The sequence below is a fragment of the Collinsella sp. AF23-2 genome, from assembly GCF_003459245.1.
In the GTDB taxonomy this organism is placed as follows: domain Bacteria; phylum Actinomycetota; class Coriobacteriia; order Coriobacteriales; family Coriobacteriaceae; genus Collinsella.
This window is the reverse complement of record NZ_QRVG01000007.1, coordinates 1-89179: the sequence shown is the minus strand read 5'-3', so window position 1 is coordinate 89179 and position 89179 is coordinate 1. Positions and strand designations below refer to the sequence as shown.

The following is an 89179-nucleotide window of genomic DNA, read 5'->3' as shown; positions in this document are numbered from 1 at the left end:
CATCGAAATTTATCGATGGCCTATTTCAGACTGTAATGGGTAGTTCTGTAGAGAACACCGTTGCCGCCGGTAACCAAGCGGTCGTAAAGACGGCTGCCCAGCTGGCCGAGGAGTCGGCAAAGCAGCTCAAGGACGCTCAGGCCGCCTACGATGCCGCCCAGAAGAACGCCGATGCGGCGGGCCAGTCTCAAAAGCAGGCGCAGCAGCAAAAGAATCAGGCCTCGCAGGCTGTGAGCGACAACGAAATCGAGCAGAACGCAGCAGAAGTCGCCGCGCTCCAGGAGAAGATTGACGAGCTCAAAGCCGCCGTCGAAAAGACCGAGCAGCAGCAGAAGAAGCTGGGCGACCTGAACGATCGGCTCGAACAGGCCAACAAGAGTGTCGAGGATAAGACCCAGGCGCTCAAGGACGCCAAGGCAAAGCAGGATGAGGCCAAGAAGGCCCTCGATGATGCCCAGGCCAAGCTCGAGGCCATGGGTATGGACGAGTACGAGGCCGCCAAGAAGGCCGTCGAGGACGCGCAGGCAAAGCTCGATGACGCCAATAAGGCCGTTACTACTGCACAGGCCAATCTGGACCAGGCCAAGGCTGCCGAGGCCAGCGCCCAGCAGGAAAAGCAGAATACCGAGGCGGCTTTGACGACTGCCCAGGCCAAGAAGCAGGAGACTGCCGCTGCTCTCGCAGCCGCAACCACCGCGCGCGATAACGCCCGGCAGAAGTTCAACCAGGCGCAGGCCGCGCTCGATGCTGCCGTCTCGGGTACGGGTGTTGACCTGAGTGCGCTTGAGGCCGCCAAGAAAGCTGCTGCTGGTGAGCTCAAGACCGCGCAGGCGGAGCTCAATGCCGCGACGGATGCCGACGCCACCGCACAGACAAATCTGCAGGCCGCCCAGGCTGCCGTCGCTGCCGCGCAGGAGAAGGCCAACGCCGCCAACGCTGCTGTGGCATCTGCCCAGTCTGCATACGATGCGGCAAACAAGGAGTACAAGGACGCGGCCAGTAAGCGTGACGCCGCGAAGACGGCATACGAGCAGGCCCAGCAGACCGAGGCCGACAAGAAGGCGGAGTACGATAAGCTTGTCGAAGTTCGCAAGCAGAAGCGCAGCGAGTGGGAGGCAGCCTGCGCTGCTTCGAACGCCGCGGAAAAGGCTTATGACGCTGCTAATGTCCAGGTTGAGGCTCTTGAGCAGCAGATTGCTGAGCTCAAGTCCAACATGACCGTTGACCAGGAAGTCATCAGCCAAGGTATACTCGGCTTCATGAACTATATTAGCGACGGCAGCCAGTTCACAGCCACGCAGAAAAAGAACGCCCAGGAAGCCGTATCGATGCTGACCGGTGCCGCTGACAAGGCCGAATGGTATGACCAGTACGTCGATCAGGACATGTCTCGCGACACCAACCCGCTTTCCTTGGAGCAGATGCGCAACGCCCTGACATATCTCGACACCCAGAACAACCTCCGCAAGGCGAACGGTCAGTCGGCGCTCAGCGTCAGCCTCCGCATGACTGCGGCAGCCGCTCTTAATACATCATATTCATCGAACATCTGGGGACACTCGAACTGTTACTTCGACAACGGCGAAAATCTTGCTGGCGGAGGCGGCGCATATACCGGCGGCGAGACCGAGGATACGCTTGGCTGGCCATATACCGGTCTCTACACCCAGGAGAAAAAGGCATTCGATAAGTACGTCGAACAGTATGGTGACGCACTTGGGAGCCATCGATATGATTCATACTATATCTACCAGCACTACTACAGCATCTACAAAGAGTGCGGGCACTATCTCAACATCATCGATGCCGGCACGAAGGCTATCGGTATCGCGACCGGTAGCGGTAAGAACACCGATTCCGAGGTAACCGTATTCGATTACAGCGCTGATGATACTCAGGCTGATTTCACTGTCTCCGAGTTCAAGAAGCTCGTGAACGACTACATCGACTCTGCCTATAACGCTGGCGGCACGCAGGCGCAGAAGGCGCAGCTCAAGGAGCTTCAGGGCAAGCTCGCCGAGGCGCAGAAGAACTTTGGAACTACTAGGGAAGCTTACTTCGCAGCTGTAAACGGGCAGGATGCCGCCCAGGACGCTTTCACCGCAGCAGATGTGAACATGAACACCGCCAAGGGCGAGTACGAGAAGGCCAAGTCCGGCACCGCCGCCGCGAAGACGGCATACGACGCCGCCGAAGCCAAACTCAAGGGTATCGACGTCAAGACGCCCAAGACCAAGCTCGACGCCGCCAAGGGCGAGGCCGCTACTGCCCAGGCAGCTCTCGATAAGGCAAACGCCACGCTTGCTGACAGCAAGACGAAGGCAGCCGAGGCCGCTGCTCACAAGGCGAAGGCTCGCAGCGCCCGCGACGCCGCCAAGGTAAAGTCCGATCAGGCCAACGAGGCGTATGACAACGCTACTGCTTCGGTCAAGGACCTTGCCGCCAAGTGCGATGCCGCCAAGACGGATCTTGCGAACAAGCAGGGCACGCTTAACGATGCCAAGAAGGCCGACGACACTGCCCAGGCTGGCGTTGACAAGGCTCAGGCCGCAGATGTGCACGCCGCGACCGCTCTTTCGGGCGCCAAGCAGGCAGTTGCCGCCAAGACGCAGATCCTGTCCGACGCGCAGGCGAAGGCCAAGGCCGCCGAGGACGAGCTTGCCACCGCAAACAAGGCCTTCGAGCGCTTCGCCGGTGCCCAGAAGGCGGTCGACGACGCCAAGGCCGCCTATGACGCTGCCGTCGCCGGTGTCGCCGATGCCCAGAAGCAGCTCGATGCCGCCAACGAAGCCGTCGTCGATGCGAACCTCGAGATCGTCAAGGCCAAGGCCGAGCTTGCCAACGACGAGGCGCTCAAGGCCGATCTTGAGGCTGTCGACCACAAGGCATCCCTTGCCGCGGGCACGACGGGCAACGAGAAGCTGGTCAAGCTGAACGCTGCCTACGCTCGCTATAAGGCCGCCGTCGATGCCGCCGCTGGCCTCAAGGCTGCTCTGAGCGATGCCGATGCCAAGCTGTCCGATGCCAACGACGCCTATGCCGCCGCGCTTGCCGAGCTTGGCGATGCCAAGGATGCCCTGGCTGCCGCGCAGGCCGAGTACGACAAGTATCATCCCAAGGCTGAGCCGCAGGCCAAGCCTCAGGTTGCGCAGGCTGCTGCAAAGGCTCCTGTCGCCAAGAAGAAGGCAACGTCGGCCGCGCTCGCCCAGACCGGTGATGACTCCGCGCTTGCGGGCGAGGTCTTCGTTATCGGCGGTATTACGCTCGTGGCTGCGGGTGTGACGCTCGGCGATCGTCGTCGCAAGCAGATGTAGCGTTTCGAGCGTAGATTCTGCAACGAACTTCGGTTCATAGCAGGAACGCTTCGATAGCTTAACCGATAAGGCCGGCGCGCTGTTAAACGCAGCGCGCCGGTCTTTCTTTGCGTTGGTATCAAAAAGCCCGGTCGGTAGCCGCGAAAGCTACCGACCGGGCAAATCGTAGGCAATATGGTTGCTGTCGAGCAACTGCTCAGCTTATCCCAGCAGGCTCAGGCCCACGGAGACAAACGCCAGGATAACGCCGACGATGGACTCGCCGCCCAGCAGGCCGCTGGCAACGACCAGGCCCTGCTCCTGGAAGGCGGCGTCCTTGGCAGCCTTCTCCTCGTCAGAAAGACCAGCGGTGGCGTCGCGGTGTGCTGCCCACTTGTCGTAGGCGAGCTTGACGCAGGAGCCCAGGAATGCCGTGAGTGACATGTAGAACGGCAGGTACACGCCCAGGCCGATCATCATGGCCGGAATGCCGAGCCAGTACATGACGATGCCGGCGATAAAGCCGCCAACGAACCACGGCACGCTCGGGATGCCCGAGACCATGGTGGCGACCACACTTGCCTGCGCGGCAACAAAGCTCTTGTCGGGGCCAAAGGCGTCCGGACCATAGGCGGTGACGAGCGCGACCATGACGGCTGCGGCGACCAGGGCACCCACGATGCCGCCAATGGCCTGGCCGATCCACTGAGCACGCGGGTTGGTGCCCAGCACGGCGCCGGCCTTAAAGTCGTTCATGACGTCGCCCGCAAGGCCGCACGCCACGGCCACGATGCCGGCGATAAAGAACAGCTTGACCTGGGCGATCTGTGCGAAGGCGGCCACGATGAGCATAACGATGAGGCCAAAGATCTCCATGGGGTCGATGCCCGTCTGGCCGCAGCTCTGTGCGCTCATGATGGTGGTGACAAAGGTGAACAGCGTGACGATGACGGCCGGAACGGGGCCAAGGTCGAGCACGATGGCGATGATCACGGCGATGGCGGCAGCGCCCAGGCCGATGATACCGGCGTCGAGCTTAAGGGAACCCGAGATGAGCGACTGCTCGTCGGTGTCGGTGGAGCTGTCGGCGGCGAGGCCGCGGACGATACCGGCGACCTGCGGCAGGATGTCCTTGAGGACGACGGCGACACCAAAGCCCATCATGAGGCCCATACCCAGGGACTTGACGATGCCCTGCGCAGTCACAACGTCGAACAGACCGGCAGCGGTGCCGCCCACAATGATGCCAAAGTTGCCCAGCAGGGCGCCGGCAAACCAGAAGGCGACGGGGGCGAAGCCCACGAGGAAGCCGACGGAGAGCAGCATGGGCGAGTTGTAGATACCAAAGGTCACGCCGGGAATGTTGAGCGTGCACAGCATGCTGGGCACAATGCCCAGGGCGTCGCGCAGCACGCTATAGATGCCGGCGATGGCCATGGAGCCAAAGAGCTGCTTGCCGGTCTTGCCGCCGGCCTCGGTCGCGCGCAGGGTCTGAGCTGCGGCGTTGCCAGTGGGGAACTCAAGCGCGGCGTCCACGATAAAGTGACGGTGGATGAGTGCCGTGGCCAGCAGGCCCAGGATAGTGCCGGCGAGTGCCACGATAAACATGTCGAGCCAGCTGATCTGGTTGGCATAGCCCAGCATCCAGGCGCCCGGGATGGTAAACGCCAGACCGCCGGCGACCATGGCGCCTGCGGACATGATGGTGTGGGTGACGTTTGCCTCGTTGAGGCTGGCGTTGCCCATGAGCTTAAGGAAGAACAGCGAGATGACGGCAGCGAAGACGATTGGCCAGGGGAGTGCGCCCATCTTGAGGGCGGTGTAGGCCGAGCTTGCCGTGATGATCACGCAGCCAAGGACGCCGATGACGACGCCGCGCAGCGTGAGTTGCCCGCGCATCGAAGCGCGGTTCGAGGGATTGCTCATATAGAACTCCTTTGCGTATATCCGCTTCCCCCGGGAGCGCCGCTACGGATACGGCGCGGGAAGTCGGGTTACCAAGGGCCGCCGCGTGAGCTCGCAAACGACCGCGCACCAGTATAGCCGCAAGCCAGTCATTTTGGGATGACTGGTTTAGGTAGGCGATATACTGCTGGACAGACGAAAGGAGCGCCGACGATGCTTAATGGGTGCGCATATATATTGACGGTCGACGTGGGTAACACGTTCATTCGCTTTGGCCTGTTTGCCGAGGATTCGGCCGCGGCGCAGGAGCGCCCGCTCGCGACGTGCGAGATCACGACGCCGTCGAGCATTACGGCCGACGAAGCGCGTATGCGTCTCGCGCAGGTCACGGCCGCGCTGGCGGCCGATGCGGGCATGCCGGGCGCGCTTGTGCCCACGGCTGCCGTGCTGAGCTGTGTGGTCCCGGCGCTCGAGCGCCCGTGGAAGGCAGCACTTTCCCGTACCTGCACGGGGCGCGTGCTCACGGTGGGGCCGGGCCTCAAGACCGGTATGCCCGTGCACTACGACGATCCAGCAGAGATCGGTCCCGACCGCATCGCCGACGCCGTGGCGGCACGCGCCGTCTACGGCTCTCCCTGCATCGTGATCGACTTGGGTACCACGACCAATATCGAGGTCATCGACGCGCGCGGCACCTTTGTGGGCGGCGTCATCGCGCCGGGTCTGGCGCTTGGCGCCCGCTCGCTTTCGGCTGCTGCGGCGCGTCTGCCGCAGGTCGAGCCCTCGGCACCCACGCATGTGATCGGTCGCAACACGCGCGAGGCCATGCGTTCGGGCGTGGTTCTGGGCGAGGTGGCCCGCATCGACGGCATGCTCGACATGGTGCTCGCCGAGATGCGCGCGACCAAGGCCGCGGGGGAGGGCGACGTGCCCATCGTCATTACCGGCGACGATGCCGAGGCGCTCGCGTCGCTGGTCGGCCACAGCCTGACGGTAGACGACGCGCTGACGTTGCGAGGACTCGCCGAGCTCTACCGCATCAACCAAAAGCCCCGCCGCGTGTAAAAGTGAGGGCGCCGGTGGGACAAACGCCCCCCACCTTTCACCTGCTACAATGGGTCAAACTATTGCGATTACGGAGGTGTCTGCCATGTCGGACGATCTTCATCAAACTTCGTCAGGCAAGCGCCTGGACGTCATTAGCTGGGACGAGTTCTTTATGAGCGTGGCCATCGCCGCACAGCGCCGCAGCAAGGACCCCAACACGCAGGTGGGTGCGTGCATCGCCAGCACCAACCACCGTATCCTTTCGGTGGGCTACAACGGTACGCCCTCGGCGCTCAACGACGACTTTTTCCCGTGGGGTACGAGCGACGACCCGCTGCAGGACAAGCACAACTACGTGGTCCATGCCGAGGCCAACGCCGTGCTCAACTACCGTGGCTCGCTCAAGGACCTCGAGGGTTCCACGGTCTACGTCACGCTGTTCCCGTGCCACGACTGCGCCAAGATTTTGGCGCAGGTGGGTGTGGGCGAGGTTGTCTACCTGGACAACAAGTACGCCGACACCGACGACGGCCGCATCAGCCGCCGCATTCTCGACTCCTGCGGTATTAGCTACCGCCAGGTTATCGTCGATGTTCACATCGGTACCGAGGGGCAGGCTCAGCAGTAGCGCGTGACAATGCCAGCTGGTAACAACAGGCAGCTAAAAGATCCCCGTCCCAAATTGACTGCTCGTGAAAGTCGTGTCCGCGCGCATGGATGGCTCGTGAGCGGGTACATGGCTGTAGTAACATAGCCCCTGTCCGCGGGCGTGCCCGCGTTATTGTGAGAAAGGAGCCCCTGTGGCTGTTAACGAAGAGCTGCTTAAGAAGGTTCTTGAAGAGATTCGCCCCAACCTGCAGGCCGACGGCGGCGATATGGAGTATGTGGGTGTTGACGACGAGGGCGTCGTCAAACTGGAGCTGCAGGGTGCCTGCGCCGGCTGCCCTATGAGCGCGCTGACCCTGTCCATGGGTATCGAGCGTATCCTCAAGGAGCATGTGCCCGGCGTTACCCGTGTCGAGCAGGTTAATGCCTCCGGCGAGACCGACGACCTGTACGACGAGTACGCGCCGTTCTAAGATGCGAAAGCTGCGGACGGCATACTCCGCATAGACGTTACGCCCAAATATGCGGCTGCGAGCGCAAGGCCCGCGGCCGCATTTGTATGTAGGGAGTAGGAGGGTCGACATGCTCAACGACTTCTACCATATGCTTGATCCCGTCGCGATTTCGGCGGGGCCCATCACGATTTACTGGTATGGTCTGGCCTATGTGGTCGGTGCCCTGCTCACGGCGGTCGTCATGTACCGCACGCAGCGTCGCTGGGGCTTTAACATCACGATTGACGACCTGACGAGTGTCGTGGTCGGCGTGGTCTTTGGCCTTATCATCGGCGCCCGTCTGTTCTACGTCATTTTCTACGGCGACGGCTACTACTGGGCGCATCTGCTCGAGATCTTTGCCACCAACGAGGGCGGCATGAGCTTCCATGGCGGTTTGGTGGGCGGCATTATCGGCGGCATCATCGTGTGCCGCATGTATAAACTCGACGCATGGACTTTGGCAGACCTTGCCGTCATAGGCGCGCCGCTGGCCTTGTGCCTGGGCCGTTGTGCCAACTTTGTCAACGGTGAGCTGTGGGGCAAGCCGACCGATCTGCCCTGGGGCGTGGTCTTCGGTGGCACCGCGGGCGATATGCCGCGTCATCCCTCCCAGCTCTACGAGGCATTTCTTGAGGGCATTGTGCTCTTTTGCATTCTGCAGGTGCTCAGCCGCAAAAAGCCGCTGCTGCCCCAGGGCACGTTTATGGGCGTGTTTGTGATGGGTTACGGCATCGTCCGCTTCCTCGTCGAGTTCGTGCGCGTGCCCGACGCCCAGCTTGGCTATCTGCTGGGCGGCGTCATCACGATGGGTCAGCTGCTGAGCCTGCCGCTCGTAATCGCGGGCCTGGCGCTCATCATCTTTGCCCGTCGCCGCAACCGTCCCCAGCGCATCTACCTCGACGCCTAACCACCACATACCACCACAAAGGGGACAGACACCTTTGTGGTGGTTTTACCGGGCAACGATGACAGAACCGTAACGTTTCCCCAGATAAAACCTGCCAAAATAAACCTGTCCCTTTTTGGCAGGTTTCTAGAAAGGCTTTCGGACTGTGAAGGATTCCGATCTCTCCACAACGGCTGCGCGCGACGCGGCCCGCATCGTCTGGTTTAAGCGCTACCCCGCCAAGCAGACGCTCGCCGCATTTTTGCTCGCGCTGTTGGCGACCACGGCGTTTTCCATCGATCCCGCCCCGGTGTCGAGCAACGCAGTCTTGGCGATTGACCCCAAAGCCTCGGGCATGCTGTACGTGTGCTACGAGGTGCTCCTCTCGTTTGCCGGCCATACCGACGCGGTCATGCTGCTTGCGTTTGCCTGCCTGCTCACGCTGCCGTTTCGCTACGTATTCTTTGGCCGTGGCGACACCTGGCGCCCATCGATTATTCTGCCGTCGCTGTTTTTCGCCATCTGCATGGTGTTCGGCCGCAGCTACGACCTCGCCGACTCGGCCGAGATTGTTCTTGGCGACAAGGCCCGCATCATCTGCGCCTGGATTGGCGGCGCGGGCTGGATGCTCCTAGCGATCGTGGCCTTCTACCTTGCCTTTGAGTGCCTGGATTGGCTGAGCTCTCGGCGCATCCCGTTTTCCGAGGCGCACTTTGGCCGCATATGGCGTGTGGCTCACGCCGTGCTCTCGGTCCATCCCTTTGCCGGGCCCTTCCTGGTGCTTATGATCGCCTGGGCGCCCACGCTCATCGCTTCGCTGCCCGGCCTTTTTATGGGAGATACGGGTGCGCAGATTCGCCAGTGGTTCAACTATCCCAACGGCACGAGCGACTACCTGCGCCTACTCAACCCCAACGTGCTGCTCAACGGGCATCATCCCGTAGTGCACACGGCCATTATCGGCTCGTGCGTTCAACTGGGGCTTTCGCTGTTCAACAGCGCTAACGCGGGCCTCATCATCTATACCTGCGCTCAATTTGTCATCACGGCTGCCTGCATGGCCTATTCCATTTCGTCGCTGCGCAAACTGGGCGTGAGCCTGCCGGTTCGCGGTGCGATCCTGCTGTTCTTTGCGTTTATGCCGATGTTCTCTAACTACGCGGCGTTGCTCACCAAAGACGTGCTCTTTGCCGACGCGTTTTTGGTGCTGCTGGTACAGACCGTCAAGTTCGTGGCATGTGGCTTGCCCCGTCGTGATGCCAATGCCGAGCGTGCGGGCGAACAGAGGCCCGTGCTCTTTGCGCGCCATGACTGGCTGCTGCTCGCTCTGGGTGCCATGGGTTCCACGTTTCTGCGCAACGGCGGCCTGGTGTTTCCCCTGGCGGCATGCGTAATCGCGGCGGCGTTTTGCGCATGGGACGCGCATGTGGCTCGTCGTGCAGTCAAGCAGGCCGGTGCTGCGCCTTCGGGCGCCATCTCGCGTTTCCGCTGGGTGGGAGTTCTTGCGGTGCTTGGACTCTGCCTTGCCTCTAATATGTACTTCACCAAGGTCTTTATGCCGGCGCACGACATTACGCCTGGTTCCAAGCGCGAAATCCTCTCGATTCCGTTCCAGCAGACGGCTCGTTTCGTCCAAAAGCACGACGGCCTCAACTCGGGTGTCAACCCTACGGTTAAGGAGGACGGCACTATCGTGGAGGCTCCTTGCGACGGCTTGGTGACCGACGATGAGCGTGCCGTGATCGACCGTGTGCTCAAGTACGACAATCTGGGCCGCCGCTACAACCCGGATAAGTCGGACGCCGTCAAAAATTGCTTTAACGAGTACGCCTCGCAGGAGGACATCAAGGCCTATTTTGAGGTCTGGGCGCAGATGCTCAAAAAGGATCCCGAGTGCTACATCTCGGCGCTCATCAATAACTACTACGGCTACTTTTATCCGAGTGCCCGCGATGCGTGGGTCTACAGCACGGCGCGCAGTGCCGAGATTATGGCGAAGCCCGATAACCTCAAGTACTTTGACTTCCATCCGGTCGATAGCAAGGTTGTGCGCTGGTGCGACCACCTGATCAACCTGTATCGCGTGGCGGTGCAGCGCATTCCGTTTATCTCGCTCACCATGAGCTCGGCCACCTATGTGTGGATTATGATCGCCGTGGTGGTCTACCTGTTGCGCCGCCATTCGTGGCGCGGGCTGGCCATTTGGGTGCCGCTGCTGGGCGTGCTCGCCGTGTGCCTGATTGGTCCGTGCAACGGCTCGACCTACATGCGCTACCTGTATCCGGTCATCGCCTGCATGCCCTTCGCCATCGGCGCCACCGTCACCCGCAGCGACTTCCTCTGGTCCTAACTTGGTGCATTGGGGTCAGGTTTCTTTGCACCAAAGGGGACATCATCACGACGCCTTCATTTTGGGGTTTATCTCGCAGGCTAGTAGGTATATCATAACGACGTTTGTTTATATTGCCCGAGCATCTGCGCTGGGCTTTAGGTCGAAACCGATAGGAGACACGTATGTCCGGACACTCTAAGTGGGCCACAACCAAGCATCGTAAGGGCGCGCAGGACGCCAAGCGTTCCGCCCTCTTCTCCAAGCTCAGCCGCAACATCACCGTTGCTGCCCGTCTCGGCGGTGACCCGCTGCCCGAGAACAACGCCAGCCTCGCCGCTGCCGTTGCCAAGGCCAAGGCTCAGTCCATGCCTAAGGACAAGATCAAGTCCGCTATCGACAAGGCTTTTGGTTCGGGTGCTGACGCCGCCGTCTACGAGAACATCGTGTACGAGGGCTACGGTCCCGCCGGTGTCGCCGTCTACGTCGACTGCCTGACCGACAACCGCAACCGTACCGCCGCTGATGTCCGTTCCGCCTTCTCCCACGCTGGTGGCAACCTGGGCACCTCCGGCTCCGTCGCCTTCCAGTTTGAGCGCAAGGGCCAGATCGTCGTCGCCAAGGAGATCCTGGACGAGAACGCCAAGAAGGAGACCATGATCGCCAACGGTGCTGCCGGTGACGAGGATGAGTTCATGATGGCCATCGCCGAGGCCGGTGGCGAGGACTACGAGGATGCCGGCGAGGAGTGGATCGTCTGGACTGCTGCCAACGACGTCATGGCTGTCTCCAAGGCGCTCGAGGAGCAGGGCGTCCAGGTCAAGGGTTCCGAGACCACCATGGTCCCGACCACCCCGACCGAGGTCTCTGGTACCGACGCCAAGAAGGTCCAGCGCCTCATCGACCGTCTTGAGGAGCTCGACGACGTCCAGGATGTTTACAGCACCATGGACATGACCGACGAGGTCATCGCTGCCCTCGAGGAGGAGTAGCGCTCGCACGGGTTAAGCCGTGCATATCTGGGCATAATGAAGCGAGCATGCAAGCCTCGTGGAATAGATGAGCCGGATCCGCGTGCGTAGAGCACCGGACCCGGCTCTTTTATAATGATGCGAACCGTTCTGCATTTCGAGAGCCGAGATTTGAAGGGAGCGCCGCGTGCGCGTACTCAAACGAGCCCTAGCGATCGTGTATCTTGCCGCCACCATCGTGGCGCTGGGTACGCTTGTCTGCCAGTTTTGGGGGCCGTATACGTATCGCTTTATGCTGCTGATGCGCGACCCCATGCCGCGCATCGTCGTCACGGCGTGCGCCGGCGTCGTGGCGATCGGCGTGCTGGTAAGCTTTTTCCGCCTGATGTTCGCCCGTCGCGAACCGTCCTGCGTGCATCCGGCGGGGGAGCGCAATATCGAGGTTACCCTTGCGGCGCTTTCTTCGTGCGCCAGGGCTGCTGCCGAGCGTGACGACCGCGTGATGGTCGAGCATGTCGAGGCCCGCGTCCAAGGCTCCGACGATTCGCACGTCCGTTTTAAGGTCGAGGCCATCGCGCTCGATGATAAGGACGTTGCCGCTCTTGCCACCTCGATGCAGCAGCGCATCGAGAAGGCCTGCGACACCATGCTCGGCACGCCGGGTACGACCGCGCGTGTCCGTTTTTTGCCGTCCAAGACTACCGTCCAGACCGTGGAGGTTTCCGGTGAGTGATACCAATCAAGATAAGACCGCTCGTACGCCGCGCCTGACGATTGACCAGAGCGCCACGTCGGCGAGCGAACCTGTTGATTCCAAAGCAGAGGCAACCGAGTTACAAGACGCGGCAGCCGCGGATTTTGACGAGGCTATGGGTCTCATCAAGGGTACGGGCGCTGCCATCTGGAGCTATGCTGTGCGTCATCCCAACACCACGCTCGGCGCCGTCGCCGGCTTTATCCTCGCCGTGTTGGTGCTCACGTTGGGCCTGTGGGACACGCTCGTCATTGCATTCTTCGTGCTGATCGGCGCCGTAATTGGTCAGATCCGCGACGGCGAGAACGGGATCGTCAACTTCTTCGGCCGTCTGTTTAGCGGCCGCTAATATGTATTCGACTGTCGCATCCGCGGCAGGCATAAGGAGGAACCATGGCTTTTAATACGAAGGTCGATGTAGCCGATACCGAGCTCGAGGAGAACGAGGCGGTCGTCGCCGAAGCTGAGGATGTGACGCTCGAGGATGAGGCTCTCGTCGAGGCCGAGTCCGATACGGATGAGGATGACGAGGAAGCGGACGAGTCCGAGGACTCGCTCACCTATTCCAACGGCGTGATCGAGAAAATCGTCGCCATGGCCACCCGCGAGGTGCCGCACGTTCTGGGCATGAAGGGTAACCTCATGCACTTTGTGCAGGAGCAGTTTGGTGCCGAGAACCTGACCAAGGGCGTGACGGTCGAGGTCACCGATGACAATCGCGTGGTCGTCAACATCTCCGTCATCATCGAGTACGGCGCCTATGCGCCCGCGATCTTCGACGATGTCAAGGCGCGTGTCACCGAGCGCCTTGCCGCGATGACCGGCCTTGAGGTGGCGGGCGTCAACCTGCGCATCGAGGACGTCATCACCCCCGAGGAGTACGAGCATCGCACCAGCCAGCACGAATAACCTTCCAAAAAGGGACAGGTTTGTTTTGGCAGGTTTTATCTGCGAAAACGTTAAACGGCCGACCGCGCAAGCAAAAGCGTGGCCGGCCGTTTCTGTACGCTCCCGATGTAGTCATACCGCTCGTCTAACTAAGGGTTGCAATCCCCACGTTCCGCGTTACTCTAATGGGCGCATTGTTTCCAAATTGTTAACGAGGGGTTGCCGTAATGGCCGACGAGCACGAAACAGAAAGCAAGGCATGGGCAATTGAGGCCGCCGCGGCAGAGGCGGCGTCGCGTGCTGCCGAGGAGGCGCATCGTCCTCCCGTAGTGCCGATGGAGCGCGTGGTCGATCGCGATGTTATCGAGCGGGGCGAGCGCGCTGGTCGCAAGCGCAGCCAGGAGCCGGGCTTTCCGCGCTTTTTTGCCGAGCTCAATTTGGGCCTGATCCTCACGGCCTTTGCCATCGTCGCGTTTAAAACACCTAATCACTTTGCTTTTGGCGGCACCTCGGGCGTGTCGGTCATTCTGTCCACGCTGTTCCCGACCCTGCCCGTCGGCGTCTTTATGTGGATTATCAATGCGGTGCTCGTCATCCTGGGCTTTATCTTTTTGGAGCGCAAGGCAATCCTGTGGAGTGTCTTTGCCTCGTTTGCGCTGTCCGCCTATGTTTCGCTGTTTGAGCTCTTTATTCCGACCGATGTCTCGATGACGGGCGATATGTGGCTCGACCTGTGCTTTGCCGTGATTCTGCCGGCGCTCGGCAGCGCTATCGTCTTTGATATTGGTGCCTCGACGGGCGGCACGGACATTCTCGCCATGATCCTCAAACGTCGCACGACGCTCGAGATTGGCCGCGCCCTGCTACTGGTCGACATCGGCATCGTGACCATCGCGGCCTTCTTGTACGGCCCGCGCGTCGGTCTGTATTGCGTGCTCGGCCTGTTTGCCAAGACGCTTGTGGTCGACAAAGCCATCGAGAGCATCCACCTGCGTAAAGTCTGCACGGTCATTTGCTCCGAGCCCCTTAAGGTCGAGGAGTTTATCGTCAAGCATCTCAACCGTACGGCGACTATCAGCCGCGGCTACGGTGCTTTCTCGGGCAAGTGCGTGACGGTGATCATGAGCGTGCTAAGCCGTCGCGAGGCCGTGCAACTGCGCCGCTATGCGCGCGAAGTCGATCCGGGTGCCTTTATCACGATTGTCGACAGCTCCGAGATCGTCGGCAAGGGTTTCCGCGGAACGAACTAACGTGGTCGAGCTCATCAAACAATCGAATAGCGCCCTGCGCATTGCAAATGCGTCATGTTGGAGTATTTGTCCCCACATTGGGTGATAATGATGCCAAAGACATCGTTTGCGATCCAGATGATTCGTTCAAGATACGAAGGGATGATTCTATGTTCTGCTCGCAGTGTGGCGCCCCCATGGGCGATAACGACAAGTTCTGCGGCACGTGTGGTGCCCCCAATGCCGGTGCCGCAGCCTCTGCCCCTCAGGGTCAGCCCCAGCAGTTTGTTCCGCAACCGCCCGTGGCGAATGCGTCCAAGGGCTGTGTGGCTCAGGCGTTTGAGGATATGACCAAGACTCCGGGCGTGCTGCAGCGCGTGTGCCAGATTGCCTTTTTACCGGCGCTGATTTGTGTTGTGTCGGTACTCGTGCTGTTTATTCCCGTTATTGGCGGCATTGCGGCTGCCATCGGCTTTTTGGCAGCTTGCATTGCGAGCGTGTGTGGTTCCGGCTTTGGTATTGAGTGGGGTCGCGATCTGTCGCTCAAGGTTGATGGCGGTATGGATCGTCCACTCATGCGTTCCACGTCGTTTGGCCTCGGAGTCTTTTCGAGCGTTATCTCGGTCGTGCTCGAGGTTATCGCTGCCATTCCCGTTATCGGTGTAGTGCTTTCGCTGGTGGAGAGCGTGGTAATTGGCGCCGCGGGCTCGTATTCGTATTACGGCTCCTATGCACTCGAGGCAGCGCTGTTTGGCTCGCTTGGCCTGCTTGTCCTGGCTATGATTGCCACGGCGGTCTTGGGAGTCTTCTTTAAGATGTTCGCCGACATTGCCGTGATGCACTTTGCGGTGACCGGTCGTGTCGAGAGCGCGTTTTCGCTCGACAAGGTCTGGGCGGCGTTTAAGCACAACAAGACCAAGCTGTTCTGCGCTTCGTTCCTTCCCGAGTTTTTGACGGGTCTGGTCGCCAACGTTGTCACATGGATCCTGACGCTCGTCTTCGGCGCCATTGCCTCTGTCGGTATGTATAACTACTACTACCGTCCTTCGGCTATTGAGGCGCTTGTTACCGGCGGTGGCATCACGCTCGTATTGTTCTTGGTGCTGACGGCGTTTGTCACGGTATTCCTTACGGTCTTTGGCAAGATGCTCAAGCATCGTGCCGTTGGCTATTGGGTTGCGCGCTACGCAAGCGAGTGGGCCGACGAGGACAAGGACGACGTCCTGACTTTTGTGCTGCCGTTTGAGAAGAAGTCTGCTCCGGCTGGTTTTAGCGCCGACGCAGCGCCCGTATCCGATTCCGCTGCGGCGCCGGCGCCTGCGCCCGAGCCCGAGCCCGAGCCCGAGCCCGAGCCTGAGCCTGAGCCTGAGCCTGAGCCTGAGCCTGAGCCTGAGCCCGCGCCCGTGCCCGTGCCTGAGCCCGAGCCTGCGCCAAGCTCCGACGAGGACCCGCAGGACGAGTAACCCTGCCACCTGCCATTTGGGGACGGGGTAGAAACGGTAGAAATAGCGCTTGACAAATGAGCGGGGGAGGACGTGTCGAAACGTCCGCCCCCGCTTTGATATCGCGATGTGGCTATGACTGCGAGATGGCCGCGAATCGACTACTCGCCGCGCTTCTCCTCGCGGCGAGCGGCGGCACGTGCATCGTGGATGCCCTTGATCGCGGCATGGCGTGCCGTGCGAGCATCGTGCATGGCGTCGCGCGCCTCAGCGGCTGTTGCCTTGGCAGAGCGCAGCTTGGCGGCCAAGTCGGGGTTGGTCTCGGCAACCGCGGCGATCGTGGGGCCGTCGAGCTCCTCTTGCGTGGGCTCGGCCAAAAAGTCGATAGCATACTGGGCGGCCACCATGGAGCCCTTTGCCAGCACGGTCTCGTCGATCTTGTAGAAGCAGGAATGTTGGGCGTACGTGGCACCAATCTTGGGGTTGCGCGTACCTACAAAGGCGAGCACGCCCGGCACGCGGCGCAGGTACTCCGAAAAATCCTCGCCCGAAAGCGTGCCACGGTAATGGCCTTGACCGGTGGGGCCCAGGCACTTGATTACAGCCTGACGGCAGCGCTCGCTCGAGGCGGCGTCGTTTTCGACCTTGTAGTTGGCGATGGTGTAGTCGGTGAGCTCTGCCTCGGCGCCCAAGGCGGCCGCGGTATGCTCCACGATGCGGCGCATAAGCTCCGGCATTTCCTCGTGGGTCGAATCTCCGTAGGTGCGCACCGTGCCGGCAAGGTAGGCCGTGCCGGCGATAACGTTGCGCGCGGTGCCGCCGTGCAGCTCGCCGACGGTGATGACAGCCGGCTCATAGGGGCTGATCTCGCGCGAGACGATGGTCTGCAGAGCGTTGACGATCTCGGCGGCAACCATAACGGCGTCGTGGCCGCGCTGGGGCATGGCGCCGTGGCATGAGGTGCCGCGGACGTCGATGCGGAACCAGTCGGTATTGGCCATGCGCGGGCCGGGCTCGCAGCTCACGGTGCCGGCGTCGACCTCACTCCAGATGTGCGCGGCGTAGGCGCCATCGACGCCGTCGAGCACACCCGTGCCGATCATGAGCTTGGCGCCCTGGCCGTTTTCCTCGCTGGGCTGGAAGACGATGCGGACCTCGCCGTGGATGTCGTCGGTCATATGGCGCAGAATCTGCAGCGTGCCGAGCATCATGGCGATGTGGCAGTCGTGGCCGCAGGCGTGCATGCAGCCCTCGTTGACGCTGGCAAATTCCTCGCCGGTCTGCTCGGTGACGGGCAGGGCGTCGATATCCGCACGCAGCAGGATGCGGCGGCGCGGCGTGCCGTCCTCGCGGTAGGCATCGGGCGCGGTGCCGCGAAGGGTCGCCACCAGACCCGTCTTAAGGGGACGCTCATAGGGGATATTCATGGCGTCGAGCTGGTTGGCGATGTCGGAGGTCGTGCGCTCCTCGGCAAGGCTCAGCTCCGGGTGCTTATGGAAGTGCCGGCGCTGCTTGATGATATAGGGTTCAAACTCGGTAGCGATATCTTTGATGGCTGCGGTGACGTCGTCAGCCGCGCGAGCCTCGGTCGCCGCCATAATCTGCTGTGCCTTGGTCTTCGTCATGGTCGATTTGCTCCTTGCTGGGTTGATCGCAAAATCGTACAGGCTCTCTCCAGTATGCCACCTGCCGCTAGGGCTGGTAAAGTTGCCGTTTGCCGCTTGGGGTTTTGTTACAAGGGCGGGGGAGTACACTCGGGGGTGTTGAATTTCCTGCCAGAGATGGGGATGCCCATGCAACATATCGATCGGATTATCCGCTCCAAGAACGTCTTTACCGCGCAAGACGGCATCGATACCGCCCGCGAGCTGGCGATTGCCATCGCAGGCGACCGTATCGTCGCAGTCGGTGCGCCCGATGACGTGATCGCCGCCGCTCCCGCCGCCACGTCGGTTATCGACTACGGCGAGCAGTTTGTCTGCCCCGGTTTCCATGACGCTCATCTGCACTTCTTCCATACCTCGGTCGGTTCCTCGCCGTACATGCTTATGGATATGGGCACGTCCGAGGCGGCGCTGGTGCAACATGCGCTCGAGTTTTCCCAGGACCTGCCCGATGACGCTTGGGTTGTGACGCAGGGCTGGCGCGACTACCGTTGGGACCCGCCCGAGCATCCTACCAAGGCGTCGCTCGATGCGGCATTCCCCGATCGTCCCTGCGTTATGTATTCGGGCGACGGGCATACGCTTTGGCTCAACAGCCGCGCACTCGAGGCGCTCGGCGTCACACGCGACAGCGAGCCGCCAGCGGGCGGCAGCTACGACAAGGATGCAAACGGCGAGCTCACGGGCATTGCTCACGAGGCGGCTGCCATGCAGCTGCTACCGCGCTGCCTGGAGTGGCTGGGCGAGGACCGCATCGCGAGCGCTTACGCCGACCAGATGAAGCGTATGGCCGAGCAGGGCATCACCTCGATCTGCGATATGTCGCTCATGCCCATGCCGGGCTGCGATTTTATCCGCGACGACGTCTACGACAAACTGCAGGCAGCCGGCAAACTGGGCATCCGAGCCCATCTATTCCCCACACTGCTGGATGACCAATCGCGCTTAGAAGAACTGCAGACCCGCTACGCGAACAACGCGCTGCTCTCGGCGCCTGGTTTTAAGCAGTTCTTCGATGGCGTGTCGAGCGAACACACGGCATATCTCACCGAGCCCTATACCAATCCGCGCTTCCCGGGCGACCAGGGCCGTCTGACGGTTCCGGCTGAGCGCATGCGCAAACTGGTTCTGGCGGCCGCGGAGCGCGGTCACACCGTGCGCATCCACGTCATTGGTGACGGTGCGATTCATGCCGCGCTGGATATCTTCGAGGAAGCGGCCGACCTGTACGGCCTGCCCCAGCACGGTCATAACACGCTTGAGCATCTGGAGAACCTCTTGCCCGAGGACATCGACCGCCTGCGCAAGCTCGACGTGGTTGCCTCGAGCCAGCCCTGCCATATCACGCTCGACCCGGGTGGTCCGGAGCGCGACCTGGGCTTGGAGCGCAGCCGCATCATGTGGCCGTTCGCAACCTATAAGCAGCGCGGCATTCGCCAAGCCTTCGGTACCGACAGCCCCATCACAGCTGTTACCAGCATGAACGTGCTCTACACGGCTATCACGCGCCAGGACCCCAAAAGCCACTGGCCCGAGGGCGGCTGGCTGCCGAGCGAGCGCATCGATGCGGCAACGGCTCTGCGCAACTACACCCTGGGCAGCGCCTATGCAGCGGGCGACGAGCAAAACCTCGGCAGCCTAGAACCCGGCAAATACGCCGACCTGGTAGTCCTGGACCAAAACCCACTCACCATCGACCCCCAAGAACTCCAAGCCACCAAAGTCCAAGCCACCTACCTAGCCGGCAACCTGATCTACGAGCGCTAAGTATTCATGTCTTACCGTTAAACGCGGCTCGGGCAGCTTATTTTGGGATGGCGCTCGAGCCGCGTTTGTTTGCAAATGGGGGGTTCGTTAGGAGCGTCCCCGCCCTGCTTGATTTGGGCGCGGGGCGGAGGCGCCGCCGCCCCGCGCCCAATTTGGACAGCAGCAATGCTATCTCTAGGTGTTTTGCATACTTTCCATTACGAATTGCATAAAAAGGCTGGGATGTTCTTCCGGATCCTGATGTACCCCCGTCCGCGCCGTGCAAAAAACGGAGTGCGAGCTCTGCCTGTGCCGCTGCGGCTGAGTAACGTTGCAGAGATTGACGTCATTTTGTGCTCCGGTGCGGCGTGAGGCATGCCTTTCTGTCCTGACGGGGTTTGCCTGCCGACCAAAATCGCCGGCCGAAGGCGTCCTTGGGACCAATATGGTGTGTCCGGCACGTATGCAGCCGTCCTAGTCTGCTGAATACTCCCAAAAATGCACGGTGCTCCCCAGGGGACCCGTGCGCGCAGCGAAAACCATGCACATGTCGCTATCCGCATCGCCATTTTGCTGCACTGACTTTTCTGAATGCCGGGCCCGAATTAGTTAACCTGCCTCCCGTGTGGCTCCGGAGGGGCGGGGCATAAGGTTTATCGCGAGTTCCGCACGAGCCGAAGGCCACTTAATGTGGCCTTCGTGCGAGCAGGACTGCCCGAGCAGGAAACCTTATGCCCCGCCCCTCCGGAGCCACACGGGAGGCATCGCTAAGTTATCCCCCGGCATTCAGAAAATCTAAGTGCCAAAAAATAAGATTTTTTGACTCCGTGTTGTATAACCCGCCATTCGTGGGTACCATTCAACGCGTACGCAAACAAAAAGGGTTAATTCGCGCGGCATAACCGCGCGGCCCAAAAAGGAGGAAACAAGCATGTCGTCTTTGAAGCCGCTTGCAGATCGTGTTCTGGTCAAGCCCGACGAGGCCGAGCAGAAGACCGCTTCTGGTCTGTATATCGCCAGCAACGCCCAGGAGAAGCCGCAGCGCGGCACCATCGTTGCCGTTGGCGCCGGCAAGGTCAACGACAAGGGTGAGCGCATCCCCATGGACGTCAAGGTCGGTGACGTTGTCATCTATGGTAAGTTCGGTGGCAACGAGGTCAAGGTCGACGGCGAGAAGTATCTGCTGATGCGCGCCGACGACATCTACGCCGTCGTCGAGGCCTAGTCTCGTCAGAATCTCTGATTCGTCTTTGAACGCGCCCGCCGCACAGGACTCGGAAGCGGCGACGCGAGTCACATTTCTTTTGGAGGATTACCTACCATGGCAAAGAACATTACGTTCAACACCGATGCCCGCGCTAAGCTTGCCAAGGGCGTCAACACTTTGGCCGACGCCGTTACCGTCACCATGGGCCCCAAGGGTCGCTACGTTGCGCTGCAGCGCACGTTCGGTGCCCCGACCATCACCAACGACGGCGTTTCCGTCGCCAAGGAGATCGAGCTCGAGGACAACATCGAGAACATGGGCGCTCAGCTGGTGAAGGAGGTTGCCACCAAGACCAACGACACCGTGGGTGACGGCACCACCACCGCAACTCTGCTCGCCCAGGCCATCGTCAACGACGGTCTGCGCAACGTCGCCGCTGGCGCCAACCCGCTGGCCATCCGTCGCGGCATCGACAAGGCCGTTAACGCCGCCGTCGCCGAGATGAAGAAGCAGGCCAAGCCGGTCGAGACCAAGGAGCAGATCGCTTCCGTCGGTACCATCTCCGCCGGTGACCCCGAGGTCGGCGAGAAGATCGCCGAGGCCATGGAGGTCGTGGGCAAGGACGGCGTCATCACCGTCGAGGATTCCCAGACGTTCGACATCACCATCGACACCGTCGAGGGCATGCAGTTCGACAAGGGCTATGTCTCCGCTTACTTCGTCACGGATAACGACCGCATGGAGGCCGTGATGAAGGATCCGTACATCCTCATCACCGACCAGAAGATCTCCAGCGTTCAGGACATTATGCCCGTTCTCGAGGCTGTCCAGCGCGCTGGCCGTGGCCTGCTCATCATCGCTGAGGACATCGACGGCGAGGCTCTGCCTACCCTGGTTCTCAACAAGATCCGTGGCGCCCTCAACGTCTGCGCCGTCAAGGCTCCGGGCTACGGCGATCGCCGCAAGCGCATCCTCGAGGACATCGCCGTCCTCACCGGCGGCCAGGCTGCCCTGGACGAGCTGGGCGTGAAGGTCGCTGACATCACCGCCGATATGCTCGGTACCGCTAAGTCCGTCACCATCTCCAAGGACAATACCGTCGTCGTCGGCGGCGCTGGCTCCAAGGAGGCCATCGACGCTCGTATCGCTCAGATCAAGGGTGAGATGGAGAACACCACCTCTGACTTCGACCGTGAGAAGCTCCAGGAGCGCCTGGCCAAGCTCTCCGGTGGCGTTGCCGTCATCAAGGTCGGCGCTGCTACCGAGTCCGAGCTCAAGGAGATCAAGCATCGCGTCGAGGACGCCCTGCAGGCTACTCGCGCTGCTGTCGAGGAGGGTATCGTCGCCGGTGGCGGCGTCGCCTTCATGGACGCTGCTCCTGCGCTCGATGCTGTCGAGATTGACGACCCCGAGGAGAAGATCGGTGTCGACATCGTCAAGAAGGCTCTGACTGCTCCGGTTGCTACCATCGCCAAGAACGCTGGCTTTGAGGGCGCCGTCGTGGTCGACAAGGTTGCCGAGCTGCCCGCCGGCCAGGGTCTCAACTCTGCCAACGGCGAGTGGGGCGACATGATCGAGATGGGCGTCCTCGACCCCGTCAAGGTCAGCCGCGTCACCCTGCAGAACGCTGCTTCTGTTGCCAGCCTGATTCTCATCACCGAGGCCACCGTCTCCGATGTGCCCAAGAACACTCAGCTTGAGGACGCTATCGCTGCTGCCACCGCTGGTCAGCAGGGCGGCGGTATGTACTAAGGCCGACAAGGTCTAGAACTCCCACCGGGAATCCGGGGGCGGGACGGGGACTTCTCTCCGGAACGTCCTCGGACATGCAAAGAGGCTCCGCATCGCGCTTCGCGCTGCGGAGCCTCTTTGCGTCCTGCGGAATATTCCGGAGAGAAGTCCCCGTCCCGCCCCCGGATTCCCTGCGTTTACGGCCTTGAGGTCGGCGGGCGTAGAAGGACGTGGTCGATAGGAGTACGTGTCCCTTCGCTGTTTCGCGCTTTGCGCGAAAGGCGCGTTACTTTGGGATGGGTGGGGAACGTGGTTGTTGCGGCAACTGGCCCTCGCCAGAAATTACCCCTGGCGTACTTGTACCTCTCTTCCCTCGTGCTACACTTGCAATTGCTGTTTCAGGGCGGGGTGGAATTCCCCACTGGCGGTAAATCGGGCGGTGCCAAAGGGGCGCCGTGGAGCAGGCGAGGCGTCTGCGACCGAGCCGATGAGTCCGCGACCCGTGCGTGTGTTGGTTCGCATGCCGGCTGAACTGGTGAGATCCCAGTGCCAACGGTTAGAGTCCGGATGAAAGAGGCAGGTGATCTTAATGTCTGAACAGTCGCAGCATATCCATTTTGAGAACACGAATAGGTGGAGCACCAAACAGCTCGTTACCATGGCGTTGATGTGCGCCTTGGGAGCGCTGTTTATGTATGTGCAGCTGCCCATCCTTCCCTCGGCACCGTTTTTGACGTATGACCCGTCGCTGGTGCCGGCGATGGTGTGCGGGTTTGCGTATGGCCCCGGTGCCGGTACTGCTGTTGCCGCCATGGCGATCGTTATCCATGCGCTCACTACGGGTGACTGGGTCGGCGCGCTTATGAATCTGGTTGCCACGCTGGGCTACATTCTGCCCGCGGCTATCGTCTACCAGAAGATGCATACCTATAAGGGTGCCGTGATTGGCCTGGTGCTCGGCGTTATTGCCGCTACGGCGTTGTCTATGGTCGCAAACCTTACCATTGGCGTATGGTTCTGGTATGGCTCGGTCGATGTGATCGCCCCGCTCATGATTCCTGCCGTGCTGCCGTTCAACCTTATCAAGACCGTGCTTAACTCGGTATTGACGCTTGCGGTGTACAAGGCGGTTTCCAACCTCATCACGCCTAAAAAGGACCAGGTCAAAGGCCGCGCATGATTGAGTGTCGGGGCGTTTCCTTTAGTTATGACGGTGCCGTGTCGGCACTCGACGGCGTCGATCTGAACATCGAGGACGGGGAGTTTTTCTGCATCCTCGGTGGCAATGGGTCGGGCAAGTCGACGTTTGCCAAGCATCTGAATGCGCTGTTGCAGCCCGATGCGGGCACGGTACGCATCAACGGCATGGATGCGTCCGACCCCGAGCTGGTCTACGACATTCGTTCGACCGCGGGCATGGTATTCCAGAATCCCGACGACCAGCTGGTGGCAACGCTTGTCGAAGATGACATTGCGTTTGGTCCCGAAAACCTAGGCGTGCCATCGGCGCAAATTGCGCAGCGCGTACGCGAGGCGCTGAAGGGCGTGGGCCTGGTGGGCTTTGAGCACCACGAGACCCATGCGCTTTCGGGCGGCCAAAAGCAGCGCGTGGCGCTTGCCGGCGTGCTTGCCATGGAACCGCGCGTGCTCATATTGGACGAGGCTTCCTCGATGCTTGATCCGCGTGGGCGCAAGGCCCTCATGAAGGCTTGCCGCGCGTTGCACGATCGCGGCATGACCATCGTGATGATTACGCACTTTATGGAAGAGGCCGCCGAGGCCGATCGTGTCGCGGTGTTTCGGGCGGGGCATGTTGCCATGCTGGGTACGCCCGAGGAGATTCTGACGCGGGCGAATGAACTCGCTCAGCTCAACCTGGATATGCCGGCGTCGTGCTGCTTAGGTAGGACACTTCGTGCGAAGGGCGTGCCCGTTTGCGCGCAGGTACGTGAGGCGGATATGGTCGCCGAGATTGCGCAGACTTATGCCGAGCGAAGTGGGGCAGGCACCGCGGGGCAGTCTTCCGCATCCCAGTTGGAAATCGCTGACGGCACTGTTCCGGTAGACAACGAGGGCAACGCGTCGGAGCCCGTCATAGAGCTATCCCATGTTTCGTACAGTTATTCGCTCAGTCCGCGCGAGCGCCGCCGCTGGCATAAGCGCTCGGCCACTGCGGGCAAATCGAGCAAACAGGCTCTCTGGGGAAACGACCCCAGCAGTCCGTGGGCGCTGCGCGATGTATCGCTGACGGTGCGTCGCGGCGAGTTCCTGGGGCTAGCAGGCCATACCGGCTCGGGTAAATCGACTCTGGTCCAGCATCTCAACGGGCTGATCCGTCCGCAGGAGGGAAGCATTTGCGCGCTGGGGCTCGACCTATCAAACAAGAAAGACGCCGCTGCGGTTAAGGCCAAGGTCGGCGTGGTGTTTCAGTATCCTGAGCGTCAGCTGTTTGCCGAAACCGTGGCGCAGGACGTGGCGTTTGGTCCGCACAACCTTGGCTTGCCGCAAGATGAAGTCGACCGTCGTGTCGAGTCATCGCTCTCGCGCGTGGGCCTCGATCTTTCCACGGTCGGCGACAAGAGCCCCTTTGAGCTTTCGGGCGGCCAGCAGCGTCGCGTGGCGTTTGCCGGCGTGCTCGCCATGGAACCTGAGGTGCTGGCGCTCGACGAGCCCATGGCAGGCCTCGATCCGGCTGCCCGCAGGGATTTCCTGGAGCTCATTGGCCGTTTACATGACGAAGGCCTGACCGTTGTCATGGTTTCGCACAGCATGGATGACCTGGCAAATTGTTGTGACCGTATCGTTGTGATGAACGAGGGCGCGGTGTTTGCCGAGGGAACGCCCGCTCAGGTTTTTGCGCATGCGGATGAGCTTAAATCAATCGGCTTGGGTGTTCCCGCCGCCCAGCGCATGGCGCTGGCGCTCGCGAAGGCAGGCGTGCCGCTGCGTTGCAGCGGGCTCTATACGGTTGAGTCGCTGGCCGACGAGCTGGCAGATTTGCTGATCGGTCGCTCAGACGGTCCTTCTAACGTCGCGGACATTGCTAAATCCAAGACGGTCGCGCGAGAGGAGGGCTGCTAATGGAGGCGTTTTCGTTTGGCAGCTACTATCCGAGCGATAGTGCGATCCATCGCCTGGATCCGCGCACCAAGCTGCTCCTGGGCTTTGTGTTTTTAATCACGACGCTGACCGTCGGCGGCTTCCGCGGACTGGCTCCTGTCGCAATTTTCGTCGTGCTGATCTATGCCGTGTCCCGGGTGCCGGCTCGTCGCGTTCTGTCGTCGATGGCGCCGCTGCTGGCAATCGTCGTCGTGGTCGCGGTGCTCAACTTGTTTACCGATCAGAGTGGGCGCATCCTGTGGCAGCTCGGCTTTCTGCAGATAAGCGAGGGCTCACTGCGTTCTGCCGCCTTTATGGCGTGTCGCCTGACCCTGATGATGGCCGGCATGAGCGCCATTACGCTCACCACGCCTACGCTCGACCTCACCGCGGGCTTTGAGCGTCTGCTCGCACCGTTTGCGCGCGTGGGGCTCCCTGCGCATGAGCTCGGCATGATCATGGGCATCGCGTTGCGCTTTATGCCGCAGTTTGCCACCGAGATGAAGCAGACGGCGGACGCGCAGGCAAGCCGCGGTGCACGCGTAACGGGTGGCCCGCTCGGCGGCGTGCGTATGCTCGGCAGTGTGGCGATTCCACTGTTCACGGGCGTGTTCCGTCATGCCGAGACGTTGTCTGCCGCCATGGATGCACGCTGCTATCACGGCGAGCAGGGCCGCACGCGTCTGCATGCGCTTGCATTTCGCCGCGGGGATGCGCTGGCTGCGGTTGTGACGATGCTGCTGTTTGCGTGTGTCATCGTCGTCAACCTTCAACTTGTTTAGGCGCGATTCGAGCGCAAGAAAGGGGTCCCTATGACCGACAACGACCGCACGGCTCAGCTTGAGCGCGCCTGTTCGTATCTCAGGCGCATTCCGGCGTGGTATCTGGCCACGACCGATGTGACCGACGGGCATCAGCCTCGCGTGAGGCCGTTTTCGTTTGCCATGGTCGATGACGGTAAGCTGTGGTTTTGCACGTCGCGCGACAAGGATGTGTGGGCGGAGCTGAGTGCGAATCCCAAGTTTGAGCTCTCGGGCTGGAAGCCGGGGGAATGTTGGATCGTGTTGACCGGCGAGGCCGCACTTGAGGACGACGCGGTTGCGAGCGACAAGGTGCGTCAAGCGGGTTTTAAGCACATGGTGGGCATCGGCGAGGAACACGAGAGTGCCAACGACGGCCGCCTTGCTTTCTTTTCGGTCCGCAACATTGCCGCGCGCTTCTGTGATATCGACGGCAGCGAGGAGCGCCTGGAGCTCTAGAGCGTCTCAAATTAACTACCCGTTCCGAATTAGCTAGCGCCAGGAGGACACATGGACGGATTGAATACGGTGTTGGAGTATCTGACGTCGGTGCCGGCATGGTATTTGGCGACGAGCGTTGACGGACAGCCTCATGTGCGTCCGTTTTCGTTTGCGCAGATCCAGGATGGCAAGCTGTGGTTTGTAACAGCGCGCACCAAAGATGTGTGGCAAGAGCTGCTGCAAAACCAGCGCTTTGAGGCCACGAGTTGGTGGCCGGGCCATGGCTGGCTCATCTTGCGCGGGCGTGCCGGCTTGGATGACCGGGCTTTAGGCGAAATGCGCGAAGCTGGGTGGAAGCATCTAGAGCGCCTGGGCGAGCACTATGAGGGGCCTAACGACCCCACGCTCGTCTTCTTTAGCGTCGAGGATCCCGAGGCTTTTATCTGCAATCACGACGAATGGGTGCCGGTCGAGCTCTAGCCAGCTGGCTCATCCTAACAACTTGGTTTTCGCATGGGCGGGCCCCGTATTGCCCGGCGCCGTTAGGAGCGCCGGTCAATACGGGGCCCGCTCCATTTGTCAATTCCTTCAAGCGAATGTGTCGGGAATGTTTCAATGCATGAATATGCAAGCCATTTACGTATTAATGCATCTTTTGGTGCTAAAGTTTCAACTCACTTCATAACGACCGCTGCGAAATGCGCATCGGTGCATAAATCGCAGACAAGGAGTCTGATATGTCTTTGAAGGTTGGAATCGTCGGCGCGGCTGGATATGCCGGAGCCGAGCTCATTCGCCTCGTCCTCGGTCATCCCGAGTTTGAACTTGCTGCCATTACGTCCAACGCCGATGCCGGCCAGCCGTTGTCTGCGGTGCACCCGAGCTTCACCGGCGTAAGCGATCTTGTCTTTACGACGCATGATGCCCCTGAGCTCAAGAACTGCGACGCGGTCTTTTTGGCCGTGCCGCACACGGCTGCCATGGCACAGGTGCCCGCGCTGCTTGCATCGGGCGTCTCCTGCTTTGATCTTTCGGCCGACTACCGTCTGAACGACGCGTCCGTTTTTGAGGCTTGGTATGCCGCCGAGCATACGAGCCCCGAGCTGCTCAAGACCCGTGCCTTCGGTCTGCCCGAGCTGTTCTGCCAGGACTTGGAGACCGCCGCATCCGACCATGCCGACGGCAAACCCGTGCTGGTCGCCTGCGCCGGTTGCTATCCCACCGCAACGAGCCTTGCCGCCGCGCCCGCCGTGCGCGCGGGCTGGGTGGCCGAGAACGGCCCCGTGATTGTCGATGCCATCAGCGGTGTGACGGGTGCCGGCAAGTCCTGCAACGCTCGTACGCATTTTTGCAGCGCCGACGAGAATTTGGAAGCATACGGCGTGGGCAAGCATCGCCACACGCCCGAAATCGAGCAGATCTTGGGCCTGACCGATCGCGTCGTCTTTACCCCGCACCTGGCACCGCTCAAGCGTGGTCTGCTCTCCACGGTGACGCTGCCGCTCGCGCCGCAGGCTCTCGACACGTTGGCTCTTGAGGATGTTGTCGACTATTACAAGCAGTTCTACGCTGGACGCACCTTTGTGCGCGTGCTCGACGCCGGCCAGCAGCCCAAGACGGCTTCGGTCGTCGGCACCAACGCCGCCCAGATTGGCCTCGCGCTCAACAAGCGCGCGGGCGTGCTGGTGGCGACGGGCGCCATCGACAATCTGTGCAAGGGCGCTGCGGGCCAAGCAGTCCAATGCGCCAATATCGTCTTTGGCTTTGACGAGCGACGAGGCTTGCCCACAGTGGCGTGCCCGGTGTAGCACATTCGATTGTTAACGATTTGGTAGTCGGGCATCGAGTGGGGCGCCACTCTTAAGCTGGTCTCATGATCACGACTGGCATGGCGCACCAACCGATGTCCGTTTTTTGTTTGATATAAGGAGTCGTAAGGACGATGAATACAGAGCAGTTCGATATCAAGATTCGTGCCGTCGAGGGTGGCATTACGGTAGCGGCCGGCTTTAAGGCCGCGGGTATTCATGCGGGTTTTCGCAAGAATCCCGAGCGCTTGGATTACGCGCTCGTCGTGCCCGATAAACCCTGTCCCGGTGCCGGCGTGTTTACGACCAATCGCTTTTGCGCAGCGCCTGTGCAGGTGAGCCGCGCCAACCTGGGCGGTGTGGGCAAGGGCTATGGCATCATCGCCGGCGTTTCAATCAACTCCGGCAACGCGAATGCCGCCACGGGCGAGACGGGCCTTGCCTGCGCGCGCGAGACGTGCAACATCGCCTCGCAGGTCATCGGCTGCGAGCCCCAGCAGATTCTGGTTGCCTCCACGGGTGTGATTGGCCAGATTCTGTCGATCGACACGTTTGAGACCGCCATTCCTGCTGCCTACGAGGCGCTCTCCGCCCACGGTGGCGCCGATGCCGCTCGCGCCATCATGACGACCGACACGCACTCCAAGGAGTACGCCGTATCCTACGTCAGTGAGGCTGCGGGTCATGCGGGCAATGTCTATACGGTAGGCGGAATGTGCAAGGGCTCGGGTATGATCATGCCCAACATGGCCACCATGATCGCAGTTATCACCACCGATGCCCCCGTCGAGCCTGCGGCACTTCATGCCCTGCTGCTCTCGACCGTCAAGCAGACCTTTAACAAGGTAACGGTCGATTCCGACACCTCGACCAACGACACCTGCATCATGCTTGCCTCCGGCGCCGCTGCCGCAGATGCCGAGCCTATCGTCGAGGGCTCCGATGCCTTTGACGAGTTGGCATTTGCCGTGCACGAGGTGTGCGAGAGCCTGGCGCGCAATATCGCCGCCGATGGTGAGGGCGCATCTAAGCTTGTTACGGTCAACGTTACCGGCGCCGTGAACGACGAGGAGGCCGATATCGCCGCCCGTGCCGTTGCCAACTCGCCGCTCGTTAAGACCTGCATCGCCGGCCACGACTGCAACTGGGGCCGCGTTGCTATGGCGCTTGGCAAGTGCGGCGTGAAGTTTAATCAGGAAGACGTTTCCATCGACATGATGGGCATGCCTGTCTGTCGCGATGGTCTGACTGTTCCCTTTGACGAGGACGAGGCTCTACGACGTTTCGAGGCGCCCGAGATCGTGATCTCGGCCGACCTGGGCGCAGGCGACGCGGCAACGACCGTGTGGACCTGCGACCTCACGCATGAGTACATCTCCATTAACGGCGACTACCGTTCCTAGATTCCAGGCACGCTGCGCATCTTGCCGCGATTGCGGACAGCGGAGCACGGCGCGATAACGATACGAAAGACGAGGCAGATTATGAAATTCGCACGCGATTGTCGTTCGAACGAATCCAACGAAGCAACCGCGCAGCTGCTGTTCGAAGCGCTGCCGTGGATTAAGAACCTGACCGGTAAGACGGTTGTTATCAAATATGGCGGAGCCGCCATGGTTGATGAGCAGCTGCGCCGCGACGTGATGAGCGACATCGTGCTGCTCAAGATCATCGGCATGCGCCCTGTTATCGTGCACGGTGGCGGCAAGGCCATCAACGAGGCGCTGAGCCACTACGACATCCCCGTCGAGTTTAAGAACGGCCAGCGCGTGACCACGCCGGCGACTATGGATATCGTGCGCGAGGTGCTGGGCGGCAAGGTTAACCAGGAGCTGGTTGCCGCCATCAACCACCACGGCAACCTGGCCGTGGGCGTGTCGGGCAGCGATGCTGGCACGCTCATCGCCGAGCCGCTCGACCCCGAGCTCGGTCGCGTGGGCAAAGTGACGCACGTTAACACCGACTATATCGAGCGCTTACTCGATAGCGAGTACATCCCCGTTATCGCTACCGTCGCGGCGGGGGAGGACGGCGGTTTCTTCAACATCAACGCCGATACCGCCGCCGGTGCCGTTGCGGCAGCGCTCCACGCGCACAAGGCGATCTTTTTGACCGACGTCGACGGCCTGTACAAGGACTTTAGCGATAAAGACTCACTCATCTCCAACCTAACACTCGACGAGGTTAACGAAATGCTCTACGGCGGCGAGGTCGATAAGGGCATGATTCCCAAGCTGCGCGCGGCCGTCGATGCGCTTGCCGGCGGCGTATTTCGCGCTCACATCATCAACGGCACCACGCCGCATTCGCTGCTGCTGGAGCTGCTGACCGATGCCGGCGTCGGTACCGTGATCCATTCCACCGAGACGGCTTACGAGTTCGATACGCATCCGCATCCGCTTTCGACGTTTGCTGCGCGTCTGACCGAGAATCTTGACGAGGTCGAGAAGCTTCAGACGGTCTAGCTGACCCTCAGCCGCCCCATTCCTACACCCATAGGCCTGCGCCGTCCGGCGCTCAACGAAAGGCATCCCATGTCACTTGCAGCTCAGCAATCGCTTGAATCCCATTACGTTATGCATACCTTTGGCCGCTCTCCGGTCGAGTTTGTCGAGGGTCACGGCATGAAGCTCACCGGCGACGATGGCCGTGAGTACCTCGACTTTCTTGCCGGCATCGGCGTGTGCAGCCTAGGTCATGGCGACCCGGCTGTGCTCTCGGCGCTCGAGGCACAGACCAAAAAGCTCATGCATGTCTCCAATTACTTCTACATTGAGCAGCGCGGACAGGTCGCGGCGCTGCTGTCCAAGCTTGCTAACGACGACGTAGATGGTGCGCGCGTGCTTGCCGATGCCATTGCCGCCGGCGATGAGACCACGGCAGCTGCTCTTGGTGCCCCGGCTGCGGATGAGCAGGTTTGGGAGACCTTCTTTGCCAACTCTGGCGCCGAGGCCAACGAGGGCTCGATGAAGCTCGCGCGCCTGTACGCCAAGCGTGCCGGTAATGGCGGCAACACCATCGTGTGCATGCGCGGCGGCTTCCACGGCCGTACGCTCGAGACCATTGCCGCCACCATGCAGGATTGGCTGCAGGACAGCTTCCGCCCGCTGCCGGGTGGCTTTGTGGCCTGCACGCCCAACGATGTGGATGAGCTGCGTGCGATCTTTAAGCAGCTGGGGAGCGAAATTTGTGCCGTGATGCTCGAGCCGATCCAGGGTGAGAGCGGTGTGCATCCCATGACCGAGGAGTTTATGGCTACGGCGCGCGACCTGGCACACGAAGTGGGCGCCGTGCTTATCGCCGACGAGGTCCAGTGCGGCATCTTCCGCTCCGGCAAGCCGTTTGCGTTCCAGACCTATGGCGTGGAGCCCGACATCATGAGCCTTGCCAAGGGCATTGCTGATGGCGTGCCCATGGGTGCCGTCGTGGCGAAGAAGGAGATTGCCGACGTGTTTAAGCCGGGCGACCACGGCTCGACCTTTGGTGGTAGCTGCTTGGCCATCGCGGCGTGTGCCGCGACGCTCTCCGCGCTTGTGCGTGGCGATTATGCCGAGCATGCTGCCAAGGTGGGTGCCTATATGGAGGCAAAGCTCGCCAAGCTGCCGCACGTGACCGAGGTACGTGGTCGCGGCTTGATGCTCGGCTGTGATTTGGATGATGCCGCGGGCGACGCGCATGGTGTTGTTGCCCGCGCGCTGGCCGCCGGTGCCGTGATCAACGCTACGGGTGCGCATACGCTGCGTTTCCTGCCGCCACTCGTCTGCGAGGAAGCCGACGTGGACAGTCTGATCGAGATCCTGTCGGGTGTTTTGGGCTAACGCGGCGCAATAACTCAATTTGGACCGAGTTCCGGACTGCGGACGTGCCCTATGCGGCATGATTCAGCGGTCTGGAGCCCGTTTTGCCTTAGATTTGCTAAGGCAGGGAGACCTGCTGGTCAAAAAACATCAAATATGAGTACTGTTACCGATTTGGTAGCAGCAATTTTGGACTAATAAGGCCAGATGGCAAGTCGAAATGGCGATGAATACACGATTTTGATCTGACTGTTAGTCCTTATAATGGACATATGTTGCGTAACCTAAGCAAACACTATCTGTTTATATGTTGCAAGCAAAGTAGCAGTACTCATTTTTGCCATTATTTGGCCACGGCCTTTGTGACAGATGTGCTGGCGGGTTCGAATCCCATGCGCTGGGCCCAAAAAAGAAAGGCTCCCATTGCTGGGAGCCTATCAAATCAGTGGTGGGCGATGAGGGATGTCGCGTGCGGCTGACGCCGCCCGCTTTCGCTTCGGGCCTACGGCCCTCGCGTGCTGCGCTGGAAAACGCTTCGCGTTTCCTCAGCTCCGCACCCTTTCGGGTTCGAATCCCATGCGCTGGGCCCAAACAAAAACGGTCCCCTTGCGAGGACCGTTTCCAATTCAATGGTGGGCGATGAGGGATTCGAACCCCCAGCCTTGTGCGTGTAAAGCACCTGCGCTAACCGTTGCGCCAATCGCCCGTGCGGAGAGAGTATAGCAAAACAATCGCCCCATTCACCTCATATCCATTAAAGGTAACCGGCGCGTGTCACAGCGGAGCTGATTCAGTTGAGATTGCCTGAACATTCCGCCCCTCTTTACGCCCTCGGGTATACTCAAAAGCTACTGATTCGATTTGATGCCCAGCAACAGCAGAGGGGATAGTATATGTGCGGTTTTGTCGGTTTTGTCGGTGGGACGGATAACCAATCCGAGGTGCTCACCAAGATGATGGACCGCATCGTCCATCGCGGTCCCGACATGGGCGGTCAGTTTATCGACGGCCGCGTTGCCCTGGGCTTCCGCCGCCTGTCGATCCTCGACCTGACCGAGGCCGGCGCTCAGCCCATGGCCAATGAGGACGGCAGCGTCGTCATTGTCTTCAACGGCGAGATCTACAACTTCCAAGAACTCCGTTCCGAGCTCGAGGCCAAGGGCTACAAGTTCCACTGCGGCGCCGACACCGAGAGCCTCCTGCACGGCTACGAGGAGTGGGGCGAGGCCGTACTCGATCGTCTGCGCGGTATGTACGCCTTCGTCATCTGGGACAAAAAGAAGAACAAGCTTTTTGGCGCCCGCGACATCTTTGGCATCAAGCCGCTCTACTACTATCCCATGGCCGATGCGGGCGACGGCGCTCCGGGCGTGCTCTTTGGTTCCGAGATCAAGAGCTTCCTGGACTACCCGCACTTCCACAAGGCGGTCAACAAAAAGGCTCTGCGTCCGTACATGACGCTGCAGTATTCGGCGACTGAGGAGACCTTCTTCGAGGGTGTCTACAAGCTGCCGCCGGCGCACTACTTTACCGTCGATATCCCGACCGGCAAGATGAACATCGAGCGCTACTGGGATTGCGATTACTCTGCCGTCGAGAAGCCGTTCGAAGAGTATGTCGATGAGCTGGACGAGGTCGTGCACGAGAGTGTCGAGGCCCATCGCATCGCCGACGTCAAGGTCGCGTCGTTCCTCTCCGGTGGCGTCGACTCCAGCTACATCGCCGCTTGCCTCATGCCCGACAAGACCTTCTCGGTGGGCTTTGACTACAAGAACTTCAACGAGACCAACTACGCCAAGGAACTTTCCGATAAGCTCGGCGTCGAGAACGTTCGCAAGATGATTACCGCCGACGAGTTCTTCGGTGCGCTCGAGGACATCCAGTATCACATGGACGAGCCGCAGTCCAACCTGTCTTCCGTGCCGCTGTGGTTCTTGGCCGAGATGGCCCGCAAGGACGTTACCGTCGTGCTTTCGGGCGAAGGCGCCGACGAGCTCTTTGGCGGCTACGCCTACTACGAGGACACGGTCCCGGTGCGCAAGTACAAAAAGATGGTGCCGCTGCCCATCCGTCGCGCGCTCGGTAACCTGGCGCTGCATATGCCGTACTTCAAGGGACATAACTTCCTGGTCAAGGGTGCCGAGATCCCCGAGAAGTCGTTCCTGGGACAGGCTCTGGTATGGCCGGAGCGCGAGGTCGACGGCGTGCTCAAGCCCGAGTACAACACCGGCGATGGCGCCTTTGAGCTCGCTGCACCCATCTACGCACGCGTGAAGGGTCAGCCCGAACTGGTCAAGAAGCAGTACCTGGACATGAACATGTGGCTCCCGGGCGACATTCTGCTCAAGGCCGACAAGATGTGCATGGCGCACTCGCTGGAGCTGCGCGTGCCCTTCCTGGACCGCAAAGTCATGGAGTTCGCCGAGCACATTCCCGATCGCTACCGCATCAACGAGAACGGCAACAAGCAGGTACTCCGCCACGCTGCCAACAAGTCGCTGCCCGATGAGTGGGCCACCCGTCCCAAGGTGGGCTTCCCGGTGCCGATTGTCTACTGGCTGCGCGAGCAAAAGTGGTACGACTATGTCAAGGAGTACTTCACCGCGCCGTGGGCAAGCGAGTTCTTCAATACCGACGAGCTCATGCACCTGCTCGATCTGCACTTTGCGGGCAAGGGCGATTTCCAGCGCAAGATCTATACGCCGCTCGTGTTCCTAGTGTGGTACAAGCGCTTCTTTATCGACGAGGACCAGCCCGCTGTTCAGGCTGCCTAGCCTCGGCTTACGAACGCCTGCGCGTAACGGCTCCTCCGGGAGCCGTTTTTGCGTGGGTGCGTTTCAGTTACTATAAAACCGTCCCTGCCAAATGGCTGAGAAAGGTGAAAGATGCACCATTCGGATTCCGCGACCGTGACCACGGTCGATACGCTTGCCAAGCTTCTCGATGTGTGCGGCGAGCTGCGCGCATCAGAGCAGGTTGACGAGCGCGCCGTGACCGGCTGCTCGTTTGATTCGCGCGCGGTCTCGGCAGGTGACGTATTCTTTTGCAAAGGTGCTGCCTTTAAGCCCGCGTTTTTGAGCATGGCGCTCGATGCGGGCGCCGTCGCATTTGTGTGCGAGGAGTCGCTGGTCGAGTCTCTGGAGCCGCTGGCGCAGGAGAGCGGTGCTGCGATGCTGGTTGTTGATAGTGTTCGCACGGCCATGGCCCTGTTGCCGCCGGAGGTCTACGACCGTCCCGACCACGACGTCAAGATCGTGGGCATCACCGGCACCAAGGGAAAGACCACGGCCGCTTTTATGCTCCAGTCCATCATCAAGGCGGCGGGCGAGTCCTGCGGCATGATCGGCTCGGTGAGTACCGACGATGGTATCGAGTGCTACGAGAGCACCAACACCACGCCCGAGGCCCCCGAGGTTTGGCGCCATATCGCCAACTGCCGCACGTCCGGTCGCCAGTCCATGGTCATGGAGGTCTCGAGCCAGGCGCTCAAGTACCAACGCGTCGAGAATCTGCCGTTTGACGTGGCGTGCTTCCTCAACATCGGCCGCGACCACATCTCGCCGATCGAACACCCCACGTTTGAGGATTATTTTGAGAGCAAGCTTAGGATCTTTGACCAGGCAAAGACCGCCGTGGTGAATCTGGGCACCGATGAGGTTGACCGTGTGCTAGAGGCAGCGTCGACGGCCGAGCGCTTGGTGACCGTTGGCGTCGAGCATCCCGAGGCAAGCCTGTGGGCGAGCGATGTCCGCATGCTCGGCTTTAACATCGAGTTCAACTTGCACGGCATGAGCGCCGACGAGCCCGAGGCGGGGGAGAAGGTCCTGCTGGGTATCGCGGGCGACTTTAACGTGGAAAACGCGCTGGTCGCTATCGCCGCTGCGCGCGAGATCGGCATCGGTATCGAGGCTATCAAGAAGGGCCTCTCCAAACTGCGTGTGCCGGGCCGCATGGAGGTCGTGGAGTCGAAGGACGGCCGCGTGATCTGCGTCGTTGACTATGCGCACAACCAGCTTTCGTTCCGTTCGCTTTTCTCGTCGGTCAAGCGCGCGTTTCCCGCTAGCCCCGTCATTGCGCTGTTTGGCGCCGCCGGCGGCAAGGCGCAGGAGCGCCGCGAGCAATTGCCACGCGAGGCCGCACCGTATTCCGACCTGATGATCTTTACGAACGAGGATCCAGCTCACGAGGACCCGATGAAGGTCTGTCGCGAGCTTGCCGAGCATGTTCCCGACGATACGCCGAACAAGATCATCCTCGACCGCGAAGCCGCTGTGCATGCGGCGTTCAAGGCGGCGCGCGAGGAGTACGTCAACCCCGATGCTCCCACCATTGTCTTGCTGCTGGCAAAGGGTGACGAGGAGCTCATGCACGTGGGCGACGAGTTCGTGCCCATCGAGAGCGACCTTTCGCTGGCCAATCGCCTGATCGATGTTACCCAGTTTGACTAATGAACCATGATGGCGGCGGCGCCCTGAGTGCGCTGTCGCCATAAGCGTGTTCCCTCAATCAAAACATGCCGTCCAAGTCCAAACCCTTCTACGTAAACGGAGTAACCATGTCCCACAACACCTTGCCGACCGTTGCCGAGCTTTCGGGCGAGATGCGCGAGCGCTTGGCCAAGGTCAAGTACGTCTTTACCGACCTGGATGCCACGATGCTCGCGCCCGGCTCGTGCGTGCTGCGCGACAACGACGACAACCCCTCGACCAAACTCGTCGAGGCCGTCGTGGCGCTCGCTCGCGCTGGCATTCAGGTGGTTCCCACCTCGGGCCGCAACCGTACCATGATCCACGAGGACGCGCGCGTGCTCGGCCTCAACTCCTACATTGGTGAGATGGGCGGCCTGGTCATGTACGACCTCAAAGCCAACGATTGGGAGTATCTGACTGGCGACATGCCTTACGACCCCGCCTGCGGCCTTACTCCGCACCAGGTGATCGAGCAGACCGGCGTGTGCGAGAAGATTCTTGCCCGCTGGCCGCACAAGATCGAGTATCACAACGACATGTCGACCGGCTACAAGTACCGCGAGGTCACCGTCGGCATGCGCGGCGATGTGCCCGACAATGAGGTCCAGGCCATCCTGGACGAGGCCGGCTGCGGCCTGGTGTGGGCCTGTAACGGTCACCTGACGCATCTGTCCAAGCCGACGACGCTCGAGCTCGATCGCGTCGAGGACGGTCGCGCGTTTAACATCAATCCCGCCGGCCTCAACAAGGGCGTTGCCATCGCGCGCTTCTGCGAGCACCTGGGGATCGAGCGCGAGGAGACGCTCGCGCTCGGCGATTCCGAGTCCGACTTCTACATGGCCGATCACGTGGGCACGTTCTGCCTGGTCGAGAATGGCCTGACGAGCGCCGGTGCGCCCGAGTTCCTGGCTGCTTGCGAGAACGCTTTCGTTACGCGCGGCAAAATTGTCGACGGTTGGGCGGCGACGGCAGAGCTGCTGGTCGCGGCGCGTTCGTAGCGCGGCGTCGCCGCACTTGGACATGTCTTTTCGAGAGAGACTGGTGAGGTAATGTCCGATATCGAGAATCCGACAGGCGACACGCGCCCGATTGGCGTGTTCGATTCTGGTTTGGGCGGTCTGACGGTTGCGCGCGCCATCGCGACGGTGCTGCCGCGCGAGTCCGTCTACTACTTCGGCGACACCAAACGCTGCCCCTACGGCACGCGCACCGAGGATGAGGTGCGCTCGTTTGCGTTGCAGGCGGGCCGTTGGCTGTCGAAGCACGACGTCAAGATTATGGTCATCGCCTGCAACACGGCGACAGCTGCGGCCTTGCGTCTGGCCCAGCAGGTGCTCGACGTTCCCGTGATCGGCGTGATCGCGCCGGGTGCCCGTGCGGCAATCAACAGCACCCGCACGCGTCGCGTGGGCGTGCTCGCCACCAACCTCACCATTCGCTCGGGCGCTTACACGCGCGCCATTCAGGACCTAGATGCCGGCGTCGACGTATACGGCTGCCCCGCCTCGAGCTTTGTCGAGGTTGTCGAACACGAGCTCGCCTCGGGTGCGCATCTGCAAGAGCAGTGGCTTGAGAACGAGGACATCTTCGATACGCCTGCCGTGCGTGCGCTGGTGGGTGCCACGGTTGAGCCACTGCGCGACCACGGTATCGATACCGTGGTGCTCGGCTGTACGCATTTTCCGCTGTTGGTGGGACCTATCCGCCATGCGCTGGGGCCTGGGGTACGCGTCGTGAGTTCCGCCGAGGAGACCACGCGCGAGCTGACCGATATCCTCACGCGCCGCGAGCAGCTGGCGGGCGTCGCCGCCGAGCCGCAGCATCGTTTTGCCACGACGGCCGATAACATTGCCGAGTTTGCGGTGGCGGGCAGCTTTATCTTTGGTCAGCCGCTCAAGAGCATTGAGCATATCGATATCGATGAGCTGAAATAGATGTAAGGCCGCCGTCAGAGCCTTCGCCACACCTTTTGCCGAAAGGATTTTTCTATGGAGTACATGCAGGTCAACCGCGCCAACGGTCGCGCCGCCAACGAGTTGCGCCCCGTTAAGCTCACCCGTGGCGTCATGAAGCACGCCCACGGCTCGTGTTTTGCCGAGTTCGGTGACACGCGCGTGTTGTGCGCCGCCACAATCGAGGAGGGCGTGCCGGGCTGGCGAAAGGGAGCTAAGGTCGGCTGGGTGACCGCGGAATACGCCATGCTGCCGGCGTCGACCGGCAAGCGCTGCAAGCGCGAGCACGCCAACCGCAAGGGTCGCTCCATGGAGATCGAGCGCCTCATTGGCCGCAGCCTGCGTACCGTCGTCAACATGAAGGCGCTCGGCGAGTACACCGTCACCGTCGACTGCGATGTGATTCAGGCCGATGGCGGCACGCGTACAGCGAGCATCACCGGCGCCTGGGTGGCGCTGCACGACGCCCTCGCCATGTGGGTCGAGGCGGGCAAGATCGAGCGCATCCCGCTTACCGGCCAGGTGGCTGCAATCTCCATGGGCGTTGTCGACGGCAATACGCTGCTTGACCTCGATTATTCCGAGGACAGCCATGCCGAAGTCGACATGAACCTCGTCGCCACCGACACCGGTGAGATGATCGAGCTCCAGGGCACTGGCGAGCAGGCGCCCTTTGACCGTAAGCGCCTCAACGCCCTGCTCGACCTGGGCGACAAAGGCATCGCCGAGCTCATCGAGCTTCAGCGCCAAGCCATCGCCTAACCTGCCAAAAAGGGACAGGTTTATTTTGGCAGGTTTTATCTGGGAAAACGTCGAAGTATAAGACTGCCGTTGATTGAGAGGGGAGAGGCGGAGGCCCTCGTCGCCCTCGGCGCGGCATTGCTATAGAGACAAGGAGACCACTCATGGCACTTGAGAAGATCGACATCGACACCCTCGACCCGGCGGCGACCATTGTCGTGGCAACGGGCAACGCCCATAAGCTCACCGAGATCGAGGCCATTTTAGGCAAGGTCATGCCCGAGGTTCGCTTTGTGGCGCTCGGCCAGCTGGGCGATTTTGAGGACCCCGAGGAAAACGGCACGACGTTTTTGGAGAACGCCATCATCAAGGCGCAGGCTGCCGTCGAAGAGACGGGGCTCATGGCCATCGCCGACGATTCTGGCTTGGTCGTCGACGCGCTTGACGGCGAGCCGGGCGTGTATAGCGCGCGCTATGCGGGCGTGCACGGAGACGATGCCGCCAACAACGCCAAGCTTCTCGTTAACCTGGAAGGCGTGGCGGACGAGGACCGCACCGCGCGCTTTATGAGCGTCGTTGCGCTTATCGACACGGATGGTCTGGTCACCTATGGCGAGGGCGCCTGCGAGGGCGTTATCGCACACGAGGGCCGCGGCGATCACGGCTTTGGCTATGACCCGCTGTTCCTGCCGGTCGACACGCCGGGCAAGACCATGGCCGAGCTGACGGCGGACGAGAAGAACGCCATCAGCCATCGTTTCCACGCGCTCGAGCATCTGTCCGCCAAACTGACGGGCGAGGAGTAGGCCGTGCGTGCGGTGGTGCAGCGCGTACTCAACGCCGGCGTGACGGTCGACGGCGAGTGCGTGGGCAAAATTGGGCGCGGCTATCTGGTGCTGCTGGGCGTGGGCCACGGCGACACGCGCGCCGAGGCCGATAAGCTGTGGGGCAAGCTCCGCGGCTTGCGCATTAACGAGGACGAGAACGGCAAGACCAACCTGGCACTTGCCGATGTCGACGGCGAGGTTCTCGTAGTGTCGCAGTTCACGCTGTTCGCCGATTGCCGTCACGGCCGCCGCCCATCGTTTACGGATGCCGGCGCCCCCGATGTCGCCAACGAGCTCTACGAGTACTTCCTGACGCTCGTTCGTCAAGATGTCGAACACGTGGCGCATGGCATCTTTGGCGCCGATATGAAAGTCGACCTCGTCAACGACGGCCCATTCACCATCGTCCTCGATACCGACAATCTGTAAGTAGCCAAATTAGCTACTTGCGCGTGGTCGCAACAGGGTGCTATAGTATTAGAGTTTTGTCTATCTTAGGGGTATTATCCCCTTTTTGAATTGCACCTTCTGGAGGCCCTGTTCATGGAAGAGATGGAAGTCAATCACGTCGACGACATCCACGAGAAGCTGACCGATATGGTGGGCGATCGCGTCAAGGTGAAGGCCAACATGGGCCGCACCCGCGTCGTCGAGCGCATGGGCACCATCAAGAGCGTCCACCCCGCCGTCTTTATCGTCGAGGTTGACGAACGTCGCGGCCGCAAGTCGCGTCAGTCCTACCAGTATATCGATGTCCTCACCGGGCAGGTCGAGCTGTTCGACCCCGAGAGCGGTGAGCACATTTTTACCCCGCTCGGCAATCAGCTCGAGGAGCACTAACGGTGACCGATCGGTCCCTGACTCTTTCCGCGCCGGCAAAGATTAACCTCTACCTGGGGGTTCATACCGAGCGCGATGACCGCGGCTACCACAGGGTCGATTCCCTGATGGCAGCCGTCGGTCTTTCCGATTCCGTGACGGTCGCGCCGGCGCAGGCGCTGACCGTCCAGACGGTTCCGGCATCAGATTTTCCCATGCAAAAGAATACGGCGTATCGGGCTGCGGTTGCTATGGCCGAGCATTATGGTTGCGAGGCAAACATCTGCGTGACGATTGAGAAGCGCATTCCATTGTGCGCCGGCTTGGGCGGCCCCTCGACGGACGCGGCCGCGGTCATTGTCGCCTTGGCGGAGCTCTGGGGAATTGATCGCACCGACCCCGCGCTCGACGACATTGCGCGGGGTATTGGTGCTGACGTCCCGTTCTTTTTGCACGCGAGCCTTGCGTTCTACGTAGGTGGGGGAGACGTGCTGGCAACTGAGTATCCCGCGCTGCCCGCAACGCCCGTCGTGTTGGTCAAGCCGCGCGAGGCAAGCGTTTCAACAATTGAAGCCTATCGACGTTTTGACGAGGCTCCGGTGCCTGCAGACAAGCCCGGCGCGATAGCTTCTGCCTTGCATGCTGGTGATGCCGAGACGGCATATGCGCTCATCCATAACAACCTAGGTGTCATTTCCGCACAGATGGAGCCGCAGATTCAAACGGTTCTCGATTGGCTGCGTAAACAGGACGGCACCGTTGCTGTAGATGTGTGCGGATCGGGTGCCTGCTCATTTGCCATTTGCGACACCGCCGCCACGGCCGAAAGGCTTGCCGACGCTGCCCTGCAAAACGGCTGGTGGTCCTGCGCGACGGAGCTCATTCCCAACACGGTTCGCATCGAAGTGCCAAAGAAGTAAAAATTTCTCTAGCACACGACGGAAATCTTTGTTACTATAGTCGAGCTAACGGGTTGTGGCTCAGTTTGGTAGAGCACTGCGTTCGGGACGCAGGGGTCGCTGGTTCAAATCCAGTCAACCCGACCAGAGCATGAGGAGGGACCGCTTCTTGCGGTCCCTTTTTTTAGCTATTGTTGTGATACCGCGATACCCGCGGTATACTCATTCGAGCTTGTCTCGCTGTATTGTGGAGGTCTACATGTTTGGACTGAGGGCTCCTGAGCTCATCATTATTCTCGTCGTTGTCCTGATTATCTTCGGGCCCAAGAACCTGCCGAAGCTCGGCAAGTCCCTCGGCTCTACCGTCAAGAATATCCGCGAGGGTATGGAGGGCGACGATAAGGCCGAGACCAAGCAGGCCGAGGAGGTCGTGGTCGAGCAGTCCGAGGAGGACAAGGAGATCGCTGAGCTCGAGGCCAAGCTCGCTGCTGCCAAGAAGAAGCAGGCAGAGGACAGCGACGCGGACGCAGAGTAGTCCCATCCCTTTGGGGTGAGCACCTGACCGGCTTGCCCGCAGGCTAGCCGGTCTTTTTCGTTTTGTTGACAGTTGATTGTTTGATCAGAGTTGGGGAGATATCCGTATGGACGCAAGCCAGATCGTACTGACCGCTGAGGGCCGCCAGAAGCTCGTCGAGGAGCTCGCTTGGCGTGAGGGCGATTACGCCAAGGAGATCGTCGAGGACATCAAGGAAGCCCGCGCGTTCGGCGACCTTTCGGAGAACTCCGAGTACGATGCCGCCAAGGACAAGCAGGCCCAGAACGCCGCTCGTATTGCCGAGATCCAGGCCATCCTTGCCAACGCTCAGGTTGCTGCCACCACAGGTGATCTGACCGTCTCCATCGGTTCCACCGTTTCTCTGATTGATCCCAACGGTGAGGTCATGGAAGTCACGCTCGTCGGTACCACCGAGACCAACTCGCTCGAGCACAAGATTTCCAACGAGTCTCCGGTCGGCCACGCCATCATCGGTCACGGCGAGGGCGACTCCGTCGAGGTCGTTACGCCTTCCGGCAAGACTCGCGTCTACACCATCGCCAAGATTGCACGCTAGACCACGGTCCCGCGTAAAGGTATGTTTTCGCTCCCTGGGACCGAATCCTGGGGAGCGTTTTAGTTTGAGGAGCTAACTTATGGCAGAGAACCAGAACGCCGCAGATCAGGCATCGACGCTCAACGACGAGCGCGCCACCCGCCTGGCCAAGCGCGCCGCCCTGTTCGAGGCGGGCCAGAACCCCTATCCCGAGCACTCTGAGCTTGAGGACTACGTTGCCGATATCGAGGCTAAGTACGCCGAGCTTGCCGATGGCGAGGACACCGAGGACGTCGTGAAGATCGCCGGCCGCGTGGTCGCCAAGCGCGGTCAGGGCAAGATCATGTTCATCGTCGTGCGCGATGCGACTGCCGAGATTCAGCTGTTCTGCCGCATCAACGACATGGACGAGGCTGCATGGAATACGCTCAAGTCCCTCGACCTGGGCGACATCCTGGGCGTGACCGGCGTGGTTGTGCGCACCCAGCGCGGCCAGCTCTCCGTTGCCCCTAAGAGCGCGACCCTGCTTGCCAAGGCCGTTCGTCCGCTGCCCGAGAAGTTCCACGGTCTTTCCGACAAGGAGACCCGTTATCGTCAGCGCTACGTCGACCTGATCGCCAACGACGATGTCCGCGAGACCTTCCGCAAGCGTTCGCAGATTCTCTCCACCTTCCGCCGCTTCATGGAGTCCGACGGCTACATGGAAGTCGAGACCCCCATCCTGCAGACTATCCAGGGCGGCGCCACGGCTAAGCCGTTCATCACGCACTTCAACGCGCTCGACCAGGAGTGCTATCTGCGCATTGCTACCGAGCTGCATCTCAAGCGCTGCATCGTCGGCGGCTTTGAGCGCGTGTTCGAGATTGGCCGCATCTTCCGCAACGAGGGCATGGACCTCACCCACAACCCCGAGTTCACCACGATGGAGGCCTACCGTGCCTTCTCCGATCTCGAGGGCATGAAGGCGCTTGCCCAGGGCGTCATCAAGGCTGCCAACAAGGCCATCGGCAACCCCGAGGTCATCGAGTACCAGGGCCAGACCATCGATCTTTCCGGTGAGTGGGCAAGCCGCCCCATGACTGATATTGTCTCTGACGTGCTCGGCAAGAAAGTCACCATCGACACGCCGGTCGAGGAGCTTGCTGCCGCCGCGCGCGAGAAGGGCCTGGAGATCAAGCCCGAGTGGACTGCTGGCAAGATCATCGCCGAGATTTACGATGAGCTGGGCGAGGACACCATCGTCAACCCGACCTTCGTGTGCGATTACCCCATCGAGGTCAGCCCGCTTGCCAAGCGTTTTGAGGACGACCCGCGTCTGACGCACCGCTTTGAGCTGGTTATCGCCGGTCACGAGTACGCTAACGCGTTCTCCGAGCTCAACGACCCGGTCGACCAGGCCGAGCGCTTTGCCGCTCAGATGGCCGAGAAGGCTGGCGGTGACGACGAGGCCATGGAGTACGACGAGGACTACGTGCGCGCCCTCGAGTACGGCATGCCTCCCGCGGGCGGCATCGGCATCGGTATCGACCGCGTGGTCATGCTGCTCACCAACCAGGCCTCCATCCGCGACGTCCTGCTGTTCCCGCACATGAAGCCCGAGAAGGGTTTCCAGTCCGGTGCTGCTGCCGCCAAGGCCGCCGAGGCCGGCAACGCCTCGAGCCCGTTCGTCAAATCGCTCAAGCCTACGCTCGATTACTCTAAGATCGCCGTCGAGCCGCTGTTCGAGGAGTTTGTCGACTTTGATACCTTCTCCAAGAGCGATTTCCGCGCCGTGAAGGTCAAGGCGTGCGAAGCCGTCAAGAAGTCCAAGAAGCTGCTGAACTTTACGCTCGACGACGGTACCGGTACCGACCGCACCATCCTTTCCGGCATCCATGAATACTATGAGCCCGAGGACTTGGTCGGCAAGACCCTGCTCGCCATCACCAACCTTCCTCCGCGCAAGATGATGGGCATTCCCAGCTGCGGCATGCTGATCAGCGCTATTCACGAGGAGGAGGGCGAGGAGCGCCTCAATCTGATTCAGCTCGACGCTTCCATCCCCGCCGGCGCAAAGATGTGCTAACTAGTTACGCGGTTCTACGAACCGCGTAACGGCTCGACGCTGCGCGCCGCCCAGGGCGACAATTTGTCATTCAAAAGGTAAGGCATGACCAGAAGGTCTATGTCTTGCCTTTTTCATGCCAACTTGTTCGCCCTGGACGTCGCTCGCTGTCCGTCCTCTACCTGCGGCGTTGCCTTGGTTGGCACTTAGGGACGTTCTTAAACGACTAGCCATTCAAGAACGTCCCCAACGACTACCTAACGGCTATTGCGTACATGACTCACATGACAGTTGTCTCTTTTATGTTTCCTTTAGCCGTCGCTGCCTAGGATGGGAGTTAGTCGGCAGGAAGGGAGCGTCTGTATGGACGATGCGAGCGAGCGCGCGATCGAAGAGGACATGCTCGATCAGTTCAATTACTTTGATGATGAGGACGAGGAGCTGATCGACCGTCGCGAGCCAGCGCCGCTTGATTCCTTTGATCTGGTCGATGAAGAGGCTGATGAGGTTGAGGATGAATCGACGGAACCCCCACAGCCTTCGCGCCTTGACTCACTGCCTTCGAGAGCCCCCATGCACCACGGTGTCCGTGCCGGCGCGCTCCATATGAAAACTGACTGGCGCCAGATCGTGACCGCGGGCGATGAGCTTGCCGTCGATGCGCCACTTACCGACAAATCATCCATCATCTGCCGCACCGGTATGCTTATGCTCGCGAGCGGAACGGGTGCCTGGCGTGTACGCGATACCATGAACCGCGTCGCCGCCGTACTCGGTGTCACCATCCACGTTGACTTAAGTCTCCTGTCGTTTGAGTGCACCTGCATCGAAGGCGGCCACTGCTTTAACGAGGTCGTCAGCCTGCCAACAACGGGCGTCAACACTCATCGCATTTGGATGATGGAGAGCTTCCTAAAGGAAATCGAGACTTATGGGCGCCGGTTTACCGTGCATGAGTATCACGAGATGCTCAAGACCGTTGAGAGTTCAAAACCTGATTACGCGCCTTGGCAACAGGGCCTTGCGGCGGCCTGCGCCTGTGGCGCCTTTGTCTTTTTACTTGGTGGCGGTCCCATTGAGATGGCATGTGCGTTCGTGGGCGCGGGCGTCGGCAACTTTGCCCGTTCTCATATCCTCAAGCAGGGCCTCGGCCAGTTTAGCGCGTTGACGATTGGCGTCGCGCTGGCCTGTATCTCGTATTTACTGGCGTTGCTCGGCCTTGGCCAGGTCATTCCGGGGGCAATGTCGCACCAAGAAGGCTATATCGGCGCCATGCTCTTTGTCATCCCCGGCTTTCCCCTCATTACGGCAGGCCTCGACATCGCAAAGCTCGATATGCGAAGCGGCATCGAGCGTCTTTCGTATGCTGTGTCAATTATTGTGATGGCGACCCTCGTAGGCTGGATGGTTGCCGAGTGTGTGGGACTGGCGCCGGATGACTTCGCCCCGCTCGGCCTCTCACCGTTGGCTCTTACGCTCTTGCGCATACTGATGAGCTTTATCGGTGTATTTGGCTTCTCGGTTATGTTCAACAGTCCGATAAAGATGGCCGCGGCGGCTGGGCTCATCGGTGCCGTGTCTAATACCTTGCGCCTTACGCTCGTCGATGCGCCGACGCTGTTTCCCTTTCTGGGCCTGAGTGCAGGCATGCCTCCCGAGGCGGCGGCGTTTATCGGCGCGCTGGTGTCGGGACTGCTTGCGAGCCTGGCCGAAATCAAGCTCACGTACCCGCGCATCGCCCTCACGGTGCCATCGATTGTCATCATGGTGCCGGGACTGTATCTGTATCGCTCGATGTACTACATGTGCACGTTTGACACGGTTAATATGCTTGGCTGGTTTGTGCGTGCGGTGCTCATCGTGGCGTTCCTTCCCGTCGGCCTGAGCGTAGCGAGAACTCTCACCGATCCCCGCTGGCGCCACACCAGCTAATTGGTGCAAGGGGGACAGGTTACTTTGCACCAATACGCCGAGCATCTCCACAAACTCAACGCTTACGAAGCGCGTGTTGTTCGTGTTAGGGTAGTTCCACCACATAAGCAGTCGCAGACGCACGTACCGCGGGCGGGCGAGATGAAGTCCCAGTAACTCCATCTCGCCTGCCCGTTTTTTTGCACGCGCCGCGGCGTAACACAGAAAGGATTTCGCCCTTTATGCCTATCAACAAACGAGAGAGCCTGCTGTTCACCTTTATCATGTGTTTTTGTATGGTGCTCTGGATGAGCATCTACAACGTTGCCCTGCAGCATGGGGCCATCAACGGCGAGGTTGTTGCCGCTGCATGGCTTGGCTTCCCCGTTGCCTACGTCTTTGCCATGTGCTGCGACTGGTTTATCGCCAGCCCGCCAGCCAAAGGCTTCGCCTTCAAGTTCCTGGTTACTCCGGGCAAGAGCTCGCCGCTCGCTATGACGCTCGCCGTCAGCTCCTGCATGGTCGTCCCCATGGTCATCATCATGTCGCTCTACGGCGCCTGCGAGGGCCTGTTCCATATGCCCGGCGGCCCGCTTGCCAATTTGCAGGCGCTGCCGATGATGTGGCTCGTCAACATTCCGCGCAACTTTATCATGGCCCTGCCCTGGAACCTGCTGGTGGCCGGTCCGGTTGCCCGGTTTGTCTTCCGTCGCGCCTTCCCCATGGGCACGGTCTTTGCCGAGCCGCACATGGAGCTCGTGCACATGCCGGGTGCTCCCGCTGCCGAGGAGGTTGCCAACATTTCCGAGGGCATGGACGTCGAGCCTGCCTGCTAGGCAACGCTCAGAACCAGACCCCCAAACAGACCGGAGCGATTCCTTTTTTGTAGACGTTGTCGTATGGCTCCGTGCGGAAAAGGTCCCAACGGTTAACATATACTCCATATGGGTAAAGAGACCAAAGCGCTGCCGCGGGGCGGCGCTTTGCGTTTGAAAAAACTAGCTCGTCTAAGAGGAACTAGCATGTTAGACCGTTTTACCGATCGCGCGCGCAAGGTCATGTCCATGGCCAAGCAAGAGGCGCTCGATCTACACTCAAATAAAGTGGGTACCGAGCATCTGCTGCTCGCGCTCGCTAAGGAGGACGAGGGCATTGCCGCCGAGGCACTGCGCTCGCTCGATATCTCCTACGACGACATCATGGACACCCTCAAGGAGGTCCAGACCACCGTTCCCGAGCCCAGCGAGGAGACCGAGGCCGCCAAGCTCGCCTTTACGCCGCTCGTCATTAGCGTGATGGAGCGTTCCTTCCGTGTGGCGCGCGAGAACAACCAGACCTATGTGTCGACCGAGCACCTGCTCATCGGTATCGTCGAAGAGGGCAACGGAATGGCCATGGACATCCTCATGCGCCTGGGTGTTTCGTCCGCTTCTATCAAAAAGGCCATCGAAAAGCTCACCGCCAAGGACCAGGACAAGAAGCGTCCGCTCGCCGGAGCTGGCGCCGGCCGCCCCGGTGCGGGCCTGCCGTTCTTTAGCGGCTCGGACGCCTCACAGCAAAAGGGGGACGGCACCGACACGCTCAAGCAGTTCGCCACCAACCTCACACAGAAGGCGCGCGACGGCAAGCTCGATCCCGTGATCGGTCGCGAAAAGGAAGTCCAGCGCATGATGGAGATCCTTTCGCGCCGCACCAAGAACAACCCGCTTATCTTGGGTGATCCCGGCGTGGGCAAGACAGCCATCGTCGAGGGCCTGGCTCAGCAGATTGCCGCCGGCAACGTGCCCGAGAACCTCATGAACCAGAATATCTGGACACTCGACCTGCCGGGTCTTGTTGCGGGCGCCAAGTATCGCGGCGAGTTCGAGGAGCGTCTCAAGAACGTGATCCAGGAGGCGACCGAAGCCGACGACGTTATCTTGTTTATCGACGAGATGCACACCATCATCGGTGCCGGCTCTGCTGAGGGTTCTATCGATGCGAGCTCCATGCTCAAGCCCGTTCTCGCACGCGGTGCCTTCCAGATCATCGGCGCCACCACGGCCGAGGAGTTCCGCAAGTACCTCACCAAGGATCCGGCCTTTGAGCGTCGCTTCCAGACAATCGATGTCGAGGAGCCGAGCGTCGAGGACACGGTCAAGATCCTGACCGCGCTCAAGCCGCGCTACGAGGAGCACCACCATGTGCGTTACACACAGGGTGCTATCGAGGCCGCCGCGAACCTCTCCAACCGCTACATTCAGGACCGCTTCCTGCCCGATAAGGCCATCGACCTTATCGACGAGGCCGGTGCCCGCGCCCGCATCGCCGCTAACCGCGCGCCCGAGCCGGTGCGCGAGGCCGAGCATCGCGTCGAAGAGCTCAAGGCTGCCGCACAGGAGGCCACCGAGAGCGACGACATGAACAAGGCTGCCGAGATCACTGAGCAGCAAAAGGCTGCCGAGATTGAGGTTGCCGAGGCCAAGGCTGCCTGGACGGCCGAGCTCGACGCGAGCCCGCTCACCATCGACGTCGCCCAGATCGCCGACATCGTCTCCGTGACCTCGGGTGTGCCGGTGTCTTCGCTCACCGAGAGCGAGAGCCGTCGCCTGCTGCAGACCGAAAGCGTGCTCAAGACCCGCATTATCGGCCAGGACGAGGCAGTCGAGGCCGTTGCCAAGGCCGTGCGCCGCAGTCGCTCGCCGCTCAAGGACCCGCGTCGCCCCGGCGGCAGCTTTATCTTCCTGGGTCCCACCGGCACGGGCAAGACCGAGCTCGCCAAGACGCTTGCCGAGTATCTCTTTGGCAGCAAGGACGCGCTCATCAGCTTCGACATGTCGGAGTTTGGCAGCGAGTTCGAGGTCTCCAAGCTTATCGGTAGCCCCCCGGGCTACGTTGGCCATGACGAGGGCGGTCAGCTCACCAAGGCCGTGCGCCGTCATCCGTACTCGGTTGTGCTGTTTGACGAGATCGAGAAGGCGCACCCCGATATCTTCAACATTCTGCTGCAGGTGCTGGAGGAGGGCCGCCTGACCGATAGCCAAGGCAAGACGGTCGACTTCCGCAATACCGTGATCATCATGACGTCCAACGTGGGCGCCCGCGAGATTGCGCAGGATGCGAGCGTTGGCTTTGGCACCACCGGCGAGCACGGCCTTACCTCGAGCGAGATTAAGGGCCGTGCGATGGGCGAACTCAAGCGCCTGTTCCGCCCCGAGCTGCTCAACCGTATCGACGACATCGTGGTGTTCCAGAAGCTTTCGGGCGAGAATCTGACCAAGATCGCGCACCTGCTGGTGGACGACTTGCGTCAACGCCTGATTGCCAACGGCATGAACATCAAGCTCACCGATGCGGCCTACGACAAGATTGTGGCCGAGGGCACCGACCTCACCAATGGCGCGCGTCCGCTGCGCCGCGCCATCCAAAAGCTCATTGAGGACCCGCTGTCCGAGGAGCTGCTGGCCGGCGAGTGGGGCGAGGGCGATACCGTCCTGTGCGATGTGGCCGACGGCAAGTTTGTCTTTAGCCACGGCACGGGCGAGATTCCGGCACCGCGTCCGGTCGGCGCGCTCGGCGGCGATACCGCTCCGGCGGCGCCGCACACCGGCAACGCCACGCCCGTAAGCGGCGGCGTGACCTCGGGCCCCGGCGGCATGATGCAAGCCGGCTCTGGCGCGCTGTAAAGTGTGAAATAGTCTGAATGAAGGGGATGTTCCAGCTGGGACGTCCCCTTTCTGGTAAAGGCGGCATTCATCCTAAATGCTATACTAAGTAAAGGAAAGCGTATAGCAAAAGGAGCCAACATGTCTATGTCGATACTAGACTCACGGCCGGTTCAGATGAACGTGCGCATGGATCGCCAACTCAAGGATGCCGGGGACGCCGTTTTGGCACAGATTGGCATGACGCCGTCGCAAGCCGTTCGGACACTTTGGGAGTATCTGGTCGTTAACGGACATATGCCCTCGAAGGGAGACGCGGCGGCTCCAGTTTCTGACGGAGTGGAGCCCCGGCGCATGGAGTCAAGGGCCGCGCAAGGCAGCCATATCGTTCGCGATTCGTGCCTCAAATACGGCATCCCCATCCCTGAGTTCTCGGGAGACTATGACGACCTCTATGAGGAGGCCATGGCGGAGCGCTATCCCGAGTGGGTGGAACTATGAGCACAGAAGGCGTCCTCAAGCTGTTAATCGATACCAACGTATGGATGGATTATTTTTCTGGCAGGTCCGACCGTACGGCAAATGTCGCCCATCTGATCGAGATTGCCGACGCCTCGGAGCGGATTGCCCTGTTTGCCTCGTCGCTTTCGGTCAAAGACGTTTCATATCTTGTCTCGGCGGCAATCAAGCAGGAGTGCCGAAGAAAGACTGGCTCACTGAGCGATAACGCCATTGCGGCGGCAGACGAAACGGCCTGGGCATGCGTTCGACAGATGCGCGAGCTAGCCCTCATCGCCCCGGTCGGTGCAGATGAGGTCTTCGACTCCTTTGTGTTCAAGTATCATCACAACGACTTTGAGGACGACCTGATACTGGGCGTCGCTAATCGCATTGATGCCGATTACGTCGTGACGGAGGACAAAAACCTCATTAAACATACCAATGGCGTATGCATAAACGTTGATCAAGCTTTGAGGTTGGTTGAAGGGTCCAACGCCCCTTCGGTGCGGCCCGTCTAACCTGCTTTATCTTAATAAAGTAGCGTTTCCCCGCCGTTAGCCGATGATGCGAGGGCGCTCGGCGTTTTCGACTGGTTTATGCACGCAAAGTCTGGGAATATACAAGGCGCATGTCTTACTGTCTAACCAGTTGCGCCAAGGAGGCACCATGGATTACAAGATTACCGGCTACGAGCCCGCCCAGCTGTTCCATTTCTTTGAGGAGGTCAGCGCGATCCCCCGTGGGTCTGGCAACGAGAAGGGCATCAGCGATTTCCTGGTTGCGTTTGCCAAGGAGCGCGGCCTCGATGTGTACCAGGACGAGGTCTACAACGTCATCATTCGCAAGCCCGCTTCTGCCGGCGCCGAGAATGCTCCGGCCGTGATGCTGCAGGGCCACATCGATATGGTGTGCGACAAGTTGGGCTCCGTTGAGCACGACTTTACGACCGACGGTATCGACCTGGTCGTCAAGGACGGCGTCCTCACCGCTAACGGCACCACCCTGGGTGCCGACAACGGCATTGCTGTCGCTCTGATGCTCACTGTTCTCGATGACGATTCGATCGTTCACCCCGCCCTCGAGTGCGTATTCACCACCGACGAGGAGACTGGCCTGGTCGGTGCCGAGACGCTCGACAAGTCCCAGATTAGCGCCCGCACCATGATTAACCTTGACTCCGAGGAAGAGGGCGTTGCCACCGTCAGCTGCGCCGGCGGCGTCGTTGTTACCTACGCCTGCCCCATCGTGCGCGAGCACAAGACCGGCAGCACCCTCACGCTCGACATCTCCGGCCTACTGGGTGGTCATTCCGGCAACGATATCAACCTAGAGCGCGGCAACGGCAACCTCATCATGGCCCGCATCATCGACCGCCTGATGGTTGCCGGCGAGCCCGCCATCGTTAGCTTTAACGGCGGCACCAAGGACAACGCCATCAACCGTGAGTGCAAGGCTGTTCTGGTCTACGCCGACCACGCTGCCGCCGAGGCCGCGGCCCAGATCGCAAAGGGCATCATCGCCGACGTCACTGCCGAGCTCGAGGTCTTCGACCCCGGCTTTACCTGCACCGTCGAGATTGCCGATAACGCTGAGGTCGAGGCCATGGACCAGAAGTCCGCGCTTGCCCTCATCCGCGCCCTGCGTCTTGCCCCTAACGGCGTGATTCGCCGCAACGTCGCCACCGACGGCTCCGTCGAGGTTTCCTCCAACATCGGTGTGGTTGCCACTTCTGACGACGAGGTCAAGATCATGCTGTCCCCGCGCTCCTCGATCACCTCGCTGCAGGACGAGTTCAAGGACCGCCTGCAGACGCTGGCCGATGTCCTGGGCTTCGACGCCAAGTTTGAGTTCGAGTATCCCGGCTGGAGCTATGCCGAGCATTCGCCGGTCCGCGACGTCTTTGTCGAGAGCTATCGTGAGCTCTTTGGCTCCGAGCTGCGCATCGAGTCCATTCACGCCGGCCTTGAGTGCGGCCTGTTTGCCGAGGCCCTGCACGGTCTGGACGCCATCGCCGTGGGCCCGACGCTCTCCGATGTCCACACCCCGGACGAGAGCATGGAGCTCGCTTCTGCCGAGCGCTTCTACGAGCTGCTCATCGACGTCCTCAAGCGCCTTGCCGCGTAAAGGTCACGCCGGCAGCGGTCCGAGCCACGTGCTAGCGGATTGCAAATGACATTACGAGAGGGGACACCCGGTCTTTTGCGACAGGTGCCCCCTCTCTTCTTTTAAGAAATGGGAAATTGCCTGGCGTCTAACCCATATCACCCTTTAGTCAATTTGGAACGTGTCTCTATAGTTTTGTCCACTCTCCCGGGACGACCCCGCCTTCCTTGAGGCGCGTCGGGAGGCTCGGCGTTACAGAGACGGCAAGGCCGGACGGGGATTACCTCTTCGCGATGGAGGGGAACCCCCGGCGCTGGAGGGCGACGGGGAAGAGCCATGCGATCAAAACGGGGAGCAGCGACTGCCGAAAGTTGATCGTCTCGCACAAGCGCCAGCACGACATTCGGGCTTTCGGATCCTAGGGAGCGGATGGCCGGGGCGGAGATTCCGGTTCAGAGTCAGAGAAGAAGAGGTGAAGGCTTGAGCCCCGGTGGAGGGAATTAGTGCCTTCCCGGGCGTAGCGCCATGTCTCCTCCACGGTATCGCCCGGAACCTTTACGTCCCCGCTTCGGAGCAGATTGATGAAACCCTCGGGGTCGTTCCGGTATTTCTTGCCGAAGGCTGCGGAAAGCTGCCTCTTCTCGTCATCGCTGAATTCGCGTACGGAGCCGTAGAGCGCATGCTCGAGGTTGCGGGACATGAAGTAGACTCTGTAGGGGACTGCGTGTTTTCTGTGCTTGAGCTCGCGCGTGCCCGCGAGCTCAAGCAGCGCGGCAGACTTTCTCTCGTTTCTGTCTACCACCCTAGCGGTGTCCCGGGCGGTGATAGAGTCGCGGCCATAGACGAATCCATCGCAGTCCCCCTCGACGATGCACTCGTTCGGTATGAAGGCGCCGTCCAGGTCGACGATGTGGATGATCCGGTCGAGGTCGGTCCATTCGTACTCGTGCCGCGACGCGATGCGGTCGACGACGAACTGGCGCACGGTGTCGCGCACCCTGTCCTTGACGGCGAAGGAGGCCTCCCATGAGAAGGGTCGCACCGTGGTAACGTCGCAGTGGAAGGCGAGCGCCCTCGCCTCGGGCGGTGCACCGTTTGCGGCGAAGTTGAGCGCGGCCTGCATGGGCTCGAGGAGCGCGTTTTCATCGCTCGGCCCCTCCACGAGAATCAGGACGACCCGCTTCTCCCTTGCCATGGTCACTCGCCTCCCATGGAGGACAGAAGGGAGTCGAAGTCGAGGGCCTGGGGGCTTCCAGCCTCAAGGAGGGCGGAGCCTATCGCGGAGGTTCTGGTCGGCTCGTACAGCTGTTCCTTCTGCCCCCCGAGGTTGATGGCTCTCAGGTATTGGTTCCTGAGGTTGTTCGAGGGTGCCATGCCCCGGAACCCGATGTAGCGGTTGTTGGGGTTGGAGGTCGAGAAGACGAGGCATCCGACCGGGAGACATTCAAGCGCTCGCAGGTTGTGAGCGGTGAAGATGAGCTGGCCCTTGCCCTGCTCGGTCACGACTTCGAGGAGCTCGCCGAGCAGGAACTCGAACACTCCGGAGTCGATCTCGTCAACGACGAGACAGGCGCTGTCGTCATTGAAGACGTTTATCAGCCAGCCGAGCATCGATGCGATCTTCTTGATTCCTTCCGATTCTGTTCTGAAGGGGACGCGTACCCCCTGCCGGCATGATAGGAGCTCGACGCGCTCGCCCGGTGTGCCGTCTTCCATCGTTTCGCCGTGGAGGGTGTTCACTTGGATGCTGAGTCCCGGAACGATTGCCCCAAGCGCGCAGTTGATGGTCTCGACGGTCTTGCGGACCGAGTCGCAGACTTCTGAGGGGAGGACCGTTGTCTGATCGATAGGGAGTGACACGTCGCGGATGACAGGGGCCTTTCCGGCCTCCTCGGGTGACCATCCGCCTGTGCTGCTGCCCGGGGAGGCGAGGAGGAAGATGTTGAACGCCAGCGCCGCGCTTCGGCGCGTGTCACAGACCCTCATCTTATCGTCGGCGAACCTGTTCAGGAGCGTCGTGGAGTCCATGAGTGGAACCAATACGCTCTCGTACGCCGTCCTCGCCGCCTCGGATAGGGAGTTATTTCCGAGGCGCTCGAGATAGGACTTTCTCGCGGCGACCGCGAAGGCGACCATGGCGTTCGAGAACAGCTTCGAGGAGCCCTGCAGGTCGGGGGAGCGCCGTGCGACGGTGAGGTCGAGGTCGGCCTCCCTTCCGGCGAGATTTCTGAGTGCCCGCCACCTGTTGACGGGCTTCAGGTTCTGGCTGTCCTCGGTATCGGCCGCATCGTAGGCGGCGAGCCTTCTCTTGACGAGCCCCTCGGCGCGGACGGAGAGGTCCTCGGAGAGGAGGCGCGGTCTGTCGTCGAGCCTGTCGAAGGAGAACGAGTAGCAAACTGTGAAGGGCTTCCCGGCCGCTACGGTGCCGCCGAGCCCGCCTACGAAGCCGAGCGAGGAAGGGGAACCCTCCGTCACCTCGACCTCGATGCTGATTTTGGCGCACTCGGCAGAGGGGCCGATCAGATCGACGCTTTCACGGTCGAGCGGAAAGCCGCACATCAAATCCTGGACTCGCGCGAGGGATTCGACGACGGCGGTCTTGCCCGATCCGTTCTGACCGTATATTCCCATCACGCTGGAACCGAAGGGGCTGTCCTTGAAGCCGATCGTGCCGTTAGCAACGTTTTTCACATTTGAGAGCTCTATGGAGCGAATACGGATCATGGTGCCCTCCTTGAACACAATTTATATTACTATATATCGAATAATCGATATAAAATCAAGATAACAATTATTAAGAATGGAAATGAGATCAACCAATAATTAAAACAAATTTGCATTCAAGCTATTATTTTTACTTGATTTAAGACGGAGTGGAATGTGAGCGCACAAGGAGATGCGGAATCGATGAGAGCCTCGAAAAAAATTACTGCAGTGTTATCATCTTTCATCCTCTCTATTCTTCCATTTCTGATTCTATGGGCGGCTTGGTCAGCCCTCCCTGATACAATTCCCGCTCATTGGAGTGGGGGTGTGGTTGATCGATGGGGTAATAAGCTTGAATTGCTGGTTGTTCCGCTGTTTTCTCTGATTGGTTCTATTGCAATTTCTGTGTACCTTATTGTTTCCACGCGGCGAAGAGAGTTCGCGGATTTCTCTGTTCGAATGCGACGGGACTTTCTTGCGTGCTATATTTCTAGCCTTCTTTTATCGACAACCTGCTCAGTGATAATTGCCGTTTGGGTTCAGTTGATTCTTACGCAAAACACTGCGGTTGATGGGGGGCTTGGACTATCGATCCTGTATTCCCTTCCCGGGCTATATGTGATCTTGTGCGCTTTGCCGCCTTTTTATGCGAGCGGCGAGAGCAAAAAGGCAGAGCGCCTGATAACAGTTCTTATTGGCGGCGCGGAGATTGTTCTTTGTGGAATAGTGTTTGAAGGTTCGGCTGCCTCTTATGCGATGATTGGACTGATGATTCTGTTCTGTGCGTTTGAGATTGTGTCACAGGTAAGGGATAACCGGTCCTTATGAGTTGAATTACGCGCGTGCGGATATAAAGGTTGGCATGTTAAGCTGGTCGTTTTCTCGTTCTGGGACATTTGCAGTAGGATGAGTGGGACTAGGCGCGCTGCGGTGTGATGGTGACGGTTGAGACTTGTATCGCTGCAAATCCGCTGATGCACATTTTGCTATTGGGCTTGAAGGTGGGACCGACAGGCCTTTGTTTGGGATGTTCTGGTCGTCCAACGCGTGTTGCACGGCTTTATATTGTTACGCTCGTTCGGCGCTCCGTTGGAGCATTTCCGGGTTTGTCGGCATCATGACTTGGCCAAGTGACATGCTTGCCGGGACGGTTGTAACGCCGCGCCGGTTCCGTGTGCTCCTTCGTTGTTGGCCTGTCCAGCCGGGGGCGGATTCGGCCTCATGTTGTGGCGCACGGCCTTCAGGGGCTTCCCTTGGCGAGTTATGTTCGTCCGTATGGGTAAGGGTCGGGTTGAGCTGACAATCCTGTGTCGGAAGGGGCTTGCACCATGCGCGCGATGACAGAGATTGAGTGGCTGGACGGCCGTGTGACGAAAGTGCCGGAGCTCGCCCTGGGCGATGCGCTCGGCGAGAGCGTCCAGGCGGAGCTCGATTTCGGGTTCGACGACGTGTTGGAGGGCCTTTGGGTCGAGGTGCGCCATCATGAGCCGGATGAGGACTCGGACGGCGACCCGCGCGGGAGGGGCTGCGCACTGTACGCGGACTGCCGGTACAGCCTGGTCGAACCGTCGGACCTCGACCGTGTCTTCTGCATCCTTTACGAGGGGCAGCCGAGGGTCTGCCGCGTCGCGGGGGAGCTAGGGGTCCCCGTGTCGGCGGTGAACGCGGCCGCTGCGTGGGAATCCGGGATGGGGGCGGGTTTCGAAACGCCTGCGGAGGGGAGAACCCCGTTGGGCGGGGACTATTCGTGATGCTACTGGCGTTGAGTTTTGAGCGATTGCGTTTGGCGTTACAGCGCCAAAATCCCCAGATGCTCAAGCAAGATCTTAAGCCCGATGAGGATGAGCACGATGCCGCCCACGATGGTGGCAGGTTTTTCGTAGCGCGCGCCAAAGGTGTGGCCGATCGCTACGCCGGCGATGGAGAAGATAAACGTTGTGACGCCGATAAGCGATACAGCGGGAACGATGTCAACCGAGAGCGCCGCAAATGAGATGCCTACGGCTAGGGCGTCGATTGAGGTGGCGATGGCGAGGATCAGGTACTCGCCCAGGTCAATCTTTTCGGCATCCTTGCCGTCGCCTTCATTCTCGTCCTCGGTAAAGGATTCCCACAGCATTTTGCCGCCGATAAAGGCCAAAAGGATAAAGGCGATCCAATGGTCGATGGGTCCGATGATGCCCATGAATTGACTGCCAAGCGCCCATCCGATTACGGGCATGCCGGCCTGAAAGCCGCCAAAGAACAGGCCGAGCACCGCGGCGACTTTAAGGTCGATCTTCTTCATGCCAAGGCCCTTGCAGATGGATACGGCAAAGGCGTCCATCGAAAGGCCAACGGCGAGCAGCACGAGCTCTGCGAGTCCCATAGTCTGACTCCCTCTCTGCGGGCGGGCCCGCGTGTACCTCTTGGGGGAGTAACAAAAAAGACCCGTGGCGTACGCGTTGCGCGCACAGCCACGAGTCTCGTTCATTAAGGCAAGCCAGGCCGCATCGGCCAGTGTGTTGACTTACCGCGCCACCGGAGGCGAACCCGGTCACGCGACTACTCCCTCATTCATGTGAATCCCGATGCTACCACATAAGCAGCTCATTTGGGTTGGGGCTCTTTTGACTACCCCAGCGGTGTTCGCTCATTCTGTAAGCATCGGATTTCGCAAGCGCTGCGGGGGCAAACCGTGAGAAACTATTTAGCGTTTATGGAGCGTATACGATGGGAGCGATGCCTTGGATAAGAACGAGCTGCAAAAGCGTATGGAACAGGCTATTCGCCTGACTGCCCCCGGCCAGCCGATCCGCACCGCCCTCGACATGATCATTGCTGGTCACCTGGGCGCTCTTATTTGCGTCGGCGACACCGAAAACGTACTCGCTGCCGGTAACGACGGCTTCCCGCTCAACATTTCGTTTACCTCGAACCGCCTGTTCGAGCTTTCCAAGATGGACGGTGCCATCGTCATCGATGGCGACCTCACCCAGATCCTGCGCGCCAACTTCCACCTCAATCCCGATCCCTCGCTCGCCACGAGTGAAACGGGCATGCGTCACCGTACTGCCGCTCGCATGTCGGTGCTCACCGACGCCATCGTGATCTCGGTCTCGGCCCGTCGTGCCGTCGTTAACGTGTACGTTCACGGCAAGAGCTACGAGATTCAGCCCGTCACCACCATCATGAGCTCGGTCAACCAGCTCGTCGCTACGCTCCAGACTACCCGTCAGTCGCTCGATCGCTCCCTGCTGCGCCTGACGGCCCTTGAGCTCGACGACTACGTTACGCTCGCCGACATTACCGGTATTTTCTCGAGCTTCGAGATCATGCAGCAGGCAAAGACCGAGCTTAAGGATTGCATCGTCAAGTTGGGCAACCAGGGCAAGCTCGTACAGATGCAGCTCGAGCAGCTCGCCGGCTCCAGCATGGATACCGAATACGACCTGATGATCCGCGACTACGCGAGTGACTCTTCCGAGGCTAATGCCGAGAAGATCCGTGCCGAGCTTAGCCGCATGACGCCCAAGGACTTGTCCGACCCGCAGCATGTGGCGGCAGTTCTGGGCTACGACGACCTGGACGAGGACTCTGTCATGACGCCGCTGGGTCTGCGTACACTTTCCCGCGTGTCCGTCGTGCGTGACGGCGTGGCCGAGAAGATCGTCGACGAGTACGGCTCGCTGCAGGAGCTCATGGATGACATCAGCGAGGACCCGGAACGTCTGGGCGACTTTGGCGTCAACAACCCTGCCATTCTTGCGGACTCCCTGTACCGCATGAAGGGCACCAAACAGGGGAACGCATAATGGCGCCCGTATGCGCCGTGGTCGTTGCCGGTGGCAGCGGCCAGCGCTTTGGTAACCCCGGTGGCAAGCAGCTCGTTAACGTGGCGGGCCGTCCGCTCATGAGCTGGTCCATCCGTGCGTTCGATCGTAGCGACAAGGTTGGCCACATCGTGGTGGTGTGTCCTGCCGAGCGCCGTGCCGAGATGCGCCGCCTGGCCATCGACCCGTTTGACTATGACACGCCCATCGGCTTTGCCGATGCCGGCGATACCCGCCAGGATTCCACCCGTGCCGGCGTGCATGCGGTTCCGGCAGGCTTTGAATACGTCGCCATTCACGATGGCGCTCGTCCGCTCATTACGACTGAGGCCATCGACCATGCGATCGACGTGCTTGTGGGCGACCGCGCCCTCGACGGTGTCGTGTGCGGCCAGCCCGCCATCGACACACTCAAGATTGTCGATGGCGACAACATCGTCGAGACGCCGCCACGCGAGCTCTACTGGGCCGCGCAGACGCCGCAGATCTTTAGCGTCGACGCCATGAAGCGCGCCCACACCGCAGCCATCGCCGAGGGGTTTATCGGGACCGACGATTCTTCGCTGGTTGAGCGCATGGGAGGACGCGTTCGCTGCGTCCAGAGCCCACGCGACAACCTTAAGGTGACGGTGCCCGAGGACCTGCGTCCCGTAACCGCGATTCTGCTCGGTCGCATGGCCGAGGGAGAGGACCTTCCCCATGTTCAGTAACCTGCGCATTGGCCACGGCTACGACGTCCACCGTTTGGTGGAGGGGCGTCGATGTATCATCGGCGGGGTCGACATTCCCTACGAGCGCGGCCTACTGGGCCACTCGGATGCCGATGTGCTCGCGCACGCGCTGGCCGACGCCATTCTGGGCGCCTGCCGCGGGGGAGACATTGGAAAACTGTTCCCCGACACCGATCCTGCCTATGAGGGTGCCGACTCGATGGTGCTGCTTGCCCGTGTGATGGACTATGCGCGCGAGCTGGGCTTTGAGTTTGTCGATGCCGACTGCACCATTGCCTGCCAGCAGCCCAAAATCACCCCGCACCGCGATGCCATGCGCGCCAACCTGGCCCATGCCCTGGGCGTTGACGTCGAAAACGTGGGCGTCGCCGCCACTACGACCGAAAAGCTCGGCTGGGAAGGCCAAGGCGAGGGAATTGGCGCCTGGGCCGTCTGCCTGCTACAGAAAACCGTTAAGGAGTAACGAATGCGTATCTACAACAGCGCTACCCATAAAAAGGAAGAGTTCCAGCCCATCGAGTCCGGCAGGGTCCGCATGTACGTGTGCGGCCCCACGGTCTACGACAACATCCACATCGGCAACGCCCGCACGTTCATCAGCTTTGACGTGATTCGTCGCTGGCTCATTGCGAGCGGCTACGAGGTCACGTTCGCCCAGAACCTCACCGATGTCGATGACAAGATTATCAAGCGCGCCAACGAGCAGGGCCGTACGGCTGCCGAGGTCGCGAAGGAGTTCTCCGACAAGTTCATCGGCGTCATGCGCGCCGCCAACGTGCTCGATCCCGATGTACGCCCCCGCGCCACCAAGGAGATTGGCCCCATGATCGCCATGATCAAGACGCTTATCGAGCAAGGCCACGCTTACGCAGCCGATAACGGCGATGTGTACTTTGCCGTGCGCAGCGATCCCAACTATGGTCAGGTCTCGGGCCGCAACATCGACGACCTTATGGTTGGCGCGCGCATCGAGGAGAACGAGGACAAGAACGACCCGCTCGACTTTGCCCTGTGGAAGGCCGCCAAGCCCGGCGAGCCCAGCTGGCCGAGCCCCTGGGGCGAGGGCCGTCCCGGTTGGCACACCGAGTGCGCCGCCATGGTGCATCGCTACCTGGGCACCCCGATCGACATCCACGGCGGCGGATCCGACCTTGCCTTCCCGCATCACGAGAACGAGTGCGCCCAGGCCACCTGTGCCTGGCACCAGGGCTTCTCCAACACCTGGATGCACACGGGCATGCTGCTGGTTGACGGCGAGAAGATGTCCAAGTCGCTCGGTAACTTCTTTACCCTGGCCGAGGTGCTCGAGCAGCACTCTGCCGCGGCTCTGCGTTTGCTGATGCTGCAGACGAGCTATCGCTCGCCACTCGACTTCTCTTGGGAGCGCCTGGAGGGTGCCGAGAACTCTCTCACGCGTATCGCCGGTACGGTCGAGAACCTGCGCTGGGCTGCAAGCCACGCGACGGCCGATGCCGATGAGGCTGCCGCCGAGGCGCTTGCCGCCAAGGCCGCCGAGACCCGTGCCGCCTTTAAGGAGTGCATGGACGACGACTTTAACACCGCCGGTGCCATGGGTGCCGTCTTTGGCTTTGTCACCGAGTGTAATCAGTATCTGGAGCAGGCGGGCGATGCTGCCGACAAGGCCGTAGTCCTGGCTGCCGCCGATACGCTGACCGAGCTGCTCGATACGTTTGGCGTTGAGCTCCCCGAGCCCAAGGTCGAGTTGCCGCTGGGCCTGCTGGGCGTTGCCGCCGGTCTGGTTGCCTACACGGGTGACGATGTGGACGAGGCTGCTGCCAAGATTCTCGAGGCCCGCGCCGAGGCCCGCGCCGCCAAGAACTGGGATCTGGCAGACGCCATCCGCGATCAGCTCAAGGACCTGGGCCTCACCATTGAGGACACGGCCGCCGGCACCCGTATTAAGACTCTCTAGTATTTGTCGACCGTTCGAGGTGCGGCAGATTGCCTTGAAAGAGGAGGGCATAGACCTGGTGGTCATGCCCGACGATTGAAAGGCAAGGTGCCGTGGCTCGGACGGTCGATTCTTGTTCGTTATCTATTTAAGGAGGCCGTTTTATGGCCGACAACCGCAAGCGTGCACCGCGTGGCGGCAAGCAGGCTGCTTCTGGCTCGCGTCCGATTCGCCGCAATGACCGCGCTGCCGCTTCCAAGGGCCAGCGCGATCGCACCCAGGCCGCACGTCTGCAGCGCGATCGCAGCCGCGACGCTGTCCAGGCTCCCAAGGGCGAGTTTATCGAAGGTCGCCGTGCTGCCGCCGAGGCGCTACGCACTGGTTTTCCCGTCAAGTGCGCGCTCATCGCCGAGGGCGGGGAGCGCGATGCCGCCTTGTCGCGCCTGATCGATGACCTCAACGCCGCGGGTGTCCGCATTAAGTATGTGCCGCGTGCGCAGCTCGACGCACTGTCGAGCCATGGCGCTCACCAGGGCATCGCGCTCGAGGTTGGCAACTTCCCTTATGCCGATGTTGCCGATATCCTCGGCCGCGCGGGCGATGGCCCGGCACTCGTCGTCGTGCTCGATCATGTGACCGACGACGGTAACTTTGGTGCCATCGTGCGCTCTGCCGAGGTCGTGGGCGCGGCGGGCGTCATTATTGCCAACAAGCGCGCCGCCGGTGTGACCGTCGGCAGCTACAAGACTTCTGCCGGCGCCGTCATGCATCTGCCCATCGCACAGGTTCCCAATATCGCCCGTGCGCTCGATGACCTCAAGGTCGCTGGCTTTTGGGTGGGCGGTGCTTCCGAGCACGCCGAGGGCAGCTGCTGGGATGCTCCCTTCGAGGGCCGCGTGGCGCTCGTCATGGGCTCCGAGGGCGACGGCATCTCGCGCCTGGTGCTCGAGAAATGCGACTTTTTGACCAAGCTTCCCCAGCGCGGCATGACCGAGAGTCTCAATGTGGCCCAGGCGACCACCGCGCTGTGCTTTGAGTGGCTGCGCCGCAATGCCGGCGAGCTCATGGGGGAGGAGTAGCGCATGTCCAAGAAGAACCGCGCCAAGTCCAAGGCCAAGCGCTTTGGCGAAGGCTCGGCCAAGCCGATTGTTTCGGCCGCGACCTATGGCGTGGGCGGCAATGCGTTTGCGCAGGCCATCGCCGATCCTGTCTCGACGGTGCACTCCAATAAGCCCGAGCTGCTGGTGGTCGACGGCTATAACGTGATTCACTGCACGCCGCGCTACGAAAAGCTCGTGTACGACCATTCCGACGATCCGTATTCCAGCGACGTCCACGATATGGCGCGCACTGCACTCATCAACGACGTGGCGGCGTTTGCCCAGGGCCGCTACGAGGCTGTGATTGTGTTTGACGGCGCGGGCAATATCTCCAGCGAGCGCCCCAACCTGCCGGCCCGCGGCGTGCGTATCGAGTTCTCGCCGACGGGCGTCTCTGCCGATACCGTGGTGCAGAAGCTCTGCATCGAGGCGCGCGAGGAAGGCCGCGCGTGCTCCGTGGTGTCGAGCGACGGCACGATCCAGGCCGTCGTCATGGGCAAGGGCGTCACGCGCATCTCGAGCCGCATGCTGGTGGACGAGATCAAACAGATCGATAACGATGTTCACGAGGCAGAGGAAGCTCCGCAGATCAAGATGACCCTGGGCAGCCGCCTAAGCCCCGAGGCCCTGGCCAAGCTCAAGGCGTTGCGCGGGAGGTAGAGGAGTTGGCGGGGCAATGCTGCCTCGCTAACTCCATTCAGCGATGTCGATCATTCTTTCGAGGCGCCACGTTAGCGCCTCTTTTAGATAAGGCAGTCTCGCTGCTAGGGCATCGTTTCTGGATAGAATCTCGATTGCCTCGTCAACGAAACCATCGAGGCTGTTGCCGTCAAACCAGCTCATATCCTCGACGAGCAACATTTGTTTTGCGGGACTTGAATAAAACTGTGCGCTGGTAAAGCTGTGTTCTCCTGTCCGGAGCTCCTCTAGAGACATGTTGCACCAGAGCGATGAGCCCGAATCAAAGATGGGGGCCGGCCTGCACGCTAGTGTGTTGACGTTTCGCACGAGGCCAAAGTTGCGCCAATGACGGTCGAAGTTGGCAATGATGTCATCACATACGATCATGCGGTAAAGAGCATCTTTTATGCCCGTCGCCCCGAGCTCCTCACAGTTTGTAACATACCGTTCGTAGTCGGTTAGCCGGTCGTCCGCATTTACGTGCTGGTTTACATAGAACGCAGGGACATATTCTTCTTCGTCAGTTAAGAAGACATCGCATGTGCTCAGGGCAGAAGTGCCCGTGCCCTCGAGTGAGTAAGGCACATAATCACAGGTATTTAGGATACGACGGTGGAGCGCGGTTGCTACCAGCTCGTTATAAGGTTCCTGGTTTAGATGTGCACCTGCCTTGTGGAGGATTCGACGCCCGCCCTCGCATGTCCAGTACTTTTGAAGATTGCCGTCCGAGGTGTTGTCGGGCTTTGCGGCAGCTGCCTTACCCTCCGGGGCGAAGGGCGCAATGGTCAACGAGACGTCGTCAAAAGCATTATTGAAGAAATTGATATCTTCCCACGCGAGACCGGAGTCTTGGGGCCTAATCCAATACTGGTCGGATAAGGAGAGGCCAAGATTTCGCTGTACGAGTTCATCGGGAACATCGACTGCGGCTTCTGCAAGCAGGGAGGCTAGCCCAATGCGTGCGAGCGGGATACCGCGGCCGCGCCACCAGATGCGGAAGGAGTCGAGCGATACAGGTTTGCTGGGAGTAAAAACTCCAATAGGGGCGTGGGCACGATCGACGTCGGCGCCGATGTGGGTGAAGTCTTTCCGCGATCTGCTGTAGACCAGCTGGGCCACTTCGTGCGTGCGGTTCATGAGGGTAAATGCGATTTCGCTTTTCCCATGCCCGCGACGAGGCCGTCCCCCTCTTTTGGTTGCGGAGCGGAGTCGCGTGTCTACGCTGGCTTTGTCGATAAGCCACACGCCAGAAGCCTTGCGGGCGGTCAGCGCGCCGTTCTTAATGAGCTCCTGCACCCTGCGCGGGGTGATGCCGAGCAGCTCGGCTGCTTCCTTTGTAGTCAACATCGCGAAACCCTTCGCCAAAACGAATAGTTTTATATAGCCAATTGTAATTAAAACTATTCGTTTTGGCGAATGGTTTTAAGATTGAGGGCGCACTGACAGAAATGAACGGGCTTGGTACGCGCTGTTGCTGGATTTTGCATATTTGTATAACGCCGTGCGGCCTGTTGCGCCTCGTCTGCAATTCCTTTATTCTTAATTGGCTTCGCGCGAAAGCGCCAAGTGTGCCAGTGTGGCGCAACGGTAGCGCAACTGATTTGTAATCAGTGGGTTGCAGGTTCGATTCCTGTCACTGGCTCCATGAGAGTTTCGGGCCCTGTTCCTTATGGGACAGGGCCCGTTTCTTGTATGTGCCGGAATCGAACCTGCAGAGGCGCGAGCGTCAAGCGAACGCGAAGCGTTCGTAGCGAGCGGGCGAGGATGCCGGCAGGCATCCGAAGCCGGAGCGGATTCGCGAAGCGAATACGCGGACTTCCTGTCACTGGCTCCATGAGAGTTTCGGGCTCTGTTCCTTGTGGGACAGGGCCCGTTTCTTATTTTGGTGAGTTATCGGGCTCAGCGTCCCTCTCGTTCCCCAATTTGTCTCAATCTGTAACACCAAGACGGTTAAATCGTATCTAACTGTTACAGATCGAGACAATGTCAGGTGCCAGCAGAAAAACATCTCGATCTATAACAGATAGGGGAGGAAAACCTATCTAACTGTTACAGAATGAGACGTGAGCTGGGGTCTCTGCGTAATATCTCAATCTGTAACAGATAGGGGAGAAAATGTTCTCTATATGTTACAGATCGAGACAAAAGCCGTGTCGAGCTCGGCTGCCCCCCTGAGCGTGGATTATCGGACGTACGAGCGTGGAAAATCTCCCGCTTAGTGAATGATCGTGGAAAATCTGCCACTTTGGCCTTGGAGACACGCCAAAAGTGGGAGATTATCCACGCTCGATTTCAAACGGAAGAAAATCCACGCTCGAATCTGCCGCGGAAGCCCGATCTCGACCTATATATAGGTGCAAATAGGCTGTTATCGAAGTTCGATCCTGAAGGTGTACTCCACTACGCCAAAGTGTTACCTTGGGAAATGTCACCTCTGTATCCAAAACCACTGTCCTTCACATCCAAACTCAACAAAACCGCAGGTCACGGCTATATAGATACGCCCGGAACCGTGTATCTAGAGGTTTTCGTTGACAGCCCCCAAGGTTGCATCGTATTATCTTTTTCGTTCGCGGGGGGCGGCGGTCCAAAAGACCAAAGGACCTGCGGATACTTGAACGATTGGGAGTTTGCCCGAGTGGTTAATGGGGACGGGCTGTAAACCCGTTGGCTCTGCCTACATAGGTTCGAATCCTATAGCTCCCACCCGTCAAGTGCCTGTATAGCTCAGTCGGTAGAGCACTTCGTTGGTAACGAAGAGGTCACCAGTTCAAGTCTGGTTGCAGGCTCCATCCGGCGGTGTAGCTCAGTTGGTTAGAGCACACGGTTCATACCCGTGGCGTCACTGGTTCGAATCCAGTCACCGCTACCATAGGTAACACGGTGGCTTCTCAATAGTATGTTGAGAGGCCACTATGGTATAAAGGCAAAGTCCCGTCCGGGGACGACCTGTTTAGAGGAGGGCTTTATGGCCAAAGAGAAGTTTGAGCGCACTAAGCCGCATGTTAACATCGGCACCATTGGTCACGTCGACCACGGCAAGACCACGCTGACCGCTGCCATCACCAAGGTTCTCTCCGAGACCGAGGGCTGCAAGGCTGACTTCACTGCGTTCGAGAACATCGACAAGGCTCCCGAGGAGCGCGAGCGCGGCATTACGATCTCCGTCTCCCACGTCGAGTACGAGACTGCTGCCCGTCACTACGCTCACGTTGACTGCCCGGGCCACGCTGACTACGTCAAGAACATGATCTCCGGTGCTGCTCAGATGGACGGCGCTATCCTGGTCATCGCCGCCACCGACGGCCCCATGGCTCAGACCCGCGAGCACATTCTGCTCGCCCGTCAGGTCGGCGTTCCCTACATCGTCGTCTTCCTGAACAAGTGCGACATGGTCGACGATGACGAGCTCATCGACCTCGTCGAGATGGAGACCCGCGAGCTCCTCTCCGAGTACGATTTCCCCGGCGACGACATCCCCGTCATCCGTGGTTCCGCTCTGGGCGCTCTCGAGGGCGACGCCAAGTGGATGGACGCTATCCGCGAGCTCATGAACGCCGTCGACGAGTACATCCCGACGCCTGCTCGTAACAACGACCTCCCGTTCCTGATGGCCGTTGAGGACGTTATGACCATCTCCGGCCGTGGTACCGTTGCTACCGGTCGTGTCGAGCGCGGTGAGCTCAAGCTCAACGAGCCCGTCGAGATCGTCGGCATCAAGGATACCCAGAACACCGTCGTTACCGGTATCGAGATGTTCCGTAAGTCCATGGACTTCTGCGAGGCTGGCGACAACGTCGGTCTGCTGCTCCGCGGCATCAAGCGCGAGGACATCGAGCGCGGCCAGGTTCTCTGCAAGCCCGGTTCGGTTACCCCGCACACCAAGTTCACCGGTGAGATCTACGTTCTGACCAAGGAGGAGGGCGGCCGTCACACCCCGTTCTTCGATGGTTATCGTCCTCAGTTCTACTTCCGTACCACCGACGTTACCGGTACGGTCAAGCTCCCCGAGGGCACCGAGATGGCTATGCCTGGTGACCACATCACCATCGAGGGCGACCTCATCCACCCGATCGCCATGGAGGAGGGCCTGCGCTTCGCTATCCGCGAGGGTGGCCACACCGTCGGTTCGGGCATCGTCTCCACGATCATTGAGTAAATTAGCTCTTTGATATAGCTGACTTAGAGAACCCGGCACTTATATGGGTGCCGGGTTCTTTTCTGCAATGGATATTGAGCCGTTGCTGGAGTCGAGAGGATCGATAATGGTCCTGGATGCACCGTCGATTAGCTCTCGATGGCTTCATTGATGTGTTCCAAATATGAATGGATCCACCGAGAACCAATTGACTCGAGGTTTTCATTGACAGCACTTACGTGGAGCTGATAAAGTAACAACTCGTGCCCGTACGGGGCGGAAATGAAAGGTTCAGGATACATGCGTACTCTAGTTACTCTTGCGTGCACTGAGTGCAAGCGCCGCAACTATACGACCACCAAGAACAAGTCGACCATGCCTGATCGTATGGAGATCAAGAAGTATTGCCCCTGGTGCCGTCACCACACGCTGCACAAAGAGACTCGCTAGTCTCTAGTCATATACGCCAGTAGTTCAATTGGTAGAGCATCGGTCTCCAAAACCGAGTGTTGAGGGTTCGAGTCCTTCCTGGCGTGCCAGTCATTATTCCGTAAGCTCCCACTTGGGGGCTTACGGTTTACTCATGTATAAGCGCATTGCGCGGAGGTAACCCAAATGGCCAACAAGAAGAACAAGAAGAAGGCACAGCAGCCGGCACCTGCCAACAACGCTGCCGCCAACTCCAAGGTTGAGGCCAAGAAGGCCGTTGCCAAGAAGAGCGAGAAGGCTGCGAAGTCTAAGAAGAACGAGAAGCCTGGTTTCTTCGCCCGCACCAAGAAGTATTTCGCTTCGGTGAAGTCCGAGATGAAGCGTGTCACGTGGCCCGATAAGAAGGAGCTCGTGAACTACTCGGTCGTCGTTTGCGCTTCTCTGATCGTCGTCGGCGTCGTCATCGCTCTGCTCGATGCTGGCTTTGGCGAGGCTCTTGCTCTGTTCTCTGGATTGAGGGGCTAAACCATGTCTAAGCGTTGGTACGTCGTTCACACTTACTCTGGATACGAGAACCGCGTTAAGTCCGATCTCGAGCATCGCATCGAGACTATGGGCATGCAGGACCGTATCTTTGATATCGAGATTCCTATGGAGCGCGTCACCGAGATTAAAGAGGGTGGCAAGCGTGAGACCAAGGATTCTAAGATCTTCCCGGGTTATGTCCTGGTTCGCATGGAAATGGATGACGACGCTTGGACGTGCGTTCGTAACACGCCTGGCGTCACCGGTTTCCTGGGCGGCAACGGCAAGCCCGCTCCGCTTTCCCGTGACGAGTACAATAAGATGACTCGTCGTCCCGGTAAGGGCGATTCGCCCAAGCGCACCTCGGTTGATATTCAGGTCGGCACGTCCGTCCGCGTCACCGATGGCCCGCTTACCGACTTTGATGGCAAGGTCTCCGAGGTTAACACCGAGGCTGGCAAGCTCAAGGTCACGCTGATGATCTTTGGCCGCGAGACGCCGGTCGAGCTCGACTTTAACCAGGTCGCTGTCATCGCTTAAGTTTTTGTCCGTTCGCGCGAGCGTGCTTCTTCTGTGACTGCTCATCTCAGGAGTGCTTCTAACACGTGCGTGCTTACGATATAGCAAGTACTTCACACTCGTGATTCGAAAGGAATGACCATGGCTGAGAAGAAGGTTGCCAACGTCATTAAGCTCCAGATTCCTGCTGGTGCAGCTAACCCCGCTCCTCCCGTCGGCCCCGCCCTGGGCGCCGCTGGCGTGAACATCATGCAGTTCTGCCAGGCCTTTAACGCCGAGACGCAGGACAAGAAGGGTGACATCATCCCCGTTGAGATCTCTGTCTACGAGGACAAGTCCTTCTCCTTCATCACCAAGACCCCGCCGGCGGCTCACCTCATCAAGAAGGAGCTGAACCTCAAGTCTGGTTCCGCTAAGCCCCAGGCCGACAAGGTTGGTCAGCTCTCCCAGGAGCAGCTCACCAAGATCGCCGAGATCAAGATGCCGGACCTCAATGCCAACGACATTGACGCCGCCAAGAAGATCATCGCCGGTACCGCCCGCTCCATGGGCGTCACCATCGCTGAGTAGCGATTTCTTTAGGTAATGACGGGTGCTCCGACCGGGGCGCCCGTTATATGTGTGCAATAGGGCACACGATACGATGTGGGAGGGCTCACGCCCGTTTAACCACAGGAGGTAATGCACATGGCTAAGCATGGTAAGAGCTATAACGCCGCTGCCGAGAAGATCGACCGCGCCACGCTCTACACCCCCCTTCAGGCTGCCAAGCTCATCAAGGAGCTCGACACCGCCAAGTTCGACGAGACCGTCGAGGCCCACTTCCGTCTGGGCATCGATACTCGTAAGGCTGACCAGAACATCCGTGGTTCCATCTCCCTGCCCCACGGCACCGGCAAGACCGTTCGTGTTGCCGTCTTCGCCGAGGGCGAGAAGGCCCGCGAGGCTGAGGCTGCCGGCGCCGACATCATCGGTTCCGACGAGCTTGTCGCCCAGATTCAGAAGGGCGAGATCAACTTCGACGCCGCTATCGCTACGCCGAACATGATGGCCAAGGTTGGCCGCATCGGTAAGATCCTTGGTCCCCGTGGCCTCATGCCGAACCCCAAGCTCGGCACCGTGACCATGGACGTCGCCAAGATGGTCTCCGAGCTCAAGGCTGGCCGCGTTGAGTACCGCGCCGACCGCTACGGCATCTGCCACGTGCCCCTGGGCAAGAAGTCCTTCTCTGAGCAGCAGCTCGTCGAGAACTACGCTGCCCTGTACACCGAGATCCTGCGCGTCAAGCCCTCTTCTGCTAAGGGCAAGTACGTCAAGTCCATCTCCGTGTCTTCCACCATGGGCCCTGGCGTCAAGGTCGATCCCGCTATCCAGCGCGACTTCCTGGCTGAGTAACTAACAGTTACTGCCTGAGCAAAGCAAGCATTGCTAAAGAGACCCGGTTCTGCCTCGTGCAGGACCGGGTCTCTTGCTTTTGAGTCAACGAAACCACCACGAAGGGGACAGGCACCCTTGTGGTGGTTTTACTTGTGTTGTACTTTAGCGCGATGTAGTACTACCCGAGGCCGAAGGGAGCCCAACATGTTTAAGAACACGCAACAGCTCCTAGGCCTAGCGCTACTAGATTGGATAGCGCGCTAGGGTTGTAATCTCGCTATAACGATTTGTTGTACCCGGGTGCGCTATCGTCTGCCGCTTTCAGGCGTGATGAGCGACACGGGTATTTTTCTATCTCTAGGCCTTCTCTCTCTCCTGAAAGCCATCTGTCATAAAACGGTCAATCAGGAGGAACATATAAGCCGCAAAATCACAATCTTTGACGCCACCCTGTGCGACGGTGAGCAGTCGCCGGGCACCAGCTTGAATACCGAGGAAAAGCTCTTCATCGCCCGCCAGCTGGTGCGCATGAACGTGGACGTTATCGAGGCGGGCTTTCCCATCTCGAGTCCTGGTGACTTTCGCTCCGTACAGGAGATTGGCAAGATTGCGGGCGACCGATGCACGGTATGCGGCCTGACGCGCGCTGTCGACAGGGATATCGAAGTGGCTGCAGAGGCGCTCAAAACGGCCCAGAGGCCCCGTATCCATACAGGGCTGGGTGTGAGCACCAGTCACCTGCGCGACAAGCTCCATATGACTGAGGAAAGGGCAATTGAGTGAGCGATCCATGCCGTCAAACATGCTCGCAAGTTCGTTGACGATGTTGAGTTTTATGCCGAGGATGCCGGCCGCTCCGATCAGGAGTTTCTGGTGCGCATTATCGAGGCGGCCGTAAAGGCCGGTGCCACGGTCGTGAACATCCCCGATACGATGGGCTACAACATGCCGTGGGACTTTGGCGCCCGCATCCGTGACCTGCGCGGGCGCTGCGGGTGCGGCCGGTCAGCGTGCGGTCGACGTGATGGAGTATCGCGAGTACGAGATTGAGCGCATTGCGCGCCAGGCATTTGAGGCGGCGCGCAAACGTCGCGGCAAGGTGACGAGCGTTGATAAGCGCAACGTGCTGGAGACGAGCCGCATGTGGCGCGAGATCGTGCATCGCGTGCAAGACGAGGAGTACTCCGACGTGGAGCTTGAGGACCTGCTCGTCGACAACGCCGCCATGCAGCTCATCAGTCGACCGGCAGACTTTGACGTCGTGGTGACGGAGAACATGTTCGGCGACATCCTGTCCGATGAGGCGGCTCAGATTACCGGATCGCTCGGTATGCTTGCCTCTGCCTCGCTGGATGATGGCGTATCGCTGTTTGGGCCGAGCGCTGGCAGCGCTCCTGACATCGCGGGGCTCGGCGTGGCCAATCCGCTGGCTCAAATCTTGTCGGTGGCGATGCTGCTGACCTACGCGCTCGACATGGGCGAGCAAGCCGCGTGGATCGAGAGCGCCGTGGCGCGCGTGCTCGACGAGGGCTGGCGCACCCGTGACATCGCCGATGTCAACACCCCGGCAGATAAGATCCTCGGCACCACGACGATGGGCGACAAGGTCGTCGCCGCGCTGTAGGCGATGCCGATTCAAGCTGTCAAATATCTCAATCTGTAACATCTAAGGGGCAAAATCGTTCCTGCCTGTTACAGATTGAGATTTTCGGCCGAGCATCCGTGGTCTGTCTCGATCTGTAACAGCTAACCGATTATTTGGGCCCTACCTGTTACAGATTGAGACAAACCGTTGGGACAGGTCGGACGAGTCAGCAAAACCACCACAAAGGTGCCGGTCCCCTTCGTGGTGGTTTTTAGCGCAACGAGGTGTTCCCAGCCGACCATACGGGCGGCCTTGCGCTCACGCTGCTCGATGACAGCGCATCTTTAGACGCGAAGTGCGGAACCGGGTGCATATACGAGCCGCGTAGCGTTACGAATTCATGGGAATGACCGTATCGCCAATTTGTACGCTTGCAATCTTGTCTGTGTCACAAACTTGCGAGAACGGCCAGGTCTTGTGGACATCAGTGGTGCCGTTATCCAGTTTATTTGCGAAATAGCCGCTGTGGCTGGTTGCGTCCTCAACATGACCGTCTTTGAACGTCACGATGAGGGGTATGTTGCCAACGGCATCCATAGACTCCTCCATGTTTTGAGACATCTTGCCGCTGTTGTTGTCGTGTTCGATGGAACGATCTATGTTGTAGCGGACTGAAACGCCAACGCAGGATACGGTGGCCTCTTGAATCGTCGCCTTGGTGCCGTTAAAGTTGACCGATTTGGGCGCGGGAATCGTAACGGATGTATCTTCGTAATTCAGCTGGAACTTAAGATCCCATGGGCCCGTAAGTATTTTCTTATACTCGGGAAGCTCTTTGCCAGCACGTGGCACAACGAGAGAGTTGATATGCGTGCGGACGGTCCTGCCCATAAGGCCGGGTGATTCAACGCTGAACTGTGCAAAGTATTGAATGCTGGAGTCATTGGGGTTCTTGTCAATGAGCCATGATTGGCCTTGGCCGCCATGCTCGCCATCAACGTATACGTTTCCATCGACACTTCCGGCGATAGTTCCGTTCTCGCCCGGCTCGGAAAGCTTTTTCAGGGCAGCGGGATCGTCGAACGTAAGCGTATAGGCGATGGTAACCATATCCTTGTCGCCCATGATGGCGTCGGCGGTCACGGTGACTCCGTTGTTGGAGCAGCTAGCACCGACGGGCCGGCCAATACGGTCGATGATCTCGGTTTGAGAAGCAGGTCCGTCAAAGATGTCGGAAAGCATGTCAGAAGGAAGCGGCAGGACGCCTGTTGCCATAGCCGTGCCAGCGCCTCCAATGACGATAGCGAGGACTGCCGTTACAGCGGCAATGCGAGCGACTGTTCTTACGGGATGGCGGGCGATGCGCGGCTTGCGTCGCGTGCCATTAAAGTTGCTTTGAGCGGTCGCCGCATCGCTTGAGGCGACGGACTGAGCAATCGAGTTTGCCATGTGCTGCTTCGCATTATCGGTAAACGAAATGTGCTCCAGGGCGTGGCGATAGTCATTCGAATTCGTAGTCATTGTGGTCTCCTTTCAAGGAAAGCCGAAGTGACGCACGTCCGCGGCTAAGGTGCTGGGCGGTTGCAGCTGGCGTCGCGTGAACGGCGTCTGCGATTTCCCTGATGCTCATGCCTGCGTAGTAGTGCAAAAAGATGGCGATGCGCTGTGCTTGAGGCAGGGCCGTGACAGCGGAAAGAATGGCGCAGTCGCGTTGCGCGAATTCTTGCTCGGTATGTGTTACGGGTGCGCAGAAATCGGGGAGCGAATCGAGGTCGACAACCGGGTGATTCGCGTGCGTACGGCCGATATCGCGACATGCGTTCAGTGCGACTCGGATCACCCAAGCACGTTCGTGTTCGAGCGAGTCGAACGGTTGAGTGCGTTGGAGAATCTTGATCAGCGTGTCCTGGCAGATGTCTTGAGCGTCGTCAGCGGATCCAAGGGCCGAATAGCACAATCGAAGGATGAGGTCGGAATACGTGTCGACCAAGCGCTTTGCTTCCCGCTCGATCTGATCGGCATCGCATCGGAGCGTGCTATTGCGGTTACGGCGTGCAGGCATAGTGTCACCTCCAATTGGTCGTGGTGGATATAGGGAAGGCGTCTCGCGAGGTCCCTCTACATACAACACGGTCGAGACTGCATAAGTTGACAAAAAAAGACGGCACGTGAGCGCCGTCCTTACAAAACAATGAGTGTTCTCGTTAATTACACAAGCACCGTGATGGACAGGTCGGACGAGTCAGCAAAACCACCATAAAGGTGCCTATCCCCTTCGTGGTGGTTGTTGGCAGTTACCAGGGGGTTCTGGCGGTTGAAGACTCGATTGCTTCGTGGCGTTTGAGCTCGCGGCGCATGGTTTGCGAGTTGAGCCAAGCGGCCTTCCAACCGCGCGTGGGGTAGCGCGCCTCGTCAATTTCGATCTTGGTATAGCCGCAGGCGTTGACAATCTTCGTTCCGCATGGGTGTTGGCGCTCGCGTTGAAAGTTGGGGCCGTAGCTTTGGTGCACATGCCCGTGAATCATATAGTCGGCCCCCCAGGACTCAAGCGCCGTGTTAAAGCACTCAAACCCTCGATGCGGCAGATCGTCCAGATCACCCATACCGGCGGCGGGTGCATGGGTAAGCAGAATGTCGCACCCGCCGACCATCCTAACCTTACGCGACAGCTTGCGCATGCGCTTGGACATCTCGCGTTCGGTGTACATGTTGGCGCCGTCGCGATAACGCATGGACCCGCCAAGGCCCGCAATGCGAATCCCTCGGTACGTGTACACTCTGTCTTCCACGCAGATACATCCGCCCGGTGCATGACGTGCGTAGCGGTCGTCGTGATTGCCGCGCACGTAGATGAGCGGTTTGTTGATGACGGTGACCAAAAACTCAAGATAGTCCGGGTCCAGATCGCCGGCAGACAGAATCAGGTCGACACCCTCAAAGCGCTCCTTGCGAAAGCACTCCCAAAGGCATCGTTCTTCGGTATCTGCTATGGCAAGGATCTTCATAGGGCGGTAACTCCCGGCTCATCGTCGAGCTGCGGAATGGTGCCTACCACGTTGTCCGCCAGCCAATTCATCTCGACAATCTGCGCGCTCGGCAGTGGGGGAAAGCCCTCAATCTGCACCACGCCGTCTTGGCTATGAAGCTCGCCGCCAAATGGATTGATGGAGCCCTCGACGATGCCATTGCGGAGCAGCTGCACCAGTTTGCGCGTCTGATAGGGCAGGCCCGGAGCGTAGCGAATGTCGATGACGCCCGAGCTCATGCCATACCAGTAGTTGACGGCGCGAACCTGGCTGTCGTCACTGGTCTCATCCCAGGTGCCATGCAGCAGGCTTCGCACGATAAGCTCGTAGTATCGGCCCCAGTTCCAGACCGGCATGGCGATGCCGACGACCTTGCCATCGACCAGGCGGTGGAGTCCGTAGGCCGTAGGGTCTACGAGCGACTTTGACATGTCAGCGCCGGTCATGACGCTCACGCCTTCGCGGCACATGGCCTCGGCAAGGCCTCCGGCGGGCACATCGCCCCAGGTCAGGATAATTTGCGCGCGGGGGTCGAGCAGCGAGGCGCCAATCGCAAAGGCGTTGATCTCGCTGAGTGCGCCCGAGGCGAAGACCGACGCGTGGTAACCGATGCGGTGGTTGTCCGCCATGCTGGCGGCAAGGGCGCCCAGGAGAAACTTGGCCTCGTACATCTTGCCAAAGTACGAACGGACGCTTTGGTGGGGAAGGCCGATAGAGCAGTTAAGGAACCGCACCTGTGGATACTCAACGGCAGCCCTGAGCGTATATTCCATCAGGCGGTGCGAGGTTGAGAAGATGACGTTATCTCCATGTTTGACAGCCGTTTCCACAGCGGCGTAGAACACGTCCGGATCGTGGCAGTCCTCGAACGCCTCGGTGCGCACGATGCCGCCAAAGTGCTCATCGAGATACTGACGCCCTTGGTCGTGCAGGCTGTCCCAGCTCGACGTCGCACAGGGGAACTCATGGATAAAGGCGATGCGCAGGGGGTTGGCCGCCGAGTAGACGGTCTTGCCCATAAAGAAGTTGAGCACGCCGGAGGTGGACTTGGCGGGAGTCTCCTCCTCGTCGACGCTCGGTGCTTCGACAAGATCGACCTTGTCCTCGTCATTTTTGCCGGCAATGACCAGCTCGCGCCAGATCTTGCACAGGCGGTTTACGACGATATCCGTCGGCGTATCCAGCAGGCGGTCCTGGTTGTACACGTTGAGGTAGACGAGCATGGCGTCGGCGGTCGTAATGTCCAAGTGATCGCCGCCTGCGCGAAGGTAGGCACGCTTAAAGAGCAGGAAGGTGTGGCGCAGGTAGTCGACCTTTTTCTGCGGCCATTTTTCGATAAGGTTCTGACCGAGCATCTTGGCGAGCGTTTCGTAGCTTCCCTCACGCGAGAACTCGATCTCGTATAGGGGGCAGACGCGCCAAAACGCGCAGAACTCGCCGTACAGGCGGCTTTCGACGGAATCCCATTTGCCGGGGTAGAGACGGGTGACCTTGGCCGAAACCGTCGGGGCGTCTAGGAATTTGAGGACACTGACGCGTTTGTTGCCTTCCTGGACATAGAACCGATGCATGAACTCGGTGACGATGATGGGGTCGCGATAGCCCTCGGTTACCTGGATGTCGTAGAGGTTAGACCACTTGCGGGCGAACTCGGTGCTAAATGGCAACAGGGGCATAAAGTTGCACGAAAAGGCAGACTGACGGCCCTTGGTAACCGTGCCGACGACCATATCGAGCGGAATATCCCGCAGGCCGACGCTCTCTCGCTGACCTAAGGGGAGCTGGGCAACCAAGCTGTCGAGGTCCGTAAGGTACGGGTGCTCGCTTTGGCTGATGGCGCGACGGCGTCCCTGCTCGCCGCGCTTGCGTGCTTGACGATAGGCCTCTTCCATGGTGTCTACTCCCTTAGTCGTTTAAACAACGATATGAACCATGGTACCACGATGCGAAACTACCACAAAGGTGCCTGTCCCCTTTGTGGTAGTTTAGGCGATGATGGGGGCGATGGCACGAATGCAGGCGTCGGCTGCCGTGAAGGTGGTGCTATCGTCGCTGACGATAAAGATGATTTTGCCCTTGACGCCAAAGTCGCCGATCTCGCTAAAGAGCACGTAGGGCTCCTTGTCAAAGCCAGAGATGGGCGAGACGGCCGTTTTGGTTGCGCTCGTGAGCTCGTCTGCCAGCGCGTCAAGGGAAGCCCACTTAGACGTGTCCTTTACGGCAACGGGCACGGCCACGCGCCCAAAGGGCATCAGATGCACGAGCGTGTTCTTGGAGATGTTGGAGTTGGGCACAATGATGGTCTGCCCGCAGGCATCCTCGATGGTCGTGTGGCGCCAGGTGATGTCTTGGACCACGCCCGACACGCCGCCGACCTCGATATTGTCGCCGGGCTTGATGATGCCCATGAAGGTCACCTGCATACCGCCGATAAGGTTCGACAGCGTGTCCTGAAAGCCGAGCGAGATGGCGATGCCGCCGACGCCAAGAGCGGCGACGAGGGCGTTTGCATTAATGCCAAAACAGTTGTCGAGGATAAAGCTGCCGCCGATCATCCAGATGACGGCGCGTGTGATGTTGATGAAGATGCTCGATGCTGGGAGCGGGTTATCATCGCGGTTAAGCAGGTGGTGCAGGGTCTTGGACGCGATTTTGGCGGCAACGGCGGTGCCGATGGCCAAGATACCGGCCCAGATGATGTTGTGGACCCATCGTTGTGCAAAGAAATGAAGAATTGGCTCAAACAATTCCATGTAGGGAAACCTCCTCATGATCATCCAACCATGATACCCACCAAGAAGCCCGTCCGATCAAATTCGGACGGGCTTCTGTGCTCGATATAAGGTTTATGCGGCGGGGCTGCAAGGCCCGGCGGTGTAGCTTAGCGTCGACGCTTCCAGATAATGCCGAGAATGATGATGACGATGCCGCCGATGAGGCATGCGCCAATCACGGCTAGCGTGCGGTCTCCCGTTGCGGCGAGCTTGCCGGTCGTCTTCTTGGTGATGACCTTCGTGGTCGTCGTGTCCGTCTTAGGCGAGGGCTTAGGCGTCGGGGCCGGTGTAGGCGTGGGGTCCACGGCTGCGGAGCCGAAGCTGATGGTGCCGGCGAGTCCGGCCATCTTGCTCTCCCAGCCGTTTTGCCCAATCAGCGCCCTCAGCGCCGCCTCACACGTGCCCCACTCGGTGCGCTTGGTGGCGTGTGCGAAGGTGGGGAAGTCGGTCGTGTTGGTAATGATGTAGTTGTTGGTGGCGACGGTATAGGTCTTGGTGGGATCGAGCGTGCTGCCGTCCTTGACGAGTGTGGCACTCACAATGCGCTTGCCTTCGGGCTGCGTCCAATCAATCGTCACGTTGATGCCGCCAAAGGAGAGAACGCTGCCAGAGTCATCGCGCCACTTGTACTTGTCTTGCGCTTCCTGCTCGGTATGGCCGGCTGCCACGTAGGCTTGCTGAAGCTCATAACTGTGATTGCACTCGTCGCTGATCTGCAGCGAATGCTCGAGCGCTGCGAGGAAGTCCGCACCGGTCATGGTCCAGGTCTCCACGGTGTTGCCGTAGGGCGAGATAGCGATGACGTTGCCTGCGGTCACATCGCCTGCAGCGATGCCGCCGCGGATGCCACCCGCGTTCTCGATGGCAAGGTCTGCGCCCGTCAGGTCAAGATAGGAGCCGCAGATCACATGGCCGATGGTCTGGGCCTTGGTGGTGTCGCCCTCCTTGCTGGGGCGGAAATCGGTGGTGCGCACCATTTCCCAACCATGCGTGCCTGCGGCGTCCTCGCCGTAGAAATAGTTGGTGGTGGATGTGCCGAGCACCTTGTTCGATTCGTTTTCAAAGGCCTCGTCGAGCGGCTTGATCTTGTTGTTGTGGACCTCATCAAGGATGCTCTGATAAGTGGAGCCCTTGTTGGGGTCGGTCAAAAGAACGTTTACGTCCTTGGCGGTATAGAGCTTCTCGTCGCTTTTGCCTGCGTATACCGCCACCGTGTCATCGTCGGTCGTCTCGGTGCCATTCGTGTCGTACTTGTACGGAATGGAAAGCAGCCCCACCTCGGCAAAGGCGCTGCCCGCCTCGACGACGCGGACCGACTTGCCGTCAGCCCCGTCACGTTTTCGTCTAAGTTGATGTGCTCGTGGCCCGCGACCAGTGCATCGACCCCAACGAGCTTTGCAGCAAAGGTCTTGGCGTTGAGCGTGTGCGCGATACAGACGACAACGTTGCAGCCCTCCGTCTCGCGCAGTCGCTTGGCCTCGGCATTGATGGCGTTCGCGGCACTCGAGAACGACGTACCCGCGACCAGGTCCGCGCGCAGCGAGGATTCCAGCGACTCATTCATGGCACCCACGACGCCGACCTTGATTTTGTAGTCGAATGTGGAGTGATCTTCGCTATCCTCCCAGGTGCGATCGAGCGTCTTGGTGATACTCGAGCTCCATACGCCGCTCGTAGACTTCGCGTTCGCGCAGAGCATGGCGAAGGGCGTGCCGGTGGGGCTGTAGCCGGTCATGGTGCGGAGCTTGTCCGCGCCGTAGCTCCAGTCGTGGTTGCCCGGCGTGGTCGCGTCGTAGCCGTCTGCATAGAAGGTGTCCATGAGCTCGGCGATGCTCTTGCCCTCGCTCATGGTGGCAAAGGACTGCCCGTGGAAGGTATCGCCCGCATCGAGCAAAAGATCGGGGGCGCTGCTTTGGGCGCTATAGAGAACCGCCAGTCCGTCAAAGCCCACAGTGCCGGTGCCCTTGCTTGCGTTGTAGCTGTACTTGTAGCTGCCGTGGATATCGTTGGTGTGCATGACGGCCACGGAGCCGTCAATAGCGGCGGGCAGGTTCCCCGCGAAAGCGAGGCTTGGGATGCCTGCGAGCGAGCCGGCAAACAACGCGGCGGCTAACGCAAGGCGGGGGAGTCTTTTCATGGCAGTTTCCTTAGTCCTTAGCCAGAAAGTCTGGTTGAATATCGGATTATCGACATGATATGCGAAAACCGTCGCAAAGGTATCTGTTCCTTTGCGGCGGTTTTGACGTTTGCGCAGATAAAACCTGCCAAAATAAACCTGTCCCTTTTTGGTAGGTTTAGCTCAGCAGCATGCGGTCGTTGGCGAGCTCGCCGCCCGAGACCTCCTCGAACTTCTGCAGCAGGTCGGCTACGGTGAGCGACTTCTTCTCGTCGCCGGCCACGTCGTAGATCACATGGCCCTCGTGCATCATGATCAGACGGTTGCCCAGACGGATAGCGTCATTCATGTTGTGCGTAACCATGAGCGTGGTCAGATGGTTTTCGTCGACAATCTCCTCGGTCAGGTTGAGCACCTTAGAGGCCGTCTTGGGGTCGAGGGCCGCCGTGTGCTCGTCGAGCAGCAACAGGCGCGGCTTGGTGAGCGTGGCCATCAGCAGGGTGAGTGCCTGGCGCTGGCCGCCCGAGAGCAGGCCGACCTTGGCGTTGAGGCGCGTGTCCAGACCGAGGTCCAGGCGCTTGAGCAGCTTAACGTACTCGTCCTTCTCGGCCTTGGTGACGCCCCACGAAAGACCGCGACGCTGGCCGCGGCGCTTGGCGAGGGCCAGGTTTTCGGCAATTTGCATGTCGGCTGCGGTGCCGCGCATGGGGTCCTGGAACACACGGCCCAGGTACTTGGCGCGCTGCGACTCGCTCAGACGCGAGATGTCGGTGCCGTCGAGCTCAATAACACCCGAATCAAGCGGATACACGCCGGCGATCATATTGAGCAGCGTGGACTTGCCGGCGCCGTTGCCGCCAATCACGGTTACAAAGTCGCCATCGTTGAGGGTGAGGTCGACGCCGGTGAGCGCGCGCTTCTCGGTGACGGTGCCCTTGTTAAAGGTCTTCTTGACGTGCGAGAGCTTAAGCATCTGCCTCATCTCCCTTCGTGTAGGAGCTGCGGAGCTTATAGCGCTCCCAAACCACGGGCACGCACAGGGCCACGGCGACGATCACGGCGGAGAGCAGCTTCATGTCGTTGGCGTCCATGCCCAGTTGCAGCACGATGGCGCGGATGAGGAAGTACACCACGGAGCCAAAGACGGCGGAGGCCAGACGGACGGAGAACTGCGTGAGACCGCCGGGCAGCAGGCGGCCGAGCACCTCGCCGATGACGATGGCGGCAAGACCGATAACGATGGCGCCGGTACCCATGCCAATGTCGGCATACTTCTGGCTCTGGCAGATGAGCGCACCCGAAAGGCCAATGAGGGCGTTGGAGAGCACGAGGGCGATCATTTTGGTGGAGTTGGTGTTGACGCCTAGGGCGCGGATCATGTACTCGTTGTTGCCGGTGGCACGCAGCGCCGAGCCGATCTCGGTGCCAAAGAACCAGTACAGGATGGCGACGATGGCCACGGCCAGCACAATGCCTAGGATAATGGCAACAGTGGACTGCGGCAGGCCCGTCATGTTGCTGACGGATGAGAAGATAGTGCCCTTGGCAAGGATGGGCGTGTTGGACTTGCCCATGATGCGCAGGTTGATGGACCACAGACTGATCTGCGTAAGGATTCCGGCGAGGATTGCGGGAATCTCAAAGACGGTGGTCAAGATGCCCGTGACGGCGCCCGCGATGGCGCCGGCGCACATGCCGGCCAGCACGGCGAGCAAGGGGTCGACGTTATTGTTGACGATGAGTACGGCGCAGACACAGCCGCCGAGGGCAAAGCTGCCGTCGCAGGTCATATCGGGGATGTCGAGCAGGCGGAACGTGATAAACACGCCAAGCACCATAATGCCCCAGAGGACGCCCTGCGAAACGGCGCCCTGCAATGCAATGAGCATGCTTCATACCTCCTAGGATAGGGTGGACACGTGATTTTCCATAATAGCGGTACCAATGCATAAAAGAGCTGCGGACGGATGTTTTGTCTCATCCGAAACAAGCAGGGCGAACGCCGGTCTTTAGCGTTCGCCCCAAGGACTCAGATATTGAATAACGCGGCTGTGGCGCGCGTGCGGGCCCTAGACGCGTTACCGCGCATGGCGCTACTCGTCCAGAGCGGAAAGGTCGATGCCCAGGGCCTCGGCCGTCTCGTCGTTCTTGACGACGACCAGGTCCTTGCTCGAGAGGTGCTTGATCGGCATATCCTCGGGCTTGGCCTCGCCCTTCAGGATCTTAACGGCCATCTCGCCCGCGGCGTAGCCCAGGTCCTTATAGTTGATGGAGAGGGTGAACAGGCCGCCGGCCATGCACATACCCTCCTCGCCGGTCACGAAGGGGAGCTTATTCTCCTTGCAGATCTGGCCCACCTGCGAGGCACCCGCGGCAATCGTGTTGTCGGTGGGGGAGTACAGCGCGTCGACCTTGCCCACGGCGGACTCGACGACGGACTGAATCTCGTTGGAGCTCGAGACGGTGAAATCGGTGTACTCGAGGCCCAGCTTGTCGAGTTCCTTCTTGGCGGCCTTGATCTGGACGTCGGAGTTGGACTCAGCGGTGCAGTAGAGCAAGCCGACCTTCTTAACGTCGGGCAGGACCTTCTGCATCATCTCGAGCTGCTCGGCGACCGGGGTGAGGTCGGAGGCGCCCGTGACGTTGGTGCCGGGCTTGTCGTTGTCCTGGACCAGGCCGGAGGCGGCGTAGTCGGTGATGGCGCAGCCCACGATGGGGATATCGGCCGTGGCACCGGCGGCAGCCTGCGCGGCGGGCGTGGCGATGGCATAAATCAGGTTGACGTTGTCGCCCACAAACTTGTCGGCAATGGACTTACACGTGGACTGGTCGTTCTGGGCGTTCTTCTGGTCGATCTTGACCTTAAGGCCGCTCTCCTTGATGGCCTTGACAAAGCCGTCGTTGGCGGCATCGAGTGCGGAGTGCTCGGTGAGTTGCAGAACGCCGATGGTGTAGTCGGAACCGGCGGCAGCAGAGCCGGAACCAGAGTTGCCGCCGCATCCGGCGAGCGGGGCGAGCGCGAGCAGACCGGCGGAGACCAGAAGGCTCCTGCGGCTGATGGTGATGTCCTTCATATCATTACCCCCAGTATAAAAATGGCTGGAAACACTGCACTGGGACAAAGTGCAAGTGGAACTATAGTAGCGCTGATGTCCATTTTTACAACAGCCTGGCGGGTTTTTTAATACAGAATCGGATGGGCGGTACGGGTAGTCGAATGGGCGGCGGAGGGTCTTATGCGGCGGAGGAGGCATCGTCCTCGTCCAGGACGGCGAAGAGCTTCTTGCCGTCAAGGAGACGTGTGGTGACGTTTCTCATGCGGCCGATCTCAACGGTACGCAGCGTGTCGTCGGCGCCTCGCGCGTCATAGACCGTTCCCAGCAAATACGAGATGCCGTCTCGTTGCTTGATGGCAAAGGGCCGGAGTGTCATCCGCGCCACTTCGACCTCTCCGCGTGCCGTGACACTCGAAATATCAAAACTCACCGTGGTTCCGTGGTCGATGGCCTGCTCGATGAGCTCGCAGGCATCGATGCGCTTGACGGGCGTGCGTGTGGCCTTGGTGGATTTGTCGCCTGCGCTTGGAGCAGGCTCGGGTGCATCGAGGTAGCCGCGAACGTCGGCACTCGCCATGGCGACCAGGTGCTGCGCTATGCTCTTTCGAATGGCGATGGGCGTGGAGCGGTTGCGCATGACCATGCCGTGGAGCCGGATGATCTCTTCGTCGGTGAGCGGACGGGTCAAGAGTCGATAGCCCACGCCGCGCTTGTACTCAATTTCGTATCCGGCATGGCGAAGTGCGGAGATGGCGGTGTAGATGCTGCGCCGCGCCGCCGAGATGGGCATGCGGGCGGGGTCGTCGGGATGGGCGAGACGCCGGATCAACTCATCGGAAAGCATGGCCTTGTCCTCGCCGGTGTTTTCGCTTAATAGTTGCAGGATGCGAACGGCGCGATAGGCTGCCATCGAGGCGGCGCCCCTCGTCGTGGTCTCGTAAGTTTCAACAGCGGTTTCGGTCATGGCGTCCACGTCCTTTCCGTTTTGGGTGGCGACGGTATGGAGCCTAGGGCGCGGGGCTTTCCCAGGGGTGCAGGACGCTCCGGGCGGTCGGTAGTCGTCGGCAAGCGGCGGGTCGAGTTTTCAACAGCCCTGCTCAACTGACCAAAATCTTGCCAAAAGCTTGACGGATACTGTTGAAAAAAGCGCCCCTCGGCTTGCCGAGAGGCGCTGGCGTGATGCGCTGGAACGCGTTTGGTGGCGCTGTGGCGATTAGAAGTCGGCGTTGCCCACGGTGCGCGGGTGCGGCAGGACGTCGCGGATGTTGCCCACGCCGGTCAGATACATGACCAAGCGCTCGAAGCCCAAGCCGTAGCCGGCGTGCTTGCAGGAACCGTAGCGGCGCAGGTCAAGGTAGTACTTGTACTGCTCGGGATTCATGCCCAGGTCCTTGATGCGGGCCTCGAGCAGATCCAGGCGCTCCTCGCGCTGGGAGCCGCCGATAATCTCGCCGATACCGGGAACCAGGCAGTCGGCGGCGGCGACGGTCTTGCCGTCCTCGTTCATGCGCATGTAGAACGCCTTGATCTCGGCCGGGTAGTCGGTTACGAAGGTCGGTCGCTTAAAGTGCTCCTCGGTCAGGAAACGCTCGTGCTCGGTCTGCAGGTCGATGCCCCAGCTGACGGGGTAATCAAACTGGTGGCCAGCAGCGACTGCCTGCTCCAGGATTTCGACAGCCTCGGTGTAGGTAACGCGGGCAAAGTCGGAGTTTGCCACATGGTCCAAGCGCTCGATCAGGCCCTTGTCCACAAACTTGTTGAGCATATTGAGCTCGTCGGGGCAGGTGGCCATAACGTCCTTAAGGACGTACTTGAGCATGGCCTCGGCGTTATCCATGTAGTCGTTCAGGTCGGCAAAGGCCATCTCGGGCTCGATCATCCAAAACTCGGCGGCGTGGCGCGTGGTGTTGGAGTTTTCGGCGCGGAAGGTGGGGCCAAAGGTGTACACGTCGCCAAAGGCCATGGCAAAGTTCTCGGCATTGAGCTGGCCGGACACGGTAAGGCTCGCGTGCTTGCCAAAGAAGTCCTGGCTCCAGTCGACCTCGCCGGACTCGGTGAGGGGCGGATTTTTGGGGTCGAGCGTGGTCACGCGGAACATCTCGCCGGCGCCCTCGCAGTCACTCGTGGTGATGATGGGGGTGTTGACGTAGACAAAGCCCTGCTCCTGGAAGAAGCGGTGGATGGCGGCAGCCGCGACAGAACGGATGCGGAACACGGCGCGGAACAGGTTGGTGCGCGGGCGCAGGTGCTGCTGGGTGCGCAGGAACTCGACGGTTGCGCGCTTCTTCTGCAGCGGGTAATCCGGGGCGCTGACGCCCTCGACCTCGATGGAGGTGGCAGAAAGCTCGAAGGGCTGGGGCGCATCGGGGGTCAGCTTGACGGTGCCGGTGCAAATGAGTGCGGCCGAGACGTTTTGATGGGCGATCTCGTCGTAGTTGTCGAGTGCCTCGCGGTTCATGACGACCTGCAGGTCGCGGAAGCAGCTGCCGTCGTTGAGCGTAACAAAGCCAAAGTTCTTCATGTCGCGGATGGACTTGACCCAGCCGGCGACGGTGACGGTCTGGCCGCCAAGCGACTCGGCATCGGCGTAAAGCTGCGCGATTTTGGTGCGGTTCACGTATCCTCCCATAACGGTTGAATGATAGTTATCCATACAGTTCGATATTCTAGCAGCTCGGCTCATTTGGGCTATACAGATAAGGCATTGGCGGGATGGTTTTTCAAACGAAAAGCGCCCACGGCAAATGCTCGTGGGCGCTTTTCGTGTTGCCTTTTGGCTGTGTGGCGCGGGGCCTGGCTACTTGGTCTTGGCTACCAGCAGCGGGTCGCCCAGCTTGACGAGCGGGTTGCCGCCGATAAGCGTTCCGGACTCGCCGACATGGTCGATGCTCTTAAGACGATCGAGCTCGGAGATGATGACGGTCACGATGTCCTCGTGGCCGGCGGCCTTGATGGCCTCGCGATCGAAGCTGATGAGCGGCTGGCCGGCCTTGACCGTGTCACCCATCTCGACAAAGCGGGCAAAACCCTTGCCGTTCATTTCCACGGTGCCCAGGCCAACATGGATGAACACGCGAAGACCGTCCTCGGTGATCATGCCGATGGAGTGGTTGGTGACGGTGGTGGCGCCGATACGGCCGTTAGCGGGGGCGTAAATGGTGCCGGTAATGGGCTCGATGCCGTAGCCCTGGCCGAGCATGCCCGAGGCGATGGTCTCGTCGGGAACCTCACTCAGATTGACGAGCACGCCGTTGACAGGAGCGTAGATGACGCCTTCGCGGGTGGCGAAGCTTGCTGCGGGCGGAACGGACGCCTCGCCCGACGAAGTGAACGTGGACTTGAGCGAATCGAGCAGACCCATAGATGCCTCCAACGTATCAGGCGCGCATGTTGCACGCGTGTGGTTTGCCGGAAACGTTTCGTACGTGTTTCCCAGCACGGTCAGCGCTCCTATTTTACGCTGTCCAACGATACCTCTGAACAGCGATTTTGTGATATATCAGTTGAAGGCCAACTCATTGCGGGGGTGTTTCTGCGCCGCGGGCTCAAGTGGGGTACGCTAAGGTGCGAAAAACGAGTGCGCACGAATCGCACGGAGGGAGCACCTATGATTATTGAGAACCATGCGCTGTGGGGCGAGGAGCCGACCGAGGATTATCCGGCGACGTTTACGTATCTGGGTGCCGAGCCGCTGCCCGACAAGCCCAATGGCCGCCGCCCCGCGGTGATCATCTGCGGCGGAGGCGGGTTTACGCATATCGCTCCGCACGAGCAGGACCCGGTGGCGTTTGCGTTTTTGGACCGCGGCTACCAGGCCTTTGTGCTCAACTATGTGACGAGCGCCACGGGCGACGTGAGCTTTCCGCACCCGCAGGCGGACCTCGCCAAGATGGTCGCTACCGTGCGCGCCAACGCCGACGAGTGGCATGTCGATCCCAAGCGCGTGTGCATCGTGGGTTTCTCGGCGGGCGGCATGATCTGCGCCTCGTTGGCAACGCAGTGGAAGACCGGACCCTTCGCGGGCCTTGCCGGGGCTCGTCCGGAGGATATTCGTCCCGACGCCGTGGTGCTGGGCTATCCGTTGCTCGACCTTGCCTATGTGCGCGATATGCAGACGCGTGACCCGCGCATCGACCTGCGCGTGCCCAAGACGGGTGGCAAGACAGGGCGCGATTTGCTCAACGACTATCTGTCGATGGTGACGGGCGGCGAGGCGACCGATGAGCACCTGACCGACATTTGCCCTACCACGCATGTTTCGCGCCAGATGCCGCCGACCTTTGTGTGGGGCGTGTCCGACGACAAGACAGCGCCGATCGCACAGGTCTATCCGTTTGCGCAGCGCATGGCCGAGGAGGGCGTCGCTTGCGAGATGCACGTCTTTGACCAGGGCGGTCACGGCCTTTCGCTCGGCAACGCCAACACCGCGGTCGACAACGAGGACAAGCAGGTGGCAGTCCGTCCCTGGATTCGCCTAGCCTTCCGCTTCCTGGAACGCCATATGTAAAAGTAGACTACTTGCCCGTTTCAAAAAGTCTGCTTAGAGGAGGAGCCATGCTTGAGGGTACGTATGTGGTTTCGGCCCAGACGCCGGTGGGGAGTAAACGCGGCGAGGTGACGTTTTCACATGGGGTGAACGGCGTGCTCAGGGCAGTACTAAACGTCAGGGGTCTCAATATCGCTCTCTCGAGTGCCCGCGCTGAGGGCGATTTCTTTGAACTCTCGGGTACTATCTCCCATGTCTTGATGGGCAAGGCGCCCTTTGCATGCACGGGGTCAGTCGAGGGTGATCGACTCACTGCTACCGCGCGGTCGGGTTCCGTTTCGATCTCGCTGAGCGGTATGCGCAAAGAGCTTTCGGGGCGCACCGCATAAAGTTTGCGCAGGTAAACATCGGTATTTGACTTTATAAAATAGTTCAGAGCGCTATCATTTGTCGTTACGAGTTGGTTAGCCCCGGTAAACGGTTAACCGCGTCTAACGAAAGGATGAGCGCGTGAAGCTCGATACACTCGAGATTGGAAAGGACGCCGTTGTCGCATCGGTGACATCCGATGATCAGGCGCTCCGACAGCATATTTTGGACATGGGCCTAACGCCGGGCACCGAAGTCACCATGATGAAATACGCCCCTATGGGCGACCCGCTCGAGATTCGCCTACGCGGCTACGAGTTGACGCTGCGCAAGGACGATGCTGCTCGCATCGAGCTCGTGGGTGTTCACGACACCGATACGGGTCCGCGCGCTAACGCCGCAATCGGCACGACGGAGCACCCGGCACTCGGCGAGGGGACGTATTCGCCCCGTGCGGCAAAAACGGCCGTGCCCGAGGGTGCGCCGCTGCATTTCGCCCTCGCCGGCAACCAAAACTGCGGCAAGACTACGTTGTTCAACCAGCTGACGGGCTCCAACCAGCACGTCGGTAACTTTCCCGGTGTGACGGTCGACCGCAAGGACGGCACTATTCGTAACCACCCCGAGGCGAGCGTTACCGACCTGCCTGGCATCTATTCGCTCATATGACCCAATCCGCTGTCAAGAGCCACAATG

General features: G+C 60.2%; 78 protein-coding genes, 7 tRNA genes, 2 pseudogenes and 1 riboswitch. Of the genes and pseudogenes, 67 read left to right on the top strand and 20 right to left on the bottom strand.

Annotated elements, in window-relative coordinates:
- The first annotated feature begins 35 nt into the window (after nucleotides 1-35).
- On the top strand, nucleotides 36-3314 hold the full coding sequence (locus tag DWY03_RS04700) for a CAP domain-containing protein (protein ID WP_117840022.1): 3279 nt from the start codon (nucleotides 36-38) through the stop codon (nucleotides 3312-3314).
- A gap of 201 nt (nucleotides 3315-3515) precedes the next feature.
- Here DWY03_RS04700 and DWY03_RS04695 read toward each other — a convergent pair whose 3' ends face one another.
- The gene (locus DWY03_RS04695; RefSeq protein ID WP_117840021.1) at nucleotides 3516-5219 is read right to left on the bottom strand and encodes an OPT/YSL family transporter; all 1704 of its coding nucleotides are present in this window, start codon (nucleotides 5217-5219) and stop codon (nucleotides 3516-3518) included.
- Between the two features lie 192 nt (nucleotides 5220-5411).
- On the opposite strand from DWY03_RS04695, the gene DWY03_RS04690 reads away from it, so the two are divergent.
- From DWY03_RS04690 to DWY03_RS04645, 11 genes are all read left to right on the top strand, one after another.
- Nucleotides 5412-6263 (top strand): type III pantothenate kinase, encoded by an 852-nt coding sequence (locus DWY03_RS04690; protein WP_117840020.1) that lies wholly within the window; start codon nucleotides 5412-5414, stop codon nucleotides 6261-6263.
- Between the two features lie 85 nt (nucleotides 6264-6348).
- The gene (locus DWY03_RS04685) at nucleotides 6349-6873 is read left to right on the top strand and encodes a dCMP deaminase family protein (protein ID WP_099432128.1); all 525 of its coding nucleotides are present in this window, start codon (nucleotides 6349-6351) and stop codon (nucleotides 6871-6873) included.
- Nucleotides 6874-7045: 172 nt separating this feature from the next.
- Nucleotides 7046-7324 (top strand): NifU family protein, encoded by a 279-nt coding sequence (locus tag DWY03_RS04680; protein WP_117637654.1) that lies wholly within the window; start codon nucleotides 7046-7048, stop codon nucleotides 7322-7324.
- 109 nt (nucleotides 7325-7433) lie between these two features.
- A complete protein-coding gene (gene lgt, locus DWY03_RS04675) occupies nucleotides 7434-8255 on the top strand; it encodes a prolipoprotein diacylglyceryl transferase (RefSeq protein WP_117840019.1) in 822 nt (273 codons plus the stop codon).
- A 145-nt stretch (nucleotides 8256-8400) separates the two neighbouring features.
- Complete coding sequence (locus DWY03_RS04670) at nucleotides 8401-10584, top strand: DUF6020 family protein (protein ID WP_231500740.1); 2184 nt, start codon at nucleotides 8401-8403, stop codon at nucleotides 10582-10584.
- A 164-nt stretch (nucleotides 10585-10748) separates the two neighbouring features.
- A complete protein-coding gene (locus tag DWY03_RS04665) occupies nucleotides 10749-11555 on the top strand; it encodes a YebC/PmpR family DNA-binding transcriptional regulator (protein ID WP_055251993.1) in 807 nt (268 codons plus the stop codon).
- 166 nt (nucleotides 11556-11721) lie between these two features.
- Nucleotides 11722-12267, top strand: coding sequence for an alkaline shock response membrane anchor protein AmaP (locus DWY03_RS10225; RefSeq protein WP_231500739.1), 546 nt, complete (start codon nucleotides 11722-11724; stop codon nucleotides 12265-12267).
- A complete protein-coding gene (locus DWY03_RS04660) occupies nucleotides 12260-12637 on the top strand; it encodes a DUF2273 domain-containing protein (RefSeq protein WP_231500738.1) in 378 nt (125 codons plus the stop codon). The genes DWY03_RS10225 and DWY03_RS04660 overlap by 8 nt, the downstream gene beginning before the upstream one ends.
- A 44-nt stretch (nucleotides 12638-12681) precedes the next feature.
- Nucleotides 12682-13197, top strand: coding sequence for an Asp23/Gls24 family envelope stress response protein (locus DWY03_RS04655; protein ID WP_055251999.1), 516 nt, complete (start codon nucleotides 12682-12684; stop codon nucleotides 13195-13197).
- A gap of 206 nt (nucleotides 13198-13403) precedes the next feature.
- Nucleotides 13404-14426, top strand: a complete 1023-nt coding sequence (locus DWY03_RS04650) for a YitT family protein (RefSeq protein ID WP_117840018.1) — start codon at nucleotides 13404-13406, stop codon at nucleotides 14424-14426.
- Nucleotides 14427-14575: 149 nt separating this feature from the next.
- Complete coding sequence (locus DWY03_RS04645) at nucleotides 14576-15868, top strand: zinc-ribbon domain-containing protein (protein ID WP_158558622.1); 1293 nt, start codon at nucleotides 14576-14578, stop codon at nucleotides 15866-15868.
- A 140-nt stretch (nucleotides 15869-16008) separates the two neighbouring features.
- Here the strand turns inward: DWY03_RS04645 and DWY03_RS04640 are convergent, their stop codons facing one another.
- A complete protein-coding gene (locus tag DWY03_RS04640; RefSeq protein ID WP_117840016.1) occupies nucleotides 16009-17472 on the bottom strand; it encodes a M20 family metallopeptidase in 1464 nt (487 codons plus the stop codon).
- Nucleotides 17473-17634: 162 nt separating this feature from the next.
- On the opposite strand from DWY03_RS04640, the gene DWY03_RS04635 reads away from it, so the two are divergent.
- The 12 genes from DWY03_RS04635 (at nucleotide 17635) to DWY03_RS04580 (ending at nucleotide 32161) form a co-directional block, all read left to right on the top strand.
- Complete coding sequence (locus DWY03_RS04635) at nucleotides 17635-19278, top strand: amidohydrolase (RefSeq protein WP_231500737.1); 1644 nt, start codon at nucleotides 17635-17637, stop codon at nucleotides 19276-19278.
- Between the two features lie 910 nt (nucleotides 19279-20188).
- Nucleotides 20189-20482 carry a co-chaperone GroES gene (gene groES / locus DWY03_RS04630; RefSeq protein WP_022094351.1) on the top strand — a complete coding sequence of 98 codons (294 nt, stop codon included), beginning with the start codon at nucleotides 20189-20191 and terminating at the stop codon, nucleotides 20480-20482.
- A gap of 96 nt (nucleotides 20483-20578) precedes the next feature.
- Nucleotides 20579-22216: a chaperonin GroEL gene (groL, locus tag DWY03_RS04625; protein ID WP_006234938.1), complete on the top strand. Its 1638-nt coding sequence runs from the start codon at nucleotides 20579-20581 to the stop codon at nucleotides 22214-22216.
- Between the two features lie 369 nt (nucleotides 22217-22585).
- Nucleotides 22586-22778: riboswitch (FMN riboswitch) on the top strand.
- Between the two features lie 6 nt (nucleotides 22779-22784).
- Nucleotides 22785-23375, top strand: a complete 591-nt coding sequence (locus tag DWY03_RS04620; protein ID WP_055252299.1) for an ECF transporter S component — start codon at nucleotides 22785-22787, stop codon at nucleotides 23373-23375.
- Entirely contained in the window at nucleotides 23372-25276 is a 1905-nt protein-coding gene (locus DWY03_RS04615; RefSeq protein WP_117840015.1) for an energy-coupling factor transporter ATPase, read from the top strand. The genes DWY03_RS04620 and DWY03_RS04615 overlap by 4 nt, the downstream gene beginning before the upstream one ends.
- Nucleotides 25276-26076 carry an energy-coupling factor transporter transmembrane protein EcfT gene (locus DWY03_RS04610; protein ID WP_117563814.1) on the top strand — a complete coding sequence of 267 codons (801 nt, stop codon included), beginning with the start codon at nucleotides 25276-25278 and terminating at the stop codon, nucleotides 26074-26076. The genes DWY03_RS04615 and DWY03_RS04610 overlap by 1 nt, the downstream gene beginning before the upstream one ends.
- Nucleotides 26077-26106: 30 nt before the next feature.
- Entirely contained in the window at nucleotides 26107-26553 is a 447-nt protein-coding gene (locus tag DWY03_RS04605; RefSeq protein WP_117563813.1) for a pyridoxamine 5'-phosphate oxidase family protein, read from the top strand.
- Nucleotides 26554-26604: 51 nt separating this feature from the next.
- Nucleotides 26605-27015, top strand: a complete 411-nt coding sequence (locus DWY03_RS04600) for a pyridoxamine 5'-phosphate oxidase family protein (protein ID WP_117637582.1) — start codon at nucleotides 26605-26607, stop codon at nucleotides 27013-27015.
- 257 nt (nucleotides 27016-27272) lie between these two features.
- Nucleotides 27273-28343 carry an N-acetyl-gamma-glutamyl-phosphate reductase gene (gene argC / locus DWY03_RS04595; protein WP_117774044.1) on the top strand — a complete coding sequence of 357 codons (1071 nt, stop codon included), beginning with the start codon at nucleotides 27273-27275 and terminating at the stop codon, nucleotides 28341-28343.
- A 134-nt stretch (nucleotides 28344-28477) separates the two neighbouring features.
- Entirely contained in the window at nucleotides 28478-29746 is a 1269-nt protein-coding gene (gene argJ / locus DWY03_RS04590; RefSeq protein WP_117840014.1) for a bifunctional glutamate N-acetyltransferase/amino-acid acetyltransferase ArgJ, read from the top strand.
- Nucleotides 29747-29827: 81 nt separating this feature from the next.
- Nucleotides 29828-30808 carry an acetylglutamate kinase gene (argB, locus tag DWY03_RS04585; protein WP_117648252.1) on the top strand — a complete coding sequence of 327 codons (981 nt, stop codon included), beginning with the start codon at nucleotides 29828-29830 and terminating at the stop codon, nucleotides 30806-30808.
- Nucleotides 30809-30877: 69 nt separating this feature from the next.
- Nucleotides 30878-32161 carry an aminotransferase class III-fold pyridoxal phosphate-dependent enzyme gene (locus tag DWY03_RS04580; RefSeq protein WP_117745772.1) on the top strand — a complete coding sequence of 428 codons (1284 nt, stop codon included), beginning with the start codon at nucleotides 30878-30880 and terminating at the stop codon, nucleotides 32159-32161.
- A 609-nt stretch (nucleotides 32162-32770) separates the two neighbouring features.
- Here DWY03_RS04580 and DWY03_RS04575 read toward each other — a convergent pair.
- Nucleotides 32771-32846, bottom strand: a tRNA-Val gene (locus tag DWY03_RS04575).
- 187 nt (nucleotides 32847-33033) lie between these two features.
- On the opposite strand from DWY03_RS04575, the gene asnB reads away from it, so the two are divergent.
- From asnB to DWY03_RS04480, 19 genes are all read left to right on the top strand, one after another.
- Complete coding sequence (gene asnB, locus DWY03_RS04570) at nucleotides 33034-34914, top strand: asparagine synthase (glutamine-hydrolyzing) (RefSeq protein ID WP_117745773.1); 1881 nt, start codon at nucleotides 33034-33036, stop codon at nucleotides 34912-34914.
- Nucleotides 34915-35025: 111 nt separating this feature from the next.
- Nucleotides 35026-36588 (top strand): Mur ligase family protein, encoded by a 1563-nt coding sequence (locus tag DWY03_RS04565; protein ID WP_117774379.1) that lies wholly within the window; start codon nucleotides 35026-35028, stop codon nucleotides 36586-36588.
- Between the two features lie 107 nt (nucleotides 36589-36695).
- Nucleotides 36696-37607, top strand: coding sequence for an HAD family hydrolase (locus DWY03_RS04560; protein ID WP_117774378.1), 912 nt, complete (start codon nucleotides 36696-36698; stop codon nucleotides 37605-37607).
- 51 nt (nucleotides 37608-37658) lie between these two features.
- A complete protein-coding gene (gene murI, locus DWY03_RS04555) occupies nucleotides 37659-38543 on the top strand; it encodes a glutamate racemase (RefSeq protein WP_117774377.1) in 885 nt (294 codons plus the stop codon).
- 54 nt (nucleotides 38544-38597) lie between these two features.
- A complete protein-coding gene (gene rph, locus DWY03_RS04550; protein WP_117774376.1) occupies nucleotides 38598-39323 on the top strand; it encodes a ribonuclease PH in 726 nt (241 codons plus the stop codon).
- A gap of 143 nt (nucleotides 39324-39466) precedes the next feature.
- Nucleotides 39467-40108: an RdgB/HAM1 family non-canonical purine NTP pyrophosphatase gene (rdgB, locus tag DWY03_RS04545; protein ID WP_022094898.1), complete on the top strand. Its 642-nt coding sequence runs from the start codon at nucleotides 39467-39469 to the stop codon at nucleotides 40106-40108.
- A gap of 3 nt (nucleotides 40109-40111) precedes the next feature.
- Nucleotides 40112-40558 carry a D-aminoacyl-tRNA deacylase gene (gene dtd, locus DWY03_RS04540; protein ID WP_089572532.1) on the top strand — a complete coding sequence of 149 codons (447 nt, stop codon included), beginning with the start codon at nucleotides 40112-40114 and terminating at the stop codon, nucleotides 40556-40558.
- Nucleotides 40559-40672: 114 nt separating this feature from the next.
- On the top strand, nucleotides 40673-40969 hold the full coding sequence (locus DWY03_RS04535; protein ID WP_006234957.1) for a Veg family protein: 297 nt from the start codon (nucleotides 40673-40675) through the stop codon (nucleotides 40967-40969).
- Nucleotides 40970-40971: 2 nt separating this feature from the next.
- Nucleotides 40972-41868, top strand: a complete 897-nt coding sequence (gene ispE, locus DWY03_RS04530) for a 4-(cytidine 5'-diphospho)-2-C-methyl-D-erythritol kinase (protein WP_117774375.1) — start codon at nucleotides 40972-40974, stop codon at nucleotides 41866-41868.
- 49 nt (nucleotides 41869-41917) lie between these two features.
- A tRNA-Pro gene (locus DWY03_RS04525) sits at nucleotides 41918-41994 on the top strand.
- A 112-nt stretch (nucleotides 41995-42106) separates the two neighbouring features.
- Nucleotides 42107-42382 (top strand): twin-arginine translocase TatA/TatE family subunit, encoded by a 276-nt coding sequence (gene tatA / locus DWY03_RS04520; protein ID WP_022094895.1) that lies wholly within the window; start codon nucleotides 42107-42109, stop codon nucleotides 42380-42382.
- 106 nt (nucleotides 42383-42488) lie between these two features.
- Nucleotides 42489-42959, top strand: a complete 471-nt coding sequence (gene greA / locus DWY03_RS04515) for a transcription elongation factor GreA (RefSeq protein WP_006234960.1) — start codon at nucleotides 42489-42491, stop codon at nucleotides 42957-42959.
- A gap of 79 nt (nucleotides 42960-43038) precedes the next feature.
- Nucleotides 43039-45003: a lysine--tRNA ligase gene (lysS, locus tag DWY03_RS04510; RefSeq protein ID WP_117840013.1), complete on the top strand. Its 1965-nt coding sequence runs from the start codon at nucleotides 43039-43041 to the stop codon at nucleotides 45001-45003.
- 342 nt (nucleotides 45004-45345) lie between these two features.
- Nucleotides 45346-46914 carry a threonine/serine exporter ThrE family protein gene (locus DWY03_RS04505; RefSeq protein WP_231500736.1) on the top strand — a complete coding sequence of 523 codons (1569 nt, stop codon included), beginning with the start codon at nucleotides 45346-45348 and terminating at the stop codon, nucleotides 46912-46914.
- 221 nt (nucleotides 46915-47135) lie between these two features.
- Nucleotides 47136-47729 carry a DUF2798 domain-containing protein gene (locus DWY03_RS04500; RefSeq protein WP_117840012.1) on the top strand — a complete coding sequence of 198 codons (594 nt, stop codon included), beginning with the start codon at nucleotides 47136-47138 and terminating at the stop codon, nucleotides 47727-47729.
- Between the two features lie 186 nt (nucleotides 47730-47915).
- Complete coding sequence (locus DWY03_RS04495; protein WP_117840011.1) at nucleotides 47916-50558, top strand: ATP-dependent Clp protease ATP-binding subunit; 2643 nt, start codon at nucleotides 47916-47918, stop codon at nucleotides 50556-50558.
- A gap of 120 nt (nucleotides 50559-50678) precedes the next feature.
- Nucleotides 50679-51038: a type II toxin-antitoxin system RelB/DinJ family antitoxin gene (locus DWY03_RS04490; RefSeq protein ID WP_197032147.1), complete on the top strand. Its 360-nt coding sequence runs from the start codon at nucleotides 50679-50681 to the stop codon at nucleotides 51036-51038.
- Entirely contained in the window at nucleotides 51035-51556 is a 522-nt protein-coding gene (locus DWY03_RS04485; RefSeq protein ID WP_117773490.1) for a PIN domain-containing protein, read from the top strand. The genes DWY03_RS04490 and DWY03_RS04485 overlap by 4 nt, the downstream gene beginning before the upstream one ends.
- A gap of 148 nt (nucleotides 51557-51704) precedes the next feature.
- Nucleotides 51705-53162: an aminoacyl-histidine dipeptidase gene (locus DWY03_RS04480; RefSeq protein WP_117773489.1), complete on the top strand. Its 1458-nt coding sequence runs from the start codon at nucleotides 51705-51707 to the stop codon at nucleotides 53160-53162.
- Between the two features lie 397 nt (nucleotides 53163-53559).
- Here DWY03_RS04480 and DWY03_RS04475 read toward each other — a convergent pair whose 3' ends face one another.
- Both DWY03_RS04475 and DWY03_RS04470 read right to left on the bottom strand, forming a co-directional pair.
- Nucleotides 53560-54336, bottom strand: coding sequence for a hypothetical protein (locus DWY03_RS04475; RefSeq protein WP_117773488.1), 777 nt, complete (start codon nucleotides 54334-54336; stop codon nucleotides 53560-53562).
- A gap of 2 nt (nucleotides 54337-54338) precedes the next feature.
- The gene (locus DWY03_RS04470; protein WP_117773487.1) at nucleotides 54339-55865 is read right to left on the bottom strand and encodes a hypothetical protein; all 1527 of its coding nucleotides are present in this window, start codon (nucleotides 55863-55865) and stop codon (nucleotides 54339-54341) included.
- Between the two features lie 156 nt (nucleotides 55866-56021).
- On the opposite strand from DWY03_RS04470, the gene DWY03_RS04465 reads away from it, so the two are divergent.
- Both DWY03_RS04465 and DWY03_RS04460 read left to right on the top strand, forming a co-directional pair.
- Nucleotides 56022-56675 (top strand): DUF1648 domain-containing protein, encoded by a 654-nt coding sequence (locus DWY03_RS04465; RefSeq protein ID WP_124785975.1) that lies wholly within the window; start codon nucleotides 56022-56024, stop codon nucleotides 56673-56675.
- A 500-nt stretch (nucleotides 56676-57175) separates the two neighbouring features.
- Complete coding sequence (locus DWY03_RS04460; RefSeq protein WP_117840010.1) at nucleotides 57176-57598, top strand: hypothetical protein; 423 nt, start codon at nucleotides 57176-57178, stop codon at nucleotides 57596-57598.
- Between the two features lie 38 nt (nucleotides 57599-57636).
- Here the strand turns inward: DWY03_RS04460 and DWY03_RS04455 are convergent, their stop codons facing one another.
- On the bottom strand, nucleotides 57637-58215 hold the full coding sequence (locus DWY03_RS04455) for a manganese efflux pump MntP family protein (RefSeq protein WP_117840009.1): 579 nt from the start codon (nucleotides 58213-58215) through the stop codon (nucleotides 57637-57639).
- Between the two features lie 385 nt (nucleotides 58216-58600).
- Between DWY03_RS04455 and disA the strand changes: the two genes are divergently transcribed.
- The 6 genes from disA to DWY03_RS04425 all read left to right on the top strand — a co-directional run bounded on the left by disA (nucleotide 58601) and on the right by DWY03_RS04425 (nucleotide 64062).
- The gene (gene disA / locus DWY03_RS04450) at nucleotides 58601-59641 is read left to right on the top strand and encodes a DNA integrity scanning diadenylate cyclase DisA (RefSeq protein ID WP_369796797.1); all 1041 of its coding nucleotides are present in this window, start codon (nucleotides 58601-58603) and stop codon (nucleotides 59639-59641) included.
- Nucleotides 59641-60369 carry a 2-C-methyl-D-erythritol 4-phosphate cytidylyltransferase gene (ispD, locus tag DWY03_RS04445; protein ID WP_117840008.1) on the top strand — a complete coding sequence of 243 codons (729 nt, stop codon included), beginning with the start codon at nucleotides 59641-59643 and terminating at the stop codon, nucleotides 60367-60369. Before disA ends, ispD begins: the two co-directional genes overlap by 1 nt.
- Nucleotides 60359-60853, top strand: coding sequence for a 2-C-methyl-D-erythritol 2,4-cyclodiphosphate synthase (ispF, locus tag DWY03_RS04440; RefSeq protein WP_006234975.1), 495 nt, complete (start codon nucleotides 60359-60361; stop codon nucleotides 60851-60853). The genes ispD and ispF overlap by 11 nt, the downstream gene beginning before the upstream one ends.
- A 3-nt stretch (nucleotides 60854-60856) precedes the next feature.
- Nucleotides 60857-62323: a cysteine--tRNA ligase gene (gene cysS, locus DWY03_RS04435; RefSeq protein WP_117840007.1), complete on the top strand. Its 1467-nt coding sequence runs from the start codon at nucleotides 60857-60859 to the stop codon at nucleotides 62321-62323.
- 143 nt (nucleotides 62324-62466) lie between these two features.
- The gene (gene rlmB / locus DWY03_RS04430; protein ID WP_117840006.1) at nucleotides 62467-63381 is read left to right on the top strand and encodes a 23S rRNA (guanosine(2251)-2'-O)-methyltransferase RlmB; all 915 of its coding nucleotides are present in this window, start codon (nucleotides 62467-62469) and stop codon (nucleotides 63379-63381) included.
- Nucleotides 63382-63384: 3 nt separating this feature from the next.
- On the top strand, nucleotides 63385-64062 hold the full coding sequence (locus DWY03_RS04425; RefSeq protein ID WP_055285223.1) for an NYN domain-containing protein: 678 nt from the start codon (nucleotides 63385-63387) through the stop codon (nucleotides 64060-64062).
- 27 nt (nucleotides 64063-64089) lie between these two features.
- Here DWY03_RS04425 and DWY03_RS04420 read toward each other — a convergent pair whose 3' ends face one another.
- Nucleotides 64090-65430 carry a DNA-binding protein gene (locus tag DWY03_RS04420; RefSeq protein ID WP_117840005.1) on the bottom strand — a complete coding sequence of 447 codons (1341 nt, stop codon included), beginning with the start codon at nucleotides 65428-65430 and terminating at the stop codon, nucleotides 64090-64092.
- Nucleotides 65431-65653: 223 nt separating this feature from the next.
- Here DWY03_RS04420 and DWY03_RS04415 point away from each other — a divergent pair.
- From DWY03_RS04415 to DWY03_RS04355, 13 genes and pseudogenes are all read left to right on the top strand, one after another.
- Nucleotides 65654-65728, top strand: a tRNA-Thr gene (locus tag DWY03_RS04415).
- A gap of 979 nt (nucleotides 65729-66707) precedes the next feature.
- A tRNA-Tyr gene (locus DWY03_RS04410) sits at nucleotides 66708-66789 on the top strand.
- A 10-nt stretch (nucleotides 66790-66799) separates the two neighbouring features.
- A tRNA-Thr gene (locus DWY03_RS04405) sits at nucleotides 66800-66875 on the top strand.
- A 3-nt stretch (nucleotides 66876-66878) separates the two neighbouring features.
- Nucleotides 66879-66955: transfer RNA gene (locus tag DWY03_RS04400), tRNA-Met, on the top strand.
- Nucleotides 66956-67051: 96 nt separating this feature from the next.
- A complete protein-coding gene (tuf, locus tag DWY03_RS04395; RefSeq protein ID WP_117563790.1) occupies nucleotides 67052-68242 on the top strand; it encodes an elongation factor Tu in 1191 nt (396 codons plus the stop codon).
- Nucleotides 68243-68521: 279 nt separating this feature from the next.
- Entirely contained in the window at nucleotides 68522-68671 is a 150-nt protein-coding gene (gene rpmG / locus DWY03_RS04390; protein ID WP_022093895.1) for a 50S ribosomal protein L33, read from the top strand.
- Between the two features lie 13 nt (nucleotides 68672-68684).
- Nucleotides 68685-68760, top strand: a tRNA-Trp gene (locus DWY03_RS04385).
- 76 nt (nucleotides 68761-68836) lie between these two features.
- Entirely contained in the window at nucleotides 68837-69175 is a 339-nt protein-coding gene (gene secE / locus DWY03_RS04380) for a preprotein translocase subunit SecE (protein WP_117840004.1), read from the top strand.
- A 3-nt stretch (nucleotides 69176-69178) separates the two neighbouring features.
- Entirely contained in the window at nucleotides 69179-69715 is a 537-nt protein-coding gene (gene nusG, locus DWY03_RS04375) for a transcription termination/antitermination protein NusG (RefSeq protein WP_006234984.1), read from the top strand.
- A 120-nt stretch (nucleotides 69716-69835) separates the two neighbouring features.
- Entirely contained in the window at nucleotides 69836-70264 is a 429-nt protein-coding gene (rplK, locus tag DWY03_RS04370; RefSeq protein ID WP_022093893.1) for a 50S ribosomal protein L11, read from the top strand.
- A gap of 117 nt (nucleotides 70265-70381) precedes the next feature.
- Complete coding sequence (rplA, locus tag DWY03_RS04365) at nucleotides 70382-71089, top strand: 50S ribosomal protein L1 (RefSeq protein WP_089572518.1); 708 nt, start codon at nucleotides 70382-70384, stop codon at nucleotides 71087-71089.
- Between the two features lie 312 nt (nucleotides 71090-71401).
- Nucleotides 71402-72121, top strand: a pseudogene (locus tag DWY03_RS04360) (hypothetical protein).
- A complete protein-coding gene (locus DWY03_RS04355) occupies nucleotides 72045-72695 on the top strand; it encodes an isocitrate/isopropylmalate family dehydrogenase (protein WP_233502585.1) in 651 nt (216 codons plus the stop codon). The pseudogene DWY03_RS04360 and the gene DWY03_RS04355 overlap by 77 nt, the downstream one beginning before the upstream one ends.
- Nucleotides 72696-73046: 351 nt before the next feature.
- On the opposite strand, the gene DWY03_RS04350 is transcribed toward DWY03_RS04355, so the two are convergent.
- The 13 genes from DWY03_RS04350 to DWY03_RS04290 all read right to left on the bottom strand — a co-directional run bounded on the left by DWY03_RS04350 (nucleotide 73047) and on the right by DWY03_RS04290 (nucleotide 86989).
- Complete coding sequence (locus tag DWY03_RS04350) at nucleotides 73047-74177, bottom strand: DUF4179 domain-containing protein (RefSeq protein ID WP_117635373.1); 1131 nt, start codon at nucleotides 74175-74177, stop codon at nucleotides 73047-73049.
- On the bottom strand, nucleotides 74158-74718 hold the full coding sequence (locus DWY03_RS04345; protein ID WP_117583099.1) for an RNA polymerase sigma factor: 561 nt from the start codon (nucleotides 74716-74718) through the stop codon (nucleotides 74158-74160). The genes DWY03_RS04350 and DWY03_RS04345 overlap by 20 nt, the downstream gene beginning before the upstream one ends.
- A 232-nt stretch (nucleotides 74719-74950) precedes the next feature.
- Nucleotides 74951-75661, bottom strand: a complete 711-nt coding sequence (locus DWY03_RS04340; protein WP_117840003.1) for a metallophosphoesterase — start codon at nucleotides 75659-75661, stop codon at nucleotides 74951-74953.
- Complete coding sequence (locus DWY03_RS04335; protein WP_117840002.1) at nucleotides 75658-77574, bottom strand: BMP family ABC transporter substrate-binding protein; 1917 nt, start codon at nucleotides 77572-77574, stop codon at nucleotides 75658-75660. The genes DWY03_RS04340 and DWY03_RS04335 overlap by 4 nt, the downstream gene beginning before the upstream one ends.
- 93 nt (nucleotides 77575-77667) lie before the next feature.
- Complete coding sequence (locus DWY03_RS04330; RefSeq protein ID WP_117840001.1) at nucleotides 77668-78435, bottom strand: mechanosensitive ion channel family protein; 768 nt, start codon at nucleotides 78433-78435, stop codon at nucleotides 77668-77670.
- A gap of 128 nt (nucleotides 78436-78563) precedes the next feature.
- Nucleotides 78564-79727, bottom strand: coding sequence for a 5'-nucleotidase C-terminal domain-containing protein (locus DWY03_RS04325; RefSeq protein WP_231500743.1), 1164 nt, complete (start codon nucleotides 79725-79727; stop codon nucleotides 78564-78566).
- Complete coding sequence (locus DWY03_RS10220) at nucleotides 79613-80593, bottom strand: metallophosphoesterase (RefSeq protein WP_117839999.1); 981 nt, start codon at nucleotides 80591-80593, stop codon at nucleotides 79613-79615. The genes DWY03_RS04325 and DWY03_RS10220 overlap by 115 nt, the downstream gene beginning before the upstream one ends.
- 157 nt (nucleotides 80594-80750) lie before the next feature.
- Entirely contained in the window at nucleotides 80751-81545 is a 795-nt protein-coding gene (locus DWY03_RS04315; RefSeq protein ID WP_117839998.1) for an ABC transporter ATP-binding protein, read from the bottom strand.
- Nucleotides 81538-82461, bottom strand: a complete 924-nt coding sequence (locus tag DWY03_RS04310; protein ID WP_117655043.1) for an ABC transporter permease — start codon at nucleotides 82459-82461, stop codon at nucleotides 81538-81540. The genes DWY03_RS04315 and DWY03_RS04310 overlap by 8 nt, the downstream gene beginning before the upstream one ends.
- Nucleotides 82462-82665: 204 nt before the next feature.
- Nucleotides 82666-83646, bottom strand: a complete 981-nt coding sequence (locus DWY03_RS04305) for an ABC transporter substrate-binding protein (RefSeq protein WP_117563784.1) — start codon at nucleotides 83644-83646, stop codon at nucleotides 82666-82668.
- A gap of 160 nt (nucleotides 83647-83806) precedes the next feature.
- The gene (locus DWY03_RS04300; RefSeq protein WP_089572510.1) at nucleotides 83807-84592 is read right to left on the bottom strand and encodes a hypothetical protein; all 786 of its coding nucleotides are present in this window, start codon (nucleotides 84590-84592) and stop codon (nucleotides 83807-83809) included.
- Nucleotides 84593-84841: 249 nt separating this feature from the next.
- Nucleotides 84842-86245: an asparagine--tRNA ligase gene (asnS, locus tag DWY03_RS04295; RefSeq protein ID WP_117563868.1), complete on the bottom strand. Its 1404-nt coding sequence runs from the start codon at nucleotides 86243-86245 to the stop codon at nucleotides 84842-84844.
- Between the two features lie 180 nt (nucleotides 86246-86425).
- Complete coding sequence (locus DWY03_RS04290; protein WP_089572509.1) at nucleotides 86426-86989, bottom strand: PTS glucose transporter subunit IIA; 564 nt, start codon at nucleotides 86987-86989, stop codon at nucleotides 86426-86428.
- 246 nt (nucleotides 86990-87235) lie between these two features.
- Between DWY03_RS04290 and DWY03_RS04285 the strand changes: the two genes are divergently transcribed.
- The 3 genes and pseudogenes from DWY03_RS04285 to DWY03_RS04275 all read left to right on the top strand — a co-directional run.
- On the top strand, nucleotides 87236-88135 hold the full coding sequence (locus DWY03_RS04285) for an alpha/beta hydrolase (RefSeq protein WP_117839997.1): 900 nt from the start codon (nucleotides 87236-87238) through the stop codon (nucleotides 88133-88135).
- A gap of 47 nt (nucleotides 88136-88182) precedes the next feature.
- Complete coding sequence (locus DWY03_RS04280; protein WP_117797403.1) at nucleotides 88183-88503, top strand: hypothetical protein; 321 nt, start codon at nucleotides 88183-88185, stop codon at nucleotides 88501-88503.
- Between the two features lie 121 nt (nucleotides 88504-88624).
- Nucleotides 88625-89146: pseudogene (locus tag DWY03_RS04275) on the top strand (FeoB small GTPase domain-containing protein); the annotation flags it as partial.
- Between the last annotated feature and the right edge of the window lie 33 nt (nucleotides 89147-89179).

What these genes read in the sequence shown, in the direction of transcription:
- DWY03_RS04505 (WP_231500736.1), top strand. Translation starts at nt 45,346, where the DNA reads ATGGACGATGCGAGCGAGCGCGCGATCGAAGAGGACATGCTCGATCAG.
- DWY03_RS04420 (WP_117840005.1), bottom strand. Translation starts at nt 65,430, where the DNA reads ATGTTGACTACAAAGGAAGCAGCCGAGCTGCTCGGCATCACCCCGCGC.
- DWY03_RS04315 (WP_117839998.1), bottom strand. Translation starts at nt 81,545, where the DNA reads ATGCTTAAGCTCTCGCACGTCAAGAAGACCTTTAACAAGGGCACCGTC.
- rdgB (WP_022094898.1), top strand. Translation starts at nt 39,467, where the DNA reads ATGGCACTTGAGAAGATCGACATCGACACCCTCGACCCGGCGGCGACC.
- DWY03_RS04495 (WP_117840011.1), top strand. Translation starts at nt 47,916, where the DNA reads ATGTTAGACCGTTTTACCGATCGCGCGCGCAAGGTCATGTCCATGGCC.
- DWY03_RS04620 (WP_055252299.1), top strand. Translation starts at nt 22,785, where the DNA reads ATGTCTGAACAGTCGCAGCATATCCATTTTGAGAACACGAATAGGTGG.
- DWY03_RS04580 (WP_117745772.1), top strand. Translation starts at nt 30,878, where the DNA reads ATGTCACTTGCAGCTCAGCAATCGCTTGAATCCCATTACGTTATGCAT.
- DWY03_RS04560 (WP_117774378.1), top strand. Translation starts at nt 36,696, where the DNA reads ATGTCCCACAACACCTTGCCGACCGTTGCCGAGCTTTCGGGCGAGATG.
- DWY03_RS04300 (WP_089572510.1), bottom strand. Translation starts at nt 84,592, where the DNA reads ATGACCGAAACCGCTGTTGAAACTTACGAGACCACGACGAGGGGCGCC.
- DWY03_RS04425 (WP_055285223.1), top strand. Translation starts at nt 63,385, where the DNA reads ATGTCCAAGAAGAACCGCGCCAAGTCCAAGGCCAAGCGCTTTGGCGAA.
- DWY03_RS04600 (WP_117637582.1), top strand. Translation starts at nt 26,605, where the DNA reads ATGGACGGATTGAATACGGTGTTGGAGTATCTGACGTCGGTGCCGGCA.
- lgt (WP_117840019.1), top strand. Translation starts at nt 7,434, where the DNA reads ATGCTCAACGACTTCTACCATATGCTTGATCCCGTCGCGATTTCGGCG.
- lysS (WP_117840013.1), top strand. Translation starts at nt 43,039, where the DNA reads ATGGCAGAGAACCAGAACGCCGCAGATCAGGCATCGACGCTCAACGAC.
- DWY03_RS04700 (WP_117840022.1), top strand. Translation starts at nt 36, where the DNA reads ATGGGTAGTTCTGTAGAGAACACCGTTGCCGCCGGTAACCAAGCGGTC.
- rph (WP_117774376.1), top strand. Translation starts at nt 38,598, where the DNA reads ATGGAGTACATGCAGGTCAACCGCGCCAACGGTCGCGCCGCCAACGAG.
- DWY03_RS04330 (WP_117840001.1), bottom strand. Translation starts at nt 78,435, where the DNA reads ATGGAATTGTTTGAGCCAATTCTTCATTTCTTTGCACAACGATGGGTC.
- DWY03_RS04335 (WP_117840002.1), bottom strand. Translation starts at nt 77,574, where the DNA reads ATGGAAGAGGCCTATCGTCAAGCACGCAAGCGCGGCGAGCAGGGACGC.
- cysS (WP_117840007.1), top strand. Translation starts at nt 60,857, where the DNA reads ATGCGTATCTACAACAGCGCTACCCATAAAAAGGAAGAGTTCCAGCCC.
- DWY03_RS04610 (WP_117563814.1), top strand. Translation starts at nt 25,276, where the DNA reads ATGGAGGCGTTTTCGTTTGGCAGCTACTATCCGAGCGATAGTGCGATC.
- DWY03_RS04690 (WP_117840020.1), top strand. Translation starts at nt 5,412, where the DNA reads ATGCTTAATGGGTGCGCATATATATTGACGGTCGACGTGGGTAACACG.
- DWY03_RS04490 (WP_197032147.1), top strand. Translation starts at nt 50,679, where the DNA reads ATGTCTATGTCGATACTAGACTCACGGCCGGTTCAGATGAACGTGCGC.
- DWY03_RS04485 (WP_117773490.1), top strand. Translation starts at nt 51,035, where the DNA reads ATGAGCACAGAAGGCGTCCTCAAGCTGTTAATCGATACCAACGTATGG.
- tatA (WP_022094895.1), top strand. Translation starts at nt 42,107, where the DNA reads ATGTTTGGACTGAGGGCTCCTGAGCTCATCATTATTCTCGTCGTTGTC.
- DWY03_RS04340 (WP_117840003.1), bottom strand. Translation starts at nt 75,661, where the DNA reads ATGAAGATCCTTGCCATAGCAGATACCGAAGAACGATGCCTTTGGGAG.
- DWY03_RS04615 (WP_117840015.1), top strand. Translation starts at nt 23,372, where the DNA reads ATGATTGAGTGTCGGGGCGTTTCCTTTAGTTATGACGGTGCCGTGTCG.
- DWY03_RS04635 (WP_231500737.1), top strand. Translation starts at nt 17,635, where the DNA reads ATGCCCATGCAACATATCGATCGGATTATCCGCTCCAAGAACGTCTTT.
- DWY03_RS04665 (WP_055251993.1), top strand. Translation starts at nt 10,749, where the DNA reads ATGTCCGGACACTCTAAGTGGGCCACAACCAAGCATCGTAAGGGCGCG.
- rpmG (WP_022093895.1), top strand. Translation starts at nt 68,522, where the DNA reads ATGCGTACTCTAGTTACTCTTGCGTGCACTGAGTGCAAGCGCCGCAAC.
- DWY03_RS04285 (WP_117839997.1), top strand. Translation starts at nt 87,236, where the DNA reads ATGATTATTGAGAACCATGCGCTGTGGGGCGAGGAGCCGACCGAGGAT.
- groL (WP_006234938.1), top strand. Translation starts at nt 20,579, where the DNA reads ATGGCAAAGAACATTACGTTCAACACCGATGCCCGCGCTAAGCTTGCC.
- ispF (WP_006234975.1), top strand. Translation starts at nt 60,359, where the DNA reads ATGTTCAGTAACCTGCGCATTGGCCACGGCTACGACGTCCACCGTTTG.
- DWY03_RS04310 (WP_117655043.1), bottom strand. Translation starts at nt 82,461, where the DNA reads ATGCTCATTGCATTGCAGGGCGCCGTTTCGCAGGGCGTCCTCTGGGGC.
- DWY03_RS10220 (WP_117839999.1), bottom strand. Translation starts at nt 80,593, where the DNA reads ATGAAAAGACTCCCCCGCCTTGCGTTAGCCGCCGCGTTGTTTGCCGGC.
- ispD (WP_117840008.1), top strand. Translation starts at nt 59,641, where the DNA reads ATGGCGCCCGTATGCGCCGTGGTCGTTGCCGGTGGCAGCGGCCAGCGC.
- murI (WP_117774377.1), top strand. Translation starts at nt 37,659, where the DNA reads ATGTCCGATATCGAGAATCCGACAGGCGACACGCGCCCGATTGGCGTG.
- groES (WP_022094351.1), top strand. Translation starts at nt 20,189, where the DNA reads ATGTCGTCTTTGAAGCCGCTTGCAGATCGTGTTCTGGTCAAGCCCGAC.
- tuf (WP_117563790.1), top strand. Translation starts at nt 67,052, where the DNA reads ATGGCCAAAGAGAAGTTTGAGCGCACTAAGCCGCATGTTAACATCGGC.
- greA (WP_006234960.1), top strand. Translation starts at nt 42,489, where the DNA reads ATGGACGCAAGCCAGATCGTACTGACCGCTGAGGGCCGCCAGAAGCTC.
- rplA (WP_089572518.1), top strand. Translation starts at nt 70,382, where the DNA reads ATGGCTAAGCATGGTAAGAGCTATAACGCCGCTGCCGAGAAGATCGAC.
- disA (WP_369796797.1), top strand. Translation starts at nt 58,601, where the DNA reads ATGGAACAGGCTATTCGCCTGACTGCCCCCGGCCAGCCGATCCGCACC.
- DWY03_RS04480 (WP_117773489.1), top strand. Translation starts at nt 51,705, where the DNA reads ATGGATTACAAGATTACCGGCTACGAGCCCGCCCAGCTGTTCCATTTC.
- rlmB (WP_117840006.1), top strand. Translation starts at nt 62,467, where the DNA reads ATGGCCGACAACCGCAAGCGTGCACCGCGTGGCGGCAAGCAGGCTGCT.
- DWY03_RS04470 (WP_117773487.1), bottom strand. Translation starts at nt 55,865, where the DNA reads ATGATCCGTATTCGCTCCATAGAGCTCTCAAATGTGAAAAACGTTGCT.
- asnB (WP_117745773.1), top strand. Translation starts at nt 33,034, where the DNA reads ATGTGCGGTTTTGTCGGTTTTGTCGGTGGGACGGATAACCAATCCGAG.
- rplK (WP_022093893.1), top strand. Translation starts at nt 69,836, where the DNA reads ATGGCTGAGAAGAAGGTTGCCAACGTCATTAAGCTCCAGATTCCTGCT.
- DWY03_RS04460 (WP_117840010.1), top strand. Translation starts at nt 57,176, where the DNA reads ATGCGCGCGATGACAGAGATTGAGTGGCTGGACGGCCGTGTGACGAAA.
- nusG (WP_006234984.1), top strand. Translation starts at nt 69,179, where the DNA reads ATGTCTAAGCGTTGGTACGTCGTTCACACTTACTCTGGATACGAGAAC.
- DWY03_RS04350 (WP_117635373.1), bottom strand. Translation starts at nt 74,177, where the DNA reads ATGACTACGAATTCGAATGACTATCGCCACGCCCTGGAGCACATTTCG.
- DWY03_RS04685 (WP_099432128.1), top strand. Translation starts at nt 6,349, where the DNA reads ATGTCGGACGATCTTCATCAAACTTCGTCAGGCAAGCGCCTGGACGTC.
- DWY03_RS04475 (WP_117773488.1), bottom strand. Translation starts at nt 54,336, where the DNA reads ATGGCAAGGGAGAAGCGGGTCGTCCTGATTCTCGTGGAGGGGCCGAGC.
- argJ (WP_117840014.1), top strand. Translation starts at nt 28,478, where the DNA reads ATGAATACAGAGCAGTTCGATATCAAGATTCGTGCCGTCGAGGGTGGC.
- DWY03_RS04565 (WP_117774379.1), top strand. Translation starts at nt 35,026, where the DNA reads ATGCACCATTCGGATTCCGCGACCGTGACCACGGTCGATACGCTTGCC.
- DWY03_RS04305 (WP_117563784.1), bottom strand. Translation starts at nt 83,646, where the DNA reads ATGAAGGACATCACCATCAGCCGCAGGAGCCTTCTGGTCTCCGCCGGT.
- DWY03_RS04655 (WP_055251999.1), top strand. Translation starts at nt 12,682, where the DNA reads ATGGCTTTTAATACGAAGGTCGATGTAGCCGATACCGAGCTCGAGGAG.
- DWY03_RS04645 (WP_158558622.1), top strand. Translation starts at nt 14,576, where the DNA reads ATGTTCTGCTCGCAGTGTGGCGCCCCCATGGGCGATAACGACAAGTTC.
- DWY03_RS04280 (WP_117797403.1), top strand. Translation starts at nt 88,183, where the DNA reads ATGCTTGAGGGTACGTATGTGGTTTCGGCCCAGACGCCGGTGGGGAGT.
- DWY03_RS04605 (WP_117563813.1), top strand. Translation starts at nt 26,107, where the DNA reads ATGACCGACAACGACCGCACGGCTCAGCTTGAGCGCGCCTGTTCGTAT.
- secE (WP_117840004.1), top strand. Translation starts at nt 68,837, where the DNA reads ATGGCCAACAAGAAGAACAAGAAGAAGGCACAGCAGCCGGCACCTGCC.
- DWY03_RS04500 (WP_117840012.1), top strand. Translation starts at nt 47,136, where the DNA reads ATGCCTATCAACAAACGAGAGAGCCTGCTGTTCACCTTTATCATGTGT.
- DWY03_RS04455 (WP_117840009.1), bottom strand. Translation starts at nt 58,215, where the DNA reads ATGGGACTCGCAGAGCTCGTGCTGCTCGCCGTTGGCCTTTCGATGGAC.
- DWY03_RS04290 (WP_089572509.1), bottom strand. Translation starts at nt 86,989, where the DNA reads ATGGGTCTGCTCGATTCGCTCAAGTCCACGTTCACTTCGTCGGGCGAG.
- DWY03_RS04535 (WP_006234957.1), top strand. Translation starts at nt 40,673, where the DNA reads ATGGAAGAGATGGAAGTCAATCACGTCGACGACATCCACGAGAAGCTG.
- DWY03_RS04695 (WP_117840021.1), bottom strand. Translation starts at nt 5,219, where the DNA reads ATGAGCAATCCCTCGAACCGCGCTTCGATGCGCGGGCAACTCACGCTG.
- DWY03_RS04345 (WP_117583099.1), bottom strand. Translation starts at nt 74,718, where the DNA reads ATGCCTGCACGCCGTAACCGCAATAGCACGCTCCGATGCGATGCCGAT.
- argB (WP_117648252.1), top strand. Translation starts at nt 29,828, where the DNA reads ATGAAATTCGCACGCGATTGTCGTTCGAACGAATCCAACGAAGCAACC.
- DWY03_RS04640 (WP_117840016.1), bottom strand. Translation starts at nt 17,472, where the DNA reads ATGACGAAGACCAAGGCACAGCAGATTATGGCGGCGACCGAGGCTCGC.
- argC (WP_117774044.1), top strand. Translation starts at nt 27,273, where the DNA reads ATGTCTTTGAAGGTTGGAATCGTCGGCGCGGCTGGATATGCCGGAGCC.
- DWY03_RS04650 (WP_117840018.1), top strand. Translation starts at nt 13,404, where the DNA reads ATGGCCGACGAGCACGAAACAGAAAGCAAGGCATGGGCAATTGAGGCC.